This is a genomic window from Aquirufa esocilacus (assembly GCF_042715595.1).
Taxonomy (GTDB): domain Bacteria; phylum Bacteroidota; class Bacteroidia; order Cytophagales; family Spirosomataceae; genus Aquirufa; species Aquirufa esocilacus.
In genome coordinates this window covers 346,030-461,372 of the sequence record NZ_JBBKXX010000003.1, presented here as the reverse complement: position 1 = coordinate 461,372, position 115,343 = coordinate 346,030, and the positions used below count along the sequence as shown (strand labels likewise).

At 40.8% G+C, this 115,343-nt stretch carries 96 protein-coding genes and 1 riboswitch (2 of these 97 only partly in view); of the genes, 62 read left to right on the top strand and 34 right to left on the bottom strand.

Features of this window, described 5'->3' with window-relative positions; all coding sequences use genetic code 11:
• Both SKC37_RS10620 and porW read right to left on the bottom strand, forming a co-directional pair.
• A protein-coding gene (locus tag SKC37_RS10620) for a penicillin-binding protein 1A (RefSeq protein ID WP_377981451.1) crosses the window boundary here: on the bottom strand, positions 1 to 1,661 show its 5' portion. It extends 661 nt beyond the left edge of the window; the window shows 1,661 of its 2,322 coding nt (coding positions 1–1,661); it begins with the start codon at positions 1,659 to 1,661; the stop codon falls past the left edge of the window.
• Entirely contained in the window at positions 1,658 to 3,709 is a 2,052-nt protein-coding gene (gene porW / locus SKC37_RS10615; protein WP_377981450.1) for a type IX secretion system periplasmic lipoprotein PorW/SprE, read from the bottom strand. Before porW ends, SKC37_RS10620 begins: the two co-directional genes overlap by 4 nt.
• 68 nt (positions 3,710 to 3,777) lie before the next feature.
• Here porW and SKC37_RS10610 point away from each other — a divergent pair, with 68 nt between their 5' ends.
• The 5 genes from SKC37_RS10610 to SKC37_RS10590 are packed head-to-tail and all read left to right on the top strand — an operon-like array spanning position 3,778 to position 9,422.
• Positions 3,778 to 3,963: an AtpZ/AtpI family protein gene (locus tag SKC37_RS10610; protein ID WP_130894941.1), complete on the top strand. Its 186-nt coding sequence runs from the start codon at positions 3,778 to 3,780 to the stop codon at positions 3,961 to 3,963.
• A 51-nt stretch (positions 3,964 to 4,014) separates the two neighbouring features.
• On the top strand, positions 4,015 to 5,880 hold the full coding sequence (locus SKC37_RS10605; protein ID WP_377981449.1) for a peptidoglycan D,D-transpeptidase FtsI family protein: 1,866 nt from the start codon (positions 4,015 to 4,017) through the stop codon (positions 5,878 to 5,880).
• Positions 5,877 to 7,166: a rod shape-determining protein RodA gene (gene rodA / locus SKC37_RS10600; protein WP_377981448.1), complete on the top strand. Its 1,290-nt coding sequence runs from the start codon at positions 5,877 to 5,879 to the stop codon at positions 7,164 to 7,166. The genes SKC37_RS10605 and rodA overlap by 4 nt, the downstream gene beginning before the upstream one ends.
• A 1-nt stretch (position 7,167) precedes the next feature.
• A complete protein-coding gene (locus SKC37_RS10595) occupies positions 7,168 to 8,400 on the top strand; it encodes an MFS transporter (protein WP_377981447.1) in 1,233 nt (410 codons plus the stop codon).
• Positions 8,400 to 9,422, top strand: a complete 1,023-nt coding sequence (locus SKC37_RS10590; RefSeq protein ID WP_377981446.1) for a hypothetical protein — start codon at positions 8,400 to 8,402, stop codon at positions 9,420 to 9,422. Before SKC37_RS10595 ends, SKC37_RS10590 begins: the two co-directional genes overlap by 1 nt.
• Here SKC37_RS10590 and SKC37_RS10585 read toward each other — a convergent pair whose 3' ends face one another.
• From SKC37_RS10585 to SKC37_RS10560, 6 genes are all read right to left on the bottom strand, one after another.
• Positions 9,423 to 9,794 (bottom strand): DUF423 domain-containing protein, encoded by a 372-nt coding sequence (locus SKC37_RS10585; protein ID WP_377981445.1) that lies wholly within the window; start codon positions 9,792 to 9,794, stop codon positions 9,423 to 9,425. It lies immediately after the preceding gene.
• Positions 9,795 to 9,850: 56 nt separating this feature from the next.
• Positions 9,851 to 10,387, bottom strand: a complete 537-nt coding sequence (gene atpH / locus SKC37_RS10580; RefSeq protein WP_130894947.1) for an ATP synthase F1 subunit delta — start codon at positions 10,385 to 10,387, stop codon at positions 9,851 to 9,853.
• A gap of 11 nt (positions 10,388 to 10,398) precedes the next feature.
• Positions 10,399 to 10,893 (bottom strand): F0F1 ATP synthase subunit B, encoded by a 495-nt coding sequence (atpF, locus tag SKC37_RS10575; protein WP_377981444.1) that lies wholly within the window; start codon positions 10,891 to 10,893, stop codon positions 10,399 to 10,401.
• 126 nt (positions 10,894 to 11,019) lie between these two features.
• The gene (gene atpE, locus SKC37_RS10570) at positions 11,020 to 11,265 is read right to left on the bottom strand and encodes an ATP synthase F0 subunit C (protein WP_130894949.1); all 246 of its coding nucleotides are present in this window, start codon (positions 11,263 to 11,265) and stop codon (positions 11,020 to 11,022) included.
• 36 nt (positions 11,266 to 11,301) lie between these two features.
• The gene (gene atpB, locus SKC37_RS10565) at positions 11,302 to 12,372 is read right to left on the bottom strand and encodes a F0F1 ATP synthase subunit A (RefSeq protein WP_377981443.1); all 1,071 of its coding nucleotides are present in this window, start codon (positions 12,370 to 12,372) and stop codon (positions 11,302 to 11,304) included.
• Between the two features lie 51 nt (positions 12,373 to 12,423).
• Positions 12,424 to 12,774, bottom strand: coding sequence for a hypothetical protein (locus SKC37_RS10560; RefSeq protein ID WP_377981442.1), 351 nt, complete (start codon positions 12,772 to 12,774; stop codon positions 12,424 to 12,426).
• 108 nt (positions 12,775 to 12,882) lie between these two features.
• Positions 12,883 to 13,000: riboswitch (SAM riboswitch) on the top strand.
• A gap of 9 nt (positions 13,001 to 13,009) precedes the next feature.
• Here SKC37_RS10560 and SKC37_RS10555 point away from each other — a divergent pair.
• Positions 13,010 to 14,110 carry a homoserine O-acetyltransferase family protein gene (locus SKC37_RS10555; protein ID WP_377981441.1) on the top strand — a complete coding sequence of 367 codons (1,101 nt, stop codon included), beginning with the start codon at positions 13,010 to 13,012 and terminating at the stop codon, positions 14,108 to 14,110.
• Positions 14,094 to 14,879 (top strand): SDR family oxidoreductase, encoded by a 786-nt coding sequence (locus SKC37_RS10550; RefSeq protein WP_377981440.1) that lies wholly within the window; start codon positions 14,094 to 14,096, stop codon positions 14,877 to 14,879. Before SKC37_RS10555 ends, SKC37_RS10550 begins: the two co-directional genes overlap by 17 nt.
• On the opposite strand, the gene SKC37_RS10545 is transcribed toward SKC37_RS10550, so the two are convergent.
• A complete protein-coding gene (locus tag SKC37_RS10545; protein WP_377981439.1) occupies positions 14,866 to 16,122 on the bottom strand; it encodes a nucleoside permease in 1,257 nt (418 codons plus the stop codon). The genes SKC37_RS10550 and SKC37_RS10545 overlap by 14 nt on opposite strands.
• Positions 16,123 to 16,413: 291 nt before the next feature.
• On the opposite strand from SKC37_RS10545, the gene SKC37_RS10540 reads away from it, so the two are divergent.
• Positions 16,414 to 16,878, top strand: coding sequence for a DUF3592 domain-containing protein (locus tag SKC37_RS10540; RefSeq protein ID WP_377981438.1), 465 nt, complete (start codon positions 16,414 to 16,416; stop codon positions 16,876 to 16,878).
• A 47-nt stretch (positions 16,879 to 16,925) separates the two neighbouring features.
• Entirely contained in the window at positions 16,926 to 17,753 is an 828-nt protein-coding gene (locus SKC37_RS10535) for an inositol oxygenase family protein (RefSeq protein ID WP_377981437.1), read from the top strand.
• A gap of 288 nt (positions 17,754 to 18,041) precedes the next feature.
• Here SKC37_RS10535 and SKC37_RS10530 read toward each other — a convergent pair whose 3' ends face one another.
• Positions 18,042 to 18,557, bottom strand: a complete 516-nt coding sequence (locus SKC37_RS10530) for a nuclear transport factor 2 family protein (RefSeq protein ID WP_377981436.1) — start codon at positions 18,555 to 18,557, stop codon at positions 18,042 to 18,044.
• Positions 18,558 to 18,567: 10 nt separating this feature from the next.
• Complete coding sequence (locus SKC37_RS10525; RefSeq protein ID WP_377981435.1) at positions 18,568 to 19,743, bottom strand: serine hydrolase domain-containing protein; 1,176 nt, start codon at positions 19,741 to 19,743, stop codon at positions 18,568 to 18,570.
• 116 nt (positions 19,744 to 19,859) lie between these two features.
• Between SKC37_RS10525 and yidD the strand changes: the two genes are divergently transcribed.
• The 10 genes from yidD to SKC37_RS10475 all read left to right on the top strand — a co-directional run bounded on the left by yidD (position 19,860) and on the right by SKC37_RS10475 (position 40,664).
• Positions 19,860 to 20,084, top strand: coding sequence for a membrane protein insertion efficiency factor YidD (yidD, locus tag SKC37_RS10520; RefSeq protein ID WP_377981434.1), 225 nt, complete (start codon positions 19,860 to 19,862; stop codon positions 20,082 to 20,084).
• 493 nt (positions 20,085 to 20,577) lie between these two features.
• Complete coding sequence (locus SKC37_RS10515) at positions 20,578 to 23,574, top strand: SusC/RagA family TonB-linked outer membrane protein (protein WP_377981433.1); 2,997 nt, start codon at positions 20,578 to 20,580, stop codon at positions 23,572 to 23,574.
• 54 nt (positions 23,575 to 23,628) lie between these two features.
• The gene (locus tag SKC37_RS10510) at positions 23,629 to 25,098 is read left to right on the top strand and encodes a RagB/SusD family nutrient uptake outer membrane protein (protein ID WP_377981432.1); all 1,470 of its coding nucleotides are present in this window, start codon (positions 23,629 to 23,631) and stop codon (positions 25,096 to 25,098) included.
• A 116-nt stretch (positions 25,099 to 25,214) separates the two neighbouring features.
• Entirely contained in the window at positions 25,215 to 28,514 is a 3,300-nt protein-coding gene (locus SKC37_RS10505) for a VCBS repeat-containing protein (RefSeq protein ID WP_377981431.1), read from the top strand.
• 4 nt (positions 28,515 to 28,518) lie between these two features.
• On the top strand, positions 28,519 to 31,812 hold the full coding sequence (locus SKC37_RS10500) for a VCBS repeat-containing protein (RefSeq protein WP_377981430.1): 3,294 nt from the start codon (positions 28,519 to 28,521) through the stop codon (positions 31,810 to 31,812).
• 1 nt (position 31,813) lies between these two features.
• Entirely contained in the window at positions 31,814 to 33,289 is a 1,476-nt protein-coding gene (locus SKC37_RS10495; protein WP_377981429.1) for an FG-GAP repeat domain-containing protein, read from the top strand.
• Complete coding sequence (locus SKC37_RS10490; RefSeq protein WP_377981428.1) at positions 33,286 to 35,799, top strand: TonB-dependent receptor; 2,514 nt, start codon at positions 33,286 to 33,288, stop codon at positions 35,797 to 35,799. The genes SKC37_RS10495 and SKC37_RS10490 overlap by 4 nt, the downstream gene beginning before the upstream one ends.
• On the top strand, positions 35,799 to 36,860 hold the full coding sequence (locus SKC37_RS10485) for a DUF4249 domain-containing protein (protein ID WP_377981427.1): 1,062 nt from the start codon (positions 35,799 to 35,801) through the stop codon (positions 36,858 to 36,860). The genes SKC37_RS10490 and SKC37_RS10485 overlap by 1 nt, the downstream gene beginning before the upstream one ends.
• A gap of 64 nt (positions 36,861 to 36,924) precedes the next feature.
• Complete coding sequence (locus SKC37_RS10480) at positions 36,925 to 38,712, top strand: acyl-CoA dehydrogenase (protein ID WP_377981426.1); 1,788 nt, start codon at positions 36,925 to 36,927, stop codon at positions 38,710 to 38,712.
• Between the two features lie 8 nt (positions 38,713 to 38,720).
• Positions 38,721 to 40,664 (top strand): M1 family metallopeptidase, encoded by a 1,944-nt coding sequence (locus tag SKC37_RS10475; protein ID WP_377981425.1) that lies wholly within the window; start codon positions 38,721 to 38,723, stop codon positions 40,662 to 40,664.
• A 33-nt stretch (positions 40,665 to 40,697) separates the two neighbouring features.
• Here SKC37_RS10475 and SKC37_RS10470 read toward each other — a convergent pair whose 3' ends face one another.
• The 4 genes from SKC37_RS10470 to hemA form a co-directional block, all read right to left on the bottom strand.
• Positions 40,698 to 41,555: a prephenate dehydrogenase gene (locus SKC37_RS10470; RefSeq protein WP_377981424.1), complete on the bottom strand. Its 858-nt coding sequence runs from the start codon at positions 41,553 to 41,555 to the stop codon at positions 40,698 to 40,700.
• Complete coding sequence (locus SKC37_RS10465) at positions 41,542 to 42,720, bottom strand: pyridoxal phosphate-dependent aminotransferase (RefSeq protein WP_377981423.1); 1,179 nt, start codon at positions 42,718 to 42,720, stop codon at positions 41,542 to 41,544. Before SKC37_RS10465 ends, SKC37_RS10470 begins: the two co-directional genes overlap by 14 nt.
• Positions 42,721 to 42,870: 150 nt before the next feature.
• On the bottom strand, positions 42,871 to 43,323 hold the full coding sequence (locus SKC37_RS10460; protein ID WP_377981422.1) for a regulatory protein RecX: 453 nt from the start codon (positions 43,321 to 43,323) through the stop codon (positions 42,871 to 42,873).
• A gap of 10 nt (positions 43,324 to 43,333) precedes the next feature.
• Positions 43,334 to 44,608, bottom strand: a complete 1,275-nt coding sequence (gene hemA, locus SKC37_RS10455) for a glutamyl-tRNA reductase (protein ID WP_377981421.1) — start codon at positions 44,606 to 44,608, stop codon at positions 43,334 to 43,336.
• A gap of 109 nt (positions 44,609 to 44,717) precedes the next feature.
• Between hemA and SKC37_RS10450 the strand changes: the two genes are divergently transcribed.
• Genes SKC37_RS10450 through SKC37_RS10420 form a run of 7 tightly spaced genes read left to right on the top strand, consistent with a single transcriptional unit; the run spans position 44,718 to position 51,886 of the window.
• Positions 44,718 to 45,542 (top strand): SDR family oxidoreductase, encoded by an 825-nt coding sequence (locus SKC37_RS10450; RefSeq protein ID WP_377981420.1) that lies wholly within the window; start codon positions 44,718 to 44,720, stop codon positions 45,540 to 45,542.
• A complete protein-coding gene (locus SKC37_RS10445) occupies positions 45,542 to 46,498 on the top strand; it encodes a YheT family hydrolase (protein ID WP_377981419.1) in 957 nt (318 codons plus the stop codon). The genes SKC37_RS10450 and SKC37_RS10445 overlap by 1 nt, the downstream gene beginning before the upstream one ends.
• Before the next feature lie 11 nt (positions 46,499 to 46,509).
• A complete protein-coding gene (serA, locus tag SKC37_RS10440; protein ID WP_377981418.1) occupies positions 46,510 to 48,420 on the top strand; it encodes a phosphoglycerate dehydrogenase in 1,911 nt (636 codons plus the stop codon).
• Position 48,421: 1 nt separating this feature from the next.
• Positions 48,422 to 49,498 carry an aminotransferase class V-fold PLP-dependent enzyme gene (locus tag SKC37_RS10435; protein WP_377981417.1) on the top strand — a complete coding sequence of 359 codons (1,077 nt, stop codon included), beginning with the start codon at positions 48,422 to 48,424 and terminating at the stop codon, positions 49,496 to 49,498.
• 16 nt (positions 49,499 to 49,514) lie between these two features.
• The gene (locus tag SKC37_RS10430; RefSeq protein WP_377981416.1) at positions 49,515 to 50,510 is read left to right on the top strand and encodes a Gfo/Idh/MocA family protein; all 996 of its coding nucleotides are present in this window, start codon (positions 49,515 to 49,517) and stop codon (positions 50,508 to 50,510) included.
• Positions 50,503 to 51,150: a GDSL-type esterase/lipase family protein gene (locus SKC37_RS10425; RefSeq protein WP_377981415.1), complete on the top strand. Its 648-nt coding sequence runs from the start codon at positions 50,503 to 50,505 to the stop codon at positions 51,148 to 51,150. Before SKC37_RS10430 ends, SKC37_RS10425 begins: the two co-directional genes overlap by 8 nt.
• Positions 51,140 to 51,886, top strand: a complete 747-nt coding sequence (locus SKC37_RS10420) for an NUDIX hydrolase (RefSeq protein ID WP_377981414.1) — start codon at positions 51,140 to 51,142, stop codon at positions 51,884 to 51,886. The genes SKC37_RS10425 and SKC37_RS10420 overlap by 11 nt, the downstream gene beginning before the upstream one ends.
• Positions 51,887 to 51,892: 6 nt before the next feature.
• Here the strand turns inward: SKC37_RS10420 and SKC37_RS10415 are convergent, their stop codons facing one another.
• Positions 51,893 to 52,609: a YebC/PmpR family DNA-binding transcriptional regulator gene (locus tag SKC37_RS10415; RefSeq protein ID WP_377981413.1), complete on the bottom strand. Its 717-nt coding sequence runs from the start codon at positions 52,607 to 52,609 to the stop codon at positions 51,893 to 51,895.
• 119 nt (positions 52,610 to 52,728) lie between these two features.
• Here SKC37_RS10415 and SKC37_RS10410 point away from each other — a divergent pair, with 119 nt between their 5' ends.
• From SKC37_RS10410 to accD, 7 genes are all read left to right on the top strand, one after another.
• Entirely contained in the window at positions 52,729 to 54,957 is a 2,229-nt protein-coding gene (locus tag SKC37_RS10410; protein WP_377981412.1) for a DUF5916 domain-containing protein, read from the top strand.
• Positions 54,958 to 54,978: 21 nt separating this feature from the next.
• Entirely contained in the window at positions 54,979 to 55,488 is a 510-nt protein-coding gene (locus SKC37_RS10405) for a DUF2911 domain-containing protein (RefSeq protein WP_377981411.1), read from the top strand.
• 121 nt (positions 55,489 to 55,609) lie between these two features.
• Positions 55,610 to 55,978 carry a response regulator gene (locus tag SKC37_RS10400; RefSeq protein ID WP_130894985.1) on the top strand — a complete coding sequence of 123 codons (369 nt, stop codon included), beginning with the start codon at positions 55,610 to 55,612 and terminating at the stop codon, positions 55,976 to 55,978.
• Between the two features lie 4 nt (positions 55,979 to 55,982).
• Positions 55,983 to 56,753: an MBL fold metallo-hydrolase gene (locus SKC37_RS10395; protein ID WP_377981410.1), complete on the top strand. Its 771-nt coding sequence runs from the start codon at positions 55,983 to 55,985 to the stop codon at positions 56,751 to 56,753.
• A 1-nt stretch (position 56,754) separates the two neighbouring features.
• Complete coding sequence (locus SKC37_RS10390) at positions 56,755 to 57,402, top strand: HAD family hydrolase (RefSeq protein WP_377981409.1); 648 nt, start codon at positions 56,755 to 56,757, stop codon at positions 57,400 to 57,402.
• Positions 57,399 to 60,002 carry a T9SS type A sorting domain-containing protein gene (locus tag SKC37_RS10385; protein WP_377981408.1) on the top strand — a complete coding sequence of 868 codons (2,604 nt, stop codon included), beginning with the start codon at positions 57,399 to 57,401 and terminating at the stop codon, positions 60,000 to 60,002. Before SKC37_RS10390 ends, SKC37_RS10385 begins: the two co-directional genes overlap by 4 nt.
• A 55-nt stretch (positions 60,003 to 60,057) precedes the next feature.
• The gene (accD, locus tag SKC37_RS10380) at positions 60,058 to 60,900 is read left to right on the top strand and encodes an acetyl-CoA carboxylase, carboxyltransferase subunit beta (protein ID WP_377981407.1); all 843 of its coding nucleotides are present in this window, start codon (positions 60,058 to 60,060) and stop codon (positions 60,898 to 60,900) included.
• 31 nt (positions 60,901 to 60,931) lie between these two features.
• Here accD and SKC37_RS10375 read toward each other — a convergent pair whose 3' ends face one another.
• The gene (locus tag SKC37_RS10375) at positions 60,932 to 61,414 is read right to left on the bottom strand and encodes a 5' nucleotidase, NT5C type (protein WP_377981406.1); all 483 of its coding nucleotides are present in this window, start codon (positions 61,412 to 61,414) and stop codon (positions 60,932 to 60,934) included.
• Between the two features lie 11 nt (positions 61,415 to 61,425).
• Complete coding sequence (locus tag SKC37_RS10370; protein WP_377981405.1) at positions 61,426 to 63,291, bottom strand: hypothetical protein; 1,866 nt, start codon at positions 63,289 to 63,291, stop codon at positions 61,426 to 61,428.
• 153 nt (positions 63,292 to 63,444) lie between these two features.
• Between SKC37_RS10370 and SKC37_RS10365 the strand changes: the two genes are divergently transcribed.
• The 3 genes from SKC37_RS10365 (at position 63,445) to SKC37_RS10355 (ending at position 65,778) form a co-directional block, all read left to right on the top strand.
• The gene (locus tag SKC37_RS10365; protein WP_377981404.1) at positions 63,445 to 63,954 is read left to right on the top strand and encodes a hypothetical protein; all 510 of its coding nucleotides are present in this window, start codon (positions 63,445 to 63,447) and stop codon (positions 63,952 to 63,954) included.
• Between the two features lie 154 nt (positions 63,955 to 64,108).
• Complete coding sequence (locus tag SKC37_RS10360; RefSeq protein WP_377981403.1) at positions 64,109 to 65,152, top strand: hypothetical protein; 1,044 nt, start codon at positions 64,109 to 64,111, stop codon at positions 65,150 to 65,152.
• Positions 65,153 to 65,160: 8 nt separating this feature from the next.
• Positions 65,161 to 65,778 carry a hypothetical protein gene (locus SKC37_RS10355; protein ID WP_377981402.1) on the top strand — a complete coding sequence of 206 codons (618 nt, stop codon included), beginning with the start codon at positions 65,161 to 65,163 and terminating at the stop codon, positions 65,776 to 65,778.
• Here SKC37_RS10355 and SKC37_RS10350 read toward each other — a convergent pair.
• The gene (locus SKC37_RS10350; protein WP_377981401.1) at positions 65,773 to 66,744 is read right to left on the bottom strand and encodes a tetratricopeptide repeat protein; all 972 of its coding nucleotides are present in this window, start codon (positions 66,742 to 66,744) and stop codon (positions 65,773 to 65,775) included. The genes SKC37_RS10355 and SKC37_RS10350 overlap by 6 nt on opposite strands.
• Positions 66,745 to 67,048: 304 nt before the next feature.
• On the opposite strand from SKC37_RS10350, the gene SKC37_RS10345 reads away from it, so the two are divergent.
• The 4 genes from SKC37_RS10345 (at position 67,049) to SKC37_RS10330 (ending at position 70,560) form a co-directional block, all read left to right on the top strand.
• Complete coding sequence (locus SKC37_RS10345; RefSeq protein ID WP_377981400.1) at positions 67,049 to 67,681, top strand: hypothetical protein; 633 nt, start codon at positions 67,049 to 67,051, stop codon at positions 67,679 to 67,681.
• A gap of 97 nt (positions 67,682 to 67,778) precedes the next feature.
• A complete protein-coding gene (locus SKC37_RS10340) occupies positions 67,779 to 68,228 on the top strand; it encodes a hypothetical protein (protein WP_377981399.1) in 450 nt (149 codons plus the stop codon).
• A gap of 239 nt (positions 68,229 to 68,467) precedes the next feature.
• Positions 68,468 to 69,346 (top strand): hypothetical protein, encoded by an 879-nt coding sequence (locus SKC37_RS10335; RefSeq protein ID WP_377981398.1) that lies wholly within the window; start codon positions 68,468 to 68,470, stop codon positions 69,344 to 69,346.
• Positions 69,346 to 70,560: a DUF4116 domain-containing protein gene (locus tag SKC37_RS10330; protein WP_377981397.1), complete on the top strand. Its 1,215-nt coding sequence runs from the start codon at positions 69,346 to 69,348 to the stop codon at positions 70,558 to 70,560. Before SKC37_RS10335 ends, SKC37_RS10330 begins: the two co-directional genes overlap by 1 nt.
• On the opposite strand, the gene SKC37_RS10325 is transcribed toward SKC37_RS10330, so the two are convergent.
• Both SKC37_RS10325 and SKC37_RS10320 read right to left on the bottom strand, forming a co-directional pair.
• Positions 70,530 to 71,636 carry a reverse transcriptase domain-containing protein gene (locus SKC37_RS10325; RefSeq protein WP_377981396.1) on the bottom strand — a complete coding sequence of 369 codons (1,107 nt, stop codon included), beginning with the start codon at positions 71,634 to 71,636 and terminating at the stop codon, positions 70,530 to 70,532. The genes SKC37_RS10330 and SKC37_RS10325 overlap by 31 nt on opposite strands.
• Before the next feature lie 4 nt (positions 71,637 to 71,640).
• Positions 71,641 to 71,874, bottom strand: coding sequence for a hypothetical protein (locus SKC37_RS10320; RefSeq protein WP_377981395.1), 234 nt, complete (start codon positions 71,872 to 71,874; stop codon positions 71,641 to 71,643).
• 613 nt (positions 71,875 to 72,487) lie between these two features.
• Here SKC37_RS10320 and SKC37_RS10315 point away from each other — a divergent pair.
• From SKC37_RS10315 to SKC37_RS10235, 17 genes are all read left to right on the top strand, one after another.
• On the top strand, positions 72,488 to 73,495 hold the full coding sequence (locus tag SKC37_RS10315; RefSeq protein WP_377981394.1) for a helix-turn-helix transcriptional regulator: 1,008 nt from the start codon (positions 72,488 to 72,490) through the stop codon (positions 73,493 to 73,495).
• Between the two features lie 3 nt (positions 73,496 to 73,498).
• Entirely contained in the window at positions 73,499 to 75,097 is a 1,599-nt protein-coding gene (locus SKC37_RS10310; RefSeq protein WP_377981393.1) for an ATP-binding protein, read from the top strand.
• A 29-nt stretch (positions 75,098 to 75,126) separates the two neighbouring features.
• Entirely contained in the window at positions 75,127 to 76,356 is a 1,230-nt protein-coding gene (locus SKC37_RS10305) for a DUF2130 domain-containing protein (RefSeq protein ID WP_377981392.1), read from the top strand.
• Between the two features lie 203 nt (positions 76,357 to 76,559).
• Positions 76,560 to 77,666: a hypothetical protein gene (locus tag SKC37_RS10300; protein WP_377981391.1), complete on the top strand. Its 1,107-nt coding sequence runs from the start codon at positions 76,560 to 76,562 to the stop codon at positions 77,664 to 77,666.
• A 122-nt stretch (positions 77,667 to 77,788) separates the two neighbouring features.
• Positions 77,789 to 78,190, top strand: a complete 402-nt coding sequence (locus SKC37_RS10295; protein WP_377981390.1) for a nuclear transport factor 2 family protein — start codon at positions 77,789 to 77,791, stop codon at positions 78,188 to 78,190.
• An 8-nt stretch (positions 78,191 to 78,198) separates the two neighbouring features.
• Complete coding sequence (locus SKC37_RS10290) at positions 78,199 to 78,576, top strand: hypothetical protein (RefSeq protein ID WP_377981389.1); 378 nt, start codon at positions 78,199 to 78,201, stop codon at positions 78,574 to 78,576.
• Positions 78,577 to 78,578: 2 nt separating this feature from the next.
• Positions 78,579 to 78,848, top strand: a complete 270-nt coding sequence (locus SKC37_RS10285) for an HTH domain-containing protein (protein ID WP_377981388.1) — start codon at positions 78,579 to 78,581, stop codon at positions 78,846 to 78,848.
• Between the two features lie 66 nt (positions 78,849 to 78,914).
• The gene (locus SKC37_RS10280) at positions 78,915 to 79,409 is read left to right on the top strand and encodes a hypothetical protein (protein WP_377981387.1); all 495 of its coding nucleotides are present in this window, start codon (positions 78,915 to 78,917) and stop codon (positions 79,407 to 79,409) included.
• 2 nt (positions 79,410 to 79,411) lie between these two features.
• On the top strand, positions 79,412 to 80,587 hold the full coding sequence (locus SKC37_RS10275) for a hypothetical protein (protein WP_377981386.1): 1,176 nt from the start codon (positions 79,412 to 79,414) through the stop codon (positions 80,585 to 80,587).
• A 27-nt stretch (positions 80,588 to 80,614) separates the two neighbouring features.
• On the top strand, positions 80,615 to 81,649 hold the full coding sequence (locus tag SKC37_RS10270) for a hypothetical protein (protein ID WP_377981385.1): 1,035 nt from the start codon (positions 80,615 to 80,617) through the stop codon (positions 81,647 to 81,649).
• 65 nt (positions 81,650 to 81,714) lie between these two features.
• The gene (locus tag SKC37_RS10265) at positions 81,715 to 84,792 is read left to right on the top strand and encodes a hypothetical protein (RefSeq protein WP_377981384.1); all 3,078 of its coding nucleotides are present in this window, start codon (positions 81,715 to 81,717) and stop codon (positions 84,790 to 84,792) included.
• A gap of 12 nt (positions 84,793 to 84,804) precedes the next feature.
• Positions 84,805 to 90,717: a DEAD/DEAH box helicase gene (locus tag SKC37_RS10260; RefSeq protein ID WP_377981383.1), complete on the top strand. Its 5,913-nt coding sequence runs from the start codon at positions 84,805 to 84,807 to the stop codon at positions 90,715 to 90,717.
• 49 nt (positions 90,718 to 90,766) lie between these two features.
• Positions 90,767 to 91,513 (top strand): class I SAM-dependent methyltransferase, encoded by a 747-nt coding sequence (locus SKC37_RS10255; protein WP_377981382.1) that lies wholly within the window; start codon positions 90,767 to 90,769, stop codon positions 91,511 to 91,513.
• A complete protein-coding gene (locus SKC37_RS10250) occupies positions 91,491 to 91,943 on the top strand; it encodes an NUDIX hydrolase (RefSeq protein ID WP_377981381.1) in 453 nt (150 codons plus the stop codon). Before SKC37_RS10255 ends, SKC37_RS10250 begins: the two co-directional genes overlap by 23 nt.
• A gap of 150 nt (positions 91,944 to 92,093) precedes the next feature.
• Entirely contained in the window at positions 92,094 to 93,035 is a 942-nt protein-coding gene (locus SKC37_RS10245) for an ADP-ribosylglycohydrolase family protein (protein WP_377981380.1), read from the top strand.
• Positions 93,036 to 93,196: 161 nt separating this feature from the next.
• Entirely contained in the window at positions 93,197 to 95,944 is a 2,748-nt protein-coding gene (locus SKC37_RS10240) for a PD-(D/E)XK nuclease family protein (RefSeq protein ID WP_377981379.1), read from the top strand.
• Entirely contained in the window at positions 95,937 to 99,065 is a 3,129-nt protein-coding gene (locus SKC37_RS10235; protein ID WP_377981378.1) for a UvrD-helicase domain-containing protein, read from the top strand. The genes SKC37_RS10240 and SKC37_RS10235 overlap by 8 nt, the downstream gene beginning before the upstream one ends.
• A 218-nt stretch (positions 99,066 to 99,283) precedes the next feature.
• Here the strand turns inward: SKC37_RS10235 and SKC37_RS10230 are convergent, their stop codons facing one another.
• The 8 genes from SKC37_RS10230 to SKC37_RS10195 form a co-directional block, all read right to left on the bottom strand.
• Positions 99,284 to 101,314 (bottom strand): DUF4116 domain-containing protein, encoded by a 2,031-nt coding sequence (locus SKC37_RS10230; protein ID WP_377981377.1) that lies wholly within the window; start codon positions 101,312 to 101,314, stop codon positions 99,284 to 99,286.
• A gap of 64 nt (positions 101,315 to 101,378) precedes the next feature.
• The gene (locus SKC37_RS10225; protein WP_377981376.1) at positions 101,379 to 102,107 is read right to left on the bottom strand and encodes a hypothetical protein; all 729 of its coding nucleotides are present in this window, start codon (positions 102,105 to 102,107) and stop codon (positions 101,379 to 101,381) included.
• A 1-nt stretch (position 102,108) separates the two neighbouring features.
• Entirely contained in the window at positions 102,109 to 102,819 is a 711-nt protein-coding gene (locus SKC37_RS10220) for a hypothetical protein (RefSeq protein ID WP_377981375.1), read from the bottom strand.
• A 100-nt stretch (positions 102,820 to 102,919) separates the two neighbouring features.
• Entirely contained in the window at positions 102,920 to 103,393 is a 474-nt protein-coding gene (locus SKC37_RS10215; RefSeq protein WP_377981374.1) for a hypothetical protein, read from the bottom strand.
• 24 nt (positions 103,394 to 103,417) lie between these two features.
• A complete protein-coding gene (locus SKC37_RS10210; protein WP_377981373.1) occupies positions 103,418 to 103,678 on the bottom strand; it encodes an HTH domain-containing protein in 261 nt (86 codons plus the stop codon).
• 271 nt (positions 103,679 to 103,949) lie between these two features.
• Positions 103,950 to 104,309 carry a helix-turn-helix domain-containing protein gene (locus SKC37_RS10205; RefSeq protein WP_377981372.1) on the bottom strand — a complete coding sequence of 120 codons (360 nt, stop codon included), beginning with the start codon at positions 104,307 to 104,309 and terminating at the stop codon, positions 103,950 to 103,952.
• A 170-nt stretch (positions 104,310 to 104,479) separates the two neighbouring features.
• Complete coding sequence (locus tag SKC37_RS10200) at positions 104,480 to 105,289, bottom strand: zinc ribbon domain-containing protein (RefSeq protein WP_377981371.1); 810 nt, start codon at positions 105,287 to 105,289, stop codon at positions 104,480 to 104,482.
• A 39-nt stretch (positions 105,290 to 105,328) separates the two neighbouring features.
• Entirely contained in the window at positions 105,329 to 106,426 is a 1,098-nt protein-coding gene (locus SKC37_RS10195) for a Nif3-like dinuclear metal center hexameric protein (RefSeq protein ID WP_377981370.1), read from the bottom strand.
• 73 nt (positions 106,427 to 106,499) lie between these two features.
• On the opposite strand from SKC37_RS10195, the gene SKC37_RS10190 reads away from it, so the two are divergent.
• The gene (locus SKC37_RS10190) at positions 106,500 to 106,937 is read left to right on the top strand and encodes an NUDIX domain-containing protein (protein WP_377981369.1); all 438 of its coding nucleotides are present in this window, start codon (positions 106,500 to 106,502) and stop codon (positions 106,935 to 106,937) included.
• Here the strand turns inward: SKC37_RS10190 and SKC37_RS10185 are convergent.
• The gene (locus SKC37_RS10185; RefSeq protein WP_377981368.1) at positions 106,918 to 107,934 is read right to left on the bottom strand and encodes a sodium:solute symporter family transporter; all 1,017 of its coding nucleotides are present in this window, start codon (positions 107,932 to 107,934) and stop codon (positions 106,918 to 106,920) included. The two genes, SKC37_RS10190 and SKC37_RS10185, sit on opposite strands and share 20 nt — an antisense overlap.
• Positions 107,931 to 108,293, bottom strand: coding sequence for an SLC5/6 family protein (locus tag SKC37_RS10180; RefSeq protein WP_377981367.1), 363 nt, complete (start codon positions 108,291 to 108,293; stop codon positions 107,931 to 107,933). Before SKC37_RS10180 ends, SKC37_RS10185 begins: the two co-directional genes overlap by 4 nt.
• 51 nt (positions 108,294 to 108,344) lie before the next feature.
• Here SKC37_RS10180 and SKC37_RS10175 point away from each other — a divergent pair, with 51 nt between their 5' ends.
• The gene (locus SKC37_RS10175) at positions 108,345 to 109,592 is read left to right on the top strand and encodes a D-alanyl-D-alanine carboxypeptidase (protein WP_377981366.1); all 1,248 of its coding nucleotides are present in this window, start codon (positions 108,345 to 108,347) and stop codon (positions 109,590 to 109,592) included.
• Between the two features lie 89 nt (positions 109,593 to 109,681).
• Here SKC37_RS10175 and SKC37_RS10170 read toward each other — a convergent pair whose 3' ends face one another.
• A complete protein-coding gene (locus SKC37_RS10170; RefSeq protein ID WP_377981365.1) occupies positions 109,682 to 110,977 on the bottom strand; it encodes an APC family permease in 1,296 nt (431 codons plus the stop codon).
• Positions 110,967 to 112,073, bottom strand: a complete 1,107-nt coding sequence (locus tag SKC37_RS10165; RefSeq protein ID WP_377981364.1) for an endonuclease/exonuclease/phosphatase family protein — start codon at positions 112,071 to 112,073, stop codon at positions 110,967 to 110,969. Before SKC37_RS10165 ends, SKC37_RS10170 begins: the two co-directional genes overlap by 11 nt.
• A 119-nt stretch (positions 112,074 to 112,192) precedes the next feature.
• Between SKC37_RS10165 and rpmB the strand changes: the two genes are divergently transcribed.
• Together rpmB and SKC37_RS10155 are read left to right on the top strand one after the other, a co-directional pair.
• Complete coding sequence (rpmB, locus tag SKC37_RS10160) at positions 112,193 to 112,432, top strand: 50S ribosomal protein L28 (protein ID WP_130894998.1); 240 nt, start codon at positions 112,193 to 112,195, stop codon at positions 112,430 to 112,432.
• 70 nt (positions 112,433 to 112,502) lie between these two features.
• Positions 112,503 to 113,213: a HesA/MoeB/ThiF family protein gene (locus SKC37_RS10155; RefSeq protein WP_377981363.1), complete on the top strand. Its 711-nt coding sequence runs from the start codon at positions 112,503 to 112,505 to the stop codon at positions 113,211 to 113,213.
• 3 nt (positions 113,214 to 113,216) lie between these two features.
• On the opposite strand, the gene rimO is transcribed toward SKC37_RS10155, so the two are convergent.
• Positions 113,217 to 114,539: a 30S ribosomal protein S12 methylthiotransferase RimO gene (rimO, locus tag SKC37_RS10150; RefSeq protein ID WP_377981362.1), complete on the bottom strand. Its 1,323-nt coding sequence runs from the start codon at positions 114,537 to 114,539 to the stop codon at positions 113,217 to 113,219.
• Positions 114,540 to 114,651: 112 nt separating this feature from the next.
• Here rimO and SKC37_RS10145 point away from each other — a divergent pair, with 112 nt between their 5' ends.
• Positions 114,652 to 115,343, top strand: partial view of a 3-keto-disaccharide hydrolase gene (locus SKC37_RS10145; protein WP_377981361.1) — the 5' portion only. 16 nt of this gene lie beyond the right edge of the window; the window shows 692 of its 708 coding nt (coding positions 1–692); it begins with the start codon at positions 114,652 to 114,654; the stop codon falls past the right edge of the window.

Below are 115,343 nucleotides of genomic sequence, written 5' to 3'. Positions count from 1 at the left end.
CTGGGTCCAAGTGCTTTCATTAATTTGGCCGAAATGGTATTAATCGAACGACCCATGGCCCTACGTAGGCTTAGGCTTTCGTAACTATAATTGCCATCCGAGTTTTGCGGAGTCCAGGTATCATTCGTTAAGCCGTCTTCTGTCCCAAAAGTCACCGGTTCATCTACATACCGGTCGCAAGGTGTAGCAATTTCATTTTCAATCGCCGCGCCATACACGAAAGGTTTAAAGGTCGAGCCGGGTTGACGCTTACTTTGGGAAATATGGTCGTATTTAAAATACTTGTAGTTAATGCCACCTATCCAGGCTTTTACGTGCCCATTTGTAGGGTCCATGGACATCATTCCTAGATTCAAAATGCGCTTGTAATAGCGCATGGAATCCAATGGGCTCATCGTGGTATCAATATCCCCATGGTATGAGAAAACGGTCATTTTTACGGGACGTTTTAGCTCCTCCCACACCTTAAACTCATCATTATTATAGGCTTCCATCAGATCTCGATAGCGTTCCGTCCTTTTCATAGCCGAAATGAGGAACCCTTTGATCTCTTGCATTCTCTCATTCACCCAAGGGTTTCTACCCGCCCAGTGCTGATTAAATGCAATTTGTTGTGCTCTCATATGTTCTTGCACTGCATCTTGAGCATATTTCTGCATGCGGGAATCGATACTCGTGTGGATTCTCAACCCACTTGTATATAGGTTAAGCTGCTGGTCTTCCGGTCGATCTTTGTTGATTTCCTGGATGATGTTGACTAACTCTTTTCGAATGGATTCTCGTAAATAAGGTGCTGCGCCCGTATTTTGGTTCTCCACTTTATACTTTAAATTCAGTGGAGAGCTCTTCATCTTTTCTGCATCCTCCTCCGTTAAGTAGTCATATTTTGCTAGCTGACTTAAAACAGTATTGCGACGCGCTAAGGTCCGTTCCGGGCGGATTCTAGGGTCGTACAAGGAGGGGTTTTGCAAAAGTCCAATCAGCGTTGCTGCCTCTGGATACGTAATGGTTTGAATATTTTTTTGAAAATAGGTTCGACACGCCACTTGTATGCCGTATGCATTATTTCCAAAGCTAACCTCATTTAAATACATCGCCAAAATCTCTTGCTTTGTGTAGCGACGTTCTAATTTAATGGCTAAAATCCACTCTTTTATTTTGGCAATAGCGGTTTTTAATCCCCCCACTTTCATTAACAAACCTAGGTAAACGGGATCATCTTCTCCATATTCTAATGAACGCGTGTGGAATAAATTTTTAGCTAATTGCTGTGAAATCGTACTGCCACCACCGGAGGTCCCCAAGGAGAATATAACCCGAGCCATGGATCTTACATCAATGCCAGAATGGCTGACATAACGTGCATCTTCTGTCGCGATTAACGTATTGACAAGAATGGGGGATAGTTCTTCGAATTCAACCGGGTTTCTATTTTCCCGAAAATACTTTCCGATTTCCTCTCCATCTTCTGAGATGAGCAGGGATGCTTCTTGACTCTTCGGGTTTTCTAACTCTTGTAAACTAGGCATTCCCCCAAAAAGCCAAAGGAAATTATAATTGACTGCCGCAATAAACAACACCATAAATAAGAACGTTCCGCCAAATATTTTATAGGCTAAGCGAACTCTATTTACCTTAGATTCTTTATTAAATTCAATCATTTGTTGATCAACTTTAGTAGTTCCGACGCCTCCGGTAGGAGTGGGCTAGAAGGAAAAGTGGTTATAAATTCTGTTAAAATATTTTTACATTCTTGGGTTTCCTGCAAGCCAGCTTTGCTAAGCGCCATTAAAAATACAATTTTATCTTCCAATTTGCTACCCGGATATTTTAGTTGGATCATTTGGCACCCTTCAAACGCTGTTTTGAAATCTTTTGATTCAAAACGGATAAGCGCGTCTTCATATTTTTTTTGCGCTACGATTTCATTGTTATCAGATAGCGTTCCGTTTTCAAGTTTTAGGATCATCGTCTTGAAATAAGAACTAGGATAGCGTTCAAATAAGCTGGACCGATACGTTGATTTGGTAGATCCATCCGTGCTTAAATAGAGTAAATACAGGGTTTCTGCTTCAAAACCCGTACTAGGAAACTCCCGCAATAATCGGGTTAAAGTGGTGCTAGCTAACGTATTCTCCCCTAATTCAAATCGGGCTAATTTGCCTAATTTAAACAATGATTCCTCCCTTGTTTTTGTCGCTTTTAACTTGGATGATTGGCTCATAGGTAGCGCTTTCAACCAAGTTTCTTCGGCTTGACCTTTGAGGTCCGGAGCATCCCCCGTTGCTTTTTCAGCCATCGTTGTATTCACGACGGCTTGTGCCATCGCAGCGTTCTTGTTTTTTCTATTCCAAAAATCTTCCAAGTTTCTATTGCCCCAGCGGTTATTAAACTCGATGCTACCTTGGATTCGCGCTTGCTCGTTATTAAAGTAAAAATTTTGTTGATCTGCTGAAAAGCTACGTCTGGTGAAAATGGGGGTAGAAACAACGGTGGGCAGGTTTACTTTCTTGACGGTGTCCTTTTGTTGTTTTAAAAATAGTTCATGTAACTCCGATGGACTGCGATTAGCTAGTTTGAGCAAAGAGTCTTGCAAGTCAATTTGCTGAGAAAGTTCAGTAAAGCTTCCCCACGATTTTTTTAGTTTTTGAGCTTTCGCATAATCAATATGCGAGGGAGAAAGGTGGGTCGCTGCACTATCGTAGTAATGAGCGGCCAAATTATATTCTTTCATTTGCCTCGCAAAAAGTCCACCTAGTTGAAAATATAACTCGCCCTTATTTGGGTTATTTTCACCCCCTTTTTCCCAATTCTCTTTCGCCTTTTTAAAGTCCTTTTTAGCATAGAAGTATTGACCTATTTTGACATAGATGGCCCACTTGTTCTCCTCGTTCTTCGGGTCTTTTAACATCTTTTCCAAGGCGTCCAGGTTTCCCTCTAATTGATGAATGGCTAGGCTTGCTTGTAGCTGTAGGTCGTAAGCAGGCTTGTTTCTAATCGTAACTTTGTAACTTTCTATCGCTAAAGCAGGCTGATTGTTGTCAGCGAATAGCTGGCCCATGATGAATGAAATACGCGCCTTTTCGTTTCCTTTTTGTAGGTATTTGGACGCTTCTTGCAGAATGGCTACTGCCTTGATAGGTTCATTTAAGAGCTGATAGGAATAGGCTTTTAATAGCAGAAATTGCTTTTTCTCGATGGAGTTTAAAGGGTTTTCGCTCAAGAATTCTGCTATTTTTTCTGCGGCAACAAATTCCCTTTGCTGTAAGTAAATCTCATACAAGGCTAATAAGGCCTCAGGTTGAATTTCGAGTGAATTGACGTATTTGTATGTCTCAATGGCATTCTTTAGGTCGTTTTGATAGAGTCGTCCACGTCCAATTAACAAATAGGCATCAATCATGTAATGCGAATTTTGGTGCCGGTCGATGACCAAAGAAGCCTTTCGGATTAACTCTTTAATGTCTTTTTCATTCCCTTGTTTAAAGCTGGAATCCCGCGGAATGATGATAGGTAAGGTGGTAGTAAAGTTTTCCTTTTGTCCGTCTATCCATTTTTTCTGTAATTCCTTATCTAATCTTGACCCCTGCCAAATAGCATTATATTTCGCATTTACGTTGTGGAATGCAACCGCCATGGGCTTGTTGCTGTATTGGGAACAAGACCAGGTGCTGAGAGCTAGAAATAAAAGGGCAATACTCCTGTGCATAAGGTTCAAAAGAACTATTTTCAAATTTACGATTTATCTTCCCGAAAATTGGATAATTTTAGATGAATATGAATTCATACCAAAAATTCCTCGGAGCAGCATTTCAGATGTTAGTGACAATTGTTGCTGGCGTATTTGCTGGTCGTTATTTAGACGCCTATTTTTTTACTGATAAGCCGTGGTTCACGATTATTTTTTCGCTTGGATCTATTGCTTTTGCGCTTTTGGCACTAATAAAAAGTCTTCCAAAATAGCAACGAAGAAGCGCAGGAAATTCTGTATTTTTGTGGTAAATTTTTGTCAAGGTGTTTAATCAGCGAAGAAATCTAATCTTCTTGTTCTTTGGAATCGTTGGACTTTTGTTCATCGGTAAATTGTTTTTCATCCAAGTGGTGGATGATACCTATGAAAAAGCAGCGGATAATAATGCGATTCGTAAGATTATTCAGATCCCATTTAGAGGGGAAGTATATGACCGTTATGGCAAATTAATTGTCTTTAATACACCTGTCTATGATTTATACATCATTCCTCGTAAGGCGATTGTCAAAGACACGAATCATTTTTGCCAGATTTTTGGGATAACAAAAGAGTATTTTGTCAAAACGTCTCAGCAAGCAAAAACCTATTCACGGGTAAAGCCTAGCTTATTTCTAAAGCACTTGTCTAAGGAACAATTTGCTAGTGTTCAAGATGCGATGGTTGATTTTCCCGGTTTTTTCTTTGAAACTAATGCCTTTCGTACCTATCAATCTCGTGCCTTTTCGAATGCCCTTGGGTATGTAGCTGAAATCAGTCCGAATGCCTTAGTGGATCAAAAGGATGATTATTATCGACAAGGGGATTATGTAGGTATTTCTGGAATTGAATCTTTTTATGAAGAAACTTTGCGAGGGCAGAGAGGTATTAAATACCGGATGGTGAACAGTAATGGGGTGGAAAAAGGGGACTATAAAAATGGTTCTTTGAATGTCAATCCAGTATCAGGCAATAATCTATACACGTCCATCGACTTAGCCATCCAGGAATATGCGGATAGTTTGATGAAGCATAAGGTAGGAAGTTTAGTGGCGATAGAACCCTCGACAGGAGAGATTTTAGCGATGGTCTCTGCACCCTCTTATGATGCGAGTCAATTAACGGGAAATAATTTTTCTACCTACTACCAGCAGCTGGCTTTGGATCCCATGAAGCCACTCCTTAATCGACCTCCATCGGCTTATTATCGCCCGGGTTCTACCTTTAAATTAGTTCAGGCATTAGTAGGTCAGCAATTAGGGTTCATTGGACCAGGAACCGTTTATTCCCATGCGGGAGCTCCGGTGAAATGCCATGGCCATGGTCCGGTCAATTTGCGAGGGGCGATTCGTGTTTCCTGTAATCCTTATTTCTACCATGCATTTCGTAAAATGATTTACGATAATACCACGGGAGACACCTATGAAAGATCGGCTCAAGGCTTGCAACGTTGGTCTGATTTAGTGGCCAATTTTGGTTTTGGACGCAAGTTAGGGGTTGATTTAGGCAATGAAAAGAAAGGTATTTTGCCTAATGTGGATTATTATAATTCGGTCTATAAAGGTAACAAAGCGTGGAAGTTTTCGAATATCTATTCGATTAGTATTGGGGAGGGAGAAATCGTTGTTTCTCCGTTAAAAATGGCGAATCTGGCCGCGATTATAGCGAATAGAGGCTGGTATATTCCGCCGCATGTGGTGAAAGGAGTCGGTTTGAAAAAAGTGATTGATCCATTTTACAAGACGCCAGTGAAAGTAGGGGTAGAAGCGAAATACTTCGACGTGGTGATCGATGGCATGCAAGATGCCGTGACGAATGGAACGGTAGGTCCAGATGGTAAAATTCCGGATATAAGAATGGTGGGCAAGACAGGTACCTCACAAAACCAAAAAGGCAAAGACCATTCGATTTTCATTGCTTTCGCTCCGCGTGATAATCCCAAAATAGCGATTGCCGTTTTTGTAGAGAATGCGGGTTTTGGTGGCACAGCCGCGGCACCTATTGCCTCTTTGGTAGTGGAGAAATACCTCAAACGAAAAGTAGACCGCAAGTCCGTGGAGTCCAAGTTTATGCAAATGAATTACTTGCCTAATGTGTATTCTGCCGGAGGAGTTAGTAGAAAAAAAGTAGCCACAGACTCCACTAAAAAATGACAGATTCGAATCACATACAAGGCCGGATTGACTGGATCGCTGTAGGATTCTATGTCTTATTTGTGGGCATGGGTTGGTTGAATATTTACTCTGCTGTCTATAGCCCGGATGCCCCTTTGTCCTTTTCTGATCCTGCCTTTTACGATTCGAATGCCGGGAAACAATTGGTTTGGATAGGGACGAGCTTTTTATTGATCGTATTTATTTTAGTGATTGATTTTCGCTTTTTTGAATCATTTGCCTTGTTTATTTACCTAGGTTTATTGCTTTTGCTGTTAGCGGTGCCCTTTTTAGGGGTGACTATTAACGGTTCTCATTCTTGGTTTAAAATTGGGTCTGTGACGATTCAGCCGGCAGAGTTTGCCAAAACTGCGACGGCCTTATTACTAGCAAAATACCTGAATGATCCCTTAGTGAATCTAACTAAGTTTCCTTTTCAGTGGAAAGCGGCATTAATTATCGGTATTCCGATGGTATTAATTATTGGTTCAAATGAGACGGGTTCTGCCTTGGTTTTTGCCTCCTTTATGATTCTGTTATATCGCGAGGGATTACCAGGCGCTTATCCTGCCTTGTTCATTGGGGGAATTGTATTGTTTGTCTCTGCGCTACTCGTGAAAGCCTGGATCATTTTACTGGTTTTAGTCTTAATCGCCGGCATTTTAGTTCTTTTTATGCCCATCTATTTGCAGCGTGACCCTAAAACCTATTTGCGTTTAGCAGGTGGCGTTGCGGCGATAATGACATTAGCCCTATTAGTGGAATGGGTGGTGAATAATGTGTTGAAAGAGCACCAGAGAAACCGGATTCGCGTTTTGATTGATCCAGGTTTTGATCCTCGGGGTTTAGGTTATCAGGTGACGCAATCGAAGATTGCGATTGGTTCGGGAGGTTTTTGGGGTAAAGGTTTTTTAGGTGGAACGCAGACGAAATTCGATTTCGTTCCGGAACAAAGTACGGATATGGTTTTCTGTACGATAGGGGAAGAGCACGGTTTTGTGGGGGTGATGTTGATGATTATTTTCTTCTTGGGGTTCTTGTGGAGATTGATGTATTTAGCGGACTTGCAGCGTTCCCGTTTTGCCCGGGCCTATGGATTCGGATTAGTAGGAATTCTGTTTTTTCACTTTTTAGTAAATATAGGGATGACGATCGGCTTGATGCCCATTATGGGGATACCCTTACCTTTCTTCTCGTATGGTGGGTCGTCTCTATGGTCGTTCACCATCTTGTTATTTATCTTTTTAAAATTAGACTCTCACCGGTCGGATATGCTTTCTCGCTAGTATGGAAAACGATAAAATTTCTGCCAAAGCCAAAATGCTCATCGCCGTCGCCGCACTCGGCTACTTCGTAGATGTGTATGATTTGATCTTGTTTTCAGTGGTACGAAATCCGAGTTTGATGAGTTTAGGTCTACAGGGAGATGACTTGTTAAATCAAGGCTTGAACTTGATGAATGTGCAGATGGGTGGGATGTTGCTTGGTGGAATATTGTGGGGTATTTATGGCGATAAGAAAGGGCGTAAATCTGTTTTGTTTGGGTCTATTTTACTCTACTCTGCGGCGAATGCCTTGAATGGTTTGGTGACTGATTTAAACACTTACGCCATTTTGCGCTTTATTGCTGGGATTGGTTTAGCGGGAGAGTTAGGTGCGGGAATTACCTTAGTGAATGAAACCTTACCTCCCTCGAAGCGGGGAATTGGTACGCTGATTATAGCGGGTGTGGGAGCTGCAGGTGCTGTTTTTGCGCCTATTATTGCCGGTTTGAGTTCGGATTCAGAATGGTGGAGATCTTGCTATTTTATTGGTGGTGGAATGGGATTAGCCCTATTGCTTTTGCGCTTAGGTACTTTTGAATCTTCGATGTATACGGAGATGGATGATAAGGTACAACGGGGTAATTTCTTTCAGCTCTTTTCGAATGGGGCCACATTTAAGAAATACTTGTATTGTATTCTAATGGGATTGCCCATTTGGTACATCATTGGGATTCTTGTTTTCTCAGCACCTGAAATCTCCAAAATCATCGGTATCGATGGAAAGATTAGCGGAGGCGACGCCATTATGTTTTGCTATCTAGGACTTGCATTAGGTGACTTTGCTTCGGGAGCCCTAAGTCAGTGGCTAAAAAGCCGAGGAAAGGCTGTTTTAACCTATTTATTTATCGCGGTAGGTATTTGTGTGTATTACCTATTCGGGATGTCAAACATTACGACGACCCACGCCTATATCATGATAACACTTTTAGGCTTCTTTGGGGGCTATTGGGCTGTTTTTTTGACATTCTCGTCGGAGCAGTTTGGCACGAATGTGCGGATGACGGTGACGACAACGGTGCCTAATTTTGTGAGAGGTGCCTTGATTCCCATTTCCTTGCTCTTTAAGTTTTTGATTCCATCAGTGGGCTTGATTCAATCTGCGGCTTATGTGGGGGTATTATGCTTTGCTTTGGCAATCTATTCCGTTATTCAACTGAAAGAAACGTTCGGTAAATCTTTAGACTACACCGAATAATGGCCCTGATCTCGAAAAAGAAAAACCTGTATCGGATAAATCAACAGCTGCGTCGGTATTTGCATAAATACAACCGCGAACATGCGATGAATATCAGCTATGCAGATCTGTTACGCTATGATAATTCCATCGTGCTGTACGATAAGAATGAGGTGGATACACTTTGGGAGACGGTATTTTATTCTCCAGGAGATCAAGAAGAAGTTTATGAGGCGCTGAAGCAAATCTACGCGGATTTGAAGACGGATGGAAATGAGGAGGTGATTAAGCACTTGGTGATCGATCGGGTGGATTATTGCACCTATGGGAATACGCACCCGTTTCGTATTCGCATCGTGAACCGCGTGAATGATAACTTTGATTATTTCTATATTAAAGTGGCAGATGCCTCTCGGGTGTACGGCTTGGAATTAGAGCATATTTTATCTCCAAATCGCATCAATTACGTCACCTGCGATAATACGCTCGTCGAGGAGCATATAGCCGGCGTACCTGGCGATGCTTTTTTAAAGCAGGATTTGGAGACAGATTTAGAGTCGCCTATCCGTTTAGCGAAGGAATTTGTGAAGTTCAACGAGCGTTGTCTAGTACAATTACTAGGTGATATGCACAGTGCGAACTTCGTCATTATTACGACTCCGGATTTTGAAGAGATTTATTACCGGATTCGTCCTATTGACTTTGATCAGCAGTGTTATGAGGGTAAGAAAACGGTGTATCTTCCGCAGTATTTTAAGCAAAATAATGCCCTGATTGAGTTGGGGATGAAGTATATGACGCCGGAATCGGTTTGGCAATACCAGATTGAAGAACGCTCGATGATTTCTTCTCGTCTGAAGTCAGAAAGTCAACGCGTGTACGATCTGATGAATGTAATGGCAAAAGACGAAATCGCGCCACCAGAAAACGTGGAACAATTAAAAACTGAATTAGCGAAACATTACGAAGATGATCGCTTTTTGAAGTGTCAAACGATGGGAGAGATCGTGTGGTTAAGCCTTGAATTAGTGATGCGTCACTAATTACTTTTTAAAAATGGACCACATCATCAGTCCATACCCCATCATATAACACAGTCCACCGATGGGAGCAATCGCTCCGAAAATTCCCAAATTAGTTAAGCAGATCAAATAAAGGGACCCAGGGAAAATAATACTTCCTGCAAATTGAAAATAGGCAGCTGACTTCAAGTGCTTATTACTGAAGTTCATCTGCCAAACTCCTAAAATCAACAGGGCAATCCCTCCATACATTTGGTAGCGAGCAGCCGTCTCAAAAGTCTCTAGGCGATTAATGTGACGTAAATAGTCTTTCCACGCGTGTGCTCCAAAAGCCCCTAAGGCAACAGACAATCCCGCCATCAGCGAACCAGTAAATAGGGCAAATTTTTTCATAAGGTGGGAGTGTTTAGGAGGGAATAAAAAAAGGCCTTGTTTCCAAGGCCTTTCCATTAAGATGCTAAAGAAACTTTCAAATCGTTTAGCTTCCGCTTGATCGAATCATCGATCTGTTGGTCACCTACTTTCAAAATGAATCCACCGATTAGGCTTTCATCAATTTGTTCGATCAATTCTACTTCTTTACCTGTGTAGTCCTTAACGATTTTCGCTACCGTTGCTTTTTGATCTGCTGTTAAGCTAGATGCCGTAGTAACGGTTGCTTTTTGGATTCCTTTGTAATCCGTGTACATCGAGATGAATTCTTTTGCTACTGCAGGAAGAATCTTCTCGCGGTTCTTATTCGTGATGATCACGAAGATACCGTAGGTAACTGGATTGAATTTATCCTTAAATAGCTTCGCTAGGATCGCTAATTTCGTGTAATGCTTAATGATTGGGCTCTTTAGCGCTAACACTAATTCGTGACTGGCGTCGCAAGTTTCTGCGAAATCAATCATGTCTTTAGCTACTGCCTCTACCGCGTTCTTTTCGATCGCGAAGTCTAGCAGGGATTTAGCGTAACGGTGAGCTACAATTAATTCTGACATGGTCTATGCGATTAAGATAATTTAACGTCAGCCATCCACTCAGTTACTAATTTTTCCTGAGCTGCTTTGTCTTTTAATTGGCTTTTTAACACTTTCTCCGCTAAGTCTAACGAAAGAGAAGCTGCTTCCTTGCGGATTGCTGCTACAGCACTTGCTTTCTCTTGTTCGAAAGCTACGCGAGCTTTTTCGATTTCTTGGTTAGCTGCTGTTTGTGCATCTAATTTAGCTTGAGAGATCATCGCATCGGATGCCTCTTTCGCTTGCTTAATTAACGCATCACGTTCAGCACGTGCGGAAGCAATTAATTGCTCATTACCTGCTTTCAATTCGGCCATTTCAGCACGTGTTGTTTCAGATAATTTGATAGCCTCGTCGATCGATTGCTCGCGCTCAGCTAACGATTGAATGATGGGTTTCCAGGCATATTTGGCTAAAAGGAAGAATAAAATTCCAAAGACAATTAGTTGCCAGAAGATAAGTCCAAAGTCTGGGGTGATTAACTCCATAGTATGTTAATTTTTTGTAAATCGTGTCAAAAAACGCAATTTGGCACCTAATGTAAACCAAATTGCGTTTTAAATGGGGTAGAATCTGATGCAAAGGCTAACCCTTTGGAGATTCTGATTGGTCTCTTATTTCAAAGTTACCAATAGACAAATTACAGCAGCGAATAACGCAACCGCCTCAACGAAGGCAGCAACGATTAACATCGCACCTTGAATTTTTCCAGACGCTTCTGGTTGACGAGCGATAGCTTCCATAGCAGAACCACCGATACGACCGATACCCATTCCAGCTCCTAAAGCAGCTAAACCAGCACCAATACCTGCAAGACCAAGACCTACAGAAACTTCTAATAAAATCGATAAAATAGACATACGATTTGGGTTTATATAAAAAAAATAATTTACAAATTAATGGTGATGCTCTTCTACCGCTGCTCCGATATACGTCGAAACTAACATCGTAAAGATGAAGGCTTGAATGAAGGCAACAATCAGCTCAATTACGTTCATGAAAAGCGAGAAAGGAACTACTGCTAGACCTAAAGCCGCGTTTTCAAAAATGAAAATCAAGGATACTAAACTTAATAAAATGATGTGACCCGCTGTAATGTTCGCAAACAAACGAACCATTAACGAGAACGGCTTCATGAAAATACCTACTATCTCCACCGGAGTCAAAATAACTAACATCCATTTAGGAACACCTGGCATCGCGAAGATGTGCGTCCAATACGTAGAACGGCCATTGAAGTTTGTTACAAAGAAAGCAATGATCGCTAATACTAAAGTCACCGCGATGTTTCCTGTTAAGTTAGCTCCACCTGGAATTAAACCTAACATGTTGTTAAACCAGATAAAGAAGAAGATCGTCAATAAATACGGCATGAAACGACGGTAGTGTTTCTCGCCAATGTTATTCTTGGCAATCTCATCCCGAACGAAAATGATGATGGGCTCAAATAAGGATTGCATTCCTTTAGGCGCTTTGTGTGGATTTTCTTTGTATTTACGACCGATTCCGATGAAGATAGTCAATAATAAAACTGCTGATAGTAATAAAGAGGCTACGTTCTTGGTGATAGAGAAGTCATAAACTTTCTCGCCATTCTCTGCGTGAATCTTTCCGTGCTCTAAAACGAAACCGTTGTAAGGAATTTCTTCGTGGTGTTCGTTTTTGAAATTAGATGACGAGAATACTTGAACGCCTGAAGAGGCTGTGTAAACGATACAAGGCAAAGGTAAAGTCGCATGAAAATGGCCAATCGTGAAGAAATGCCAATCGTGCTCATCCGCAATATGATGCAGAATTAATTTACCTGGATCAAATTTTTCAGTGGGAGCCTCGTGAGCAGCAGGAGCAGCTGCGTGAGCCGCCGTATCTGCGTGAGCAGAATCGTGCGCTACAACCGGTTCGTTTGCGAACACATTTAGACTAATAAAGCTTAAGAAAAGCCCTAGTAGGATATTCGAAAAGTACATTTTTTGTATTGAAGTCTTGACCTGCATCTGAAACATTAATCTTGCTATTTTCTAAAAACGTCGCAAGTTACGAAGCAAACCAAAAATTTCAAAATTTGTGCTACATAAATAGAGTACAAAAAAGTTGCTGACGAACAAGACGAGGTTAGGGGTGTGGATGTAGGCGAAGAAACCGATGAAAACAACGCTTAAAATAAAGCGGATCGTGAGCGAAATCATCTGAAATGGGACGAACTTTTCTCCTTCGTTTTTTAAACCTAGTTGAGCTAGGTTGAAGGTCAAATAAGTTTGGAACAACAGAAAAACAAAGATGAATTTCAAGTCCGGGTGTAAATAGGTTAAGAAAGATGTCTGTGCAAGGGCATAGAGAATTCCTCCCAGTAGACCGTAAAAAATCGCCATTTTTAACATGGAGCAAATATCGGTAGAAAGGAATTAATCGGCAAAGTTTTTGGAAAAAACCGATTTCGGCTGTTACTTGCAACCTCAAATCAAAAAGCCACGCTTGTTGATTTATAAAGAAGAAGGGAGAGACTAGGCTCAATGAACTTCTGGCAACCCGTCTGCTAAAGTAGACCCCGGTGCTAATTCCTACCCCAGGCGGTGCCTGTTTAGGGAAATATAAACCATTTTGTACATGCAAGCTGAGTTTCATCATTTTCATTCCGCGTCCCCATTTGCCCTAGAATTAGGGGGAGAGTTGCCTGCGTTAGATTTAGCGTACCAAACTTGGGGGAAACTCAACGCAAAAAAAGACAATGTAGTCTGGATTTGCCACGCCTTTACGGGAAGTCACGATGTGGCGGAATGGTGGCAAGGCCTCGTAGGCCCTGGTAAGCTGTTTAATCCAGAGAATAACTTAATCGTCTGTGTCAATATTTTGGGTTCCCATTATGGTTCGTCTGGTCCTTTAACAGTAGATCCGCGAACAGGAAAGCCTTATTTTCACTCGTTTCCAGATATTACGATTCGCGATGTGGTTTCGAGTTTCGAAATTCTACGCAAAGAATTAAAGATCAATCGCATCAAAACCTGCATAGGAGGCTCCTTAGGTGGTCAGCAGGCAGTAGAATGGGCGATTGTGAATCCAGAATTGATTGAAAACTTAATATTAGTGGCCACCAATGCAGTGCATTCACCGTGGGGTATCGCCTTTAATGAGTCCCAACGAATGGCCATCGAAGTAGACCCATCTTGGAAGGAATCTCAGCCAAAAGCCGGTTTAGAAGGGATGAAGGCCGCTCGTGCGACCGCCTTGATTTCCTACCGTAATTACGAAACTTACCAGATCACTCAGGCTAGAAAGGAAAATTCCTATGGATCATCTTTGCGTGCCGTTTCTTATCAACGCTACCAAGGCGAGAAATTAGCTCAGCGCTTCAATGCTTATTCTTATTTTCAGTTATCGAAAATGATGGATTCGCAGGATGTGGGCAGAAATCGGGGTGGCGCCATTGCTGCTTTAAAACTAATTCAATCCAAAACACTCGTGATTGGGATTAAATCCGATGCTTTGTTCCCGATAGTAGAACAAGAATTCTTAGCTAAGCATATTCCCGGTGCTTCTTTCCACGTCATCGACTCCTTATACGGACACGATGGATTCTTAATTGAAAGTGGATTGATGACCAAAGCCGTTCGATTATGGCAGAAATTACAACGCCTTGAAGTGAATCCGATGGCTGATTTCTTCCAAGCCTTAGAAGCAAAACTCGCATCCCATGAAATTTCACAATAAAGTTGTTTGGATTACGGGGGCTTCCTCTGGAATCGGCGAAGCCTTAGCCTACGCTTTTGCGGCGGAGGGCGCGCTATTAGTGTTATCTGCGCGTAGAGAAGAGGAATTACAGCGGGTGGCCAAAGCTTGTGGCAATGCCTACGTGCTCCCTTTCGATATGCTCTCGTTATCAGAACATGCGGATCGCGTGCAGGATGTCATTCAAACCTACGGTCGCATTGATTATTTGGTTTTGAATGCAGGCGTTTCCCAGCGTTCTTTTGTGAAAGACACGGAATTCGACGTGTATCGCCGCCTTTTTGAGGTGAATTTCTTCTCGATTGTCTCTTTGACGCAGGCTGTTTTGCCTGTCTTTACTGCTCAAAAATCGGGCGTTTTCGTTCCGATTGCGTCGGTCGCTGGACGGATTTCTACGCCGCGTAGAGCCGCTTATGGTGCGACAAAGCACGCGTTGATCGGCTTCTTTGACTCAGTTCGCGCGGAGGTTTTCAATGATGGCATTCGCGTGACCACGATTTTGCCGGGTTACATCAAAACGAATATTTCCTTGCACGCTATGAACGAGAAAGGGGAGGCCTATGGAAAGATGGATCCGAATCAGGCCAAAGGCCTAGATCCCAACATTACTGCACAGAAAATCTTGCAAGCAGTACTAGCAGAGAAAAATGAATTCTTTGTAGGAGGTTTCCTCGAGGGCTTTGGCCTATTCGTGAAGCGTTTCTTTCCCTCAATTATGCCCTTTATGTTACGGAAAATTAAGAATACGTAGGTTTTGCTTTGTTTTCATGAAAGAAGAAAATGAACAACAGTAAAACGACCCCTGCGATTCCAGCGGGAACCAGCCAAAATGTTTCCCAATCTTTTACTCCTTTTACTGTATAGTAATCGAGTATAATGCCAGAGAGTTTCGACCCAATGCCCATGCCGATTCCATAGGTGGCAAACGTGATTAAACCTTGTGCGGAATTCTTGATTTTTTCCCCTGCTTTTTGGTCCGTATAAATCTGTCCCGTCACAAAGAAGAAATCGTAGCAAACACCATGTAGAATAATTCCTATATATAGAATCCACTCACTTGGGTTGCCAATATACTGGACCCACTCACTTGACACAGAAACGTTTGTAATCCATTCTTTCCAGATACCATCCCCGTATCCAAAGCAAATAAACCGAATAATCCAGGCTACCAGACCAATCACAAGCATCTTTTTTACTCCTAACCGCATAAAAGCCACCGGAATTAAAAGCATGAATACGACCTCAGAGACTTGTCCAAAAGACATTTTGTTCTCTACATTAGTCATGTGGGAATCAGTTAGCGATGGATTCGCTAATGCATAATAGAATGATAAAGGAATGCAGATCAAAATGGAAGAAATAAAGAAGATTAAGAACGAGCGATCTTTAAATAATTTAAGTGCATCTAAGCCTAAAATCTGCGCAACCGATCCATTTTTGTCCCCTTTCGGAGGTGTATTCGGCAAGGTGAACGAGTAGATTCCAAGTAGGAATGAAGTGTACATTGCAATTTCAAATATGGCAACTTTATCTCCTAAGGCATAATACCCAATAATATTGGTCACCACAATCCAGGCAATAGTTCCAGTTACCCGGATACTAGGGAACTCCTTTTCCGGATTGGACATTTGGTTCATTGCAATCGAATTTGATAAGGCTAAATTGGGCGCAAAGCAGAGTGTATAGGCCAAAATATACCAGAAAAAGGTTTCTGGGTTTCTTTCTAAACTGAGGAAATACAGGATGACTCCTCCCAATATATTTAATACTCCCATCACTTTTTGAGCGGAGAAATATCGGTCAGCGATCAAACCAATAAAGAACGGTGCAAAGATAGAGGCGATGGCTAAGGTAGTGTAAGCATTTCCTACCTGATCACCCGTTGCATGTAATTTATTAAATAGGTATTTACTCATCTGGCCGTACCAAGCGCCCCATCCGAAGAACATCAGGAACATCATCGACATGAGTTGGAATTTTACGCTACTTTTCATCTTTTCAAGGTTTAGGGAGACCAAAAATACAAATTTGTGTGATATTTAAAATTTTCTGAAAATATATTTTTGGGCTGTTTTATCGGTTTTTGCATACTCATTTTAGTGAATTCTTCATTTTTTTTTCAAGATGAGTCTGTTTTTGCATCGAGTTTTTTCAATTAGAGCAAAAATCTCATTTTATCCCCTTAAAACACAACTTGCTTACCAGCGGCAGCGAGGTGCTAATAATTTGATAATCAGTATTATTTGTCGTTTTTTTGGGTGTTGGATTTAATTCAGCGCTCCATTATGCTCGGAATCTTATTAATATCAGCTCGGCCAACTGGCGAATTTCACGGATCGATGCCCTTGTTCTTGGGCGCGTTTACTGTGATATCATTGGCTTTGATTGGTTTTGGGATTGTCCTTTTCAAAAAGCGTAAAGAGTGGGTACACAATTCGAAGATGACCTACGGTAAAATCGTTGAAATTTCGAAACGTTATTCCCGCGATGACCACAGTGGTCGTTTCCCTATATATTTCCCTATCGTATCTTATTATGTAAATGGATTGGAATTTAGACGCGAAGCGGATAAAGGTTTGGCCAAAAACTGCGAAATAGGCCAGGAAATACCCGTTCGTTATTTGTCAGAGAATCCTTACGAAGCCTCTTTAGCGGAAAACACCGTTCCCGGCTTAAATCCATCGATCTTCTTTGCGATGGGCCTCTTGATGCTAGCTAGCGCTATCGTTCTATTGGTTCTGAAGTCCTAATTTCATTTTTCGAAGCCTTTTTGTAAATTAGTCCAAAATCTAGGACTATGGAATCCCCCGTAAAAGAAAAAGAGCAGTTCAGAAATTACGATCAAGGTGATATCACCGCAGCCGTAAAAGAACATTACCGCAAAATGCGTTCTCGCCAGACATACGAATATGTTCAGCGTATGAAAGCCAAATACCTGACTTTCGAACGTCCCATGGACCTTTGGGAAATGATGGAGCGCCTAAACGTTCTCATTGATGTATCCGATCCTGATTTAAATCTACCTAACATTATTCACTTATTGCAATCTGCTGAGGGTATGCGGGCGCACAATCGTCCTGATTGGATGCAATTAGTCGGCTTAATCCATGATTTAGGTAAGGCTATGTACTTATTCGGATCTGATGAAGATGGGACCTCACAAGCCGAACAATGGGGTTTAGTAGGGGATGTGTTCGTCGTAGGTTGCAAACTGCCAGACTCCTGTGTCTATCCGGAGTTCAATACCTTGAATCCGGACATGCAAGATCCTCGTTATAATACCGAATTAGGCATTTATGAAGCAGGTTGTGGTCTAGACAATCTCCATCTTGCCTGGGGACATGATGAATATTTATTCCAAGTATTAACTAATCACAAAGACAATACCATACCTGAGGCCGGTATGGCAATGATTCGCTACCATTCATTCTACCCTTGGCATTCAGGCGGAAGCTACAAAGCTTTGTTGAACGATAAAGACACGCAATACCTCGAGTGGATTCGTGATTTCAATCAGTATGATTTGTATACCAAATCCCCGGTCATTCCTGTGTATGAGGAATTAAAGGAATATTATAAGCCGATTGCGGAGAAGTATCTTGGTAAAGGTCCGATATTCTGGTAAATAAAAGACCCGAAGTCTCCTTGTTCCTGGCGTCATAAAAACTAAAATGCCCCGTAGAAAATGGCGCAAGCACCTATTTTCCGCGGGGTATTTTAGTTTTATTCTCTTTCAGAGATAAATGGTGGTATGGGGCCAAAAATCGAACCCCGCTTTCCAGAGATAAAGCTTACAGGGCTTCCGAAAATAGTTGCTTGCAACATTTTAAGAACCAAACTTTAGAGATTATTTGTAGTATTGGGGCCAAAAATATTTATGCAATAACCTTTTTGGCCCCAATACTACAAATGATCACCATCCATCATCCGCCTTTGGCTTCGCCACCGCTTTCTTAACCGGGGCTGGAGCTGCCTTTCCGCCGCTTGCTTTCCCTGCTACATTAGCGCTACTTAAATTTTCATCTAATCCTACACGGGAGAATACGCGGCAGACAATTTTCCAGTCGCCGTTCACTTTAATTAAGCTCAACAAGTCGATGTATTTAAAGTCTGGAAATTTGAATTCAACAGTTGCTATGGCTGAAGTTCCTGCATAAGAGTAAGAAATGAGACTTCCAGGAGCTTTAGCGCCACCTGCAGGCATGCCAGCAATGAATTTACGAAGTGGTTTATCAATAATCTTTCCAGATGTTGCATCTAGATTTCTTAATAAAGCATTGCTTAAAAATGCGCGATTTATACTGGCAGAATCACCTTTTGTAAAGCCCTCTGTATAGGCATTGATGGTAGATTTGATCGCGTCATCTTCTGATTGTGCGAAAGTGCTTGTTGCGATTAAGCAAAGGATGGCAATAAAAGCTTTTTTCATGATTGATTGTTTAGTTTCCTCCCGAATTAGATGACGGTGGAATGGTTTCTCCTTTGATGAATAATTTACTTTTTTCAGGATATAAAATGGATTGAACAATGTTAATCCTAGATAATGATTGGTTTGCGTTGTTTCCCAAAATGATAATGGCTGAATTATCTTTTGGATTGTGAAGGTAATAATTTTTAAATCCATGCCACCAGCCGGTATGGTAGGTAAGCCATTCTCCATTTTCTAGTTGTTTCATTCTCCAGCCTAAGCCATAATTGGTCGTTAAAACCTTAGGTTTCGTATGCTGAGGAGTGAAAGCTTGTTCAAGAGAACTTAGTTTGACCACTTTTTCGTTGTTTAACGCTTGATCCCATAAAAACATATCTTCCACAGTAGAATAAATTCCTTTATCCCCTGTAACACCGTCCAAATGATCAAAATTAGCGACAACACTTCCACCACCTTTGGGTACATACCCCGTCGCGGCTTTTTTTAACCATTCAGGATGCTGTGGGTCATAGACAAAAGATTCAGTCATGCCGGCTGGAATAAAAATGTTTTCTTTTACGTAGCTTCTGAAATCCTTACCACTTAAACGTTCCACGATGTAAGCGAGTAACATGTAGTTTGTGTTATTGTAATGAAACTCACGATTTGGCCTATAGTCAATGCCTGGCTTAATCTCATTCATCATTTGCACTACTTTGGCATTTGTCAAAGGCGCCTTTTTGTCATAATATTTGTCCAATGCAAACGTATAATCAGGGAGTCCTGATTTGTGAGTTAGTAAGCTTCGTACCGTGATGCTTGAATCGTACGGAAAACCAGGAATATGTTGTTCTACCCGATCCTCTAAAGAAAGTTTGCCTTTTTCGACGAGTTGTAGAATTGATACGGCCGTAAATTGTTTAGAAACAGAGGCTAGCTGAAAAGTGGTTCTGGTGCTCAACTGATCATTCGTAAACTTATTAGCCACCCCAAAGGCTTGCTTGTAGATAACCTTTCCATACTGCGCCACCAGCACCGTGCCATTGAAGCCTGTATTCTTTTGTAATGACTTGAAAAAAGTATCTAATTTGATGGCTTTTTGTTGCGCAATTTGTGGGTCAAATAGGCTGGCTAAGCTATCATTTCTTCTTTCGATGGAACTTTTATTAGAGAAAAAATGACCTGGAATGTTGTTGCAGGAGGCCATGCAAAAAAGCAATGCTAAAATTCCAAGAGCTAAAGACCTGCGATTCATGTCGTAATCTAAATTGATTTGATTAATTTTAGAGCAATTTAATCAGAATTGGCTTTATTTCAAACTCGATGATTCAACGGATTTTTGTTTTCATTTTTCTGTTTTTGATACGTATCTACCAGGGGATGATTTCCCCTTTTTTACCTAATTCTTGTCGCTACACGCCCACTTGCTCCACCTATGCAAAAGAGGCACTTCAAAAGCACGGTTTATGGGAGGGATTGCGGTTAACTCTCCTGCGAATTTCGAGCTGCCATCCCTGGGGTGGTAGTGGCCATGATCCGGTTCCTTGATGGAATAGCAACAGTGTAGCACTGTTTTAATTGTACTATTCTAATTTTATCCTAAATTATTTTTGGCATTAGATTACCGAAAAAAAAGTGATTTTTTTTTCATAAATTTTTCTATTGAAAAAATACAATCGAATGCGAGCTGTTTTGGAGGTTTTGGCCTAAAATTGCCTTTCAAATAGGGGCTCTGTTTATAATTAGCTAACAATTAGATTATTTTCAGATCCTGTCCTACACTGTGCTAGCTTTCAACAAAATCTAGATTAAGTACAATTTGTGATACTGAAGTCACTGTTTCATTATCTATTTTCATTTTTTTATTCAATTTATTCTTACTTTTTTTGTGTCGGTTTTGAAATTAGTCATACTGTGTAAACGATTACATGGGCATTTCGAAAGGCTTTGGCCAGCAGAATCTCAGTCTTCAATATATAATAGGAATAAGAACAAAGCCGACAAGAATCATTAATCATTTTTAACCCTTAATTTTTCACTTATGATTCATTCTTACAAAAGAGTGGGTCGCCTTGTGCGATCAGGTGTTAGTAACCTAGGCTTCAAGCAAGCTTTTAGTGTTGCTGTAGCACTAGTAATTTCCTTGGGTGCTTTCGCCCAAGATGTGGTTTCAGGGAAAGTAACTGACTCAAAAGACGGTTCAGCTATTCCTGGTGTTTCTGTTACAGTAAAAGGTACTACTAAAGGTGCTCAAACTGACATTAACGGTACTTACAAAGTAAATGCAGGAAGTGGTAGCACTTTGGTATTCTCTTTTGTAGGTTATACAAAAAAAGAAGTGAAAGCTACAGGTTCTGTAGTTAACGTTTCTTTAGCTGCTGACAATCAATCTTTAGAAGAAGTTGTGGTAGTAGGTTACGGTACTCAAAAGAGAAAAGAGATTTCAGGAACTGTAACAAGTTTAGGATCTCGTGATTTCAATGCGGGTGTGGTAACTAACCCATTAGCTGCTGCTCAAGGTAAAGTAGCTGGTTTAGTAATTACTCAGTCTTCAGGTGATCCTAACGCTCGTCCAACTGTCCGTTTACGTGGTACAGGTTCATTGAACGCAGGTTCTGAGCCATTATACGTAATTGACGGTGTGATTGGTGCTCCTATTGAGAACGTTGCTCCAGAAGATATCTTATCTATGGACGTGTTACGTGATGCATCTTCTGCAGCTATCTACGGTTCTCGTGGTGCGAACGGTGTTATCTTGATCAACACAAAACGTGGTAAGTCAGGTGCTCCTACAGTTGATTATTCAGCTTATGTAGGTGCTGAGTCTATCTCTCAACGTCCTGAGTTATTAAATGCTGCTGAATTCCGCGCTGCTGCTGCGAAATACAAGCAATCATTTGACGATAATGGTGCTAACACTGATTGGTTAGACGTAATTACACGTACTGCGGTTTCTCAAAACCACAACGTAGGTGTTTCTGGCGGTTCTGAAAACTTATCATACCGTGCTTCAGTAGGTTATTTAGACCAAACTGGTACGTTGATCGGTTCAGGTAAAGATCGTTTAACAGGTCGTTTGAACTTAGATGCAAAAGCATTAGACGGTAAATTGATGATGAAATTCAACATGTCAGCAATGCAAACTAACGGTACATTCTCGGATAACCGTGCAGTAGGTTTTGCTATGAACATGCGTCCAACTGATCCAGTGTATGCTGCTAACGGAAACTACTTCCAATTACCAGGTACATTCGCGAACTTTAACCCATTAGCGGCTTTAGAGAAGAAATCTAACACACAACGTTTACAAGATTTCTTATTCAACGCTTCTGCTGCTTATACTATCTTAGATGGTTTAGTATTTAACGTTTCAGGTACATTACGTACTCAAAACGCGAACAACTCTTATTTCGCTTCAACTACTCCAGGTAACTTATTGTCTACTGTAGGTGGTAACTCTGCTTCTCGTTCATTGAACTCAGTAACGGATAAGCAATTAGAAGCTACTTTGAACTGGACTAAGAAATTATCTGATGTGTCTACTTTGACTTTATTAGGAGGTTATACTTACCAAGATGTAGTTAACGACGGTTTCGGTGCTTCTAACAACAATTTCTTAACAGATGCGTTTGGTGCTGATAACATTGGTTCTGGTTTAGGTATTCGTACGAATCCTTCTTTATTGTATTCTTACAAAAACGAATACAAATTGGTTTCTTTCTTAGCTCGTGCACAATACTCGTTAATGAACAAGTATTTCGCTACTGTTAACATGCGTCGTGATGGTTCGACTAAATTCGGTGATAACAACAAGTGGGGTTTATTCCCATCCGTTTCAGTGGGTTGGTCATTATCTGAAGAGGCATTCTTAAAAGGAAATACAACAATCGACAACTTGAAGCTTCGTGTTTCTTGGGGTAGAACGGGTAACTCGGAAGGTATTCGTCCATTGTTATCTAAATCATTCTACGGTCCATCAGGTTCATACTATGATGGTTCAGCTGATGACTTCTTGCCTGCATACGCTATCCAATCTAACCCGAACCCTAACTTGAAGTGGGAGGTTAACGAAAACTACGGTGCTGGTATTGACTTCTCTATCTTGAAAGGTAAATTAACTGGATCATTAGACTGGTATACTCGTCAAACGAATGATTTATTATACACAGTTAACGCTCCACAAGAAAAAGGATATGTATATCCAACGATCTTAGCGAACATTGGTTCGATGCAAAACCGTGGTATTGAAGTTTCGGCTACTTACCAATGGTTAGATACGCAAGATTGGTCTATTAGCTCTACATTCGCTGGTTCATTCAACCAAAACGAATTGATCTCATTGAAAAATGATGAGTTCGCTGCTGCTGACCAAGTATTCTTGTCAACTTCTTTAGGTAGCTACATCCGTGGTACTTCTGCAGTAAACTTCTCTGTATTACAAGCTGGTCAACCAGTAGGTGTATTCTACGGAGCTAAGATTGCTAAAATCGAAAACGGTAAATATGTATTCCAAGACCTTAACGGTGATGGTACTGTAGATCCTAACGCAAAAGATCGTACTTACTTAGGAAATCCTAATCCTACTTTCGTAGGTGGTTTAACTACTAACGTACGTTACAAAGCATTCGATTTACAATTCCAATTCACAGGAAATGCTGGTGCTAAGATTGTTAACACGAACAACTTATTGTTAGGTCGTCAAGATGGTCGTTTAGCTGAATCTAACGCATTGAAATCTGCTGCAACTTCTATCATCAATGATGAGCGTACAATCCCTATGGACTACTACGTAGAATCAGGAGATCACATCCGTTTAAACAACGCTTCTTTAGGCTATACTTTACCAGTTAAAGGCGTATTCAAAAGAGCTCGTATTTATGTAGCTGGTAACAACTTATTGTTGTTCACTAATTACACTGGTGTTGATCCAGAAGTTAGCCAAAACCTAGCTATTGGTTCAGCTGCTCCAGGTATCGATGTTCGTGAGACATATTATAAAACTCGTGCATTTACTGCGGGTATTAACTTGTCTTTCTAAACATAATAGCCACACTATTAGTTATATAACTTAATTAATAAAATAATTAAAAAAATGAAAAAATATATCTATAAAGTACTTTCAGTAGGTGTTTTCGCTTCGTTAGCCCTATCGTCTTGTACAGATTTAACTGAGCCAGTTTACGATTCGATCCCAGCAGATCAATTCTTGAAAACTGATGCTCAAATTGCTGCGGCATTAGGACCTGCTTATGGTGGTCTTCGTGGTATCACATGGGATTGGTTCAATCCAAGTGAGGCATCTTCGGATGAGTTGATCGTTCCTACACGTGGTGGTGACTGGTATGATGGTGGTGATTGGTTGGCGTATTCTCGTCACACATGGACTCCACAACACGGTCCTATCAACGGAATGTGGGGATTCATCTTTGGTAACATCTCTCAGGTGAACCAATTGATCCCAGTAGTTGCTTCTAACCAAAAAGCGGTAGATGAGTTACGTGCAGTACGTGCAATCTATTACTTCATGGCTGTGGATGCATTCGGTAATGTACCTATCGTAACAGATAACAAATCTTCTGCTGCGACTAAGACGCGTGCTGAGGTTTATGCATTCATCGTTTCAGAATTGACTTCTGCTATTCCTAACTTACCTGCAGGTAAAGCTTACTCTCGTATGACTCAAGATGCTGCTAAAGCATTGTTAGCGAAAGTATACTTGAACGCAGGTGTGTATAGCGGTACTACACAATGGCAAAAAGCATATGATACAGCTGATCAAGTAATTAAATCTTCGAACAACTGGTCATTAGCTTCTTCTACGTTGTCTAACTTTATTGTTCAAAACCAAGGTTCTAACGAGAATATCTTCGCGATCCCTTTTGATTCATTCAAAGCGGGTGGTATGAACTTCCAAATGAGAACGTTACACTATGCTAACCAACAAACGTATGGTTTAGGTAACTCTCCTTGGAACGGTTTCTGTACTTTAGCTGATTTCTACAACTCATTTGAGTCAAATGACTTACGTGGTGCTATGTGGATCAAAGGACAGCAATATGCTGCTTCTGGAGCTAAGTTGAAAGATGCAAAAGGAGCTGATTTAGCATTCGTTGCGGATTGGGATAAAGATCAAATGACTGATGCAGATGCAGTTTACCAAGTAGCTGGTATCCGTTCTCAGAAATATGAGATCCAAAAGAACAACCCGAACGGTGATCAATCAAATGACTACGTATTCTTACGTTTAGCTGACGTTATCTTAATGCGTGCTGAAGCTGCTTTCCGTTTAGGAAAAACGGCTGAAGCTTTAGCTGATGTTAACACTATTCGTACACGTTCTGGTGTTGCTGCTTTAACGACTATCACTGAAGCTGATATCTTAGCTGAGCGTGGTCGTGAATTAGCATGGGAAGGATGGAGACGTAACGACTTAATTCGTTTCAACAAGTTCTCTACAGCTCGCAAGTTTATGACAGTTACTGACAAGACTCGTGAATTGTTCCCAATTCCACAACCTCGTCGTGATGCTAACCCATTATTGACTCAAAACCCAGGATATTAATATCTAGGATTTTAATAGAAAGGCAGGACCATTTGGTTCTGCCTTTTTGTTTTATAGGGGTTTTATATACCCCTCGTATTTTGTATTTTTGTAGCGCAAAAATTCGATCATTAAGAATGAAAAATTATTCCTTATTCTTCCTAATTTCTCTTTGTTTTTTCTCTTGTTCTCAAAAGGAGGACACTCTTTTTGAAGAGTTACCTGCAGAACAAACCGGTATCGATTTTGTGAACCGTAGTTTGGAGAAAAAAGAGTTCAATATCTTTAATTACCGCAATTTTTATAATGGTGGAGGCGTGGCGATAGGAGACGTGAATAACGATGGTTTATCGGATCTTTTTGTGACTTCTAATTTCGAAGACAACAAATTGTATTTGAACAAGGGGGCGATGAAGTTTGAGGATATTACGGTGAAGTCAGGGATTGTGGGGAAGAAGTTTTGGTCCACGGGTGTCACGTTTGCAGATGTGAATGGAGATGGTCTAATGGACATTTATGTGTGTAATTCAGGTTCACGTGATCAGCGTGGGAATCAATTATACATTAATCAAGGAATCAAGGGTGGTGTGCCTACGTATAAAGATCAAGCTAAAGAAGCTGGGCTTGAAGACGGAGGATTTTCGACGCACGCAGCTTTCTTCGATTACGATCGTGATGGCGATTTAGATATGTATTTGTTGAACAATAGTTTTACCCCGATTGATAAATTAGGGTATACGAATTTGCGGGAGGAGCGAGATAAATTAGGGGGTGACAAGTTGTTTAGAAATGATAGCAAGGATGGAAAGGAACTTCATTTTACCGATGTGTCGGAGACGGCAGGTATTTATGGAAGTTTAATTGGTTTTGGTTTAGGAATTACGATAGGCGATGTCAATAATGACAACTGGCCTGATATTTATATTTCAAATGACTTTTATGAGCGTGATTATTTGTATATCAACCAAAAGAACGGCACGTTTAAGGAGGATTTAGAGAATGAGATGCCGCATATTTCGTTGAGCTCGATGGGCGCAGACATGGCGGATTTAAACGACGATGGCTATATGGATATCTTCGTGACGGATATGTTGCCGGGTGATGATCGCCGGTTAAAAACGACGTCGGTTTTTGAGGGCTATAACTTAGTGGAGTTGAAGAAGAAACGTGGGTTTTGGAATCAATACATGCGCAATAACTTGCAGCTAAATAATGGCGATGGGACTTTCTCAGAAGTGGGTCAATTAGCCGGTGTGCACGCGACGGATTGGAGCTGGGGCGCCTTGATTTTTGATATGGACAATGATGGGAAGAAAGATATTTTCGTGGCGAATGGGATTGCCAAAGACTTAACCGACCAAGATTTCGTAGATTTTTTAGGGGATCGCAACACGATGCAGCAAATGCTGGACGGGAAGAAATTTGACTACAAAGAGTTTACAGACAAAATTTCCTCGGTGCCTATTCCGAATTACGCCTATAAAAACGAGGGTGATTTAAAATTCTCGAACCAGGTAAAATCATGGGGATTAGAAGGTCCAGGATTCTCGAACGGTTCTGCCTATGGTGACTTAGACAATGATGGCGATTTAGACTTAGTCGTGAATAATGTGAACGCGCCATTATCTGTTTACAAGAACAAGACGAATGAGAAGTTAAAGAACCATTATTTGACTGTACACTTGAAAGGAGCGGATCGCAACCTAAACGGTATCGGAGCGCGCGTAACGGTGTACCAGAAAGGTGGATTCAAAGTATTGCAACAAATGCCGAACCGTGGTTTTCAATCGTCGAGTGACCACCAAATGGTCTTTGGCTTAGGGACAAATGGATCGATTGATTCGGTACAGGTTTTATGGACGAACGATAAGATCGAAACGATCAAAACGGTGAAATCGGATCAGATCATTACCCTTAAGCAGGAGAATGCGAAAGAGATCTTCCATTTCTTTGAGGCGAAACAAACACCGATTTTTGCGGATGTGACGTCTGGTTTATTAGATTATCTACACGTGGAAAGTATGTTCAATGACTACGATCGCGATGTGTTATTGAAGCAAAAGTATTCTACGCAAGGACCAGCTTTAGCGGTGGGTGATGTGAACGGAGATGGTTTGGAGGATATTTACCTAGGTGGAGCCGCTGGTCAAATCAAGCAATTATTTATCCAAAAAGCTGGAGGTAAATTCGTCAATTCTCCACAAGCTGATTTCAGCTTAGATCAAACTACAGAGAACACGGATGCCATCTTCTTTGATGCGGATAAAGATGGTGACTTGGATTTATTTGTTGTGACGGGAAGTAATGAGTTCGCGGAGAATGCACCGGAATTACACGACTTATTGTATTTGAATGACGGCAAAGGAAACTTGAAGCGTGATATTAGATTCCCGATGATTTACGAAAACGGGTCGAGCGTTTCGGCGGCGGATTACGATAAGGATGGTGACATCGATTTATTTGTGGGAACACGCATGGTCAATGCGAAGTATGGCCAAAGCGCCCAAAGTAATCTGTTCATTAACGATGGAACAGGTGGATTTAAGAACCAGTCGAAGCGCTATATGCCACAAGTGACAGACTTAGGAATGGTGACGGATTCAGAATGGTCTGATATGGATGGCGATGGCTATGTAGATCTTTTGTTGACTCAAGATTGGGGTCCGGTAGTTGTGTTTAAGAATGAAAGAGGTAGAAAATTAACCAAGCAAGAACCAGTAGCTGGTTCGGAAGGATTATGGTCTTGTATCAAGCCGGCAGACATTGATGGCGATGGTGATATGGATTTCGTTCTGGGGAACTTTGGCCTAAATTCTAAGATTAAAGCATCTGCGGAAAAACCTGCTTTCCTGCATGTAGGAGACTTTGATAAGAATGGTGTAGTAGAACAAATCATCTCTTGCGTAACAGAGGATGGAAATACCTATCCGATGGTCTTGAAAGGAGAGATGCAGCGTGCGCTTCCTATGATCAAGAAAAAGTTCATCAAGTACAAGGATTACGCTAATAAGACGGTGGATGAATTGTTCAGTGATGAGCAACGTGAGGGGGGTACTGTTCGCCAAATCACGACAACGCAATCGTCCTTTATGATCAACGATGGGAAAGGCAATTTCAGCTTGCAAGCACTTCCTTACCAGGCTCAATTCTCTCCTATTAGAGGAATTCAAACGGCAGATTTTAATAAGGATGGAAACCTAGATATTTTATTAGCCGGTAATTTCTTTGATTCACTTCCAGAATGGGGGCGATTTGATGCGAATTATGGACTTCTATTAGAAGGACAAGGAAAAGGGAAGTTCGCTGTGAAATTATCCAAGCAAACAGGATTTAAAACCCTCGGTCAAGTACGTAATATGGCGCTCGTAAAAGGAGGAAAGTCGACGTATGTAGTATTGGCCAAAAATGATGACAAAGCCCAAGTATTTAAATTTTAAAACAATGCGTACCAATTATTTTTCTATTCTTTTTCTTTCTATTCTTCTTTTTGCCTGTAATTCAGGTGATGATGTAGTGCTATTTGAAAAATTAGATGCAGAAAAAACGCACATCGATTTTTCAAATAATATCACCGAAACGAAGGATTTCAATATCCTAGATTATCTCTATTTCTACAATGGTGGTGGCGTTTCTGCCGGGGATATTAATAATGACGGATTAGTGGATTTGTTTTTCGTGTCCAATCAAGGAAAAAACAAATTATACCTGAACAAGGGAGATATGCAATTTGAAGACATCTCAGTGAAGGCAGGAATCGAAGGATTCTCTGACTGGAAAACAGGGGTGACGATGGCCGACGTAAACGCAGATGGCTTCTTGGACATCTACATTTGCGCGGTAGGAAATTACAAAGGTTTAGAAGGTTCGAACGAGTTATACATCAACAACGGTGACAATACGTTTACAGAGAAATCGAATGAATTCGGTTTAGACTTTACGGGATTTTCAACACAAGCCGCCTTTTTTGATTATGATAAAGATGGCGATTTAGATTGCTACTTATTGAATCACGCCGTGCATAATACGCGTTCGTATGATCGCGTAAATACGCGTTCACTGAAAGATAACGAGGCTGGGGATTATTTATACCGAAATGATGGAGGCAAATTTGTGGATGTCTCGAAAGAATCTGGCATCTATCAGGCGGCGATGGGTTATGGTCTAGGAATCTCTGTGGCAGATATTAACAACGATGGTTGGTTAGATATCTACGTGAGTAATGACTTCCACGAGGATGATTATTACTATATCAATCAAAAGGACGGTACTTACAAAGAAGGTATTCGCGATCACTTCAAGCACTTGAGTCGCTTCTCGATGGGTTCAGATGTGGCGGATATTAATAACGATGGCTTTCAAGATGTGATGACCTTGGATATGTATCCGGATGACGAGAAAGTGGAGAAATCGTCTGTTGGAGAGGATCCTTTGGACATCTACATGTACAAATTGCAGTTCGGTTATTTCAATCAATATAGCCGTAACTGTCTTCAGTTAAATATGGGAGGCCAAAAATTCTCTGACATCGCTGCCTCTTCCGGAGTGGCCGCGACAGACTGGAGCTGGTCGACGTTGATGAACGATTACGATGGCGATGGCATTAAAGATATCTTCATCTCAAACGGTATTTTACGCCGCCCGAATGACTTGGATTATTTGAAATTCGTCATCGGCGATTCGTTACATTATGGCTTACCTACGTCCGAGAAGTTGGATCAAGAAGCGATTGATTTGATGCCGGATGGTCGTGTACATAATTACATTTTCAAAGGCGCGAAGGATTTACGCTTCGTAGATAAATCTTTGAAATGGGGCTTTGAGGACAAAGGCGTTTCGAACGGATCGACGTATGCGGATTTAGACAATGATGGCGATTTGGATTTAGTAACAAACAACTTGAATGAAAAGGCGAGTGTCTACCAAAACAACAGCCGCCAATTATTGAAGCATAATTTCGTGAAGGTTAAATTCAAAGGAGATGGCGGAAATACGTTTGGTGTAGGGGCGAAGGTCATCTTGAAAACGAAAGACGGTCAGCAATTGCAGCAGATGATGCCTACGCGTGGGTTTATGAGTTCAGTAGAGCCTACGTTGTTATTTGGTATTGGTGATTTGCAGCAGGTGGATGAGATGCTCGTGATTTGGGAGAATGAAAAAATGCAGATCGTTAAGAATCCGAAGATCAATACGACCTTAACGATAGAGCAAAAGAATGCGAACGTAAACGTGAAGGATTACGTGTTCTCTGCGCCGGTGAAGCCTCTTTTTGCAGAAGTGACAGAAGGAATAAATGTTCCGTATCAGCACCAGGAGAATGTCTATTTCGATTTCAACCGCGAGCTATTAATTCCATTCAAGGTATCGATCGAGGGACCCAAAATCGCGGTGGGTGATGTGAATGGCGATGGTTTGGAAGACGTGTACCTGAGTGGTGCGAAATACCAGGCAGGTCAATTATTGCTTCAGAAAGGTGCCGGCTTTGTGGTATCTAATCAGCCGGTATTTAAAGCAGATTCCTTGTATGAAGATGTGGATGCGTTATTCTTTGATGCGGATGGCGATAAAGATTTGGATTTATACGTGGTAACAGGTGGGAATGAATTCTTTGACAAAATGCCGGAGCAATTCGATCGATTATACACGAACGATGGCAAAGGGAATTTCACCCGCGCGATGAATGCCTTGCCTCCGATGTATGATAATAAATCAGTGGTTCGTCCTTGCGATATCGACCGCGATGGAGATATGGATTTATTCGTAGGTGGCCGTGTCGTAGGTTATTCGTATGGTGCTTCTCCGCGTTCGTATTTATTAGTGAATGACGGCAAGGGACACTTTGCTGACAAGACCGAGGCCTTAGCTCCAGAATTGCGGGAAGCAGGTATGTTGACAGAAGCGATTTGGGCTGATATAGATAAGGATGGAGATCAAGATTTAACTGTGGTGGGCGATTGGATGCCGATTAAGACCTTTGAAAACAACAAGGGTAAATTCAAATTAATAGAGAACGGCCTGGAAGAGAAAACGGGATTCTGGTCGGGTATTACAGCAGCGGATTTTGACAAAGATGGCGATCTAGACTTCATCGTAGGAAATCTGGGAACGAATACGAAGTTGCGCAAGGAACTAGATGGCCAATTGCGGATGCTGATTAAGGACATTGATAAGAATGATACGAAGGAGCACATCATTGCGTATAACCGCGGAAATGATTGGTTCCCAATTAACAGTAAGGATGAAATGGGGAAACAGATTCCTAGTATCATTAATAAGAAATACACGGCGTACCATATGTTCGCGGGTAAGACGGTGGAAGAGATTTTTGGCGATAAAGAATTAGATGGGGCGGAGGAAAAGCGCGTGAATACGTTTGAATCTGTGTATTTGGAAAACCAAGGCAACAAGACGTTCAAAATGGTACCACTTCCTCCATTAGCCCAGGTGTCTAAGATCATGGTTATGCGGACGGAAGATGTGGACAAAGATGGAAACCTCGACGTGATCGTAGGGGGTAACTTTAATGGAGCTTCGATGTACCAGGCTCGTTATGATGCGTTCTTTGGCCTGATTCTAAAAGGAAATGGCAAAGGCGGATTCAAACCGCTTATCCCAACAGACACAGGATTGATGCTCGAAGGCGACATTCGCGACATAAAGCAGGTGAAGACTACCGCAGGAATTTTGTACCTAGTGGCTCGTAATAACGATAAACTTCAGGTGTTTAAGAAATTATAAGATGCGTAAACTGCTGGCAATCGCCCTCTTCTCGGTACTGGCCTATGGCTTGCCCAGCTGCTCAAACAAAGCAGCGGAGGGAAAAGAGCTGGCCAAAACCTATTGCGCCTCTTGCCATCTACTTCCAGATCCCGCGAGTTTGCCTAAAAATGTATGGCAATACAGCACTTTACCCTATATGGGCATCATGATGGGCGTGGACAAAGAGATTGGGATGTTAGAGAAACCGCTTTCGGATTACACGATTTTAGGTCCAGGTTCCCAAATGATTCCAGATGAGGATTGGGAAAAGATCAAAGCCTATTATTTAGAGGAGGCGCCCAAGACCTTGGAAATGCCGGCTTATATTCCTTTGCCTACGCAGACCCTATTCGAAGCAGAACCCATCGTAGCCACCTTACCTGGAACAACTCTTCCTAATATGACAGCCGTCAGAATCGATGCACGTCGTCATCAAATCACGGCGGGAGATCAGTCGAATCGCGTGATATGGAAATGGGACGCTGCGGGTAAATTACTCGAGACCAAGAAAGATCAAGATGCCTTAACGGATATTACCTTGTTAGGCTCCGAGACCTTGTATACGTTTATAGGTACCACGACACAGGCGAATCCAGACGTGAATGGATTCGTAAGTCAAGCTTCGACCGGTAAGAAATTATTGCAAGGATTGAATCGCCCGATTGGCTTGGTTTCTGCTAACTTGGATGGTGAGGCTGGCGATGAATTGATCACGTCTGAATTCGGATTTAAGGTGGGTGGGATGAGTGTTTGGAAGCTGGATAAAGGCACGTACAAAAAACAGGTATTGAATCCGCAAACCGGGGCGACGAAGACGATTGTTCGTGATTTTACGGGGGATGGTCGTCTCGATATTTTGGCGCAATTCGCGCAAGGTGATGAGCGTATCTTACTCTACGAGAATCTGGGAGGCTTGAAGTTCAAAGAAAAACAACTACTTCGTTTCCCCTCTATCTATGGATCCTCTTCGTTCGATGTCGTGGACATCGATGGAGATAAGGATTTGGATCTCATTTATACGGCAGGGGATAATGCCGATTTTACGACGGTTTTAAAGCCTTATCACGGGATGTATGTGTTTGAGAACACCGGTGGTTTTAATTTTAAGCAGAAAGCTTTCTTCTCTCAAAACGGCGCCACCAAAGTAATGCCCGGCGATTTCGACGGCGATGGGGATGCGGACTTGATATCGATTGCCTTGTTCCCGGATGTAGCGGCTAGACCGGGCGAGGGGGCGATGTATTTTGAGAATAAAAAAGGGACGTTTGTTCCAATGACTTTGCCGATTCAACATTTGGGTCGCTGGTCTGTGATGGACGTGGCGGATCTAGATGGAGACGGTGATTTAGATGTGGCGTTGGGTTCCCACGCAGTGGCTAAATTCCCACAAGGAGGATTTGATCCTCAATGGAAGCAGGCAAAAGGTCTGCTGATTTTACGAAATAAAACAAAATGAAACTAAGCCTAAGGGTAATCCTATTATTGCTACTCTGTGGCCCAATGACTTTTGCACAACGCAAAGGTTATGTCATATTTAGCGGAAAAATTGTCGATGTAGAGAACAAAGCGCCAATTGCCGGTGCTTCGGTCTTTTTCTCTGGTTCTTCTGCAGGGGGAACTACGGATTCATTAGGCGAATTTACGGTGACCATTGCAGCTAGATCCTATCAAGTCATTGCCAGAAGCCTAGGCTATAAGTTCAAAACTTTCCGTCTAGACCTTTCTAAAAATACCCAAACCACCATCGAATTAGAACGCTCCGAGCAATTATTAGGCGAGGTGGTGATCACTGCTGAAAAGGCGGATGCGAACGTGAATCGTGCAATGATGGGGGTGGAAAAGATGTCTTTCAAAACCTTGAAAAAATTACCTACTTTGATGGGTGAGGCCGATGTGATTCGCAGTATTTTATTACTCCCGGGCGTTTCTACGGTGGGTGAAGGTGCCTCAGGCTTCAATGTCCGTGGTGGTAATGTGGATCAAAATTTGGTCTTATTAGACGGTGTCCCCTTATTTAACACCTCCCATTTATTCGGATTCTTCACCGGTTTTAATGCCGATATGGTCCAGGATTTGAGCTTGTACAAAGGTGGTATTCCCTCCATGTACGGCGGTCGCGCATCATCCGTTTTAGATGTACGCGTAAAAGAAGGCGATTTCGAGAAGTGGTCAATGCAGGGTGGTGTGGGACCTATCTCCTCTCGTATTTTGGTGGACGGCCCTTTAGTGAAAGGAAAAACCTCCTTGATCGTGGGAGCCCGCGGTTCTGTTTCAGACTTTTATATGAAGTATTTCCCTAATCCGAGTCTGGCGAAAAGTAAGGCGGATTTCTATGATGTGAACTTTAAGTTGACGCATCGTTTTGGAAAGAACCAGCGCATTTCCTTGTCCGGTTATGCGAGTAACGATGGATTCAAATTTGCGCAAGACACCTTGTATTCGTGGAATACGAAGGCACTAAGCTTTAAACACAATGCCTTATTGAAGGGTGATTTGTCTCATAATTTTACGGCTTTCTATAGTGATTATACCTATGGAATTGAGGGCCAAAAAAGTGGTTTGGAATTCGTTTGGAAACCATCTATCATCCAAACTTCTATCAAAGAAGAATTGAGTAAGGACTTAGGTAAATATGGTCGACTAGATGCTGGTGCAGAGCTATCTGCCTTTACGAATGATGCGGGCAGTTTCTTGCCTAACTCGTCCTCTTCTAAGGTAGATAAATTCGCTATGTCTACCGAGCATACGCGGGAGATGGCTGCCTATTTAGGTCACAGTTTGCCGCTAGGCAAAAAGTTGAGTTTGGATTATGGTCTTCGCTATGCGTCCTATCAATTGTTAGGTCCAGGTGATTTCTACCAATATAAATTAGGCACTCCACGCGAAATCAACACCATTACGGATACCTTGAGAGCTTCCTCCAATGAGGTGGTCGCAACTTACGGTGGATTCGAACCACGCTTGTCTTTAGCTATCAAGTTAGATACGAGTTTCTCGATCAAAATTGGTTTCAACCGCATGCAGCAATTCCGCCACTTATTATCGAATACGATGGCCGTTTCGCCCTCTGATATTTGGAAGAATTCGAATCAACAAATTCCACCCCAAATCGCAGATCAATATTCCATCGGTTTCTTCAAGAACTTCACGAATGCTTCGAACGCCGTTTTCGAAACCTCCGCAGAATTCTATTACAAGAACTTAAACAATGTGGTGGATTATGTGGATGGAGCACAATTGTACTTAAACCCGACGGTGGAGACGCAATTATTAGTGGGTAAGGGTTTAGCGTATGGTGGAGAGTTCTTCTTGAAAAAGTCGCGCGGTAAGCGATTGACGGGTTGGATTTCGTACACCTATGCACGGACGTTTAGAACGATACAGGCGAATGAGAATCAGAAAGAAGCGAACTTTGGGATTCAATTTCCGGCGAACTTTGATACGCCGCACACCTTTAAATTTGTGTTGAATAATCGCTGGACAAACCGCATCTCTTTCAATGCGAACTTTACGTATACGACGGGTCGACCTATCACGTACCCGAATGGTCGCTACAAGATCTATTCGTTTAATGATCTGTATGATTATGCCGTGGCGACGGGGATATTCCCGCGTCCTGGTTTGGACCAAACCTCTTATACCTATAACGGAACGAAGTACACCTATTTAACCTCGAAAGAAATCAAAGAATTGCTCGACGGTTATTCCACTGCTTCGTTCACTTTGAGAAACGCGGAACGCATTCCCGATTATATCCGCTTAGATGTGGGGATAACAATTGATCCAAAACCAGGCAAGCGTTGGCAAGGCAGCTGGAACTTCTCAATCTATAATTTATTAGGTCGCCAAAACGCCTACTCCGTCTATTTCCGTTCTTCGACCGGCGAAATCAACCAAGCTAAAACTTTCCAATTGTCGGTTTTAGGCGCCGCGATTCCATCTATCACTTATAACTTCAAATTCTAATGAGACACTTACTGCTATTTTTCTGTGCCTTGTTTCTTTTGAGTTCTTGCGAGACAGAGATCGAGGATTTTAAAACCCAAAACGTTAGTTCAGCCATCGTGGTTTACGGCGAAATTTCAAACGTAGATGGCCCCTATAACGTGCGCTTGAATTATGTGAGCGCTTATTCACCTTATGATGCGACCCAATTTTCTGGCCAGCCCATCACGGATGCCAATGTGCGCCTAGTGGATGGTAATGGAAAGGAAACGGCTTATTACGAGAAGAGTAAAGGTTATTATTTAAGTCCAACTGGATTTAAGGGAGTGGTGGGTCAAAAGTATAAACTGCGCATTAAACTGCTGGATGGAAAAACAATCGAATCGAATTTCCAAACCATCAATGCCTCCCCAGAACTGGCTGAATTTTCGTATTCCTTTAAGGACGCGAATAAGGTAGAAGATATGCGCTTCCCACTGACGGCAAGCATCAAGGATCCCAAGGCGACGGAGGATTATTATTTCGTGAAGCGCCAAGACTTCCGCCAATTTTTATTAACCTGTCCGCAGCCACCCCCACCACCAGCACCCGTGCCAGCGTGTAATTGCAAATGTTGGCAAGCGCCGCAGAACACTCAACCCTATCTGTTGGATGATTTTCTGCTGAGTGGGAAGAATTTGTCTTTGGATTTAGGTCAGCTGCCTTACGAAGATTTCAATGATTGGGTAGTGCAATTAGATGTGTATTCCATCTCGAAAGAAGCGCATACGTATTGGAAGCGTTTGGAAGATCAACGCAAGTTAAGTGGAGGAATTTTTGATAAGGTGCCAGCACAAATTATTGGGAACTTGAAATGCACGAGCAACCCAACCCAAGAGGTTTTAGGTTATTTTATGGTAGGAGGTTTAACGCAGAAACGATTAACAGTGGATCGTTTTAATGGTATCCCTACGGAGGCGTATCAGAAACTTTTGTTTTACGTAGACTTCAATAATGTGCGCTATAAAGACATCCCACTTTGGAATTGCAAAGACGCCGCTTTCATCAAATATAACCTCGGATATTCCTTGCCTCCATTATAAATATAGTATGCTTGCATAATAGTTTTTTTCTCTGCAAATTTGTTACAACCTAAACGTTATAACCATGGCAAAAGAATACGACCGTCGCAACCTAGACTTTATTTTAAAAGAGGTTTTTGATACTGCTTCCCTGTGTAAATATCCTCGTTACGCGGATTATACACCCGATATGTTTGATATGGTATTAGATTCTGCTGATGCCATTGCCGAAAAATATTTACGCCCCATCTATGTAGATTCAGATCGCAAAGCGGCTGAATTAGTCGATGGCGTTGTGCACGTTCACCCCGGAATTGAGCCGTACATGAAGGAGATGGGGGAGTCTGGAATGATCGGTTGTACCTTTGATTTAGAACACGGTGGTCAGCAAGTTCCTTCCATGATCGGTGGAGCACACGAATTCATTCGCGGTGCTGCTCATAATTCAGCGGTGATGTTTACTGGATTATCCCATGGGGCAGCTCACTTAATCGCCTCTTTTGGTTCTAAAGAATTAGCGGACACCTACGTCCCTAACATGCTTTCTGGCAAGTGGGCAGGTACGATGTGCTTGACAGAGCCACAAGCGGGAAGTTCCTTGAACGATGCGTCTACGTCTGCTAAAGATTTAGGGGACGGAACGTATGCTATTAAGGGACAAAAAATATTCATTTCTGGAGGGGACAATCACTTCTCAGAAAATATCATTCACTTGGTTTTAGCTCGTTTAGAGGGCGCTCCAGCAGGTACGAAAGGGATTTCTCTTTTCGTAGTGCCTAAGAAGCGTATCGAAAACGGAACATTAGTGAATAACGAAGTGATCTCATTAGGTGTCTATCATAAGATGGGCCAAAAAGCCACACCGGCACTTCACCTCTCTTTTGGGGACAAAGGAAACTCGATCGGTTACCTAGTAGGTGAGCCGAATAGAGGATTGTCTTATATGTTCCAAATGATGAACGAAGCTCGTCTAGGTGTGGGAATGGGTGGAGCTTACATTGCTTCCGCTGCGTACCATGCTTCGAAGCAATATGCAGAAGAGCGCGCTCAGGGTCGTTTATTAACCAACAAAGACCCGAACACGCCACCTACCTTAATTAAAAACCACCCGGATGTACAGCGTATGTTGTATTTCCAAAAAGCGATTGTCGAAGGCTCCATGGGCTTATTGTTCCAATGCTTCATGTGGGATGATTTAGCGAAAAGCTTAGATGGGGAAGAGAAGAAAGAAGCTCAAATGATGCTAGACTTGATGACTACCGTAGCGAAAACTTATCCAGCAGAGATGGGAACGCAGGCGGTTAACCAAGGATTGCAAGTATTAGGAGGCTACGGATACACCGAAGATTTCCCTTTAGAGCAAATGGCCCGCGACGTGCGGATTATGTCGATCTATGAAGGAACAACCGGTATTCACGGCTTGACTTTATTAGGTCGTGGTATTCCAGTGAACAATGGAGCGGCTTTGCAGACCTTAGGAAAGTTAGTTTACGCAGACATTGCCGTGGCAAAAGGTCACGAAAACCTAAGCAAATATGCGGAGATGTTAGAGAAAGAACTGGAGAATTTGACTAAAGTGACGATGCATAAATTAGGTTTCGCGATGAAAGGCGAAATCGAAGTATTCTTAGCGGATTCGACTTTGTACATGGAGTTGTTCGGCTTGATTACCGTGGCTTGGCAATGGTTAAAGCAAGGTCATGTGGCAGCGGCTGCCTTAGCCAAAGGTGGCTTAAGCGCGGAAGACGAAGCTTTCTACAAGGATAAGATTCACACGATGAAATTCTTCTACCACTACGAGGTGCCTAAGGCTTTGGGTTTATCAAAGCGTTTGATGGATGAAGAAGTTTTGACTATTTTTGATCACAAATAAGAAGTATTATGTTTAAAAAACACGTATTCCTGGGTCTAGCGTTGTTATTATCAACTGCTGCGTTAGCCCAAAGTAAGTATTCCGCGTACGAATTGTTTCATCCGCTTTGGAATTATGGACCTGTTTCTCCTGCACGCTCAGCGGCAGGTGTTCCTGGACCAGGCTACTGGCAGAACTCGGCTGATTACAAGATCGCCGTTTCATTAGACGACGTAGCGAATAAAATCACAGGGGATGTAGAAATTACCTACAAGAATAATTCCCCTGATAAGCTACCGTTTTTGTGGTTGCAATTAGACCAAAATAGTTTCAACACGCAGTCGCGCGGAGGCAAGACGACACCTATTTCGGGTGGACGTTTTGGGAATTTAGCTTTCCAAGGTGGTTACAAAATTGAGAGTGTAACGATCGATGGTAAGCCAGCTAATTTCATTGTGGAAGATACGCGGATGCAGATTCGCTTAGCTTCTCCTTTGGCAGAAAAAATAGGAACAGCTAAAATCAAAATTGCTTATTCATTCACTTCTCCGGAGAATGCTTCGGACAGAATGGGTATCCAACAAACTAAAAATGGCGCAATCTACACGGTGGCGCAGTGGTTCCCCCGCGTTTGTGTATACGATGACATCGAGGGATGGAATGTATTGCCTTATTTAGGAGCAGGAGAGTTCTATTTAGAATACGGCAATTTCGAATATTCAATCAATGCACCGGCATCACACATCGTGGTGGGTTCAGGTGAATTGTTGAATCCGACAGAAGTATATACGGCTGACCAAGTAAAGAAATGGGCTGCAGCTGCGAACTCAGAAACAACGGTTGTGATTCGTTCAGCAGCCGAGGTTACAGATCCAGCATCTCGTCCGGCGAAAGATCGCTTGACTTGGAAATTTAAGTGCAACAATGCGCGTGACGTTGCATTTGCGTCATCTAAATCATTCATCTTGGATGCATGCCGTATCAATTTACCTAGCGGCAAGAAATCAATGGCTGTGTCGGTTTATCCGGTAGAATCAGATGGCAAAGAGGCTTGGGCACGTTCATCAGAATACGTGAAAGCGTCGATTGAGCATTATTCGAACTGGTTATACGAGTATTCGTATCCGGTAGCTACGAACGTCGCTGGTATCGTTTCTGGTATGGAATATCCGGGCATCATTTTCTGTGGCTACAAGGATAAAACAGCATCATTATGGGGTGTGACGGATCACGAATTTGGCCATAACTGGTTCCCAATGATCGTAGGATCTAACGAGCGTAAATTCGCTTGGATGGATGAGGGCTTCAATACGTTTATCAATTTCTATTCGACGGATGCTTTCAATAAGGGCGAATACAAAAACCGTAAATTTGATATGCACGCGATTGCTAAATCGATGTTCCGCGAAACTGCAGATCCGATTATGTCGATTCCTGATGTGATCCAAACGCGTAATTTAGGCTGGGAGGCCTACAACAAACCTGGTTTTGGCTTACGTATCTTGCGTGAAAATATTTTAGGTGCTGATCGTTTTGATTATGCTTTTAAAAATTACATCAACAAATGGGCTTTTAAACACCCGACTCCAATGGACTTCTTCCGTGCAATGGAAGATGGTGCTGGTGAGGATTTAGGTTGGTTCTGGAGAGCTTGGTTCTATGAACTTTGGAAACTAGATCAATCGGTGAAAGATGTAGATTACGTAGAGCAAGATCCTGCAAAAGGGGCTGTGATTACGATCGAAAACTTAGACAAGATGGCTATGCCAGCAGTGGTGGAAGTGGAATTGACGAGCGGAGAAAAAGAACGCTTCACATTCCCGGTGGAGATTTGGCAGAGAGGTTCTAGCTGGACGTTCCGCACTTCAACGAAGCTACCAATTAAATCGGTGGTGATCGATCCAGATCATTCATTTCCGGATATGGATTCGAAGAATAATACGTGGAAGCCGCTGAGTGTTCGCTCACGGTAAGAATAAAAGACTCTCAGTAATGGGGGTCTTTTTTTATCCTTTTAAGATTCGACCGATATCATTCGCCTTTCCTAATTCTTCCTTCAGCTTTTCGTAGCTGCCAGAAAGCATCAGGCCTTTGTATTTCAACAGGGTGTTGATGTATTCGTCCAAAACGTCCAGCAAGTTCTCTTGGTTCTGGTGGAAAATTTGGCTCCAGGTTTCTGGGGAAGATTTCGCCAGACGCACAGTGGATTCGAAACCGGTGGAGGCTAGTTCGAAAATGCGGGCTTCGTTCTTTTCTTTCTCCAGTACGGTATTTGCCAAAGCAAAGGAACAGATGTGTGAGATGTGCGAAATATAGGCCGTGTGCATGTCGTGTTCGATGGATCCCATGTAGATTAGGTTCATCTCTAAGCCGGTGCGGTATAAATCTTCGATCAAAGCTACGGCAGCAGGGTCACTGAGTTCTTTGTCGCAAATAACACCCCGTTTACCCACAAAAAGTCCTTGAACGGCTGCCTCAGGACCGGAGAATTCCGTTCCGGCCATCGGGTGAGTGGAAACGAATTGGGCTCTTTTCGGGTGGTTTTGTAAAGCCTCGAAAACCGGGGTTTTAGTAGAACCTACCTCGATGATCACTTGTCCAGGTTTTAGCGCATCCAATACCGATGGAATTAAAGCCACTAATAAATCGACAGGAATAGCGCATACGAAGACGTCGACTAGGTCGATGGCCTCTTGCCAGGTGGCGATGCGGTCGACGAGTCTTAACGACAAGGCCTTTTTCTGGTGTTCGGGATTGGTATCGATACCGACAATCTCGGAAGCCCAGCCACTCTTTCGAAGACCGAGTGCGATGGATCCACCAATTAATCCGATACCGATGATGCCTACTTTAGGAGATGCCATTGCTGTGGTTTTTGATGCGATCAATCGCTTGTGAGAAAACGGATTCTTGTGCGCAAAGCGAGATGCGGATATAACCGTCGCCTTGTGTTCCGAAGATTCCGCCCGGCGTAATGAACACCGCGTTTTCGTCTAATATTTTATCAGAAAGTGCGTAGCCAGAGTCGAATGTGGCTGGGATTTTGGCCCAAACAAACATCCCCGACTGTGCCGGATCATATACGCAATCGAGTAAATCTAATAAGTCAAATACGAGTTTTTGGCGCGAACGATAAATGCGATTTTGATTCTCAAACCACGCGCTATCCGCAGAAAGAGCTTTTACTGCCGCCTGTTGCAAAGGTAAGAACATTCCAGAATCCATGTTGGATTTGAACTTCAAGACCGGTGCTAGAAACTCCGCTTTTCCAAAAGCCGCTCCAATTCTCCAGCCCGCCATATTGTGGGACTTCGAAAGGGAATTTAATTCGATCGCGACATCCTGCATCCCCGGAATCGACAGCATACTCATTGGCTTTTCGTTCAGGATGAAGCTATAGGGATTATCATTGACTAATAAGATCGAATGGCGAATAGCAAAGTCTCGCAACTCGGTGAAGAATTCCACCGTTGCTTGCGCTCCTGTAGGCATGTGTGGGTAGTTGACCCACATGATTTTGACTTTGGAAAGATCACGCTTTTCTAACGCCTTTAAATCAGGTAACCAACCCGTAGAGGCAGATAATTCATAGCTTTCAACTGTCGCACCCGCTAATGAACAAGCCGCCGAATAAGTAGGGTAGCCTGGATTAGGAATCAAAGTCACGTCGCCTTTTTCTAAATAGGCCATGGCAATGTGCATGATTCCTTCTTTGGAACCAATCAAGGGTAAAATTTCTGAAGCGGGATTAACCGTTACGCCATAATGCTTCGCATAAAATGACGCGAATGCTTCGCGCAAAGCGGGAATACCTTGGTAACCTTGGTAAGCGTGGTTGGCAGGATTCGCCGCGCTTTCTGTCAAGGCCGCGATGGTCTCAGACGACGGGGCTAAGTCAGGAGATCCAATACCTAGATTAATGATAGGTACGCCGGATTCCTTTAAAGCCGCGATCTGCTTTAATTTCTTGGAGAAATAGTATTCCTCCACGCTGTTTAAGCGGCTCGCCGCTGTGATGTGTAAGCTCATAAAACAAAAAACCGACGTAAAGTCGGCTGATATAATTGACAAAAAACTATATAACCGATTAGGCAGCGTTGTAATAACCTGCGTAATAATACCCTGTTGTATAGTTGATTGCGTGTGAATTCATATGTCAAAGGTAGGAAAAAATTACTTTTATGCAAATAGAGGCTTCAATAGCTCGCGAACGAGGGAGGATTCGTATCCTTTAGAGAGGCCAAAGTTATAACACTTCTGATACCGTTGTGGCGAGGTCCCCGTTTTAATCTCGTCCCTTTTTTTCTTTAATAGTACGCTGGCTTTTTCGATGTAATCCGCATCATCGATGCCATCCCAAGCTGAGGCTAAAAGAGAAGCTGAGATGCCACGCTTGCGTAATTCATAGTTGATTTTCGTGCGACCCCAGCTTTTTTGATTGAACTTCGAGCGGACGAAGATTTCGACAAAACGCGCTTCGTTCAGGTAGTTGTTTTCGCGAAGCCAGTTTAAATACTCAGTATAATCAGCAGGAGAAACCTCAAAAGTCTTCATCTTCTGCTCCAGTTCTTGGACGCATCTTTCCTGGTAGGCGCAATAGCGGGCCAGCTTTTGGAGAATCTCGCTTTTCATAAAGGCAGATTTAAGAATCGATTTCTTCGAAACTTTCTAGGTTGAACAGATCGTTCAGAACGTCCACCATTTTATCCGAATCGCCACGCTTGCAAGCGGCTTTTAAGTGGATGATGGGTTGTTTGATGATTTTTTGGACTAAACCAGCCGTAATTTTCTCCAGCTTTTCGGTCTCTTCTTTCGTCAAACCTTTCATGTGGCGGTTCATCTCCTCCTTGCGGATTTGCTCCAACGCATTTTTCAATTTGTGGATGGTAGGCGAAACCTCCATCTCTTTGGACCAATCATTAAAGCTAACAATACTCTCTTCGATGATGGTACGCACATCCGGAATAGAGGCTAAGCGAGTGGCCAAAGCCTCATCCGCACGCTCTTTCAAGGTGTCAATGTTGTATAAAAGCACCCCATTAATCTTCTCGATGCCATCTTCGATGCTACGCGGCACAGAAAGGTCGATGAAGTATTTAAAGGATAATAATTGCAATTTCTTAATCTCTGCCTGAGTGATCATCGGACTATCTGTACGAACAGACGAGATAATGATATCTGCTGCGGCGATTTCTTTCCACAAGTCAGCGATAGGAGCGACCCTGAAAAGTTCCTTTCCTGCGGCAATCTTCTCTGCTTTCTCGATCGTGCGGTTCATAATGGTGAATTCCGCAAAATCCTTTTCCTCCATGTTCTTGCACACATCTAAACCGATTTCGCCTAATCCTAGGATTAAGACTTTCGGGTGAGGAAGTGCTTGAGAAAGTTCTTCCGCTAAGGCTACGGTCGCATAGGAAACCGAGGCTGCTCCATCACGGAACGATGTTTCTTGGGCTACTCGCTTATTAGAATAGAAGATGGTATGCATTAAACGGTGCAAATACGGACCAGCCATATTTAAATCGGCCGCTTGTTGGTAGGCTTTTTTGATTTGGTTCGGGATCTGTAAATCTCCCACTACTTTCGACTGCAAGCCGGTTGCTACTTCGAATAAATGGCGCAGAGAATCCTCTGTTTCGTCCATTTGCTTGAAATAACCTAGGTATTCGGCGGTGTTCGTTAAGCCTTTTTCGATTAAGAAGGCTTTGATTAAGTCGGTCGAGATGTCGCGGTCAGACGTGTAATAGAACTCCGTGCGGTTGCAGGTAGAGACAATTAATAATTCATTTAGCCCGAAAAGATCTTTGCACTTCACATAAAATCCTTTGCTCTCGTCCTCGTTCAACGCTAACATCTCGCGGATGGCGAGCGGCGCAGTACGGTGTGAAAGGCTGACGGATTTAAAAGGTAAAATCATTTCTGTCTTAAGCGAGATTATTAATTCACAAAAGTACAATGCAAAAGTTTAAAATGTATCTGTCTTTGAAAGAAAATCGTAATTTAGATGAAGAAAAAATAGGAACCATATGCACTTCAAAAATAAGACGGTCTTTATCACCGGAGGATCTCGTGGAATTGGATTAGAGATTGCGAAAAAATTAGCCTCAGAGGGCGCAAACATCGTTATTGCGGCTAAAACTTCTGAACCACATCCTAAATTACCAGGTACGATTCACACGGCAGCGGCTGAAATTGAGGCGGCTGGCGGAAAGGCTTTGGCCTGTATGGTAGACATTCGTGACGAAAATCAGGTTTTAGCAGCGGTAAAATTAGCCGTCGAGACCTTTGGAGGTATTGATATCCTGATTAACAATGCATCTGCGATTCAGTTAACAGGTACATTAAGTACGGAGATGAAAAAATACGATTTGATGAATCAGGTGAACACGCGCGGAACGTATTTGTGTGCTCAGGCTTGTTTGCCTTATTTGTTGAAATCAGAAAACCCGCAGGTATTAACGCTTTCCCCTCCTTTAAATGTGGAGGCGCGCTGGTTTGAGAACCATGTGGCGTATTCGATTGCCAAATTTGGGATGTCGTTATGTACCCTCGGAATGGCGTCTGAATTTAAGGGGAAGGTAGCTTTTAATTCGCTTTGGCCTAAGACGATCATTGCCACGGCTGCGATTGAATTCGCAGTAGGTAATGCGTCGATGATGCAATTAGGGCGCAAAGCTAGTATTATGGCGGATGCTGCCGCGGCTATTTTGCAGAAGGATGCGAAGACGGTCAGTGGGAATTTCTACATCGACGAAGACGTGTTACGTGCAGAAGGGGTGACGGATTTCACGGAATATCGTGTCAATCCGAATACGCCAGAAAATCAATTGTTACCCGACTTTTTCATTTAATGTTAGAAAATTATACCCCGCCACTTTGGTTACCGGACGGGCATACACAAAGTATTTATCCCTCCCTTTTTCGAAAAGTGACTCTTTCGGAAACGCCACGTCGTGAACGGGTGACGACTCCGGATCAGGATTTCTTGGATATCGATTGGTACGGCGGTCCGCTTTCAGAGAGGCCCCTATTAATTGTGTCTCACGGTTTGGAGGGATCAAGTGATCGACAATACGTGACGGGTTTGATTCACAAGATGAAAGGGATGAACGCGTTGGCCTGGAATTACCGCAGCTGTTCAGGAGAGCCCAATAAAAATCTGCGGTTTTACCACAGTGGGGCGACGGATGATTTGGACTTCATTATTAAACTGGCCATCGAACGAGGCGCGAAAGATATCTATCTAGCGGGATTTAGTTTAGGGGGCAACTTAACCTTAAAATGGTTAGGTGAACAGGGTGAAAATCCTCCACCAATGATTCGAAAAGCTGTCGCATTTTCCGTACCTTTACACCTTTCATCGAGTAGCAAGCAATTAGCTAAGCGGGAAAACAGACTCTACACTCATCGATTTCTACAAACTCTCATTAAAAAAGTCAAGGAAAAGTCCGCGCGCTATCCTCAGGATATTACCGTGGAGATGATTGATTCGATTAAGAGTTTAGTGGATTTTGACGATGTGATCACAGGGCCTTTACACGGGTTTAAAGACGGGGAAGACTATTACGAAAAGAGTAGTTCCTTGTATTTTTTGGATCAGATTAACGTACCCACTTTAATCGTGAATGCAAAAAATGACCCATTTTTATCGGCGGAATGTATTCCGGAATCTTTTGTGAAGACCTTGGGCTTTGTTCAATTAGACGCACAGGAAAAAGGAGGACATTGTGGTTTTTATCCGAAGAATTACCAGGGTTATACTTGGTCGGAAAATCGCGCCGAAACTTGGTTTAAAAAAAGCGTTTAGAAAATAATAACATGCCTACAGCTCAAGCAGAACCTTTAAAAATTGTCATTGATTTCGATAGCACATTCACGAAAGTGGAGGGGCTCGATGAATTAGCGAGAATCGCGCTTCAGGGAAATCCGAAGCAGGCGGAGATCGTGGGAAAGATTAAGGATATCACCGACCAAGGAATGGTAGGGGCCTATTCTTTCGCCGATTCCTTACGCGATCGTGTCGCTTTGTTGCCGGCAAATCGCTCGCATGTGGATCAATTGATCGTCTTTTTAAAAGGTAAAATCTCGGAGTCATTTAAGCGCAACAAGGATTTTCTAGAAGAAAACGCCGCACAAATCTTAATCGTTTCCTCTGGATTCAAGGACTTTATCGTTCCCGTAGTGAACGAGATGGGCATCCCAGCGGAGAACGTGTACGCGAATACATTCACGTATGATGCGGAAGGAACTATTACCGGTTACGATGCGGACAATTTATTGTCTCAGGATAAAGGTAAAGTGCGCTTATTGCAATCATTGCAATTAGAAGGCGAGGTTTACGTGATCGGTGATGGTATCACGGATTACGAATTACGCGAGTCTGGTTTAGCGAATAAGTTCTTTGCGTTCACGGAGAACGTGTCGCGCAAGGCGGTGACGGACAAAGCGGATTACGTAGTTCCGTCATTAGATGAGTTCTTGTACATCAACGGTTTAAGCCGCGCACAATCGTATCCTAAATCGCGTATCAAAGTTCTTTTATTAGAAAACGTGCATCCAGGTGCGGTGAATGCATTCAAGAAAGAAGGTTTCCAAGTGGAGCTTTTGAAAGGGGCTTTGGATGAGGATGAATTGATCGAAAAGATCAAGGATGTGTCTATCATTGGTTTGCGTTCGAAGACGAATTTGACGAAGAAAGTATTAGAACACCCGAATGCGTCTCGTTTGATGTGTGTGGGTGCTTTCTGTATCGGTACAAACCAAATCGATTTAGTGGAATGTGAGAAGCGCGGGATTGCGGTGTTTAATGCGCCGTATTCGAATACACGTTCGGTCGTGGAATTATCGATTGGTTTGATGGTGATGTTAACGCGTAATATCTTCGAGAAATCGACGAAAATGCACGCGGGTGTTTGGGATAAATCAGCGACGAATTCGTACGAGATTAGAGGTAAGAAAATTGGTTTAGTAGGATATGGAAGTATCGGTACGCAGATTTCCGTGATTGCGGAGGCGCTGGGTATGGAGGTGTATTTCTGTGACTCGGTCGATAAATTAGCTTTAGGTAATGCCAAAAAATGCAGCAGCCTGAAGGAGTTATTATCACAAGTGGATTTTGTTAGTTTGCACGTGGATGGTCGTAAGTCAAACACGAACATCATCGGCAAAGAGCAATTCTCTTGGATGAAAGACAATGTCATCTTCTTGAACTTGTCAAGAGGTCACGTAGTCGAAATACCGGCTTTAGTGGAAGCGATCAAGTCTGGTAAAGTGTGGGGTGCGGCGATTGACGTATTCCCGTATGAGCCGAAGACGAATGACGAAGAATTTTTGAACGAATTGCGCGGATTGCCTAACGTGATTTTGACGCCGCACATCGGTGGTAGCACAGAGGAAGCGCAGCAAAATATTGGTGAATTCGTACCTGCGAAGTTGTTGCAATTTATGAACAATGGTAGCACGTATGGCTCTGTGAACTTCCCTGAATTGCAATTGCCGCCTTTAGAGGATGCGCACCGTTTGTTGCATATTCACCACAATGTGCCGGGGATTTTGGCCCAAATCAACCAAATCTTCGCGAAATACCACGTAAACATCATCGGTCAATACTTAAAGACAACAGAGAATACGGGTTATGTGATTACGGATGTGGCCAAAGAATACTCGGATGAAATCGTGAGCGAATTAAAGCTGATCGATAACACCATTAAGTTTAGAATGTTATATTAATATGAGCACCTTTTTTACCCCCGGCCCTGCGGCCTTGTTTCCTACGGTTCAGTCCCATTATATGGAGGCTTTTCGATTAAACCTCGGTTCGATTTCCCATCGTTCCGCGGCTTTCCGTAAGATCTACCAGCACGCAGATGAGCAATTGCGCGAGTTATTCGCCTTGCCTAAGAGCCACGCGGTCCTATTTACGGGATCTGCGACGGAGGTGTGGGAGCGTATCATCATGAATACAGTGGAGCACGAGAGTTTTCACCTAGTGAATGGCTCGTTCTCGAAGAAGTTTTTCGATTTTTCTAAAGACCTACACAAGTATGCGAATTCGATGCACAAGCCTTTTGGCGAGGGTTTCGATGCTTCTGAAGTGGAAGTGCCGGAATATGCTGAATTGATTTGCTGCACGGCGAACGAAACCAGCTCAGGTGTTCAGATGAAGGCTTCAGAGATTCACAAGATCAAGAAAGCGAACAAAGATAAGTTTGTGGCAGTGGACATGGTTTCATCAGCTCCTTACCCGAACCTTGATTTTAGCTTAGTAGATTCAGCCTTTTTTAGTGTCCAAAAATCATTCGGAATGCCCGCCGGTCTAGGTGTTTGGTTTGCGAATGAGGCGATGCTGGAGAAGTCAGAACGAATGAAGAAGCACGAAGGAATCGTGGGGACGTATCACTCGTTGCCAAGCCTTTGGGCAAATTATAAGAATTTCGAAACGCCAGAAACGCCCAATGTGATGGCGATTTATGTGTTAGGCAAAGTGGCGGAAGATTTTAACCGAATCGGGGTGGAGAATATCCGCAAAGAGACGGATAAAAAAGCGAAGGCTTTGTATGATTTTGCGAAGAAATCGGATAACTTCGAAATATTCGTGGAGAATGAAAATCACCGTTCGGCGACCGTTGTGGTGTTAAATTGCAAGGAAGGTTCGTCTAAAGTGATCAATACGATTAAAGAGAGAAGCGATATGATTATTGGGGCTGGATACGGAAAGTTGAAAGAAACCCAAATCCGCATCGCGAATTTCCCAGCAGTAAATATGGACCAAGTTCAGGCTTTAATAACTGAATTAGGTTCACTTTAATAATAAACCTAGGACTATGAAAAATGGAACACCCATTCGGTGGGGTATATTGGCGTGCGGCGGTATAGCCCGCAAATTTGCAGATGATTTAGCCTTCGTTAAGGACGGTTATTTAGCCGCTGTTTCCTCCAGAGATATTTCCCGTGCAGAAGAGTTTGCGTCTCATTATGGACCCGATGTGAAATGTTTTGGTTCGTATGAAGCGATGCTTTCGAGTGGCGAAATCGATGTGGTGTATATCGCCTCTCCACACGGTTTGCACCACGAGCATACGTTATTGTGTTTGAATGCTGGACTTCCTGTTTTATGTGAAAAAGCCTTTGCCATTAATTCGAAGCAAGTGGCGGAGATGATTCAGACAGCGCGTGATAAGAAGATCTTCTTAATGGAGGCTTTATGGACGCGTTTCCACCCCTCCATTGTGAAATTACAAGAGATTCTAGCTTCAGGCGTGATCGGAGACATCGTTCATCTAGCGGCAGACTTTGGTTTCCACGCACCTTACGATGCGGAGGCGCGTTGGTTTAATCCAGCTTTGACTGGCGGATCTTTATTGGATATTGGTATTTACCCTTTATTTATCTCCAAATTCGTGTTAGGGGAGCCTTTAGAAATGAAGGCGACCGGCGTGATGGCACCTAGCGGCGTGGATATGAATACGTCCATCGCCATGAAATATAATTCAGGAGCGACGGCGACTTTGTTTTCTACTTTCGCTACGAAGACCGACACGACCTGTGAAATTCACGGGACAAAAGGCAAGATTCATATGCATTCACGTTTCCACGAGACGAAAGGAATCACGGTGACGATTCATGAAACAGAGCAAGAGACGTTCTATGAAACGGAACGCTTAGGCTGGGGTTATAGCTACGAAGCGGAGGCAGTGCAAGCGGATTTACGTGCGGGTCGCACGGAAAATGCCTTGATGACGCATGCTTTCAGTACGGAATTAATGGCTTTATTAGATGAAATTCGTTCTCAAATCGGTTTAAAATATCCCAATGAATAAGATCCTCCTTTTCCTATTATTGTCGTTTGGCGTTTTCGCCCAAAATCGTTTCGAAAAAGAAATTGTGGCCTACGAAAAGCAAGATTCCATTGCTTTACCAGCGAAAGGAATGAAATTATTCATCGGCTCGTCGAGTTTCCGTCTGTGGAAAAGTTTCGATGCGGATACCAAGGGAATGAATGCCTTTAATCGCGGTTTCGGTGGTAGCACCTTGAAGGATGCCTTGTATTACTTCGATCGCATGGTCGTGAAATACCAGCCTTCTTGGGTGTTTATGTACGAAGGGGATAATGATTTAACCTCTGGTACCAGTCCAGAAGAGATTGCATCGCAATTCGAAGAGTTTTCTGCTCGTTTAGCGAAGCAGGTTCCAGGAGCAAAACTCGTTTTCGTATCAGCTCGTCCTAGTATAGCTCGAGAGGCATTGAAAGGGAAGCAGCAAGATTTGAATCAGCGTATCGCTACGATTGCTGCGAAGAAAAAGGGGCATTATGTCATCGATATGCATTCGCCTTTTTACAATGCGGATGGTACTTTGATGCAAGATATTTTTGTGGCTGACAAATTACACCTGAATGAAAAGGGTTACGTCATCTTCGCGAAACAAATACAAAACTTCGTACAGCAGCATGCCAAATAAAGATGTTCTACTGGGCGACTGGTTGCCGAATATTTCTGTCGATTGTGTCATTTTTGGTTTTCAAGAGAATCAACTGAAAGTGCTTTTGTTGAAATTTCGAAATAATGATATTTGGTCCTTACCGGGTGGATTTATTGGAAAAGAAGAAGATGCGGACGATGCCGCGAAACGAATTTTATGGCAGCGTACCGGCTTAGAAAATCTCTATTTGCAGCAGTTTCATACTTTTGGCGATCTCAAAAGAAATATTGGTGCCATTGAAAAGCATGAGAAGATCAATCTAGCGATGGGTCGTTCCCTAGAGGATATGAAATGGTTGTCCCACCGGTATATTACGATTGGTTATTACGCTTTAGTAGAATATTCCAAAGTAAATGTCACCTTAAATGACGTATCCGATGATTCGGCTTGGATGGATGTAGATAAGATCCCCTCTTTGTTTTTAGATCATAGTTCGATTGTTACGACAGGACTAGCCCATTTACGTAGCTCGATCGACACGAAATTAGCGGCCTTTAATTTGTTGCCAGAGACGTTTACGATGTCTGAATTGCAACAAGTATATGAGACGATTTTAGGTAAAGAATTAGTGCGAACTAATTTTCAGCGTAAGATGCTCAGCTTAGATATTTTAGAGCGAATCGAAAAGAAGTATACGGGAGGTGCGCACAAGGCGCCTTATTTGTATCGTTTGGACAAGAAAAAAGCGGAGGCTTTTATGTCCTCCGCTTCTTAATAGTCATTAGCCCATATTGTGGTAGACGTTTTGTACATCGTCGTCCTCTTCTAGACGCTCGATGAGTTTTTCTACGTCAGCCACTTGTTGTTCTGTTAATTCTTTGGTTTCGTCAGGAATTCGCTCGAAATCAGCTCCCATTAACTCGTAGCCTTTTTCTTCTAAGAATTTTTGGATCCCGCCAAAAGCAGTGAATTCCCCGTATATATTAATTTGATTTGTTTCCTCATCTAAGAATACTTCATCACCCCCTAAGTCAATCAAGTCAAATTCTAATTCTTCTAAATCGATCTCTGGCTTCGCCGCAATCTTGAATACAGATTTGCGAGTGAAGATGAAATCTAGCATGCCTGTCGTTCCTAAGCTACCGCCACATTTTGTGAAAGATGAACGGATGTTTGCTACGGTACGGTTGATGTTGTCGGTGGTGGTTTCCACTAAGATAGCGATACCATGTTGTGCGTATCCTTCGTATACGATCTCTTTGTAATCCTCTTGGTCTTTAGACGTAGCGCGTTTGATGGCACGTTCTACGTTTTCTTTCGGCATATTAACCGCCTTCGCATTTTGGATGATCGCACGTAAGCGTGAGTTAGACGATGGATCGCCACCGCCAGCTTTAACGGCAATTACAATATCTTTACCGATTTTGGTAAATGTTTTGGCCATTTGACCCCAACGTTTGAATTTTCTCGCTTTTCTAAATTCGAAGGCTCTTCCCATAGTTCTGTATTTTACAATGCAAAAATAAAACAAGCTGATGGAATTCCGCTATCCCACCTAAAAAAAATCCCCCTACAGTACCCCGATAAATAGCTAATAAAAATGGCTAAATTGCAAGAATGAAAAAATATGTCTGTTTCCTTTTTGTTTTAATGACCACCTCGCTTTATGCGCAAAAGAAGAATGAAAACTTCCAGATGCATATCACAAAAAGTACGGGTGCAATTAAAATAGATGGAGTACTAGACGAAAATGCTTGGTTTCAATCTGCTGCGGTCAGTGATTTTATGATGTGCAATCCCTTTGATTCCCTGTGTGCACAGGTGCGAACGGATGTGAAGATGACCTATGACGATAAATATATTTATATTTCCGCGGAATGCTTCTTAAAAGAGCCGGGGGCCTTTGTGGTGGAATCGATGAAGCGCGATTTCGGTTTCGGGGTGAATGATAATTTTTTAGTTTTCATCGACACGTTTGAAGATAAGACGACGGGTTTTGCTTTTGGGGCGAATGCGGCCGGGGCACAGTGGGATGGCCAAATGTCTGAGGGTTCGAAAGTGAACTTGAACTGGGATAATAAATGGGAGTCGGCCACCACCTACAAACGGGATTCGTGGATTTTCGAAGCAGCGATTCCCTTTAAGTCGATTCGATACAAAGGTAATGTGAGTCGCTGGGGGATTAATTTTTCCCGCTATGATTTGAAAGCCAAAGAAAAGTCCGCCTGGGCTCCTGTCCCTCGGCAATTTCCCACTGCTTCTTTAGCTTATGCTGGGGTACTGGTTTGGGATACACCGCCGCCTACGCCTAAGAAGAATGTTTCCCTGATTCCTTATGTTTTATCGGGCGTGACGGCTAATTACGAAACGAAAGATCCCACCTCGATGCGCAACCAAATAGGGGGTGATATTAAGGTGGCTATTAATTCTGGATTGAATTTAGATATGACCTTGAATCCGGATTTTTCGCAGGTAGACGTAGATAGGCAACAGACAAATTTGGATCGTTTTGAGCTCTTTTATCCGGAGAAACGCCAGTTCTTTATAGAAAACTCAGATTTGTTTGATGGTTTTGGGACAGATAATATTCGGCCATTTTTCTCCCGTAGAATTGGTTTAGCCTTGAATCCTAAGACGGGAATTTATGAGCAGACACCCATCACGTATGGCGCACGATTAAGTGGAAAGTTAAACCAAGATTGGCGGATTGGGGCCTTGAATGTGCAGTCTGAACGAATTGATGCGAAAGGGGTGCCTACCCAAAACTATTCCATGGTCGCCTTGCAGCGCAAGTTATTTGCACGTTCGAACTTTGGGGCCTACATGGTGAACAAGCAATCGTTCATTGATACGGATTTACAGCGTTCGAATGGTTTTCAGTCCTATAACCGGGATTTAGGATTTGAGTATAATCTGGCTTCAGCGGATAATTTCTGGACAGGATCTCTTTTTTATGCGAATACCATTAGCCCTTTGCAAAAGGATCGCAGTTTCTCGCAGGCCGCATCTTTAGCCTACAAAGACAATGATTGGTCTTTCGGATTCAAAGAGTCGTGGGTAGGGGAGAATTACAATCCAGAAACAGGCTATGTTCCCCGTATCAATTATGTACAAACGCAGTTGGATGCGTCAAAGAATTTCTATCCAAAAAACATGTCAACAAATGTGTTTTACACGACGCTTTCTGCGATGACGATGAGCTATTGGAATAACCAAGGCACTTTTACGGATAATACCTCTTATGTGGCATTTGAGGGTACGATGAAAGATCGCTCCACTTTTGGGGCTTATTTGTCCTATGATTATGTAAAATTATTGTACGATTTTGATGCGACCCGCATGGGCAATACCGCCTTGAAAAGGGGGACGGAGCATGATTGGTATGCCTTGAATGCGCGTTATGGATCTTCTCCTATTAAACTATTTACCTATTCCTTGACGTCCAGATTCGGAGGGTATTATGGACAAGGATGGCGCACCGGAATTACAGCAGATATCGGTTACCGCTTCCAGCCTTATGGTAGTTTCTCCGTAGCTTTAGATTATAATGATATTGTAGATGTGGCTATTCCGGGGACGGATGTGGCAGCTGCGAAAAAGGTGTCCTCTAATTTTTGGATTATTCGTCCCAAAATTGATATCACTTTCTCAAACAAATTATTCTTTGCGACGTTCTTTCAGTTGAATCAGCAAACAAAAAATATCAACCTAAATGCGCGTTTGCAATGGCGCTACAAACCGGCTTCCGATCTGTTTTTAGTGTACACGGATAATTATTTTCCGGAGATCATGCAAATTCGTAACCGCGCATTGGTGTTGAAATTGAATTATTGGCTTAATTTGTAATCAAAATAAAAAAACAACTCTATGAAAAAGTATCTATTGCTATTAGTAAGTTTCATTTCATTTAGCGTTTTAGCGCAAAAACTAGCGCCATCGCCAGCTGCAGTGGCTTCACAGAAAGTGGGAAACACAGAAGTGATGATTAAGTATGCGCAACCGTCAGTAAAAGGACGTTTAGTATTTGGCTCGAAAGAGGCGAAAGCGCTTGTTCCTTATGGGGAAGTTTGGAGAACCGGTGCAAACGAAGCAACTACGATCGAAATCTCGAATGATATTACGGTTCAAGGCAAGACCTTAGCGAAGGGAGTTTATTCTTTATTGTCTATTCCAGGCGAAACAGAGTGGACGATTATCTTTAACAAGGAGGCTAAAATGTGGGGTGCTTATACCTACAAAGAAGCGAGTGATGTGTTACGTGTAAAGGCGCGCGTAAGCGAGCACGCTCACACGGAGCAATTCACGATCGGAATCACGGCTGCAGGCCAAGTGACGTTAGATTGGGATAAATCATCCGTATCTTTCTACTTGAAATAATAACTAGAAATTGATAAAAAAGCGGCTCAGAAATGGGTCGCTTTTTTTATTGCCAAAATTCGTTTGAAATACACATTCCTTTGGCTATTTTTACTCGTAATTGACGATAAAACAAGAATATATGAAAAAGGTATTGATAGCGGAAGATAGCTCAGTAATTCAAAATCTAGCGAAGAAGATTTTAGAATTTCAAAATTTTGAGATCCACGCCGTAAAAAACGGACAACAAGTATTAGATGAATTAGCGAAAGCTGAATTTGATATTATCTTACTTGATATCAATATGCCTGTCATGGACGGTATGGACTGCGCTCGTGCGGTTCGTGCGTTAGCAGACAAGAAGAAAGCGGCGATTCCGATGATTGCTATCACTGGAAATGCACGTAATTATTCAATGGATGATTTTAAAGCAGCCGGATTCAATGATTTCTTAGCTAAGCCTTTGAACTTCGATTCATTGGTTTCTCAGGTGAAAGCCTTAACGGAATAAGCGCATGTCCCCGTCCAAGGTAACGTTTTTAGGAACGGGAACTTCTCAGGGGATTCCGATGATCGCGTGTAACTGTTCGGTTTGTACTTCTACAGATGAACGGGACAAACGACTCCGCGTTTCGATTCAGGTCGAAATAGGAGGTAAAAGCTTCATCATAGATACAGGTCCAGATTTTCGTCAGCAGGTCCTGAGGGCCGGAGTTAAGCGAGTGGATGCCATTCTGTATACCCATGAACACAAGGATCATACCGCCGGTATGGATGATGTGCGGGGATTTAATTACCATCAACAATCGACGATTCCCTTGTATGCTCGGGCTCAGGTCATTGAGCAGTTGAAAAGGGAATTTGCCTATGCTTTTGGGGAAAATAAATACCCAGGCGTGCCTGAAATCGATGTATACGAAATCGATGGACAACCCTTTACGGTTCAGGGAATTGATATCCAACCCATCTTCGTGAAACATTATTATTTAGATGTGTTGGGATTTCGGTTTGGGGATTTTGCCTATGTGACGGATGCGAATTTCATCGCCCCAGAAGAGCAAGATAAACTGCGCAACCTAGATGTCTTAGTGATAAATGCCTTGCGTAAAACGACTCATATTTCTCATTTTACGTTAGCAGAAGCACTCGATTTAATTGCTGAATTAAAGCCTAAGCAAGCGTACATTACGCATATTAGTCACCAAATGGGTCTCCACGCCGAAGTGCAAAAAGAATTGCCCTCTAACGTTTCATTAGCCTATGATGGGCTCGTTTTAACTCTATAATATGGCAATGAAAGCGGTTTTATTCGATATGGATGGCGTGATCGTAGATAATTTACCTTATCACGTTGACGCTTGGTTGCTATTTTGTGAGCGTAATGATATTCCTTTGACGAAAGAAGTTTTTTACCAAGAGTTGAATGGGATGAATTCGAAAGACACTTTCGAGTGGTTTTATAAAAAAGAGATGACTCGGGCGGAAGTAGAAGTGCTGGAAGAGGAGAAAGAGCTGCTGTACCGGGAATTTTATGCCGCGCATAGAAAGCCAGCGGATGGACTTTTAACCTTTTTAACTGATTTGCGTTCTAGAGGAATTAAAACAGCTTTAGCGACCTCTGCGGGTCCTGGAAATATTGATTTTATTGTGGATGGCTTAGGAATTCGGGATCAGTTCGATGCGATCATCGGTGGGGCTGAAGTAACGAAAGGCAAGCCAGATCCGGAAATATACTTGAAAGCGGCTGCGCTCGTGGGTGTCGCGCCGGAAGATTGCTGGGTGATAGAAGATTCACTCCAGGGTATAGCCTCTGGATTAGCCGCAGGTGCCCGCGTGGTAGGAATCACCACTTCGCATTCGGCTCAAGAATTAGCCCATACGCAATTCATTGCCCCTAATTTTATTGGTTTGTACAATCAACTGGCTACCCTATGAGAAATTTACTCTTATTATTCTTGTTCATTAGCACGGCTACTTTTGCCCAAAAGGGCCGCTATAAAATGGAGATGGTGCCGGGCAAAATCATTAAAGAATATACGCCTGAGTACATGGGCTTGAAACGGGATTTGCCTGCGGGTTACACGGAGAATATGCGCGCGATTTTAGCGGAGGCTGCGGCGATTAAATTAGACGCCTCGACCCAAACCAAGGCCACAGCAAATATCGTTTTAACTTACGAAACGGTTCCGCCTGCGGATGTAAAAGCTGTTTTCGAAAAGGCAGCGGCCACTTGGTCTACGGTCTTTTCATCGGATGTGCCCATCAATGTCTATGTGAAATGGGCCTCTTTATCTGCGAATGTATTAGGAAGTGCGGGTTCGTCCGTGAATGTACGAAACTTTGTAGGGGCGAATCGTTTAAATACATTTTACCCTATTGCTTTGGCAGAAAAAATGGCTCATAAGAATCTAAATGGGTCAAATGCAGATATCATAGCGACCTTTAATTCTGATTTTACCGCTTGGTATATTGGTACAGATGGCGTGCCCACGATTAATCAAATCGACTTGTATTCGGTGGTTTTACATGAGATGGGTCACGGTTTAGGTTTTATCGGGCAAGTGAATGTAGATAATGGCGAGGCAGGTTATGGCTATCCGGGTATTTTTGATCAGTTTATGGTGAATGCAACCGACCAAAAATTGATGGACACCCTCAATTTTAAGAATCCCTCTGCGGCGTTATATACCCAAATTACTTCCGGCAAAATTAATCTTTCATCCCTCGCTATTTTACGGGAAAATGGAAGCGCCGGTAAGCTATATACTCCAGCTACCTACTCAGATGGGTCGAGTATTTACCACGTGGATCAAGTGAAGTATAAGGTAGGTGATCCGAATGCTTTAATGACACCCCAAATCGCACGTGGTGAGGTAACTCGTAGTATCGGGCCTATTGTGACCTCCGCTTTTAATGATTTTGGCTGGTATTCTTCGAATTTAATTGGCGAGGAATATTCGGATACGGAGGACCAGGCTACGGATAAGGTTTTTTCTGTGAAAGTGTATTCTGATACGCTTTGGGAGGAATCATCCTTAAAATTGTATCTCGCGATTAATTCTAACACCTTTACAGCGGTGTCAGCTTTCGCAAAAACGGGTAATACTTATTCCTATACATTACCTAAGAGTGCGGCGAGCAGAAATATTAAGTATTACTGGTATGCTCAGGAGAAATCTGGAAAGAAATTTGTGACACCGGCGGAGGCCCCCATCATATCAGGAACAAACTTGGGTAGTTATTTTGAATTCAATATCGCGCCAGATACGACGAAGCCAGAGGTAGTTTATTCGAATCCGCTGAAGTATATTTTTAGTTCGCAGACCTCGGTTCCACTCCCTACTTTGCTGGCAGCAGATAACATCGGGATCGATACAGTGTATATGGAATATTCCATCAATAGTGGCGCTGCGATCCGCAAAGGCTTTACGAAAGTGGCTGGGTTGAGTTTTAGTTTTACCAATAGTTTTGATTTTGCCGCGGGCTTATTGAAAGCAGGGGACGTGATTAAATACCGGATTATCGTCAAGGATAAGGCCAAAACCACGAATACCGTCACACTACCTACCACGGGTACCTATGATTTTGTCGTAATTGGATTACAGGGTGCGGTAGCGAATTACAAACAGAATTTTGATACGCCTCCTACGACTGATTTTTACTTAAAAGGATTCACTTTTGCACAGCCATCCGGGTTTACTACGACGGGTTTACATAGTGCGCATCCGTATGCAGATGGCTCAGAAGAGTCCTATAATGGGGCTGGAGGGTCAGATAAGTTTACGAACAGCGATGCTGTCTTGTTGAAGCCGATCACGGTGCGGGCAGACACCTCAAGAATCTATTTCGATGAGGTCGTTTTAGTGGAACCAGGTGAGACTGGGGCCTCTTTCTTGAATTCGGATGGAACAGTAAATCGCAGTTTTTATGATTATGTGACGGTACAGGCCTCGAATGATTCGGGTAAAAATTGGTATAATCTGATCAATGGTTGGGATTCGAATTTCTCTACTACTTGGTTGAATGCCTACAATACGGGCTTTGATTCAAAAGGTAATTCGACCGGGGTGGGTTCGGCTACGTTGGTCAAAAAACGGGAAATTGATATTCTCTCTTCTGGTAAATTCAAAGCCGGCGATCAACTCGTCTTCCGCTTCCGCTTACATGCAGATGTAGGAGCGCATGGCTGGGGCTGGGCGATTGATAATTTGAATATCCAGGGTTCCGTGGCTCCGCCACCGCCACCGTTGGTTTTAGCGGCAGAGCCCACTTCGTACTCCCCTGAATTGGTTGTTTCGCCTAATCCATCTTCGCGTTTAGTGAATTTGCGTCTTGCCTTAGGTTCAGCTGACGAAAAGGTGGTAACTGGGATTGTCGGATCTCAAGGGCAATGGATTCAGCAAGAAAGCTTGCAAGTAAAAGGGAACCTATTAGAGAAGCAGTTCGATATTTCAACGCTGCCAGCAGGCACCTATTATATACAAGTGATCACGAATAGAAATGTATATAATAAGCGAATTATTGTGGTTCGCTAAGGCCTAGCAAAGCTTTTTACTTATCTTTGCAGACTTAATCATTAAAATTAGCCCTATGTCTTGGTTTTCAAGAAAAGAAAAAGGAATTGTCACCCCCACCGCCTCTAAATTAGATGCTCCGGATGGTTTGTGGTACCAATGTCCTTCTTGCAAAAAAGCGATTCATACGCGCGAACACCGTCTGTTTGCCTACACCTGTTCTAGTTGTAATTACCACGAAAAAATCGGTTCTCAAGACTATTTCGAGTTGTTGTTTGACAATTCACTGTACACAGAATTAGATCCGATGATGGGTTCCGGTGATCCATTGGAGTTTACGGACACAAAAAAATACACTGATCGTATTAAAGCGACGGAATACAATACAGGCTTAAAAGATGCGGTTAGAACCGCGTACGGCGAGATTAACGGTTTGCCTATTTGCATATCAGCCATGGACTTTAACTTCATTGGTGGATCCATGGGTTCCGTGGTGGGAGAGAAGATCACCCGCGGGATGCGCCACTCTTTAGAAACAGGAAAGCCATTCTTGATGATCTCTCGCTCTGGGGGTGCCCGTATGATGGAGGCAGGTTTTTCTTTAATGCAGATGGCCAAAACCTCTTCGTTAATCGCTCTACTAGCTGAAGCTAAGATTCCTTATATCTCTTTAATGACGAATCCGACTACGGGTGGTGTGACGGCTTCTTTCGCGATGCTAGGGGACTTTAATATAGCAGAACCCGGTGCTTTGATCGGTTTCGCAGGGCCACGCGTCATCAAGGAGACGATTGGTAAAGATTTACCGAAAGGATTCCAAAGCGCTGAGTTCGTCGAAGAGCATGGCTTCTTAGACTTCATCGTAGATCGCAAAGATTTGAAAGATAAATTGAGTTCCTTGTTAGGGATGTTGAAATAGGAAAAAGCCAGCTGAGAAGCTGGCTTTTTTGTTATAATAGTTTTTTTAGTACGTCATCCCAGGTGCGGTAAGTATTCCAAGATTCCGTTTCGTAGGCCCATCCGAATGGAATTAATTCTCCTTTGAAATCTTTGGCCCCATTCGCCTCTCGGTCATCGATTAAGTAATCCCCTATTAAGAGATCCTTTCGGTGTGTGATGATCATTTTCTTTTTAAAGAGATCTTGAAAATGCTCTTCAATCCACTCTCTCTTATGCATAGCGGATTCGACATTTCCCCAGGTAGCGGATGTGGCAATAAATAGCTCATACAAGCCAGAATCAGCTAACTTGAAAATGGACGCTATGGCGCCATTGATGGGTTTGGGATTTCGGAAAATGCCCGGAATTTCATCGGGATTATGTTGATAAATCGATTTATACTCAGGGTTAGATTCAAAATGGTAATCAATTTGGCCTTGGAAGTCAACAATGACTCCATCCATATCGATGTAGATTATTTTTCTGTGGCTCATCTTTACGCTAACTAGTTTCCGGGGTAGGCTCCTTGCCAAATACTCCCGAAGTATTCTTCATTGATAAGAATGTCTAATCTGTCCGTTTCGCCTCGGAGCGTGACATCAATATCTTCTAAATTCGATGTATAGTTTTCGAAGATAAAGTAGGGGTTTACCTCGCCATCTTCGAAACAGTTTTTAGGTAAACGCTTTATGTCGCCCTCTTTCATCGCAATTTCAAATCCATTGTCTCCTTTTCCGGGTGAATGGAATTCCCAGCCAAATAACGTATCTAATCCCTCTTGGAATCCTTGTGATTCGATCGTAGTAAACAGGCTAAAAAGATCTTGTTTGTCCACCTGTGTTTTCCAATAAGAGTCTTCATACGTTCTCGCTATCGTTAACCAAATCTCTTGGCCATTCATATCGACGGTATAGTCTTCATTAAACTCTGTTCGTGTTTTATGGTAGGCGATAATTTCTACGATGGTATCCTCTGAAAACTTCCGGCGATTTATGTCTTTGCGAAGTTCAGGGACACTTGATTCAATGATCTCATAGCCGGTCGCGTCTCCGGTAATCCAATATTTGTAATCTTCCAGTGTGTCAAATGTAACGCGAGAAATACCCAGCTCATTTTCAACCACGTTCCACGAAATAGTATCTTCTCTGGCGAATTTTTTAACGACTTTTTTCCAAATGTTTTTATAGATCCCCACTAATACGAGGAGATTTTTAGAATAGGGTTCATTGATAGTTAAAATTCCCTCATGTGACAGTAGATTAATTTTAATAGAGGCCACGTCTTCCTCTATAATTTGAATATCCTTAACGGTATCCCACGAGAAGATCAGTTGTAATTCATTCTCTTCGATGCAATTGCTGTGGAATCCATCCATGTTTACGTATAAGAAACCAGGTAGTTCTTTGTTTGAAATATGGACCATCGACGTAAAAAAGAAAGGGCTATGATTATCTACTTCGTAACCTTGTTCTTTTAAGGCTTCACTTATGTATGCCAAACCCGTCAGCGCATTTTCCTCTTTTATTTTTGCCGTCACCTTTTCGATTAAATCAGCGTCGTCTAAATCAAATTCCCCCCAGAGAAATTGGCTTGATTCCTCTTCATTTTCGTCCTCTTCCTCCTCGTCTTCTTCTTCCACTTCTTCTCCGGGTGACATGAAGCTGTAAACGTATTCACTTTCGCAATAGAGAAGAATAATGCTTCCGTTTGCGTAGATTGTCTCAGCTGCGTACTCTTCTTTGTTTTTGCTTACTTCTGATTCCCCTATTTTTTCAGTTAACCCCTCCCAATCCTCTAGATCAAGGATGCTAACTAAGTCAAAATCATCATTGGTGACAGTTTCTGTGTCCAACGCTTTTTGGAGGTTTTTAGCAGAAATTTCATAGAGAATTAAGGAGGCCGGAATGCTTAGGGCATCTAATTCGTCCATCAGTTGGCTATCCAAACCCTCGTTTAGTTTGTCGGTAAACGTAGCTACTAAGGTCTGAAGATTGGGAACTGCAGGTTTAGTCGCCGTTTTAGGCGTGGTTTTCTTTGCTTCACCTTTCAGTTCAGAAAGGAAATCGAGTGCTGCAGCGATGGCGTCCTCCACCGAGGCGTAGGCAGGATTATTGGCTATTCGCAAGCCTTGGGCATAAGCTTCCGTGTTGTTTGATCTACTTAAAATAGCGTTATTAAAATCCTCATCTCGGCAATAGAAGCCTATTTTTATCTCATTCTTTCCGGTGTTGAAGAATAGGTGAGTTCCCTTTTTAGGGTTGATGGAGGGGATATGTATGTCCAAAAAATTGTCCTTGTCCACCTTTTTTGCCTCGGCATCAGGAAAGGCTTGGGAGATTTTTGCTACTAATTGCTCTTGAATTGATTTCACTTTGCTGATAGATAAAATTTTGTAATTACCGTAGAAAAATACAAGATTTAGAAAATAAAACAAAGTGTTTGCTCTAGGCCAAAGGTTAGCCACTTGCTTTTATCCTTTTAATAAACGTATTTGGATCAAATAGGCCATATAAATATTCTTATTATGTCATTACAAGAATCATTGTTAGCGGGATTGAAAAAGAGTTATCCTGAATGTACCGTTAAAAAAATAGATAAGGATAATTTTTTGGACATACATATTCCGTCTATTTCAAACGCCAAAGCAACCCATTTCTTCTTTAATACGCCTAAATCAGGCATTAAAGTGGGTTTTTATTGCCGGGATGAGGATTTTGTCAAAAAGACCGTAAAGAAAAGTAAAAAGCTGGAAAGCTATTCGCAGGGCATTCGTCTAACGAATAATCCCGTTTTTGAAACGCCAGAATTGGCCGTAAAAGCTGCACTAACATTAGTAGAATTGATGACTAAGGAAAAGGTCAAAAAGGAGGCGAAGCCTAAGGTAAAAGTTGCCAAATCAACTCCAAAAACGTCTTCCCCTCAAACGAAGTCAAAAGAAGTGGGTTTGCCGCCAATCCCTAAGGTGACAGAAGAGGTAAATAGAGAAGTTCATCCTTTAAGTTTTTGGCAACGAATACTGAATCTGTTCAGATAATAGTTTATCTCTTTTTTGTGACAGAATACGCACCAGAAATGGTGCGTATTTTTTTGTTTCGATTTTTTTTGTTTATTTTATTTAAAAGGAATAGTACTATTTTATTCAATTTTAGTGCAATTCCGGTAAATCAACGAATTCTAACAAACTACTTATGGCAAGCTCAATCTTTTATCAGTTTCATGTTGATAAATGTTTAGTTGATTCGCATTTGTTGGATCATTTTAAAAATGATGGATGGCATTTAAGGGAGAATGAAGATCAGTTTTTTGCCAAATATGAGTGGCCAGATATAATTCTTTCCAAAGATATTATTAAAGATGATTCTATTGAAGCGCTAGGTTGTTATAAAACGTATACGAATTATAGAAGAGAAGGTTCAATTGTATTGTTTTATAATAATATTCTAGAAACTGCAAATCAATATAAAGTAAATAAAAGTTCTGCTGAATCGTTAGAAAAGATAGTTCAATATTTGACAACGATAGTTTTAGTTCATGAATTTGTTCACTGGCTAATGCATTATGTCAATCCAGGTACGAAACTTCCATTCACTAGAGTTAAGGTTAAATATGAAGTGTTAGATGAGATAGAATTCCACGAGTGCTTTGCTCAGTTGTTTACATTCTATTTCGTAAACAATAAAGGAGGTTTGTATAAAGATATTTTCGATTGGCTGGAATTACGCCAGCCATCTCAATATACTGTTTATAAAGTATTAATTACAACTGGAGTTAAGAAACCTGATAGTATATACTTGTTGAAACTTTGTAAAGCTTTAGATGTACAATCCTATAATCATTTAAAAGCACTAATTTTTACTTGGGGTCTTGGAAGAAAAATAAACAGTGGGTTATTATTGACCTTGTTAGCGAAAGTGCATTCTAAGTCCTTAAATAATCATTTTTTGATAAAAGACTATTTTGCTGGAAGGTATTGTGAAAAGCCAAAATTGAAACTTATTATCTCAAAATTTGAAACTCTTTTCAGCTTATTATATTTCAGGGAAAAAACGTATTTAATTAATTATTTAGTAAAAAATGAGAAGCAATTTTTAGTTAATTTTTTAAAGTCTAATTCACAGTATAAAAAGGTCGTAAGTAAATATATAATCAAAGAGTATAACATGGTTGGTGGGTACAGTATTGATTTAATCATAAGTACGTTGTTGATACCTGGTGGTTACGGTATAATTTAATTCTATATATGAAATACAACATAGCAGGTGCCGTTGAAGCTTACGGGAAAAGTTCAGGCGAAGATACAAGAGGGTTGATTGAAGTTTTCGAAAAGATTGAGGAGGCTTTTATTACTAATGGACTTAACCGAATTAAATCAACTGTTTTGAGAATTATTGCCGCTGAAAGTACGCAGTCATTAGATGGGTATATATATGGGTGTAATAATGAAAAAATATTAAAAAATTCTTGTTTGCCTCCTACATGGATTGGAATGAGTGATGTTAACAAATTCCGTGATTTTATGGATGAAAATGGTTTACTTGTAACAGATCTTTATCCTATTGCTGTTGTTAGTAAATTCTATCGAAAAGGAAAAGTTAAAATTGGAAGTTATTTGGAAGAATTTTCCGAATATCAGGCTGAAAGAATTGCAGAGATAATTTCGAGGAATAATATTGAAGAAGTAGTGATTTGTTCTAGGTATAAATGTCACCAGGCTAAAACAGATATTTTCACACAAAAATTACAAGAGGCAATTAATAATAAGTGTGCTAAACCGATGTCTATTATTTCGCGAGAATCAATTTCAGGGAGAGGAGGTTTTCTTGATAAAAATAAGTTTAAATTATTTTTAACCTCATAATTCGGGACTACAATAATCCAGGAACTCACTAAAGTCTATATTTTCTTCGAAGAAGTCTCGTATATCCGAGGCTTCTTCTGGTTTAAGGCGCATGGCTTCTGAAAGATCAGCGCAGGCGCCCTCCAGGTCTTTTAGGAGGATTTTTGTGATGCAGCGTTGGATGAATACTTCAGCGTATTTGGGTTCGAGAGCGATGGAGGCATCAAATTCGCGTAGGGCATTTGCATGGTCTTCCATGTTGCTATAGGCAAGGCCTAGTAGGGCATGCGTGCCGCCTAGAAATTTGGTTTCCTTTTTGTCTAGGAAAAGTTGAAGTGTGCGTTTTCGGATGATGATTTCCTCTTCGTATTTTTCTTGTTTTCTAAGCACGGAAGCGATTCCTGCAAGTAGGCCATAGTGGTCAGGATAGGCGCTGAGACCTCGCGTATAATCAGCGTAAGCAGCAGCTAAATCCCCTTTGTCTTCTAGAATTTGAGCCCTAGTAAAAATTAAGTCCGCCTCGAAGTAGTTCGATTTTAGTGTTTCATTTAGCAGCGGAAGTGCTTCTTCACTGCGATTAAGGCGGAATAGGCATTTGGCTTTGGCTGCGAGGAGGCCGAGGGAATTTGGGTTAGAGGCTAGTCCTTTTTCGAGGATGGGAAGTGCGTCCGTGTACTGCTTTTTGTTCGAATAAATTAAGGCTAAGTCGATCCAAAAGACGGGTTCGAGGGGAGTCATTGCAGTTGCTTTTTCTAGGTAGGGCTTTGCTTCATCGTCCCGATCCAGTGTCATTAATTCGTAGCCCACATGGCCATAATATAAACCGGTGGGCTCTAGTTTTAGCACTTTCAGGTAGTACTGCAATGCCTCTTTGTGTAGGCCTTCATTTGAGTGAGCGAGGGCTTTTTCTTTGATTTCTTCTAAGGTTTCTTGTGCCAAAGCTTTCAATGGGGCAATCAGGCAAAATAGAACAAATAGCTTTTTCATGGATTTTTTATTTACAACGGTAAATTATTCTGAATCTTTTAATAAGTCGCCTATTTTCTATTTTTTGAGTGACAAAATTTGAAATAAGGTAGCGGTTTAGGTAGGGGTATTGTAGGCCATTTTTGTCACTGAGGTAAAGTGCGTTTAGCTTATTTAAACGTATAATTTGAAATAAATGCGGCTATTTCGGCCTTGTTTTTTGTCACTAATAATAGGCCTAAATGCCTGATAGTTAAGATCTTGTATTGTGTAAGTGTAAAATTATTCGGAAATTTGCATTGTTAATTCTGACCAAAAGAACAAAATGAGTAAACAGAATAAAATAGTCGCCGAAGCCCTTTATCTACCTACGGATGGTGTATACCAGCTGATAGATAAGCAAGGTCGTGTGGCTATGGTTCGTAAAGATTTGATCGATGATAACAAGTTAGAAATTATCGATGGCGTCATCCCACTGACAGCGGGTCAATACGAAGCCTGGTTTAAAATTCAAGAGCGAATCAAACGTGATGAAGCTCTTTTTAGGCCTAATGTTTACAAGTTCTTTGAAAGTCGGGAGTATCTAGTAGCGCATCCGGAATTGTGTAATAAATATTCTACTCAGTTCGGTGCCTTTAGTTACTGTAGTGTTTCCCCTAGTTTAGGGGCATTAGCTCTTTCCTTTCATCAAGGGGAGAGAACAATGGAGTGCCAATATTGTCAACAAAATGCCCATTTGTTTAAATCGATTGGTTCCGTTTTAAGTGGCTATTCTGCACAGGATTTTATTTGTGAGAATGAAGCTTGCCAAAAAGTAAATACGAAAGTAAAAGGTGGAATGTCAGAAACAGTCAAGTATTTTGTGAGTCTAAGTGAGACGTATACGAATCTGTATCCAACCGCTAAATCGTATGATTCTTTGAGTTTTGCTGAGATCCTTTCAGCGCTCCCAGCGTAAGGCTGTTACCTTACTTTAATCATTTTATTTATTTCTTCCAGGACTTTGGCATCAAAGCTTTTGGAAATATTTTATCAACTATAACCTTATATATCATATGGCGAATATAAAGAATTGCTTAAAAAAGAAGAATACCATTATTTATAAGATGGAACAAGAGTTTACTAAGGCGACACGTTATAACTCCATTTCGGAGAGAAATAAAACGCGACCTTATAGTGTGCGGGCTAGTTTGAATAACTGGGCGGCCTTAGCCGAGGAGTTAGTGGACTTGAAAGCGAAAGTGCATGAAACGAATGCGAAGAAAGGTATGTTACGCAGCATATTTTTGTTAAGCGAGTTGAAAAACCAGGCGGCTAAATTAAAAGGCCTGGATTGTGCGGAGGGCGTAGTAACAAGCCGCTATGACAGTACTGAAACGGTTAAACACGTGGAAGTAAATGTGTTAGAGAAAGATGCGATGTTGCTAGCCTTAGAGGCGAGAATAGAGGAGTTAGAAGATAAATTAGACCGCTTTAACCACGAAACGATTGTGGAGGGGGTATAATAGTGGGGCGCCTACACGCAGGCGCCTTTTTTAAAATATTGTTAGGGGGAGAGAATAGTTAAGACTGGCACCTATTGCAAGCCATATCTGCGGATGATAGCCGATATCGAACGTGCACTCAGCATTCATACAGTCTAAGAGTCAGCCTTTGCTTACACTTAACCTTAAGACGTTCTTTCAAGCTAATCTTAATTGTCCTTGAACCCTAACATTTTATTCAACTTAAAACCTATCCACCTATGACCCAACCAGAATACAAATTACTTCTTGACGTACTGGCTATTGAGACTTACTCGAGAGATGAGGACCAGCTCATTGAATTTTTGCTCGCGTTTTTTGCTAAACACGGGATCCGCGCCTGGAGAGATGACATAGGCAATGTGTATGCGGAGAAAGGAGAGGTAGGTACTTACCAAAAATACCCGTTAGTCGTCGCTCACACAGACACGGTGCACCGAATTCATGGGAATGAGATCATTCCTAAGAAATTACTTTTGCCTAATTATGCAGGCGAATTGAAGCCAGCTTTGAAAGGCTTTGACGCAAATGATAAACCGGTGGGTTTAGGCGCGGACGATAAAGTGGGAATTGGCATTTGTTTAATGTTGTTTTTACGACAACCGGTACTCAAGGGTTTTTTTCCTGTGCAAGAGGAAATAGGAGCTCGTGGTGCGGGCAAAGTAGACGTGAGCTTTTTGCAAAATGTTGGCTATGCCATAGAATTCGATAGCCCAGCTAATACCTCTTCCATTACGTTAGGAGGGTTTTTGATGTATAACCCGGAAGATGAGAGTGGTTTGGGGAGGATTTGGACTGATTTATTATTAGAGTTCTCTGAGAAAAGAGATACTGAATTTAGCTTAGAGCAGCATTCCTACACGGATATTGTGAAATTGCGTCCGCATTTTTCCTGCATCAATGTGCCAGTGGGGTATTATTTATACCATACTACGTCAGAGTATGTGGTAGAAGAGGAACTGTTTATGGCGTTGGATTTAGGAGAGGAATTAATTAAAAGAGCGGGTTATCGTTTTTATAATGATGCGCCGCACCCAAGTGCGAGTAGATTGATTACCCAGTTTGCGTTACATACCATGGAAATAACCGGAGACCTATAATGGAAGAAAAACAATACCTACTCGACGAGGTCCGTCGAGAAAAGTTAATTTATCAATTTTTGAGTGACGAGTGGCGAGCGGATGTGGATATCGCGCGCGCCAGTATCGAGAAATTTGGGGTGACCTTAGCTTTTGCGCCTTTGTGGATGAAGTCAGATCGAGAGCTTGCGTTATTAGCGGTGAAAGCGGATGGTCGTGCGATAGAATTTGTGAACCCAGCATTAGTGAAAACGGATCTTGAGATGTGTATCCTAGCCTTACAAAAGGATTCAGATGTGATCGAATTATTGGATCCGGCTTTACGTATGGAGGAGGAAGTTTTGCTAGCCTTATTGCAGAGCAGCTGGGGCTATAGGCCTTTCAAAAAATATGTGCCGGACGCCTTGTTGCGTAAAAAAGATTTTATGATGCGAGCGGTAGCGATTAATGGTCGCTTGCTCGGGTATGCTCCCTCTCGGATTTATATGGATCCGGAGGTGGCGTGCATTGCGGCTCGAAATTGTGGTCGTTTTGCCTTTAAGTACTTGGATGAATGTGTAGAGATTCCAGAGGTGATGCGGGAGTTTGAGTTGTTACAGGAGGCTTGTGAGGCGAAGATGGATGAATATATTTTAGAGCAAGATCCGAAGAAAAAGGATAAGTTATATTATGAGGTTATTCGTTTTGAATCTGATTTAGGAATTCGGTCTTTTCGTTCAGATAAGGTGGCTTATTCAGAAAAGGAGGAGGTGCCGGAGAAAGAGCCCAAAGGGATTCGGTTCTTCCTGATGGGGGATGAGGATTCGATGACGAAATCGGCTGGTCCGGATGGCGTGGATCCGATGCGGGTGGATGCGATTTTTCATTCGGAGAACACAAGCTATGGGGGTTTTAGTTATGCTTTGTCCCAAAGATTGAAAGAGAATCTCCACCTAAACGCTACGCTGGTGAGTCTTCCTTTGATTGATCGGAAGTCGAGTGTTTCGATTCGGAAGCAAGCCTCGGAGATCATGTCAGGTATTTTAGAAACCTGTCGGCAAAACGACTGGCATCGGATTCGATTGACGAATTTCACGTATTTGAAGTCGTGTCAGTTTGAGACGTTTTGGGGTATTGCATTAACGATTCAGGAGCAGGCTGACAATCATGCATTGACTATCTATATGGACATTGATCCTGACTATGTGAAATCAAAAAATGGGGATCAGTTGGATTTTTTAATAGGGCCAAAGTAGCGGACGTATTTCGCGTACTTAATCTGAAACCGAGAGCGTTTGCCGGTTAAGTGTTGTGACCAAACCGTATTTTGGATATCCTTTCCGGACGGAAGATTTTGTAACTCAGGATTTAACATTTTATAAGTCCTGAGTTTTCCTTTTTCGGAATAGACATCTTGTTGCACTTTGGATTTCCAATGCTCCACTTCATCCTCCGTTATGATTGGTCTGCCGGCAATGAAATTGATGCCTAAGAATTCGAAGTCTTCCGTAAATGGATCGATGATTTTACTTTTTTCGGCAGATAAACTAAGGCTCAGCAGCGCGAGTTCATCGATGAGTTTTTGTTTGATGACATGGGGGTCAAAGCTTTTCGGAATCACTAAGCACATGTCATCTGCGAAGCGATGGAATCCGATTTCAGTAGGAAAGGTAGACTTTAAGTTGCGGAGGTAGAATTCTGATAGGAATGTGGAAAGCGAGCCGCCTGTCACTACTCCAGTGGTATTCGCTAAGCTGTTAGCCGTGATAATTAACGTGCGCACCTCTGGTCGAATTCCCGTTTCTTTGGCTAAATCAGTGAATAAGATTTCGCGGTTGATGGAGGGGAAAAACTTTGTGATGTCTACTTTTAGGATTTGGGTGCCTGGGCCAGCCTTTTCGATTTCTTGCGTAATCAGAATGGCCGTATCCATGGGGTGTTGGTGGACAGAATAGGCCTTGCCCCAGCCTTGTTTTAGTTCTTGCTGTACTGTTTTAAGGACGATTTGGTCGACCAAACTATAGCAGTAGATGAGGCGACTCTTACCTGATTTGGAAAACTTCTTATCCTCTCTCACTGGTCTGAAATGATAAGGCTTTTCTGGGTCTTCGGCGTGGTTTTTCAACTTGCGAAGCATCTCTCGGTAGTGGAGGTCTGGATTCTTCAGGAAAGTCGTGGTCTTCATCCCATCAGAACCAATGGGTAGTTGCGACACGTGCGCAGGATTAGTGAACGCATCTTGATTCGAAAGCGCTAACGGAACGCGGCGTTTCCATTTAGCTCTTTCGAGTAAGAGTTGAAAGCTGTTTTCTAAATCTTGCTTAGAATACATCGGTTTATTCTTTTTCCTTTGGTTCTTTGATTTTGCCTAGGTCTACCCCCTCAAAGCCTTTGTGGCTACGGATGTTTGATTCTAGGTTTGCTACATCGCCAAAATACAATTCAGCTACCTGGCGCACTAAGTAAACCGCTTCCTTTTCAGTCAAGCGCATTGTTGTGTTTCCGATGCTCAAATCCATTCGGTTGCGGTTGTCGGTTTTAGACTCGACTGTTTTTTTAACGGAGATCATATTTTAAATGTTTAGGTAAAAATGAGGGTCTAGCGGTATAGTTTCTTACGGTTTCCAGCTCAAAGCAGCTTATGGTTATTGCGCGGTGGCCGATTGCTAGGCAAAAGGCTGTAGACCCTCGGGTTGAAATTACAAATTTGATAGGATAGTTATGCCGTGCTGAGCAATAAAAATGTGACAGTTTTATACACGTAAAAAGCAAATGAGTATTTATTTATCGGATTAGAATAATTAAATCATTTCTCCGTATGGTGCAAAAGTGGCCTTGCGCAAATAATTGCATTTATTAAACGGTAAAACATGGGTTTAAGTGACAAATAAGTGCGCCATTTTTGTGTAAAATTCGACAGTAAAATTAGTGAAAATTTTTAGTGTAAATTGTCGTAGTTTCTTAAAAATTGTCACTGTTATTTCAATATAAATATGGTCTTTATTTTAAATATAGGCATATTTGTAGATTGATATGTTGATTAAATTGTCATTAATTATGTTTGAAATAATGGTTTACTTTTGTCGGTGACCCTTTGTGAATTAATATTAATTAGTACCTTTGCAGCGAACCTCTGCAGGAGGGGAGAAGATCCCCAATTTTGAACCAAAAAACCGATCGGCTATGGAAGAATCACAAGAAGACAAAACTAAAAAGAAATTCGTGAAAGCGCAACCCACAAAAGAGAATGTGTTGAAGCTTTTGGTCTATCTCTTAGAGGCGGAAAAGCCAGTAAAAATGGTGAGTCTGGAGCGACTATTTGGAGGCGGATTCGAGTCAGATAAAGATAAGAGTCGCACTGTATTTCGCTATCTTAAGGTGCTTGAGGATTGGGGATTTGAATTGATTCGTGGAGATCATTATTCGATCAAGAAGAAAGCAAATTACCGGGAGATTCAGCTTAGTTCTTCTGAGGCTCAAGCATTGTATTTTTCAGCCCAGGAGATTCCTAATCCAGAGCTTCGGAGTATCACGCAAGAAAAGTTGTTACGTATTTACCACGAGAGCCGCAGTAAGGAAGAGTTGATCGATAAGCGTTCTTTGGCCTTAATCGATTGGTGTGAAAAACACATCAATAAGGCTAAAGTCAAATTTCAGATGATTCTAAAGAACTACACGAGTATTAACTCGGGTGAAATTAAGGACCGCCTGGTTGTTCCGGTGATTTTCAACCACGAAGCTGTCGAGATTTATGCCTATGATCTAAACGATAACGGGTCACTAAAGGTCTTTAAGTTGGATCGAATGGATGGGATTGAAAAATTGAAAGAAAAGGCTCCTAAGGAATTGAATCTGGGGAAGCTGGAGATTAAGCGAGATCCTTTTGGGTATTTGATCCATCCGGATCGGCAGCTACTTAAGCTAGACCTGAGGATGAATCTCAAAAGTTTCATTTTGTTCTCTCTTCACTTCTCAAAGTTAGTCCCTATGATAGAGCGTTTAGATGATCCTGGTAATAAAATGCCTTATCGGATTCAGTTAGAGCTCTTGCAGGTGGACGCCCTGGCTGGTTGGATGATCGGTCTCATCAACCATATCGAGATTGTGGATAGCCCGGAGTTCAAAGCGAAATTGAAATACCACTTTGATACCTTCATTGATAAAGAATTACAAACTAAATTAAATTCATAGCCCATGCAATTACCCTTATTAGTTTTTGAGGAATACGTGGATAAGTTCCAACAAAAGGTTGCCTCATTGAAAAAACAACCTGCTAGTCCGAAGCGTCGTAGACCGTCGCGCCCCTCGAGTGAGGATAATGAATTTGAGTTATTGGAGGATTCGGAGGAGGATGGAATTGAATCAATGGGTATTTCTTCTTTCTTGCGCAAGTTTAAAGAGGTATTGCCTGCAAACGACTTAGAGAAATTTGAGTTCTTGTTAGAGGCTCACTACCGTAATGTCGTTCAGTTCCAGGCACCTGAGGGTCGCTTTAGTAGTAGTTCAATGAAGGTCAAAATTCAAGGGGTGCCTCAATCATCGGAATCGATGCCTTTTATTGAATTTTTAGAAATCTTCTTTGCATTCTCGAAATTGTCGAAGGAAATTGGCATTTCTGCCCGGACATTTCCCGCATTGATGATTAATAAATGCCAGGATTGGTACCCCCAGGAGGATTTAGTTCAGAAGTTTGCTAGTTTAAATAAGGTTCAAGAGTCGTTTTTTCTTTTATATACTTTGGCGCATTATGTAAATGCTGGTTTTGCCAAGCGTATTGAGTTAACGGTCTTCCGCACGTTTGTTTCCGCCAAGGATTATTTGATTTTTATGCATTCCATCAATCAAAACAAACAGACTTTCTTGAATGAAGGATTATGGAAGATTGAAAAAGATATGTGGGATCAGGAATTGACTATTGTAGTTAAAGAGAAAGCTATTCAGCTAATCTTACCTGAGTTTAGATCAGATGAAACGGAAGAGTTCGATCGTTTCCGAGTTATTGCGCCGGCTGATATCCCGTCAATTGATTTATTTTTTGAAGAGTCCACCCAGCGTTCCTTAGATCGCTTGACGGCTATCTTGAAAGCTTGTCCATCTGAATTGTGGAATACGCGTCGTTTTGGTGTATTACTAGCTGGAGAATCAGGTTGTGGTAAGACTGAGTTTGTAATGCAATTGTGTAAGCAACTTGGACTAATGTGCGTAAGCGTTTCTTCCTTGTCGTCGAAATGGATTGGGGAAAGTGAACAAGCCATCGTACGTATTCTTGAGGTTGAATTTCCTCGTTTGATGAAAGAGTATAATAACAAGGTGGTATTGTACTTCGACGAAATCGATCAGTCGCTAGGAAAAAAAGTCGAAATAGAGACTCATTCCTCTTTTTATACGAATGCAGTGGTTAGCCAAATGTTAAAAAGTATTGATCGATTTAAGGGAATCTTGATTGGTTCAGCTAATGTTGTTGATCGTATGGAAAGCGCAGGGTTGAGACGTTTTGAAACCCTCATCTCATTTTCTTTGCCATCTCGGGCTGCTCGCAAGTCTATTTGGGCTTCTCGGGAAGGTTTTTGGCAGACCAACGAACCTTTATTAGACCGCCTTGCTGAGGTGGAGTTATCTGGCTCAGACATTCATTCCATTTGTTCCCGTGGCTTCTTCTTGCAATACGCAGGCGAGGCTTTCGCGGAGGAATCGCTTTTTGAATTAATTGCTGACCAAAGAGTCTTAGCCGCTAAGACCCGTTACCAAAAGTCAGCCAGCTCTACGATTGGATTTCAAAAAATTGCTAGTTAAACATCATCCCAACTCAAACTATTATTACCATGGAAAATATCAAATGTCCTCATTGCCACGAAGTGTTCAAAGTAGATGAAGCTAGTTTTGCTGACATCGTTAAACAGGTGCGTGATCACGAGTTCGCGGCAGAGCTTCAAAGTCGCTTAGATCAAGCGGAGCAAGCGAAGAATGCAGCTGTTGAGTTAGCTAAGGCAAACTTGAGAAATGAGCTTCAAGCTTCGTTAGGTCAGAAAGAACAAGAGATTGCGAGGCTACGTGCGGAGCAGGAAAGAGCTGCTTTGGAGCAACAGATGATGGTTAACGATGCCGTAAGTGCGATTGTGATTGAGCGTAATGAACTAGCTACGCAGTTGAGATTGAAAGAGTCGGAACAGGAGTTGGCAACTAAATCGATTGCAGAACAGCATACGACTCAAATGAATGCGATGAGAGAGATTATTCGCATGAAGGATGAGGATATTCAGCGCTATGCAGATATGAAAGCGAAGCTTTCGACTAAGATGGTGGGAGAGACTTTAGAAAAGCATTGTGAGATCGAGTTTGAAAAGTTGCGCCCAACGGCCTTTAGGAATGCCAGTTTTGGTAAAGACAATGATGCGAGTTCAGGAACTAAAGGGGACTATATTTTTCGCGAAAAAGACGAAAACGGTATTGAGTTGGTTTCGATTATGTTTGAGATGAAAAATGAGGCCGATGAAGGTAATTCGAAAAAGAAGAATGAAGAATTCTACAAAAAGTTAGATAAGGATCGCACAGAAAAGAATTGTGAATATGCTGTACTTGTTAGTCTGCTTGAGCCAGAGGATGAAATATTTAATGCTGGGATTGTGGATGTGTCTCACAAATATGATAAAATGTTCGTGATTCGACCTCAGTTTTTTATTCCAATCATCTCTTTATTACGCAATGCGAGTATGGGGGCGATGCAGTATAAAACGGAACTAGCGGCTGTGAAAGAGCAGAATATTGACATCACTAATTTTGAGTCAAGTGTAAGCTCATTCAAAGAGGCTTTCGCTAAAAACTTCAAAAATGCGAGTACTAAATTTGATTCAGCGATTGTTGAAATTGATAAGAGTATCAAGGCACTGACAAAAGTGAAAGAAGAGCTGCTCCTTTGCGAAAATCACTTACGTTTAGCCAATAATAAAACAGACGACTTGACGATTAAAAAGCTTACGCGTAATAATCCAACCATGAAGAAAATGTTTGATGATCTGGCGAATGATGGGAGTTCAGTGGAGGTGTTGGAGTGATTCTCAATTCCCTAGAAAGGCGACCGTTAGATAAATAATTTCATAGTGAATTGTGAATGAAATTCTAATAATTTAAATTCATTGTTATCTATCCAAGCATGAGGGTGAAACTATAGGTGGATTTGATACTGTACTTACTAACAAAGAATTTAAACAAAACTATTAAATACTTGAAGTTGATTTGTTACTAAAATTTTCAAGAAATGAAAATACATTTAATTAAAACTCCTGAATACGAGTTAGAAGAATATTTAAAAGTATGTGAGTTCTTGCAGTCCTTTCCAGGGCCCATGGAGTTTACTTCCACCGAATACGAATTCGATAAGAAAGATTTCTATTTTTTGAGATACGAATTGTATCCTCATCATCCATTTAAATATCCGGCTAATGATAAAGCATTGCCATATGATCCTAATCGCGGTACTCCTTTGAGCTTCAAAGAATTATTCTCTCTATGTGACTTTTACAGGAATGAAGAGAAAATTAGTTCAACTGATTTCGTAATTCTACTTACAAATCGAAAAAATGGCATGAACTGGTTTAGTGCATTCGATCAAAAAAATAATGTATTTGTTCATACTGCTGAATGGGAATTTTATACAAATGATGTTAGCCCCAAATATCCAGTGGCATATGAAGTCGTTGCCAACACGATACAAACGTTAATGAATTTGGATGTAACTACCATTCCTAATGAATTTATTCATCAACCATTTAAAGCTTGCATGAATGATTTTTGCCAAAATAAACAAGAAATTATTATCAAGCTCTCAAATGCAAGAATTTGTCCAGGCTGCATAGATAGAATTCGGAGCCAAAATGTTTCGGATGATATGTTAGCGCAGGTGCAAGATATTTTTAAAGGAATTCAATCTGAATTCGATTTTAAGATTGAAGAAAAACCATTATCTCCCTCTAAGGTGGTGGTTCACGCGAATGGAGATATTGAACTACTGGATTATGGCATTAATTTAAATTTGCCAAGTTCATGGAAAGCACTTTATATTTTCTTTCTAAAACATCCAGAAGGTATGCTCTTTTCAGAATTAGAGAAAAACAAAGATGAATTAAAGAATCTTTATAAGATTTGTAGGCCTCGGGTAAAAGATGCAATGCTAAATTCCACGATAATGAATTTGGTAGATGCGGATGGAGCATCATTTAGGTCTGCAAAATCAAGACTCAATACGAAAATTCAAGATTTATTAAAAGATCCCAGGGCAAGTTTTTACATTATAGACGGAATACAATACAATAAATTTTCAATTAACGCCGCCAGTATAAATAAGCTTGTAGATATTAGGTGCTAAAAAACAACGTTACATTGTAACGTTGTTTACTTTGTATTTTTTCATAGCCGATTAGGTTCAGAGTAATTTTACCGCAGGTTTCAGCTAGAGACCAGGTTTAATTAATCTACCTAATCGGCTTTATGCATTTTACAGAAAAACACTTTTTAATTCAATTGGCTAAATCCTGGAACAATCTAGATGTTAGCTTTATTGAACATTTTTTAGCAGAAGACTTTACTTATGAGTCTCAATGGGTAATCGCCCCTATCCAAGGCAAAGATAACTTCTTGCCTTATTTAAAATCTAAGTTTAAAGCAATCGAAACCGCCATCAAGAATAGCGGAATGAAAGTCTATGCAGAGCTTGCGACTCACCCTGATTTGTATGAGAAAGAATGTATTGTATTAACTCAAACTTCAGCGCAAGAATCAGTTTCTGTTTTGATCGTCATTGAAGTGAGAAGCGAACAGATATCGAGAATTGATATATGCTTTATACCCGATCCTGAAACTGCAAAACTTAGCGGAAATCAGCCAAACTAAATCAACCTATGAAAAAGACATACAACACATCTTGGAATCCATTTGAAATTCAATACCGAGTTGAGGATGAAAGTTCAAATCAAGGATTAGACTTTTTGTTCAGCCATACGCATCATTCTTTTACTAGATCTAGTCAGCGTGGAATTAATTCTGACAAGATCATTGTAGCACTTGAGTTTGGCGAGGTTTTTTACAGCCAAGGTTTACAGTGGTGTGTGCTTGGCGAGAAGAATATTCCTACCTATTTAAAACATAAAAAAAATCAACTTATGAACACCGTTGTAATTGTATCGGGAGATTCAAATCAAGTAATCACCTGCTACCGTTGCACGAAACCTTTTAAGAACATCAAAACTAAATCTAAAATTCTTCAAAAAGCATCCTAATTATGAGCAAAACCGCTAAAGCCCCAAAAAATAAGGTCGTTAAGATTATCCAAGATAAGCTTAGGGTGACCTCCAACACTAAAAGCATGAACTTGAATCAAATGCTTGTTTTATTGATTCTTAACAAAAGAAAACCCTACTCAATTGCGAGACTGGCGAGAGAGTTAGAGGTGACCACGAAATCAATTTATCGCTATTGCGAGGAATTAGATTACTATGTAGATGTGGAGAACGGATTTGTTCAACTGCGCCATTATACTATGTCTGCCTAACTTCAAACAACATGGAGGTAGCTTATTTAAGCTGCCTCTAGCTAAAACTCAATAGACAAAAAGCGTATGAAACCATCAGAAATTAACCAAGGTGTATTTGTGGAATTAAAAGCAACCCACAAACGCAAAAGTGCAATTCAAACCTTTGTGGATAAGGAACATTTCATGAATTCCTCTCAGGAGTCAAGATTGTTGTTAGAAGAGTATACGGAGACTGTTTTAGCTATGCAGCGGGAATTAAAATTAGCCTCGTTGTTAGAGGAATTAATCATGCTTCATCGTGCGAAGAATAATATCAAAAACCTTAAAATCAGCTTCGTTCGCGAATATATTTATGTACGAATGCATTGCTATAGACCAGATAACGAAACAAATGATTTGCGAGTTATTATGGGTACCACCTATCAGCATGGCGACAATGTTGAAGCTTTATATGCCAACTCTGATTTTATGAGTAAAGCTAATGAAAAGATGGAATCCCAAATCGATGAAATGATTGAATTGAAGCGTAATGAGCTTAATCAGTTTTCAGGTATTCCCACATCAGAAACGTATAATTAATTATGGAACCAATCATCACCAAAGACCTATTTGCTAACTCCTATTTTTCAATTGGAGCTGGATTGAATCTCTCTCCTTTGTTAAAGATGAGTCATTTGACCACAGATTTCATTTTCTGTAATCTCTACTTAACTAAAAATGAAGTAAAAAAATGGTACGATCGTACTATTAATCACTGCATGGATTTGGAGCTGTTGGATTATGAAGAAGTTTCGAATTTTGATGAACTCCAGCACTTTGAACTTCCTGCAAACTATACTCAGTTTTTGCATAAGCCTCCTTATGTTACCATGAGTGAGTTTAATGGCTACATGCGTACTTTTGAGGCGGCAAAACATGACCCACAGTTTTGTTTAATTTACAAGGTTTTTAGGCGTTCTGTTCAGAAGGAATTGACGCTATACTTTATTGTGACAGAGGGATTCGCCACGTTAAACTTGATGTCAGAAAATGGCAAAGCTCGGATGCCAAAAGTAGTAGAATGCATCCAATGTGGTAATGCAATTGATGACGGGGAGAATGGTTTGTTGGCTAGATTTTTTTCACAACCGAATGTGAAGAAGCCGATGATCTGGATTCGGGGCCACCAGCCAAATTATAGTAATTGGGGCTGGTCCCAAAGTAAGTCATTAATTGAGGCTGGTCCAATGCCTGTGGTAGGGTTGGATTTTGGCACAGCCTGGTCAGCAGGAAATTTCAATCCTGGATTTATGCATGATAAGAGACGTTATGTCAAAGGCTTTATCACTGAAGAGTTACGAGAGCAATTAATGGAGCCCTCTATTGCGGAAAAATTATCCACATCTAAGGATCAAATTGTATTTGATTCGATTGTTGATAAAATTCCATTGATCCCTAAAGAAGAGGTCATTATTATCAATGAACATTTTGCTGATAAGTATCAAATTTCTGGTGAAAATGTACTGCATTGGGAATCAATGGGTTTGTCTCATCACCATTTTCAAGTTTTCTCATCGGCTTCGGAGCAAGTAAATAAACTTTCGGCTTATTTGGCGAAAATGGGATTTGCAAAATCTTGTAAACTTCATCTAGTTCCTTACACAACAGAGGATCAAGGGCGCGCATTTGTAGAAAGCTTATCTCACTTAGAAAACCCTACCGTTACTTATTTATTCCGTCCATTCGATTTAGTGGACTTAAGACTACAACTAAACTAAAATTTTAAACTTTTAAAAATTACGCATATGACATTAATCTCTCAAGGGAAATACACCCACAACGTAGCCCCAGCAACGCTGGAAAAATTCTCAGAAGTTCAGCAAGATGTGCTTTGGTACTTAATGAACTTAACTAATATTCATCGCTTGCATACAAAAGAGGCCTTTCGTGAATTTTTGATCCGCTACCTATTAATTGTCGATAAGCCGCTTGAGTCTAAAGCATCCGATTTCATCAACGATGGTATTTTAATCGACGGTGTATTTGAAAATAATTACTTCAGTTTTTCTGTCAAAAACTTGATCGAGCTTATCGGATTCGAAGCTAGTAATTCACTTTATAATATCAATGGAAGCTTAACAGATTTCATTCAGGACTTTGCATATAAAACGCCAAATATGGTTTTGAAGAAAGGCGGAAAGTCGAAAGATGGCAAGGCTAAATTCAAAATCTCGCAAGATCTATTGATCTATGCGCTAATGGGTATTAAGACCATCTGTTTAATTGATTACCTCCACTTATCTTTCCGTGAAAAAGTAAGTGATCTTTCACCTGAATATGTTGATTCAGTGGTGAAATTCGTAGACTATTTAATGGGAACTATTCCTGAGGATACTTTCGATGCAGTGTTAGCAGCGCATCCAGATTTAATGGACTTTCGGGAGCGTTATCAAAAGTCTGATAAAGTAGTTTTCGACGTATATAGTCTCCCTCAGGAAAACCTGAGAGCTATTTTAAAGATCACTATGCATGAAATGGACTGGGATTGGTTAGAGGAGGAGGAAGTTATTACAAAGGAGGTAATGGAGGAAAATGCTGCATCCCGTTATATGACGCATATTATTTTTGCCGTCGGTGTGAAATGGGGTTACATTGAGTTATCTGAACATCCTTTTTCTTTACATTTTGGGATTGATCCAATTTTTGACGTCGATTATGATGACTTATTAGGTGATGATTTTGAGTTATATCCCTCACAAGATATCTATGATGGGTGGAAGATGAAAGAGTGGGCACATTTGTTGCCTGAGAAGCCCCAAGAAAGGCTTACCGTTAAATAAATATAATTTTTAATTCTTTTTTAATATTGATATTTTACAATTAGTTAATAAATCATATCAAAATAATGCAATACTATAGTAATAACGAGGGGGTTAACTTACAAGATTTTCCTGAAGAGTTTTATTTGGAAATGAAAAACTCAATAGCGTCTTTAGACTCTATTGACAATGAAGATCCAAGAGACTTTACCTTGTTTTACGGACTTTGGTGGAAATATGCCTATACTGACGGTATACCATCTTCGGCTATGATATTTAATGACTTAGGTATTACAGCAGCAAATTTTTCGGCTTTAGATTTGTATGAGAAAGCTAAAATAGGAGGCGAGCAAATTGAGTTAAAATGGATTCGTAGGGAGCGTACATTGCGATTTAGAACACTTTTACTTCAAGGCGGAATTCCTTTAAAAACGTTAGGGGCCTATGGTACCGATATTTATAAAAACTTTCTCCTGAAGGTAATCGAATTAAAACCTGAAAGGCCTGAAGAAATTGCTAATAATGTTGATATAATTAGATATTTGCCAATGTCTAATCGAAACGAAGTATTTTTTGAAATAGCATTTAAAATTTCTCAGGCGATATGGGAGGCTAATGAGGAGGGTCTTAAGATTTTAGATGTACTAAATGCAAATAATCAATCGGAGCTTGTAAATGATTTAATATCAAAGAAAGATGAAATTAAAAGAAGATTTGAATCCCAATTAAAGATTAAATCATTTTGGGAGTTGTCTAAATCTGATTTTGGCGGGGATTATAAGATAAACCTTATCGTAGAATTGCCAGAAAGAATGGAGAAAGATCGATTGGCTGACTTTCTTCATATTCAGGAAGATGAATTATCTACTTCGTATAATTTTTTTTGTGAAGATTCTTTATTGTGTACATATAGAAAGAATATCAAGGGAAATTACTTAAAAGTATCTTCCTTCAAACCAGCAATAAATTGGGATTTACAGAATGACCAAATTCCTATTTTATATTTTTCGGATGATTCAGGTAAAAAGTATTTAATACCGCAGCAAATTAATAAAATACCTTCTGCAGATTATCCTACCTTTTGGATTCCCATGGATGAAAATCGGTGGTTGATGTCTAATAAGCTGAGTTATTCTGGTGATTCAGTATTTGTTTTGACAAATCAAGAACGTCATTGTGGGGATAATTTTATCCCAGTTTCAATCTCCAATATTGAATTGTATTTTTTTGAGATACAAGCGACAACGGAATTTAAAATAGCTGAAGATGAGATAATTGAATTTAAGCTGAATACCCAGTCATTCGACTGGTATATTCAATCTGCTATGCCATCTTGGATGGAGAGAGCAAATAAGCTGATTGTTAAAGCTAAGCCCCAAGTTCATTTTTTTGATCAAACAGGCAATTTAATTCCAGATAGTCAATTCGAAAAAAGGTGGAGAAAGAAAGGTGAAATTGAATGGAATAGTTTTCAGCAACCATTTTCAAGTGGAATTATAATTGAATTAGAATTTAAGCATAGTTCAGGTGCGATTGAATATGAACAAGTATACCATATTGGGAATTCGAATCTTTCAGTCAATTATCTAAGTTTACTAGCGCAGAAAGTTAATTTTAGTCACGAAAATTTGAGGTTAAGGTTATTGCCAAACGAGCTTTATTCAGAAGAAACAACGGAATTAAACCCTAATGAAAAAGTCTTAAAATTTAGTGATCCCAAACACATACCTAAACGGATTAAAGCTGTACTAACTAATCAGTTTGGAACACTTAGGTTTTTATTTGCGCTAAACATTAGGGGAATAGAAATATTTGACTCCCGAGAGAATTGTATAGAAGATAAACATGTTTTTTTGTTGAATAATTTATATGGTTACCGAATAGTAAATGGCGAAAGTAGAGATATCAAAATATATAATCAGCAATATCCAGAACTCGTAATTTGTCAAACCATCCAGGCTGGAATAATACCGCTTCGTAATTATCAACTATTGATTCAAAAATTATTTTTGTTAGCTGATTCTATGTCCACTAACAATGTGGTTGTTATGCAAATGGGTGGCAAAATATATAATTTTCAATTATATAATGCTGATATTTTATTTAGAAGCACAGATGGAGTTATTAATTTTACTGCTGATAATCGATTACAGGTCACTAGCGAAAAACTACTGATTGAAGAAAGTACTATTTCTGCTATTCCCTTAAATTGTGAATTGAATTCTATCTCTACAATCGTTCTCGAAAAAAATGAGACCGGATTCTCTTTTCCCTCTGGTATAGAAGAAGAGGAATTTATAGTTTTTGATACTAACATAGAGTCTAGTTTTAAAATTCTACCTACTTATGTTACTTCAAATCCTGAAAAACTAGAGTCGGACAGCGAAAGATTGTATCAAAACAAACTAAATCGAATTGAAAATTTTGCTCTAAGTTTAAACGAGCAGCTATTTTCAGAAGCTGATTGGCGAAAATTAAACAAGTACATTCAATTATGCATTGAACATGATTTGCCATTTTCGGCTTTTGACATAATTCGAGCCTCCTCTTCCTCTACCGACTTGACTGCAAAGCTTCTCTGTTCACTGATAATGAATTCAGTGAATAAGGACGAATTCATTCGAACCTGCGTAAAAATGGAGGAAGAACTAGGGTTTAAATTCCACTGGTGTTCATTTGAATCGATAGAGGACGAAATTTCTTCGATTTTGGAGTTAATTGGTTTTGAAAAATTAGGGTTTATCATGGAGCGAGTTTCATTAATTATGAGGCTCCATTATTTTCAAGTGACACATCCTGAATGGAGAAAGCAGTTGGCCCCAATTATTCCTACTATCAATCAGATGAGGAGGAACTTAGGAGAGGCTGTCATAAACGAGTTGCCCAGAAAATATCCTTGGATTTCAGATCAACGAAAAAAAATTATTCAATTAAATGACCCTAATGTCTCCAATAGGTTAAAAATTATGTTTCGAGTACCCATTACGGTAGCCTTATTAAAACTGAATTTATATAAAAATGAGTTACCTACTACTGGAAATGTAAGTGATTTATGGCATCTTAATAACCATGAAGTACGGCGAAATATGATGTATTGTGAAAATCTAGATCCTACATGGTATGATTTTGCGATTTCGTATGCTAAAAGAATTATTTTAAATTAAATTTTGAAAACTATGAATTTTAAAAGCTTTTATTCTAAAACAGAACAAAGAATTATTGATACTGCTCTATCATTATGGGCAACTGGGGATGTAGCAATGCAAGCATATCTGAAAGAAATTTTTAGTTCTGAAAAATTACTAGCAAAACCAGTTTTTCAAAATATGTTTCCTTGGGAGCCTGAAACATTTAGTTTTGGGGAATTAAACGACCTATTTCAGCAGAGCTTTATTGACCGATTAGATAGAATACAAGACCCCGAATTCAGATTTCCAGCTGATCGTCCTCCATATTTACATCAGGTAAATAGTTGGAAAAAAACTCTACGAGATAATAAATCGATACTTGTAACGACAGGAACTGGATCTGGTAAAACGGAATGTTTTATGTTGCCGGTATTACAAGATATCTATAGAAATAGTCCTAATAAGCATGGAGTCAATGCCATTTTTCTCTATCCGTTGAATGCCCTAATTGGTAGCCAAAGAAAGAGGATGCACGCTTGGTGTTCAGCTCTGGGTAATATTAATTATGCCATATATAATGGTAATACTAAAAATAACAATCTAGTAAATAATAAAATCAAACAAAATGCTCTTCCTGAATATATAACCAGAGAGGATATTAGACAAACCCCTCCTCAAATTTTATTTACTAATCCTACCATGCTCGAATATATGTTGGTTCGAGATAAGGATTCTGAGCTACTTCAAAATTCACAAGGAACACTACGTTGGATATTATTGGATGAAGCACACACCTTAACTGGTTCTAAGGCAGCAGAAATGGCCTTGTTGATTCGGAGAGTTATTGATGCATTTGGTGTGGATCAAAAAGATATCAGATTTGCTGTTACCTCTGCCACAGTTGGCGATGGAAACGATGAAGCTTTGAAGCAATTTATGGCTGATTTATGTGGAATTAGTTCTGAAAGTATTGAAATAATAAAAGGGAAAAGAACCTTACCTGAATTTAATGAGGAATTGATCAATGATCAACCAATTTCACCTCAAAAAATTCTTGAATTAAGAAATGCTATATATTCACAATCTAGCTTAGACTCGGATTCAATCGCAAGATTACTTGAAATTCCAGATGTAAACGAACAATTGAATTGTATTGATAAGCTTGCTGAAATTACGGATAATGGCCAACCTGTACTGCCCGTTAGAGGGCATTTTTTTGCCAGAAATATTAGTGGAATCTTTTCTTGTTCAAATCCTAATTGTCAAATTCATAATAACATTCCAACTAATTTATTTAGTTCAGTTACAACTATTACTAAAAGAAATTGTGAATGCGGATACCCCTTGCTTGAATTAATCTCGTGCAAGAGTTGCGGCTCTTATATGTTGGAGGGTGAAATTGAAAACAGGAAGATTCGTTTAAGTAAAAGTCAAAATACGTTATTTTTCGAAGTTGATGACAGAGATGCAGAAGAGGATGAAAATGATAATAATGAAAACCCTGACAGGTTTGTCCTTGCTAAGAAATTACCTAATCGAGAATTTATTACTGAAGATCTAAGTCCAGTCGAGATAGGGATAGATGGAGTCGTTTCTAATAACGACAATAGCGAGCTTTTTCAGCTTGATGATCACACTCATTGTCCATATTGTAAAGATAATATTTCCAAGCCTTTCCATTTTAGAATGTCATCGACATTTTTAAATAGATTGATGTCTGATGTTGTCTTAGAACAAACAGATAAAGCCCAACCTCGTACTGATGAAATGTTATGGGATGGTAAGAAATATATTTCCTTTACGGATAGTAGATCAGGTACAGCAAAGATTTCAGCTCTAATTAATATAGATAACGAGACCTATTGGCTACGATCATTTATTTATCATAATTTATCGAGAAAGATAAAAGAGAATCGGCCACTAACGTTAACATTAGCGCAAAGGGCTGAAATGGAGAATGCTTTAGTCGGGCTTCAAAATAGAATTGGAGCAGAAGAAATACCATTTATGATTGATATTTTAAATCAGCAAATTGTTCAAATAGAAGCGCAACTTAATAATGAATTGCCAAATGTAAATCTAAGTAGAATATCTTGGCGTGAAATATTGCAGAATCCAGGAATAGATTTTGAGAAGTTGTTTAATAATATCATTGGTGGGAATTACGATACTCAAGGCTCCGATTATTTGAATGCCTTATTATTTAATGAATTTGCGAAGAGGTGGCCAAGGGATAGATCTTTAGAAAATCTTGGATTGGTTAAAGTGGTATATCCCGATTTAGAAATGATTAGCCGTCCAGATTCAATTATTGAGTTGAACATAACTGAAATTGAATGGAAAGTTTTAGTGAAAATTGCATTGGATTTTGAAATAAGAAATAAATTCCAATACTCAATCCCACAAAATGTAAGGTCTATGGCTTCCAAAAAGCATAAAACCTTCACAGTATATCCCAGTTCATCAAACTTAGAATCAGTTCAAAAATGGCCTAAGTTTAATAGAAATCATTCGAGACCCAATCGCTTAGCATTATTAATTTGTGCTGGTTTAGGTTATAATAATCGTGCTCAAATTACACCTATTCAAGAAGATCAAGTAAATGAAGTATTGGGTGAATTATGGAATACATTAAGAACCTATTTCTTGTCTGCAGATGGAATTGATGGTGGATATAAATTAAATTTAGTTGAAAAAGCAGGATTTGAGCTAACTGATAAACTGTGGCTTTGTCCTGTTAAAAAAAGGCTTTTAGATACTATGTTTAGAGGATATTCCCCTTGGATTAAAGGTAGTTTATCTCCATCAAATATAGAATCCTATAAGGTGGGAAATGAAATTCATTTTCCGTTATTCCCATACCCTTTCAATTTAGATCAAGACAATATTGCAAATCCAGCTTTGACTGAATTATGGCTCAATGAAAATGAGGAAATAATCACTTTTAAAGAAAATGGGTTATGGAATAGTTTATATGAAAGAATAATCAATTTTAAGCCTCTTTATTTAGCTGGAGAGCATTCCGCTCAACAACAAACAGTACGCCTATTAAAACTTGAAGATGATTTTCAAAAAGGGAAAATCAATATTTTAAGTTGCTCAACTACCATGGAAATGGGAGTCGACATTGGAGGTATTTCTGCAGTGGTAATGAGTAATGTTCCACCAAGTCCTGCCAATTATTTACAAAGAACTGGACGTGCTGGGAGAAGACGTGAGAATAAATCCCTAGCATTTACAATTTGTGCCGCTAATCCTATTGGTGTAAATGTTATTAATAATCCAGCTTGGGCATTAAATCATACAATATTGCCGCCAATGTTGGCATTTAGTAGTAAATCTGTAGTTTATAGGCATTTAAATGCATTTATGCTTGGTAAATTTATCCAACAAAGATTTCAAGGAATCAATGTTCAGGAAAAGATTAGTGCATTTTTTATCGATCCACTGCCGGGTAGCGAGCAAACCGCAGCCGACTCCTTTGCAAGTTGGATAGCTGAAGTGGACGTTGCATCATTAAATACAACCATAAAGAAAATAATACTTAATACACCCTTAAGTAATACACTCTCTTTCACAATAGTTAATTCTGTTTATACGAATTTTTCAAAAATTGTTAATAATCTTAATGCTAAGAAAGAGAATTTTGACCTTGCACTTTCAGGCTTTTTAGCAACGGATTACACAGAAGATTCTCCTGCCTACAAGGCAGTGAATTTTCAGAAGAATCAATTTTTAAATAAGAATTTGTTAGCATATTTATCTGAGGAGGGTTTTTTACCTGCAGGTGGAATACCCACAGGAATTGTTGATTTTAATAATATTAGTTATGATGATTTGGGTACTAACCCTAATAATCGCCAATTACCTACATATCATATCACAAGGGCATTGTCAGAATTTGCTCCTGGAAATGAATTAGTTATAGATGGTTGGACCTATAAATCCGCTGGTATAAGTCTGAAAAATATCTGGGGAGGGGAGGCATCCAAACGGGTTATACAACACTGTAGTAGTTGTGGATATGAACATATAATTGAGGCTAATGATGCGTTACAAACAATTTGTCCTCATTGTAATCGTCATACTCTAGCGGGAATATTAAGAGAAAATGTTTTCACAGAAATTATTGAACCGGTTGGATTTGCTGTTGATTTATATGCTTCTAGATCACGGGAAATTAATGAAAATACAAATGTACAATATGTAGAACCTTTACTTATTGGTGTTGAACCATGGAGTGATCCTGCACATCCCGTTTTTGATTTTAGAGATAGCAAAGAAAATGCTGAGATACTTTATTATAATTATGGAAAAAAAGCGGGGTATGCTGTATGTCTTGAATGCGGTCGCGCAGATACCAACCCAGAGGTATTGAAAAATCATAAAAGATTGCGCGGAGGTCGAGATCAAAATAATCCAGTTTGTGGAGGTAGCGATAATCCGTTTGCAATCAGGGAAAATGTTTTATTGGTCGGTAGATTTTCAACTGATTTTTTCGAATTCCGATGTAAAGATATCAATGGAGGCTTAATTCAAGATGAGATTACTTTGTATTCATTGGGTCAAATTATTTCTAAAAGTTTGACTGTGTTGTTAGGAATTGAAGAACAAGAAGTAGGATTTGGAATTAAAAAATACGGCGAATTTTCTAGTGTTTTTCTTTTTGATACTGCAAAAGGCGGTGCTGGTTATGTTTCTCAATGTGCAAATTATTTTGATCAAGTTTGCAGGATTGCATTGACTTCATTAACAAATTGTACTTGTCATTCCGCCTGTACCAGATGTTTAATTGATCGAAATTCTCAATTTAATATAGATAATTTAAATAGATTTAGTGCCATTGATTGGCTGAAAAGAGTTGTCGATCTGAAAGTGCCGGAAGAAATAGCTCTTATTCTTACTCATAATCCTAAAAAACTTTTAAATACTATAAGGTTTGATTGGGCTAAAATGCTTCAGAAGAAACAGCTTCAGGAAGTATGGATGCTAGTTGATTTTGATCAAATAGATAATTGGGAGGATGATAATTTCTTATTATTAAGTCAATTGAAATTAAATGATGTTGAAATTAATTTAGTCTTTCGAGGAGAGCCCGTTAATTTGAGTTTAGATCAAAAGCTTACTCTTGTACAAACGAAATCGTGGGCTACGTTACACTATGTAACGGAATTTACTTTTGATTCGTTAGAATGGATAGGTAGAGTTAGTTTGACAGGTGGGCAATTATTTGACTATTTCGGGAATGATTATCATACGATTGTTGATAATTCTTGGGGTAATTCAGCTGACAATTACATCTACAGACAAGATGGCGATTTGACTAGTTTTGAATTGGTGCTATATGATGTAGTGATTGAGGAGAATCAAGCAAATGTTTTTGAGGTGTTCATTCCTACGCTCGATAGATTTATACAATCAGATTCTATCTTTAATCAGTTTTTTGATTGTTTGGATGCTGATGTAAAAATTAGCCTTTCAAATAAATTTTCTGATAAAAACATTAAAGTTGTTTATTCGGATAGATATTTAACATCGCCTTTTGGATGTCTCTTATTAGTTCAATTTATACATAAAATTGAATTGGATTTGAATTGTCATATCTCTGAATTGACAGTTCAACTAAAAGGGTTACAAACTGGAGGTATTTCGGGTAATTCTATTGTAGATAAGTTTGTAACTGAAGAATCACGTAAGGAATTCATAAAACGAATTGCAAATGAAACGGGAATATTAGAAGTAAGTGTCGAAATATCTCATGATGCTCCGCATTATCGATTTATGTCCTTTGATTTTGAAAGTGAAAGTTCCGTTACAATTAGACCAGATGCCGGAATAGAACATGGCTGGTTTGCTCAGGACAAAAACAGAGAAACTAATTCGATTCATGGCTTTAATAACATTGCAATACGTCAGAATCTAAATAAAAATTTATTGTATTCTTTAGTATTTAATAGATAATTCAAAATAAATTATTTTAAACGAGGGAGTTTACACAAAACTAAAAATTATGGAGAATAAAAATATGCCACTACCTCACGACCAAAATCACTCAATTTACGACCTGTCTTATGAGACACAATTTGGGCCCGGTCTACATCGATTTACTCAAATGTCACTAAATACAATTGCAAGTATTTTAGCTAATGGAAAAGTAATTGATATCGGATGTGGAACGGGAAGATTGGCCATTCCCTTAGCGCAAAATAATTATCAAGTTGTCGGTGTAGATGTGAATGCTGGAATGCTTAGCGCTTTAAACGCAAAAGCTCAGCGTTTAAATTTATCAATTCCGACTTTTACAGATATTAATCAATTAGAGGATCAACACTGTGATTTGGCCTTAACTGTTTTTACCGTTTTATCTTATATTTTAGATGAAGACGGATTGCTTGAATTGTTTCAAAATATTAACAGGCATCTAAAACCAGGAGCTTCCTTTTTGTTTGATCTTGCCTCACCGGCTGCATTTAGTCAAAACAATCGCAGATATAATGGTAATGGATTAACAGGGGTTGTTAATGTTCAATTTATAAATCCAGGTGGGCCTATCGCCAACTATTCTGAGGAAGTAGTGGTAAATCGACCTGATGAATTTCCCAATAATCATACTGTGACTGAATTTTTCCAGATTAGATGCTGGAATTTAAATGAAATTTCTTCTCTATTAGCAAAAAGTGGATTTGGATTCACAAGACATATACCGGGATATTCTGGAATGGGAGCTGAATATTATGTTTGTAAAAAAGAAATATAGTCAGGGAGCCGGGATCATATTCTACAAAAAAGAAAATGACCAAATATTAGTTGCGCTGGGTTTGCGTAGAGGTGGGCGCCAAGCAGGTTTTTGGAGTTATGCAGGGGGTAATCTTGATGCAACTGATAAGAGTTATTATGATTGTGCAATAAGAGAAGCTGGAGAGGAGTTTTTTAATCATAAACAATCCCTCTTTAATTTGATACCGCCTGAAAATATGACTCCTGGAAAAAGGGTTGGAATTAATGTTTATTTCATTCGATGGGATGCTTATTTTGTTGATGTTTCCAATATTCCTGTTGTGTTTGAAAGACAAAAATCAGAGATTGGTGATATCCGTTGGTTTAACATAAAACATTTGCCTCCTAAGACACATCTCCTGATCCGTTATGAAATTTGGTTAGCAAGGATATCTGGATATTTTAATTAGTTCAGTATTCTAATTTGCTGAAACGTATAATTTTCGTCCGTTCAATATATTCATTTGATGGTTATATTGTTCTAACTCATTCGATTTGATGTAATTTAAATTATAGTCATTTTCAATATCCAATCACAGGCTTTTTTTAAGACTCATTCCATGAACGACTGTACTATTAAATCCGTCCTCTTAGGCGTAGCCATTGGCGATGCCGTCGGTGTACCATATGAGTTTCGTTCTAGAGAAATTATGCAGAAAAATCCTGCTACTGATATGGTGGGATATGGCACCTATAATCAGTCTCCAGGCACATTTTCAGACGATAGCTCCCTTACCTTTTGTTTAGCTGAAGCATTAACTCACGGATTCGATTTGCAAGAAATTGCGAATAACTTCATCAAGTGGGTGGAGGAAGATTATTGGACGGCTCATGGGGAGGTGTTCGATATTGGGATTGCTACCCACGAAGCGATTTCGAATTTAATGAATGGGGATTCTCCTGAGATATCGGGAGGAGATGATGAATACTCCAGTGGAAATGGATCGCTCATGCGTATTGCACCCTTGCTTTTTCATTTGTCAGATAAGCCGATTCAAGAACGCTTTGAACTAACTCGTTTAGTCTCAGGAATTACCCATAGACACATTCGCTCAGTCGTAGCTTGCTTCTTTTACTTAGAATTTGCTCGGTTTTTAGTGGAGGGTTTAGAAATGCAGGACGCCTATAAGAAGACACAAGTTCAGGTTTCTGCATTTTTAAAAACGATTGCGATTCCTGATTCAGAACTAGCATTGTTTGACCGCTTACTGCAGAGTGATATTTCACAAGAGCCTATCAAAACGATTGAAAGTAGTGGTTATGTCATTCACACGTTGGAAGCTAGTATTTGGTGTTTATTGACCACAGAAACGTATCAAGAAGCTATATTGAAAGCGGTAAATTTAGGCAAAGACACGGATACCACCGCAGTGGTTACGGGTGGCTTAGCGGGATTGCTTTATGGTGTAGATGGAATTCCTACTTCGTGGTTAAATCAATTGGCTAAGCGAGATGAAATTGAGGATTTAGCTGAGCGAATGGCGTTGAGATTTTGTCCCTAATAAACAACTTCTGAGCTTACTGCGCGCATTAATTTACTTAACGGTAAACCTCATTTATTGTCACAAAATCGCGCATTTTGCTCCCTCTTTTACCCGCTAAAAACTTGAGAAAGCACGGGCAAAATACTACTTTCACATGTTAAGCCAAATTCGACCATCCTATGGAAAAATACCAGATATCATTTAGTTATTTCCCGCGTAATCTGAGCCCGTCTGCCGCTAACGTAGGCGTGTTAGGCTACAGTCAACAAAGCTGGGATGAATTGCTTTCATTTCTAGCTATTCGCGTAGGAGTAGCGCCAGTTTTACTTTCAGCACAACAGCGCATTTTGGCTTATCAAGTAGCGCTAGAGGGTATGAAAAAGGGGGCATTCTATGAAAAGTTCTACGAGAATGAACCCTTAGGGACGGCGAAATTCCTATTAGCTTACCGGGATGAATTGATTTGGAATTTTAAAGATTTGGCCCAATTAACTTCCACACAGCGACTGAAAGATTTCGCTAAATTAGAATCGAATGCGGCTGCTTGGAGAGGCTATCCTGATTTAATGCAGGAGATTATAGCGCAATTACCGCAAGTAGGCGCTTTGCCCATGACCATTCAATGTGAAGAGCCTGTAGAACTGTATCCCGCTTATTTTCAAACGTTCTTTCAATTATTGAGAGAAAAGGGGGTTGAGATACTCGATCCAACTGCCTTAGAACCTCAGGCAGCCACCGGATGTAACTTGCATTTTGTACAAAGTAGATTAATTGGCTTATACCATAAAAACGAAACGACCGTTGCCCCGCCAGAAACGGCTGATGGTTCACTTTTGTTACACCATCCAGCAAATGATTTACTTGCTGCAGCGGAGCTTAGCGAGTGGATGAAAGAAGAGAACCATTTTGAATGTCTTTTCTTAAAGGAGAATGCCTACACGGCAAAAGCATTAGCAGCGACGAAGCAAAGTCTGATCAAATCCAAAGTGAATGCGTATTCGCAGCTGGCGGCACAAATTTTTCAATCCCGTATTTCTCTTTTGAAGAGTCCAGCACCCCTTGAAAATGTCTATGACTTTTTGAGTTTGCCACTTAAGCCTTTCAATGCCATTTTAGCGAACCATATTATTCGGGGTTTGCAAAAGAATCCGAGTTTGGAGAGTGGTGAGGTACTAGAACAAATGGAGAAAGCCTATGTTAAAATCACCGAAAAATATGGCGAAGCAACGTGCGAAAAGGCAAAAGCTCAATATGAGGAGTGGTTCTCCCATCCGCAGGAAGAACAGACTGGGCAATTATCCATTGAATACATCCAGCAAAAGCTGAATTATCTGAAGACTTGGGCGCAGGGCTACATGTCTATTTTACCTAATCCGCAGGATGGAATTTATACATCCCTGTCTGAACTGGGTGGCGTGTGTGCTGAATTTTCTCTGCTATTAAATCAACAGGCAGGTACTTCTGACACCTTGACTTTTGATCAATTAACCAAATTAGTGGTTCAGTGGCTGGGCAATAAGCAACAAGATGTAGGCTTTTTTACTACGAGCCAGTATTCTTGGACGAATCATTTTGTAGGAACTCAATCGACAGATCAATTGATTTGGTTGAATTTTTCCAAAGAGTGGGCCGGCTCATTCGGAATTGATAAATTCCAAAAGATCGAATACGACGAATTTGATGCCAAAACCGGCAAGCCTTGGTTTAAGAAAAAAGAGGCAGATCGTTTACTGCTGTATGCCCAAATCCGGAAGATCTGTTCCGTTCAACAACAGTTGAAATTGTCTTTCACGAAAAACTCTGGCAACCAGGAGCAAACCCCACATTTGATTTGGCAACTCATCCAACAAGAGTTGAAAAACATTTATGCTGCCATTACCTGGACCCCTGATCAAGTAGACAACCTGATTGTTCATAAAAATTGGGATGGCGATACAAAGTGGTTAAATCCTACTTTTGAGCTACCTGGATTAGCTAGTCTGTTCCCCACAACGACATCCTATTCTGCAAATAAAAACCTGATTTTCTATCCGCATATCTACTTGTACGATCGCTTACTGAAATTGGATGCAAGTACGAATTACACCTTAGAATTTAAGTCCCAGCACTTTGGTACTTTACTTCACTTATTTGTGGAAATTCATGCGAGTCCTGGTACAAATACCTATGCTCGTTCTGCGATTTGGAATAATTTTTCTCCTCAAAGCTGGAGGGATTTAGTCGATCAGCATTTCGATGTGTTTGTCAAAAAGCAAGCGAGCTTTCTCTTTGAATCTAAATATGCCATGCAGCGCAAGCGCCTAAAGCATACGCTGAAATTCAAGCTTGTCAACTTGTTTACTGAATTAACCGGAGCAGGTTGGGAGCTGATTGATATTGAAAGAGAAATTAATGTTCCTAATTTCATTCATGTCATTACACTAACGGGTAAGGCAGATATGGTTTGGAAAAATGCAGCTAATGAGTACCTGATTGTTGATCTTAAAACGGGATCTAAAACGGATCTGAAAGAGGAACTTGCAGAAAATAAGGCTTGGCAATTAATGATTTATTCGCATTTTGGTCACCCTGGAAATAACGTTGCGCAATCTGCTTATTTTATGAGCAGCTCAGGTAAATTCCTACTTGGATCTACGTTAGGCCTTTCTAATGAGGAGTTAGTTCCACAGAAAGGCACTGCGCTTCAGCTTAATCCTACTCAATTGTTAGAACATTATAAAAGAGCCATCGCCATTCGATTAGATCAGATCGTGAGTGGAACGGTGGATTTTAGAATTAATGCGAAACACAATGAATCCCTAGATGATTCAGAGGATAATCCATTTAAAGCTCTAACTGCAGCAGATACCGATTTTGAATTAGAAAAGCAGCCTTTCAAATACGATAATTTTACTTTCATTCTCCCAGACGCTTACCGATATGTCTAGAAAATACATTAAAGCGGGTGCCGGTTCCGGCAAAACCTATACCATTATGCAGGAAATTGTGCGGACACTCAGTGATCCTGCCTCCAATGTGCATATTCAAAATTGTATCGTCACGACCTTTACGGAAAAAGCGGCTCAGGAACTCAAAGAACGTATTTCTGCCAAGTTGCTTGAAACGAATATGTATGAGGAACTGTCTAATTTATCCGAAGCTAAAATTGGAACGGTTCACAGTATTTGTGCTGATTTTTTGAAGCAATACGGCTACCTCATTAATCTCTCCCCTAATTTAGATGTGATCTCTCAAGAGGAGAGGAATCTGATGTTAACGGATCTAATTATGGAAGAGGTGGATGCGGATGAATTCACGGAGCTTTGTGAGCGATTGGAAAAAATCGACTACAAAACGAAAAACGCCACCTACCCGGGAGATATTTCTAGCATCATCGACTTAGCAAAAGCAAATCGAATTTCTGCCGAGAGTTTACAATCCCATTCATTACAGAGAACCATTGAAACGTTTCAGCAACTCCAAGGTCCTGTATTGGATCTTAATTGGCAGGGTATTGTCAACTTATTGCAGCAATTGAGTCAAGGTATTCAACCAATTAATTATGGTTATGCTACTGATTTAAGTACCCAGATTTCTACCTTTTTAAGTGAAACGATAGTTGACGGTGATTCCATTAAAATTAAGTGGTCCTCCATCAATAGTATCGCTAATGTGATTGCGGCTAGACCTACTATTCAAGCAGTTTATGATGGGATTGACCCCAACGGTCAATTGGTTAAAATTAATCAATGGTCCTATTTTCAAGCAGATATGCTCCACTACACGAAGTTGGTATATGAAGCTGCTGCCAACGTATTTGCCAAATATGATGAAAAGAAAACAGCCTTAGGGTTGATGGATTTCAATGACATGGAATCCTATATGTTAGACTTGATGGAAAATAAAACGTTCCAAGAAGAGTTTTCCAATACTGTTCGGTTCGTGTTAGTGGATGAATTCCAAGATACAAACCCGGTGCAAGCTCAAATCTTTTCAAAGTGGCATGAGTTTGCGGGCAACTCGTTTTGGGTAGGGGATAACAAACAGTCAATCTACCGATTTAGAGGGGCTGATTTAAACTTCATTCGTTCCATTACCGCTGGCATCCCGAGTGAATCTTTAGCCACATCCTATCGCTCGCGCAAACCAATTGTAGATTTGACGAATACACTATTTAAGCCTCAATTTGGACCTGATGGAGATTATCCTGCAGATTTATTGGTGGCAAGAGCTGAGGAGGGGGATCAATATGGCGAAGCAATTCGACTGATCGATGGGGGCAAGGCAGAACCGATTGCCAAGTCGATTGAAAAAATGTTAAATCAAGCAGAGCATTGGCCTGTACATATTAAAGATACCGATCAGACCAGAGATCTTAAACCGAGCGATATTGCCATTTTACTTCATACGAACGATGAAGTAAATGAGGTAATTTCCGCTTTGGTTAAACGCAATATTCCAGTAGCACAGTTCGGAAAATTCTTAGTTCAAGAGGATGAAATCATCTTCTTTAATTCGATTTTGTCGTTCATCGCTAACCCAGTAGATAACTTTGCTATCTCCAAAATCGCCTACTACCAACATTTCCACTTAGATGCGAAAAAGTGGACCGAACATCGGATTGCTTACCGAAATAATCAAAATCCACCGGCGGATATCTATTTAGAAGAAACGGAAGAACAGATTATTTTCCAAGCAAATTATGGTTCTGACATCGATTTCATTCAACAATTAGGGGCTTTCCAAAAAAATGCGAAGAGCTTAAGTGTGACCGAATTAATCGATCAACTTATCTTGCAATTCAACCTAGATAACATTGTTGGGAATTGGGGTAGAGCAGAAATTCGTAGACATAATTTGAATACCTACCGAGGTATCGCACAGGAATACCAGCAGTATTGCCTGCATTTTGGCAAAATCCAATCCGTTTTTGGTTTCATTGGCTACCTAGAAAAAATCACGCAAACCAAAGAGTTCTCCGAGCTAGAAAACCCCATCGGTGTTAAAGTACTTACCTATCACCGCTCGAAAGGGTTGGAATACCCAATGGTGATTGCGGCTGGGATGGATAATACCATCCGGAAGAAAAACATTTACCAGGCTAAAGTCCAAAATGAGGGACAGACACAGCAATTAGCTGGACGATGGATTCGCTTTTTTGTAGATCCGTTTAATGCTAAAACACTTAAATCATCCTATTATGAGGCATTTTTAACCATAGAGGCAAACGAAAGCTTGGAGGAGAAAAAAGAAAAGCTACGCTTGCTTTATGTGGGTTTAACTCGTCCTAGAGATTATTTGGTATTTGCATTAGATACGGTCAATAATCAATTGAGCTCCAAATGGATGAATCAATGTTTTGGCGATGCTCAATGGTTAACTACTCTACAAGAGTTAGGTATACAATCTATTCATATTCCCACTAATCCAGCACAAAACGATCAGCCAGTTCGTGCCGCGGAAAATCTCTATGTGCCATCCGCAACTTATCAAGAAATTGAGAATCCGATCTCTTTACTTTTGAATCCATCAAAGGACAAAGTAGTGGTAGACTTACAAATTCTAGCACCTGTCAAAATAGGTGAAATGAATCCAAAATTACGACCTTTGACATCAGGTGAATACAGTCTTTTTGGCGATATGATTCACCAAGTACTAGTTTCTTCGTCCATGCCAGCGAGCTTCTCTAGTTTGATCGCCACCTATGGATTTACAGACGTAGTAAATAGCGCCCATTTGGACACGATTGTAGCCAACTTTGACAATTGGATGAACAATCAGTTTCAGGCCTATCAAGCGTGGCACGAAATACCATTCCGTCTAACCACGGAGCAGAACCAGCTATTAAATGGTATCATTGACTTAGCGCTCGAAACAGCAGACGGGTGGATCTTAATCGATCACAAGACCTACGATGGCTCAGATTTTGAGAAGAAGATTACGGATGAGGGTTACTTATCCCAATTAGCTTATTACCAGCTTGCTTTAACAGAGCTGTCTAATAAACCCGTGCTGAAGACCTTTTTACATTTCCCTATGACAGGGAACGTGGTAGAGATTAGTAAGTAAACACGCTGAAAACCAAACATCGAATTAACCCCGCATTTGCTGGGGTTAATTCAGTGTGTCCAATTTTTAGTATTTTACTTTTTGAATATTTAATAAATTAAAATATTCAAAAAGTTTACCGGGGTTTTTATGTGCTTACAGGGCCTCTAAAGGCCTGTTTTATTTTGTCGACGAATGTTCGAGGTATTTTTAATCTTTTGAAATATTAATTAAAATTTTTAAGCACCTACGTGTTTTAATAGATAATGAGTTCTCTTGTAGGAACCTCCTCCCAAAACTTCCTCTTTTTCCTCTACAATCTCCAAGTGGTGTTTAGCAAATAGGGTATTTAAACCACGTTGTGAATAGAAAAACTGAGGAGGAAATGCGGGATTCAATTGTATAACTTCACCGTAATATTTTGTTTCATCTTTAAACCAGATAAAATGAGACAAAGTATCTACCAATACATATTTGGCATGTTTTTTTGCAATTTTTTCCAGATTTTTCCACCCACTAAATTTTACAGGATTACTAATAAATCCATTAATTACTCCTCCAAAATAAAACGCAATATCATATACACCCTTATCTATTTCTTCTAAGTCAAAAATTGGAGAAGTGATGTCTTTTTTAATAATGTAATTTTTATATGAACGGTGTTCAATAAGGTGCGTTTGATTATCGATCCCTTTAAAGTCAATTTGTTTATTCAAAAATGTAGGGAATGTTCTATTTCCTGTGCCACAACCTACATCAATACAGTTATGGACAGCATATTTTGAAATGAAATACGACTCATTTGGGGAGATTTGACTAAGCCCATTAAATTGTTCATGGCGTTGGGCAGTCTCATTCTTTAGCCAATTATTATAAATCTCTTGCTCCTCTTGATATTTCAGAAACCATTTTTGGAGGTTAACCCCACAATAATTAATTATTTCAGGATTTAATTGGTGCCTCTCTAGAAGTAGTTGTTTGTTTTGATCACTCGTTGTTTTTATTTTTTTGGGTATATTGATCTTATTTAAAATTTTAGAATCTGATATATGTGAAAGTATCTCTGAATCATATTTCAACTCTAAATTTAAATGATCAAAAGCATTCGGGTTTTGTTTAATTGCAAGTATTGACAATTCTTTATCAGATCTCAGCGGTTCGTGTAAATATTGGATTGCACACCCATTATTAGTTATGCATTTTTCAGCAATGTCCCTATTATTTTTCTGGCGATCACTCATGAATTGTAAAGCCCCTCCAAATTGGCCAGCCGTCTTATAAGCTATATAGTTATTTGATTTTATTTCTTCGGAGGCATAAGGATAAATATTTCTAGTATGTTGTTTATTAACGGTACCCCTCTCCTCATACATGTGGAACGTTCTTAATTTATTTTCATCGATAGTTAAGACAAAATTTACAATAGCCTCATTACTGCGAATGTTGTCGAGTGCGTATTTAAATGAGAGAGAATTGTTAAAAGCTGCAAATAAGTAAACTAGTTCATTTGATTTAAACTTGTCAGAAATGTTTTGATATCCTTTTTCTGATGAAATAAGGCTTGATAATGTTAACTCTAGGTCATCGTTTGAATCATAAATTTGATTAATGTAAAATCCATTATTGATTAAGGCATCAATTTTTAAAAATCGTTCATAATTTGATTTTATTTTTTGATCTAATTCAGCCTTATCGAAACGCTCTGGGGAAAATAATAAAGGAACAAACGGCTCATCATTAGTAGACCAGTTTTCCCCTTGAATTCGACTCATTAAGTGATCAAATGCTTCAAAGTTACACTCTCTTTTTGTTATTAATTCAATGGCAATTTTGGTAAATGTCGGTCCCCAGGCAATATTAAAATCAGCAATAATAAATTTATCAACCTCTAATAAAAGTTGTGGATAGCGACTGAATAGTTCGATAAGGAAATGTTCATCAAAAAAATAGGGTCGTATTCTGTCGAATTTGTTATCATCAAATCGAATTCTCCAATCACTAAGAATGAATTGTTTTTTTTCAAATTCTTCTAACTCTGCATGATATTCATTTTGAATTGAATTCTTTAATTGGATGGTTTTTTCTAAGACTATATTTTCCCATTCCATCTTAGAATCAAAGAATTTAATAGCTCTCCGATATGTCTCTCTCCTATGTTCTGCATTGGGTCTCTCCAAATCAAATTTTATTATGGTCCTCTCTAAATCATAAATAATCTGATCTAGTAATTCAATGATTTCCTTAATTCGTTTTTGGACAGTATAATTCATAGGAGTTAATTTGATAATATTAAGATGAAAAATAGTAAACTTATTTGATAAGATTCACCATTATTTATCCAACGGTAACCACCCCCCTCATATACTCCCAAAGTGCATCTACAAACATCTGCTCAAAGGCCCTAGCTTCCTTCTCGAATGCATTGTCCCAGTAGCCGTATTTGCGTTCTAAGCGATCATATTCGTTTTGATCTGCTTGGCTTTTTAAATGTAAATGGTGGGCGTACTCGTGGATAATTGTGCTGCAAAGCGATTTTAATTCTAAAGAGGGGTAGACGTAAACCGTTATTTTTCGAGTGGAATATTGGTAGGTGCCCAGGGTCTTTTTGGGCTTGTAATATTTTAGTTCATAGGTGTATTTTCTTTTCGTCTTTTCGATATGCTCCTCGCACCATTTCAGGGCTAAGCGGACGAATTCCGTCGTTTGAATGGGCAGATCGCTGACGTGTTTAATGGATTTCCGGAAAGGCCAAAAGTTAAACCCCGTAGTTGATGGCTTAGGCGGTACGGGAGGCTTAGGACTAACCGGCGGAGGTGTTATAGGCCTAGGAGTCACTGGCCTAGGCGTAACAGGCCTGGGCAAGGCGATGGGTTTTACCTCCTCGTACGTATCATAAGTGGGATTCACTCGGGCGTTTCCACCTGTTTGAATCTGAATTTGTATTCCGTTTGCGTTGACCTGAATTAGGCTAGGGGAGTCGTGATTCGTCTGAATGAATACATGGCTATCTCCATTGGTGATGGAGATGGTCGTCTGATTGCGATGCGTGATGATCTGTTTCATCTTAATAGGCGGGAATGCCGCCGCATTTTGCGAGGGGAGTTAAATGCACTTTTTTGGGCGACTGAAAAAAGGCTTTCAGGTGTCTTTTCTGTTTAGCAGAATAGAGCTTATTCATTTCTAACGTAGGCTGGCTCAGTTCAGAGAAGACGGCGGCAAACTGCGGTCCATGCGGCTTCACGCTCATCCCATAATACGGTGATTTGATTTTCTGGCCGCTTAAATTATACACATAGGCATAAGAGGTCAGCGTATGAACTCGCAGGTGAGCAATCTCGTGAACAAGCACGAGGGCAATGACTTCTCTTTGGATATCATTCGTACAAAGACTAATCGTATGTTGCTTCCCATTATATTGCCAAAGTCCCAGCGTCTCAGTCTTCTTCGTCGCGCCTAACCCATTCGTCAGCACCAGATTAAAGGGCGTTAAGCACCAAAGCTCCAGCATATAATCAACAAACTTTTCACAATCCGGTGCGAAATGCGCGATGGTAAAATAGAAAGAATCTTGGTTTAGGGGGTAAACAACTAGCTCTCCATTCGCATCCGTAATCGTTAACTTAAACTTGCTTTTTTCGCCTTTTTTTAAGGGAAGCACATCCAATCCGGCTAGATTTTTATGGATGCGATCTAGGGAAGCAGGCTCCTCTATCAAGAATGAGAGGATGAGCATGGCAACCGAGAAAGAGATTAACCCAATAAAAATGGCATCCATAGTGAGGAGGTTTTAGTAAAAATTCGGCCGCTAAAAGCAGCCGAATTTCCTGGATCACAATTAATCACCAAACAACGATTATGAAAACAAACACACACAATTAAAAATCAGCTAACACCACTCCTGCAGCACGGTAGCTCTGTTCAGGGCTGGTAAATTTCCCCACCTTTTGGAATGGTTTCAAGTTATTATTCTCCTGTTTCGTTACATAATTCCACTCAATGTAGGTCTGTAACTTAGACTCAAATTCTTCATAGGAAACCTGGTGTCCGGCCATATACTCCATCAACTGCATGCCACCAATTTTCCGAGGAGTCTGGTGTTCTTTAGTCAGTTTTTGTAAGGATTTGGCTTTGCTCAAACCCTCCGCCTGCCAGGCCGCTAATTCTTCTTTTGCGGCTACGGAAATTTTTTGAAATGAATCCGCAGGACAGCCGATATAGAATATTTGGGCACCTATCATGGTACAAATCTGCCCACGTACTTTCTCCTCCTCGATTTCACCATACAAGGGGGACAAGGCCTTACAAATACGGTACAATAACTCCATTTTTTGTTTTTTCGTCTTACTCATTTTTTAAAAATTTTAAGTTTTACATTACGCCACATTAGCCAAGCCATACATGCCGCTTTTTGATTCGATCGGCACTAGGGTCTTTAACTCTCCCAGGTACCTATACAGCGATCGATCAGTGACAGACAGCAAGGCGGACATTCTTCGCTTGCTTACAAAAGATCCCTTGTGTTGCATAAGGAATTGAAGCAAGGTGTCCACTCGCGCTCGTTTGGATTTGCACTTGATTCCAAGGGCTAAATCTGAAACAGATAGGACAGGTGTGGAGGGCTGGGTTGTGTACATCGTAGAACAGGTTTTTGTTAATGAGGATGCAAAGGTATTTTTTTATTTCAAACCATTTCTTCCGCGGCTTAAAATGACTGATATTTCAGTGTCAAAATCTACTGACTTTAGATTGATTATTCGGCGAAAATGCAGCCTAATGGAGTCATTAGGGTGTTTTTCGGGAATGACAAAAAATGACAGAGCTTAGCTCAGTGACAATTATCACTCTTTTGGTTGAATTTGAAATAGGTCTATAAAAACCCGAAATCAACTTGGGAAATATGGCAAATTATTCTGCTTTATGCAAAAAGACTTCAGCGGGAATTCGAAAAAAATCTTTTAATTTTTGGGCCATTTTTAGGGTGATTTCACGACGGCCAGAAAGAACAGATGAGACATGACCTTTACTTCCAATTAAAGGCTCGAGGTCTTTTGCTTTCATACCCATTTCTTCCATTTTGTATTTAATTACTTCAAGGGCATCTAATTCAGGTAGTTCGAAATGTTTGTTGTCGTAATCCTCAATTAATACCATTAGAAGTTCTAATTCATCTTTTTCTGGGGTATTGGATTTTGCGTGGAAAATCTCCATGAGCCTCTTGGAAGCTTTTTTGTATTCTGACTCCGTTTTTAAGACCTTCCAGTTCATGGCTTTTTTGTTTTAAAATCTAAAATATTTGTGTCGAATGAAATGGTAGCGGCTTCGATTTTATCATATGCAAGATTATACATTAGTTTTCATTTTGCAAACTTTCTTGCTTATAATCACAAAAAAAGCCCGCTATCTCTAGCGGGCTTTTTCATTCTATTCTGTTGAAATTATTCAGCGACAACTGCTTCTGCTTTAGGTGCAGCTTTAGCGCGTGATTTCTTTTCTTTTTCTGGAGCTGGAATCACATCTTCCACACCGGCGAATACGCGTCCACAATGCTCGCAAACTAAGATTTTCTTCTTGTCTTTGATGTCTGTTTGACGTTGTGGAGGTACAGAGCTAAAACATCCACCACAAGCACCACGCTTCACTAAAACAACGGCTAAGCCGTTACGTGCGTTATCGCGTAATTTTGTGTAAGATTTGAAAAGACGCTCATCTACTGCCTTTACAGCTTTCTCGCGATCTTTTAATGATTTTTGCTCGTCTTCTTCGCTTTCTGCGATGATAACTTGTAATTCATTTTGCTTGATTTCAAGATCTTTCTTGCGCTCAAACAAGTTTGATTCTACAGAAGCGATTTCGTCGTTTTTGTTCAAAACCTTGAAGTCGATTTCTTTAATACGCTTGTCCGCAATCTCCATCTCGATTCCTTGCAATTCAATTTCCTTAGAAATTGCATCGAATTCGCGGTTATTACGCACATTCATTTGTTGTTCCTTGTACTTAATGATTAAGTTATCAGAGTTTTTCTTCGCTATTCTATAATTAGCAATTTGCTCTTCAAGATCAGCAACGTCTTGTTGGAATTTAGCCAAACGAGTCTCTAAACCCATGATCTCATCTTCTAAATCACGAACCTCTTCCGGTAGATCTCCACGAACTTGCTTAATTTTGTCGAGTGTGCTGTCGATAGTTTGAAGCTTCAAAAGCGCTTCTAATCGGTCTGCAATGCTAGATTCTTTAACTGTAGCCATTAGTCTAATTTATTTGAATTGTCTAAATTCTATCCTTTATCAAGAGAAGAATACCGGATTGGTATTGACCTCGCTTTTTTGTAGGAGAACCGCAAAAGTACTAAATTTTTTTGATAAATAGTCATGTACCGCATCAATAATCATGACTTCTGATTCGTAATGCCCCACATCGATAAGTAGGCATTGATTTTCTGCGTCAAAAAACTCGTGGTACTTGATATCAGACGTTAAAAACGCGTCACATTGGTTTTTCAAAGCCTCTTTAATCAAGAAACTTCCTGCCCCTCCGCAGACTGCCACCTTAGAAACAGGCCCTGCAGGCAAAGCCGTGTGTTTCAGTGCTTGTAAGCCTAGACGTTTTTTGACAAAAGCTAAAAACTCAGTTGGTTCTAGTGGCTCTTGTAAAACTCCCAAGTAACCAGATCCCACCTCTTGCCATGTATTATCGAGCGAATAAATGGAATAAGCAACCTCCTCGTAGGGATGGGCAGCTTTTAAAGCGTTTAATATACTTGATTCCAAATGTGCCGGAAAAATCATCTCGACCTTTACCTCCTGTACTTCAGATAAAACATTAGCTTCACCCGTATGCGGATTCGCCTCAGCGGACGGCTGAAAGCGTCCTAAACCCTCCTGAGTGAAACTGCAAGAAGAATATTCGCCAATATTCCCGGCTCCAGCTGCATGCAAAGCGTCTCGCAAGACTTGCTCATGCGACGCTGGCACATAATACTGCAATGCTTTCAAGGCACCGCGCATCGGTTTCAATACCTGGCCCGTAATGCCTAATTTTTGGGCCAGTTGATAGCTGACACCCTTAGGCGCATGATCTAAATTGGTATGACAGCTATATATACAAACATTATTTTGAATGGCCTTGATGACCGTTCGCTCGACATAGTTTGCCCCAGTGATTCGTTTTAAACCAGAGAAAACGATGGGATGGTGTGAAATAATCAAGTTGCAGCCCTTTTTGATGGCTTCCTCTACGACCTCTTCCGTGCAATCTAGGCTGATTAAAACCCCTTTTACTTCTGCTGAGCTATCGCCTACCAGCAACCCGGAATTATCGTAGGATTCTTGCCAGGCTACTGGAGCCCACGCTTCAAGGTGTTGTAAAATTTGTCTTATTTGCATGCTACTACGTTCATTTTGACTGCAATTTAGGAAATCTAATGGTATATTTAACCTTTCAAATTTATCCTCTTTTATGCGAATTAGACCAGCGGCTCTCATCCTAGAAAATAATCATATACTTCTTTTGTCCTATCATTACGAGGCAGGCACCAAGTTTGGATTGCCAGGGGGGAATGTGGACTCTGGTGAAAATTTTGATCAAACCGTTTGCAGAGAATTGGAGGAGGAGCTAGGTATCGAGGTAGAAGTGGGTGAAATGATAGCGGTGGGTCAGGTACATGCAACCACGGATTACGACGCTTGTTTACATGTATTATTTGAGGGCGATATCGTAGGAGGTATTCCACAATTACAGCCAGATGAAACGACGGCAAATGAGTTAGTTTGGATGCCAGTGGATAAATTGGCTGAACTGAATCTCTATCCCGCTTTTACTGATGCGATCCTTGATTTCGTACACTCGGGAAAGAAAGGACAATACGTAGGAACGCTTAAGCAGGTTTGGTTTTAATTAGATTGCCAAACAAAAGCCCGACAAGGCCTGCCATCAAACCATACCACACCGCTGGAATTTCTGAGGGGTTGATAAAGTGAAAATATCCCCAAAATGCCAATCCCAAAATCATACTCAAGTGACTGCCAAATGGCGTGGTTTTCTTATACCACAGGCCTGCATTGAGCGGAATAAAGAGGGAAACGAGGCTGAATGCTGATGCTTCTCCTACCAGCTCGAAGATGTTTTGACGTTCGATAGCCATAATAATACAGGCCATAGTCACCAAAACCACCGATATCCGGATAAACAATAACACGGTCTTATCAGAGGGCTGTCGCAGTAAGGGTTTTAATATATTTTCCCCTAATACGGAAGCCGGAGCCAAAATCGCCCCAGAAGTGGTACTTAACAAGGCAGAAAGTAGCGCCCCTAAAAACAAGACTTGCATGGCCCTCGGAGTGAATTTCATCACCAACGTGGGGATCAATAAATCATCCTCTGCAAGCAAGGAGGGGTAAAGTCGAACGCCGATAAAGGCGATAAACAAAGGCAATAAGGCGATCGTTAAATACATTCCGCCAGCGGCGATACTTGCTTTGGCAGCCACTTTTTCATTTTTCGCAGACATCACGCGCTGGAAAATATCCTGCTGCGGAATCGAACCTAAACCTATCGTCATCCACGCCGCTCCATAGACGAGCCAATCTTTCCAGGTATTCTCCACCGGAATCGCGCGGAAGAAATGTTTGGGTTGTGAGGCGATGAGTTGGTTGAAGTCCGGTACTTTGGCCCATAATAAATAGGCTAAAAACGATAATCCTGCGATCAAGATGATGTTGTGGAAAAAGTCAGTCACCGAGATCGACCACATACCGCCTAGTAGGGTATAGGCCATCACCAGCAGTGCTCCAATGATAATCCCCGTCTCCGTCGAAACAGGCAATAAAAGGTGTAAAGTAAGTCCTAAAGCCACTAATTGGGCAGAAATCCAGCCAAAATACGAGGGGATCATAATAATAGCCGAAAGCTTTTCAGAAAAAGCCCCAAACGCAACCGAAAATAATCACTAAAGGTTAATACGGGCAAAGAATAGAGTTTTTTGGCATAAATAGCCCCTACTAAAAACAAGCCTAAAGCTGCCCCAAAAGGTTCTTCAATAACAGCTAACACGCCCCCATGAACAAACTCTTTCCCGCTAGCTAAAATGCTCTCCGATCCAAAAAATGAAGCAAACGTGACCATCGTAGCCATGGCAAAGGGCAAGGTACGGCCCGCCAAAACGAAATCTTTCGTGGTTTGCACCTTTTTACTGGCCCACCAACCCACCGCAAGATTTAATGCGAGATAGAATATGACGAAAGCTACGAGCATTCTTTTATCGAAAATGAGCCCAAAAATACGAAAACCTTTTACCTTTATCGTATGAAAAATCTAGCCTTTTTATTTATGCTAGCTTTAGCAGGTTGCCAAAGCTCCCATTTGCAAATCGCCTTCAACGAATCGAGCCTCGCTCAGCGGGCCAGCGGCGTCATGATTAAGGATCTAGGCACAGGCAAAGTGCTTTTTGAACAAAACGCAAACCAGTATTTCATGCCGGCCTCGAACGTGAAGCTCTTGACTTTCCTACAAGCGAACAGAATTCTAGGCTCCCAAATCCCCGCTTTTAAATACCGCGAAACAAAGGATACCCTATTTTTCTGGGGAACCGGCGACATTAGCAACTTGCACCCAACCTTGAAAAATACGGCCTTACGTGATTATTTAGCCGCTTCTTCGAAAGTAGTAGTGTATGGCGCACCGCTAAAGCCACTTTTCCCACAAGGAGCTGGCTGGGCAGCTGATGACTACAATGATTATTATTCCGCGGAGATTTCAGACATGCCCCTGTATGGAAACGTAGTTAACTTTTCCGCTGACCAAAAACGCTGGGCCATTATGCCTGACATTTTCTCCTCCGTTTCTAAGACAGGAACTACCCTGGAAGTACGTCGTAATCGCTTAAAAAATGACTTCACTTTACCTGAATTGAAGACGGAAAAATACGGTGCACAAGATGTTCCTTTCATAACTTCCCCAGAAATGACCGCCTTTCTTTTGACAGACACCTTGCATAAGTCAGTAGAAACGATGCCACTTGCGGTTCATCCGGATGCTCGAATTTTCTATGCCGGAAAGATCGATAGTCTTCATAAACTTATGTTACATGTTAGTGACAACCAAGTGGCCGAACAGCTATTAGTGATGATAGCGGCTGAAAAAGGCTGGGATCCCAATGAGGTGATGGAGAATTTGAAGAAAGAACCCGGGAACGAGTTTTTTAAAGACATTCGTTGGGTAGATGGTTCGGGTCTTTCCCGGTATAATTTATTTAGGCCAAAAGACTTAATCTATATTTTGGAAGCCTTAGCCAAAGAAGTAGCGCCTGATCGTTTGCATGCACTTTTGCCAGAAGCTAGCAAGACGGGGACGCTCAGAAATATCCAAGATCTAAATGAGGGCGTGCACATTTGGGCGAAATCAGGCTCTTATGGTAATACCTATGATCTTTCAGGGTATTATGTCACCAAAAGCGGAAAGACGCTAGCATTTTCTGTGATGTCTAATCTAGGCAATTCGCCAGTTAAGGAGATTAAGCAATCGGTGGTGGAGTTTTTGAAAGCGATACACTAAATGGTGAATGGTAAGTGGTGAATGGTAAATGGAGGACTAGGCTGCGTAGCAGCGACTAAATCGCGCAGCGATGACTAAGACGAAGTCGACTATCGTAAGAACTTTCGATATACTAAATAACTCACCCCCACAAACCCTACCACATACACCACGCTACCCAGATTAGTCACTAATGTTCCCACTAGGAATAGGGCCGAGATAATCACGAGTATCCACGGTAATACGGGATATCCCCAAACAAGGTAAGGTCTTTTCAGATTTGGTTCTGCGACACGTAGTTTTAATAAAGAAGAGAATCCGGCCAAATAGCTAGCGACAAAAAAGAACGTCGCGATATCAGATAGGCGTTCATTAATTTCTTTTCCCGCTAATAGAAACAGACAAGCCGCGAATACCGTTAAATGAGTCGCTGTGGTGGGGGAGCCGGCGGCATTTACTTTTTGGGCTTGCTTAAAAAATAGGCCATCGCGACTCATCGAATAGATCACGCGGGGGGCGAACATCACCTGGGTATTCAAAATTCCTAGAATGCTGAGCATCAAAAATACGGTAATCCAGCGGCCCATATCTGCTCCAAATAACGCTTTCATGGCATCCGCAGCTGCTAATTTACTGTTTGAAAGGGTTTCTAGTGGTAGACTATATAATATGCCCACGTTAATCAATAAATAGATGACCGCGACGATGATGACACCAATGAACATCGATGGCATATTTTTGACAGGATCCTTATTTTCTTCCGTGAAATAACTGGCCGTATGCCAGCCGTCAAAGGCATAAAAGATCGATAAAAGGGCTGTCATAATGCCAGTCGTCAGCGGCAAGCCGCTAGGTGCCTGAGTTGTTTCTGCGAAAACGCCTCCTTGGCCATAGAAGAAACAAAGTCCGATAAAGAAGAACAAGGCACCTGCTTTAATGCCACTCAGCCATTCTTGTGATTTACCAGCCATGACCACTCCTAATTGATGGAAAAGCCACAACAGGGCTAAAATGCCGATAGCGCAATACACTAAAAAGGGGCTTAAGGCAGGGAATACGATGATCAAATATTCACTAAAAGTATACGACCCAAAACCTAGGGCGGTCACCGTGCCTAACCACGAGGTCAATCCTACTAGGAAGCCGATATAGCGGCCAAAAGCCCGTTCGGCATAGCCATACCAAGAACCTGCTTTGGGAATAGATAAACTGAGTTCTAACACACAACTAACGCCTAATAACGCATAAATAGCGACCAGGACCCACAAGCCTAAGATAATCAAGGGGTCATGTAAGGAGGCTGCAATGGGACCCGGTTTGCGCAGTATTCCCGTTCCGATGGTGCCACCTAACGTTACACTGATATTGAAAGCGACTCCTAAGACTTTCCAGAGTTTATTTTCCATGCAGGATGTATTGACCCACGGTAGGGAAGTGGTCGGAGTATTTGATATTTCGTAGGGTCAGGAAGTTAGTGGCTTGCCATTCTTTGGAGAAGAATTGGTTGTCAATCCGTACCAGGTATGGGCTACGATTTAGGGTAAAGCCAAAACCAGATCCCGCTTCCTCGAACGAATTTTGCAATCGTTCGCGGATGGTTCCATAAGCCCATCCGGACGGGGTTTCGTTTAAATCCCCCACAACTAAGATAGGATAGGGGCTTTTTTGGATGAGGCGATTGATTTGATCCATCTCCTTTTTGTGCTCAATAAAGCCTTTTCGGAGGGAGGAAATGATGCCGCGCCCCTCTTTTTGGGCATCTGTATAATCCTGCAAGCGAATTTTCGACGTCATTTTATTGACCCGAATTCCCATAGACCAAAGTTGTAGATTAATCACGCGGATCGTGTCCTTGCCTTTTACGATGTCCGTTAACAGATATCCATTGGCAGAATTTTCAAATTGCTCCCCCTCCTCATGTATAATGGGGTACTTCGAGAATACCACCAATCCCATCTTTTCATGCGAGTCAAATAACTGCTTTTTCAACGGTATAAAGGCGTAATGCGGGTATTTTTCCTTTAAATAGGAGACGGTGTGAAAGGCTTTTCTGTCTGAATGCGAGTAGAATTCTTGGAAACATTTGATGTCTGCATCGTAATCTCGGATGAATTTCTTCAGTTCTTCTAATGACTCTTTTTTGGCCTCGTAATCATTCGAATACATCCCAAAAACGTTGTAGCTCATCACCGTCAAGGGTTTTTCTAAGGTAGCAACCGGTTGATGAAAGCTAATATGCCTTCCGATAAATCCATAGCCTAGCGCTAGCACGATCAAGGGCAAAAGCGCTCGCTTCGCTCGCTGAAATGTCCAGTAAATCAGAGACAAAAGACACAACAATTGGGCATAGGGCATCGTCATCATCAGGAAGCCCGCAAACCAGTGCTCTACGATTAGAGAATAGCTTAATAGATACGTCAAAAGCGTGTATAAGCACAATGGCAGCGTTCCTAGCCAAATTAAGGAAGAGGTAATTTTTTTCTTTAGGGGTCGCTTTGCCATACCCAAAGATACACATTGTCTGCCATTTTATAAATTTTCGATGGAGGTTTGGGTTATTTCAAATTATTTTCTAATTTTGCAATCCCTTTAGGAAAGAACAATATTAAATAAAAGATACTATGGCAAAGGTTTGTCAAATTACAGGACGCAAAACTCAAGTAGGAAACAACGTTTCTCACGCTAACAACAAGACTAAACGTAAGTTTTACCCGAACTTACAGACGAAGAAATTCTTCTTAGAGTCAGAGGGTGTTTGGGTTCGTATGAAAGTTTCTGCGAAAGCAATTCGCACCATCAACAAAAACGGTTTCGAAAAAACTTTAATCGCTGCAGCTCGTAAGGGTACGTTAAGCGTTTAGTTTTCAAAATAATTATCGAAATTAGCCTTCTTGAAATTCAAGAGGGCTTTTTTTATTTGTACCCACCTCCATGCTAACGGATTTAGAGTTCGAACGGTATCGCAAACAGCTTAATTTGCCGGAATGGCGGAAAGTGCAACAGATGCGCCTAAAAGAGGCGTCCATCTTAGTGGTGGGTGCGGGTGGTTTGGGCTGCGGAGCCTTGCCTTTTCTAGCTGCGGCTGGCGTGGGATCCATAACGATTCTGGATGCGGACGTGATTGAATTATCAAACCTAGCCCGTCAAGTATTGTATAAGACGGATGATGTAGGTACCTCGAAAGCTATTAAGGCAGCGGAGGCTTTGCAAGCCTTGAATCCAAGCATCGCCATACTGGGTGTTGCAGAGAATTTAAGCGCAGCTAATGTGTCCACTTATATCGCGCAACACGATCTGATCATCGATTGTACGGATAATTTCAGCACCCGGTATTTGATTAATGATACCTGTGTCGATTTGCAGAAGCCATTCATTTATGGCGCCATTCATGCCTGGGAGGGGCAGTTTGCTGTATTTCACCCAGGAGGACCCTCGTATCGTTCGCTGTTTCCTGTCGAACCGAGTCCACAAGAAATACCTGCCTGCGATGAAGTAGGGGTTTTAGGCGTATTGCCCGGAATTATTGGTTTATTACAGGCCAAAGAAGCCATCTTCTACCTCGCCGGCTTCGAATCTCCGGCACAGCAAGGATTGATGACTTTTGATCTACGCGATATGCGTCTCAGTTCGTTTAGGCTATAATATCTAGGATATAATATCGCCGTACAAGTCGAATTCCTCGGCTTTATTGATCTTCACTGTTACGAAATCACCCAAACGCGCATATTGTTCCGCAGGAATCAACACTTCATTATCCACCTCTGGCGAATCAAATTCTGTACGTCCCACGAAATAGCCGCTCTCTTTGCGGTCGACCATCACTTTCAGTGTTTGGCCTACTTTCGCTTGATTCAATTCTTCTGAAATACCTTGTTGCAAGGCCATGATCTCATCAGAACGGAATTGCTTCACGTCCTCCGGCACATCATCGTTCACTAGGTAAGCATGTGTATTTTCCTCGTGGCTATAATTGAAGATACCTAAACGGTCGAAACGCATACGTTCTACGAACGAATAAGTCTCCTCGAAGTCCTCTTCTGTTTCCGTAGGGTAGCCTGAAATCAAGGTCGTTCTCAAGGCGATTCCTGGGACTTTCTCCCGAATCGTGTGAATCAAATCCTCTGTTTTCTCGCGCGTAATTCCACGACGCATGTGCTTTAACATGGCGTCTGAACCACTTTGAAGTGGCATATCCAGGTATTTACAGATATTGTCGCGTTCCGCCATCGTATCCAAAATTTCTACCGGAAAACCTGCCGGATAGGCGTATTGCAAGCGGATCCATTCGATGCCATTGACATCAGATAGACGCTCTAAAAGTTCTTTTAATTGACGGCCAGATTTGCCCTCGCCTTTTAGGTCTAAACCGTAAAAAGTAAGGTCCTGGGCGATTAATATCAATTCTTTTGTACCTTTCTTCGCTAGCGAGTTAGCTTCCTTTACTAATTCTTCGATAGGCGTAGACACGTGTTTTCCGCGCATTAACGGAATGGCACAAAAGCTACATGGGCGATCGCAACCCTCTGCAATCTTCAAATAGGCGTAGTGCGCTGGGGTCGTCAAAAGACGCTCTCCCACTAATTCGTGCTTGTAATCTGCCTTTAAGGCCTTTAATAAACGAGGTAATTCATTCGTCCCAAAGAACGAGTCCACCATCGGGATTTCTCTTTCTAAATCATCTTTGTAGCGATGAGAAAGGCAACCCGTTACGTATAATTTATCGATTTTGCCCGCCTCTTTTGCATCAGCATAACGCAAAATGGTGTCGATGGATTCTTGTTTGGCATTATCAATGAAGCCACAGGTATTGATCACGACGATGTTCGCCTTGTCCTTTTTCGCCTCGTGCGTCACCTCTAAACCATTCCCTTTTAACTGGGTGTAGAGTACTTCTGAATCGACTAGATTCTTGGAACAACCGAGGGTGATGATGTTGATGGAGGGCTTTGGGGCTACTTTGGTCTTCATGGATTTTTATATCAGCCGGCAATTTACAAAGAAATGACGCTAAAATTGCCCGCAACAGACACAATTGTTACAGACTTTTAGTAGTATTGTAAAAATCATAAACCTAATAAAAATGAACAAAATCGTTTTAACCTGCGCGGCTGTCTGCTTCGCATTTGTTTCTTTTGGCCAAGGAGTAAATGAATTAACCAAGGCAGAAAAGAAAAATGGCACTCAATTATTATTTGATGGAAAAACATTCACAGGCTGGCATAGCTATGGAAAAGGAGATAAAGTAGGGTCCTCTTGGACAATCGAAGACGGCGTGATCGGTTTCGACGCAGCAAAAAAAGATGGTGGCGATTTAGTGACAAACGAATCCTATGATAACTACGAATTCACGATCGATTGGAAGATTTCCCCGAATGGTAATTCAGGTATTATCTTCAACGTGACGGATGATCCCAAAAAATACTATGCGACTTACGTAACAGGCCCAGAATTTCAGGTGCTGGATAACGATGGCCATGCGGATGGTAAAATCACGAAACACCGCGCAGGAGATTTATATGACTTAATTAAGTCGTACAAAGAAACGGTAAAGCCCGTGGGTGAGTGGAATACAGGACGCATTGTGAACAACAAAGGCTTATTGCAATTGTATTTAAACGGGACCTTGGTAGTAGAAACTCGTACAGATGATCAGAACTGGAAAGATTTAATCGCCGGTTCGAAGTTCAAAGGAATGCCGGATTTCGGAAAAGTCATGCAAGGGCATATTGCTCTGCAAGATCACGGAAACCCAGTTTGGTTTAGAAATATCAA

Bases quoted from the DNA above. Each gene is read 5' to 3' on its own strand.
- atpB (WP_377981443.1), bottom strand. From the start codon at position 12,372: ATGTACTTTTCGAATATCCTACTAGGGCTTTTCTTAAGCTTTATTAGT.
- SKC37_RS10425 (WP_377981415.1), top strand. From the start codon at position 50,503: ATGAATAAGATCCTCCTTTTCCTATTATTGTCGTTTGGCGTTTTCGCC.
- SKC37_RS10185 (WP_377981368.1), bottom strand. From the start codon at position 107,934: ATGATCCCCTCGTATTTTGGCTGGATTTCTGCCCAATTAGTGGCTTTA.
- SKC37_RS10530 (WP_377981436.1), bottom strand. From the start codon at position 18,557: ATGAAAAAAGCTTTTATTGCCATCCTTTGCTTAATCGCAACAAGCACT.
- SKC37_RS10230 (WP_377981377.1), bottom strand. From the start codon at position 101,314: ATGAATTATACTGTCCAAAAACGAATTAAGGAAATCATTGAATTACTA.
- atpH (WP_130894947.1), bottom strand. From the start codon at position 10,387: ATGTCAGAATTAATTGTAGCTCACCGTTACGCTAAATCCCTGCTAGAC.
- SKC37_RS10325 (WP_377981396.1), bottom strand. From the start codon at position 71,636: ATGTATTCTAAGCAAGATTTAGAAAACAGCTTTCAACTCTTACTCGAA.
- SKC37_RS10350 (WP_377981401.1), bottom strand. From the start codon at position 66,744: ATGAAAAAGCTATTTGTTCTATTTTGCCTGATTGCCCCATTGAAAGCT.
- SKC37_RS10480 (WP_377981426.1), top strand. From the start codon at position 36,925: ATGGCAAAAGAATACGACCGTCGCAACCTAGACTTTATTTTAAAAGAG.
- SKC37_RS10470 (WP_377981424.1), bottom strand. From the start codon at position 41,555: ATGGCATCTCCTAAAGTAGGCATCATCGGTATCGGATTAATTGGTGGA.
- SKC37_RS10490 (WP_377981428.1), top strand. From the start codon at position 33,286: ATGAAACTAAGCCTAAGGGTAATCCTATTATTGCTACTCTGTGGCCCA.
- SKC37_RS10205 (WP_377981372.1), bottom strand. From the start codon at position 104,309: ATGAACTGGAAGGTCTTAAAAACGGAGTCAGAATACAAAAAAGCTTCC.
- SKC37_RS10610 (WP_130894941.1), top strand. From the start codon at position 3,778: ATGAATTCATACCAAAAATTCCTCGGAGCAGCATTTCAGATGTTAGTG.
- SKC37_RS10595 (WP_377981447.1), top strand. From the start codon at position 7,168: ATGGAAAACGATAAAATTTCTGCCAAAGCCAAAATGCTCATCGCCGTC.
- SKC37_RS10265 (WP_377981384.1), top strand. From the start codon at position 81,715: ATGCAATACTATAGTAATAACGAGGGGGTTAACTTACAAGATTTTCCT.
- SKC37_RS10590 (WP_377981446.1), top strand. From the start codon at position 8,400: ATGGCCCTGATCTCGAAAAAGAAAAACCTGTATCGGATAAATCAACAG.
- SKC37_RS10270 (WP_377981385.1), top strand. From the start codon at position 80,615: ATGACATTAATCTCTCAAGGGAAATACACCCACAACGTAGCCCCAGCA.
- SKC37_RS10285 (WP_377981388.1), top strand. From the start codon at position 78,579: ATGAGCAAAACCGCTAAAGCCCCAAAAAATAAGGTCGTTAAGATTATC.
- SKC37_RS10225 (WP_377981376.1), bottom strand. From the start codon at position 102,107: ATGAAACAGATCATCACGCATCGCAATCAGACGACCATCTCCATCACC.
- rimO (WP_377981362.1), bottom strand. From the start codon at position 114,539: ATGAAGACCAAAGTAGCCCCAAAGCCCTCCATCAACATCATCACCCTC.
- SKC37_RS10485 (WP_377981427.1), top strand. From the start codon at position 35,799: ATGAGACACTTACTGCTATTTTTCTGTGCCTTGTTTCTTTTGAGTTCT.
- SKC37_RS10365 (WP_377981404.1), top strand. From the start codon at position 63,445: ATGTCATTACAAGAATCATTGTTAGCGGGATTGAAAAAGAGTTATCCT.
- SKC37_RS10170 (WP_377981365.1), bottom strand. From the start codon at position 110,977: ATGGAAAATAAACTCTGGAAAGTCTTAGGAGTCGCTTTCAATATCAGT.
- porW (WP_377981450.1), bottom strand. From the start codon at position 3,709: ATGCACAGGAGTATTGCCCTTTTATTTCTAGCTCTCAGCACCTGGTCT.
- SKC37_RS10280 (WP_377981387.1), top strand. From the start codon at position 78,915: ATGAAACCATCAGAAATTAACCAAGGTGTATTTGTGGAATTAAAAGCA.
- SKC37_RS10255 (WP_377981382.1), top strand. From the start codon at position 90,767: ATGGAGAATAAAAATATGCCACTACCTCACGACCAAAATCACTCAATT.
- SKC37_RS10545 (WP_377981439.1), bottom strand. From the start codon at position 16,122: ATGAAAAGTAGCGTAAAATTCCAACTCATGTCGATGATGTTCCTGATG.
- SKC37_RS10495 (WP_377981429.1), top strand. From the start codon at position 31,814: ATGCGTAAACTGCTGGCAATCGCCCTCTTCTCGGTACTGGCCTATGGC.
- SKC37_RS10260 (WP_377981383.1), top strand. From the start codon at position 84,805: ATGAATTTTAAAAGCTTTTATTCTAAAACAGAACAAAGAATTATTGAT.
- SKC37_RS10305 (WP_377981392.1), top strand. From the start codon at position 75,127: ATGGAAAATATCAAATGTCCTCATTGCCACGAAGTGTTCAAAGTAGAT.
- SKC37_RS10450 (WP_377981420.1), top strand. From the start codon at position 44,718: ATGCACTTCAAAAATAAGACGGTCTTTATCACCGGAGGATCTCGTGGA.
- SKC37_RS10275 (WP_377981386.1), top strand. From the start codon at position 79,412: ATGGAACCAATCATCACCAAAGACCTATTTGCTAACTCCTATTTTTCA.
- SKC37_RS10465 (WP_377981423.1), bottom strand. From the start codon at position 42,720: ATGAGCTTACACATCACAGCGGCGAGCCGCTTAAACAGCGTGGAGGAA.
- SKC37_RS10340 (WP_377981399.1), top strand. From the start codon at position 67,779: ATGGCGAATATAAAGAATTGCTTAAAAAAGAAGAATACCATTATTTAT.
- SKC37_RS10165 (WP_377981364.1), bottom strand. From the start codon at position 112,073: ATGGCAAAGCGACCCCTAAAGAAAAAAATTACCTCTTCCTTAATTTGG.
- SKC37_RS10430 (WP_377981416.1), top strand. From the start codon at position 49,515: ATGAAAAATGGAACACCCATTCGGTGGGGTATATTGGCGTGCGGCGGT.
- SKC37_RS10515 (WP_377981433.1), top strand. From the start codon at position 20,578: ATGATTCATTCTTACAAAAGAGTGGGTCGCCTTGTGCGATCAGGTGTT.
- SKC37_RS10200 (WP_377981371.1), bottom strand. From the start codon at position 105,289: ATGGCTACAGTTAAAGAATCTAGCATTGCAGACCGATTAGAAGCGCTT.
- SKC37_RS10180 (WP_377981367.1), bottom strand. From the start codon at position 108,293: ATGCTCGTAGCTTTCGTCATATTCTATCTCGCATTAAATCTTGCGGTG.
- rpmB (WP_130894998.1), top strand. From the start codon at position 112,193: ATGGCAAAGGTTTGTCAAATTACAGGACGCAAAACTCAAGTAGGAAAC.
- SKC37_RS10445 (WP_377981419.1), top strand. From the start codon at position 45,542: ATGTTAGAAAATTATACCCCGCCACTTTGGTTACCGGACGGGCATACA.
- atpE (WP_130894949.1), bottom strand. From the start codon at position 11,265: ATGTCTATTTTATCGATTTTATTAGAAGTTTCTGTAGGTCTTGGTCTT.
- SKC37_RS10220 (WP_377981375.1), bottom strand. From the start codon at position 102,819: ATGGATGCCATTTTTATTGGGTTAATCTCTTTCTCGGTTGCCATGCTC.
- SKC37_RS10215 (WP_377981374.1), bottom strand. From the start codon at position 103,393: ATGAGTAAGACGAAAAAACAAAAAATGGAGTTATTGTACCGTATTTGT.
- SKC37_RS10345 (WP_377981400.1), top strand. From the start codon at position 67,049: ATGAGTAAACAGAATAAAATAGTCGCCGAAGCCCTTTATCTACCTACG.
- serA (WP_377981418.1), top strand. From the start codon at position 46,510: ATGCCTACAGCTCAAGCAGAACCTTTAAAAATTGTCATTGATTTCGAT.
- SKC37_RS10560 (WP_377981442.1), bottom strand. From the start codon at position 12,774: ATGGCGATTTTTTACGGTCTACTGGGAGGAATTCTCTATGCCCTTGCA.
- SKC37_RS10355 (WP_377981402.1), top strand. From the start codon at position 65,161: ATGAAATACAACATAGCAGGTGCCGTTGAAGCTTACGGGAAAAGTTCA.
- SKC37_RS10510 (WP_377981432.1), top strand. From the start codon at position 23,629: ATGAAAAAATATATCTATAAAGTACTTTCAGTAGGTGTTTTCGCTTCG.
- SKC37_RS10555 (WP_377981441.1), top strand. From the start codon at position 13,010: ATGCAAGCTGAGTTTCATCATTTTCATTCCGCGTCCCCATTTGCCCTA.
- SKC37_RS10320 (WP_377981395.1), bottom strand. From the start codon at position 71,874: ATGATCTCCGTTAAAAAAACAGTCGAGTCTAAAACCGACAACCGCAAC.
- SKC37_RS10235 (WP_377981378.1), top strand. From the start codon at position 95,937: ATGTCTAGAAAATACATTAAAGCGGGTGCCGGTTCCGGCAAAACCTAT.
- hemA (WP_377981421.1), bottom strand. From the start codon at position 44,608: ATGATTTTACCTTTTAAATCCGTCAGCCTTTCACACCGTACTGCGCCG.
- SKC37_RS10330 (WP_377981397.1), top strand. From the start codon at position 69,346: ATGGAAGAAAAACAATACCTACTCGACGAGGTCCGTCGAGAAAAGTTA.
- SKC37_RS10190 (WP_377981369.1), top strand. From the start codon at position 106,500: ATGCGAATTAGACCAGCGGCTCTCATCCTAGAAAATAATCATATACTT.
- SKC37_RS10390 (WP_377981409.1), top strand. From the start codon at position 56,755: ATGGCAATGAAAGCGGTTTTATTCGATATGGATGGCGTGATCGTAGAT.
- SKC37_RS10245 (WP_377981380.1), top strand. From the start codon at position 92,094: ATGAACGACTGTACTATTAAATCCGTCCTCTTAGGCGTAGCCATTGGC.
- SKC37_RS10400 (WP_130894985.1), top strand. From the start codon at position 55,610: ATGAAAAAGGTATTGATAGCGGAAGATAGCTCAGTAATTCAAAATCTA.
- SKC37_RS10460 (WP_377981422.1), bottom strand. From the start codon at position 43,323: ATGAAAAGCGAGATTCTCCAAAAGCTGGCCCGCTATTGCGCCTACCAG.
- atpF (WP_377981444.1), bottom strand. From the start codon at position 10,893: ATGGAGTTAATCACCCCAGACTTTGGACTTATCTTCTGGCAACTAATT.
- SKC37_RS10415 (WP_377981413.1), bottom strand. From the start codon at position 52,609: ATGGGAAGAGCCTTCGAATTTAGAAAAGCGAGAAAATTCAAACGTTGG.
- SKC37_RS10250 (WP_377981381.1), top strand. From the start codon at position 91,491: ATGTTTGTAAAAAAGAAATATAGTCAGGGAGCCGGGATCATATTCTAC.
- SKC37_RS10535 (WP_377981437.1), top strand. From the start codon at position 16,926: ATGGAATCCCCCGTAAAAGAAAAAGAGCAGTTCAGAAATTACGATCAA.
- SKC37_RS10195 (WP_377981370.1), bottom strand. From the start codon at position 106,426: ATGCAAATAAGACAAATTTTACAACACCTTGAAGCGTGGGCTCCAGTA.
- SKC37_RS10475 (WP_377981425.1), top strand. From the start codon at position 38,721: ATGTTTAAAAAACACGTATTCCTGGGTCTAGCGTTGTTATTATCAACT.
- SKC37_RS10585 (WP_377981445.1), bottom strand. From the start codon at position 9,794: ATGAAAAAATTTGCCCTATTTACTGGTTCGCTGATGGCGGGATTGTCT.
- SKC37_RS10375 (WP_377981406.1), bottom strand. From the start codon at position 61,414: ATGAGCCACAGAAAAATAATCTACATCGATATGGATGGAGTCATTGTT.
- SKC37_RS10300 (WP_377981391.1), top strand. From the start codon at position 76,560: ATGAAAATACATTTAATTAAAACTCCTGAATACGAGTTAGAAGAATAT.
- SKC37_RS10540 (WP_377981438.1), top strand. From the start codon at position 16,414: ATGCTCGGAATCTTATTAATATCAGCTCGGCCAACTGGCGAATTTCAC.
- SKC37_RS10155 (WP_377981363.1), top strand. From the start codon at position 112,503: ATGCTAACGGATTTAGAGTTCGAACGGTATCGCAAACAGCTTAATTTG.
- SKC37_RS10210 (WP_377981373.1), bottom strand. From the start codon at position 103,678: ATGTACACAACCCAGCCCTCCACACCTGTCCTATCTGTTTCAGATTTA.
- SKC37_RS10295 (WP_377981390.1), top strand. From the start codon at position 77,789: ATGCATTTTACAGAAAAACACTTTTTAATTCAATTGGCTAAATCCTGG.
- accD (WP_377981407.1), top strand. From the start codon at position 60,058: ATGTCTTGGTTTTCAAGAAAAGAAAAAGGAATTGTCACCCCCACCGCC.
- SKC37_RS10500 (WP_377981430.1), top strand. From the start codon at position 28,519: ATGCGTACCAATTATTTTTCTATTCTTTTTCTTTCTATTCTTCTTTTT.
- SKC37_RS10240 (WP_377981379.1), top strand. From the start codon at position 93,197: ATGGAAAAATACCAGATATCATTTAGTTATTTCCCGCGTAATCTGAGC.
- SKC37_RS10310 (WP_377981393.1), top strand. From the start codon at position 73,499: ATGCAATTACCCTTATTAGTTTTTGAGGAATACGTGGATAAGTTCCAA.
- SKC37_RS10550 (WP_377981440.1), top strand. From the start codon at position 14,094: ATGAAATTTCACAATAAAGTTGTTTGGATTACGGGGGCTTCCTCTGGA.
- SKC37_RS10405 (WP_377981411.1), top strand. From the start codon at position 54,979: ATGAAAAAGTATCTATTGCTATTAGTAAGTTTCATTTCATTTAGCGTT.
- SKC37_RS10360 (WP_377981403.1), top strand. From the start codon at position 64,109: ATGGCAAGCTCAATCTTTTATCAGTTTCATGTTGATAAATGTTTAGTT.
- SKC37_RS10435 (WP_377981417.1), top strand. From the start codon at position 48,422: ATGAGCACCTTTTTTACCCCCGGCCCTGCGGCCTTGTTTCCTACGGTT.
- SKC37_RS10315 (WP_377981394.1), top strand. From the start codon at position 72,488: ATGGAAGAATCACAAGAAGACAAAACTAAAAAGAAATTCGTGAAAGCG.
- SKC37_RS10395 (WP_377981410.1), top strand. From the start codon at position 55,983: ATGTCCCCGTCCAAGGTAACGTTTTTAGGAACGGGAACTTCTCAGGGG.
- SKC37_RS10420 (WP_377981414.1), top strand. From the start codon at position 51,140: ATGCCAAATAAAGATGTTCTACTGGGCGACTGGTTGCCGAATATTTCT.
- SKC37_RS10175 (WP_377981366.1), top strand. From the start codon at position 108,345: ATGAAAAATCTAGCCTTTTTATTTATGCTAGCTTTAGCAGGTTGCCAA.
- SKC37_RS10290 (WP_377981389.1), top strand. From the start codon at position 78,199: ATGAAAAAGACATACAACACATCTTGGAATCCATTTGAAATTCAATAC.
- SKC37_RS10335 (WP_377981398.1), top strand. From the start codon at position 68,468: ATGACCCAACCAGAATACAAATTACTTCTTGACGTACTGGCTATTGAG.
- SKC37_RS10410 (WP_377981412.1), top strand. From the start codon at position 52,729: ATGAAAAAATATGTCTGTTTCCTTTTTGTTTTAATGACCACCTCGCTT.
- SKC37_RS10385 (WP_377981408.1), top strand. From the start codon at position 57,399: ATGAGAAATTTACTCTTATTATTCTTGTTCATTAGCACGGCTACTTTT.
- rodA (WP_377981448.1), top strand. From the start codon at position 5,877: ATGACAGATTCGAATCACATACAAGGCCGGATTGACTGGATCGCTGTA.
- yidD (WP_377981434.1), top strand. From the start codon at position 19,860: ATGATTCAACGGATTTTTGTTTTCATTTTTCTGTTTTTGATACGTATC.
- SKC37_RS10505 (WP_377981431.1), top strand. From the start codon at position 25,215: ATGAAAAATTATTCCTTATTCTTCCTAATTTCTCTTTGTTTTTTCTCT.
- SKC37_RS10525 (WP_377981435.1), bottom strand. From the start codon at position 19,743: ATGGCCTCCTGCAACAACATTCCAGGTCATTTTTTCTCTAATAAAAGT.